The sequence below is a fragment of the Pseudomonas sp. CFBP 8770 genome (assembly GCF_014841705.1).
GTDB lineage: Bacteria > Pseudomonadota > Gammaproteobacteria > Pseudomonadales > Pseudomonadaceae > Aquipseudomonas.
Genome location: NZ_JACYUL010000003.1, coordinates 169,894 through 283,877, shown reverse-complemented (window position 1 = coordinate 283,877; position 113,984 = coordinate 169,894). Strand labels below are relative to the sequence as shown.

Sequence of the window (113,984 nt, the reverse complement as noted above, 5' to 3'; positions counted from 1 at the left end):
CTTGCAAATCGAGCGCCAACTTACCAAGGATGAGATTCTCGAGCTGTATGTGAACAAGATCTACCTGGGCAACCGCGCCTACGGCATCGAAGCTGCCGCACAGGTGTACTACGGCAAGTCGATCCGCGACGTCAGCCTGGCGCAGATGGCGATGATCGCCGGCCTGCCCAAGGCGCCGTCGCGCTTCAACCCGCTGGCCAACCCGGTACGCAGCAAAGAACGTCGCGACTGGATCCTGGGACGCATGTTCCGCCTGGGCAAAATCGACGAAGCCAGTTACAACGCTGCCATCAGCGAACCACTCAACGCCAGCTATCACGTGCCCACGCCGGAAGTCAGCGCGCCGTGGATCGCCGAAATGGCCCGCGCCGAAATGGTCGGGCGCTACGGCAGCGAGGCCTATACACAGGGCTTCAACGTCACTACCACGGTGCCGAGCAATCTGCAGGAAGACGCCAACCACGCCATCAGCTCCGGGCTGATCGCCTACGACCAACGCCATGGCTACCGCGGTCCGGAAGCTCGCCTGCCGGGCAAGACGCCGCGCGAGTGGGCCCAGGAGCTGACTCGCCAGCGTCCGCTGAACGGCCTGGAGCCTGCCATCGTCACCAAGGTCGACAAGACGGGCATCGTCGTGCTCACCCGCGACGACAAGCAGGAGTCGATTGCCTGGGACAGCATGAAATGGGCCCGCCCCTTCATGAACACCAACAGCGTCGGGCGCACGCCTGTGCAGCCGTCGGATGTTGCACAGGTCGGCGATCTGATCCGCGTGCAGCGTCAAGACGATGACACCTTGAAGTTCAGCCAGGTGCCGACGGTGCAGAGCGCGCTGGTGTCACTGGACCCACGTACCGGCGCCATTCGCGCCCTGGTCGGTGGCTTCTCGTTCGAACAGAGCAACTACAATCGCGCCATGCAGGCCAAGCGCCAGCCGGGCTCGAGCTTCAAACCGTTCATCTATAGTGCGGCACTGGACAAGGGCTATACGCCTGCCAGCCTGGTCAACGACGCCCCCATCGTGTTCGTCGACGAATCGGTGGACAAGGTCTGGCGCCCCAAGAACGACACCAATACCTTTCTGGGCCCGATCCGCCTGCGTGAAGCGCTGTACAAGTCGCGCAACCTGGTATCGATCCGCGTGCTGCAAAGCCTGGGTGTAGACAGCACCATCGATTACATCAGCAAGTTCGGCTTCAACAAGCAGGACCTGCCCCGCAACCTGTCGCTGGCACTGGGCACCGCCACCCTGACACCCATGGAAATCGCCACCGGCTGGAGCGTATTCGCCAACGGCGGCTACAAGGTTTCGCCGTACCTGATCGAGCGTATCGACAGCCGCAACGGCGAGACCCTGTTCCGCGCCAATCCGCCGACGGTACCGGCCGATGAAATTGCCGCTGCCACACCCCAGGCGGCACCGGCTGGTACGACCACGGTATCGGCGCCCATCGCGGTGGACGCCACCTTGACGCCGGGCGCCGCCCCGGCCCCGGTGATTGCCGAGCGGATCATTGACGGGCGCACCGCGTTCATCCTCACCAGCATGCTCGAGGACGTCATCAAGAAGGGCACCGGACGCCGCGCCATGGCCCTGGGTCGTACCGACCTGGCCGGCAAGACGGGCACTACCAACGACTCGAAGGACGCCTGGTTCTCGGGCTACAACGCCGACTACATGACCACTGTCTGGTCAGGCTTCGACCAGCCTGAAACCCTGGGCCGGCATGAGTTCGGCGGCACGGTTTCGCTGCCGATCTGGATGACCTACATGGCCGCCGCGCTCAAGGACAAGCCGGCTCATGTGCAGCCCGAGCCCGAAGGCATCCTGAGTCTGCGGGTAGACCCGATCAGCGGCCGCGCTGCCGCACCGGGCACGCCTGGCGCCTACTTCGAGCTGTTCAAGAGCGAAGACACACCGCCCTCCAACAGCGAGTTCGGTGGCGGCAGCGCACCCGGCAGCCCGCTCCCGGCAGATGAGTCGGCACCGATCGATCTGTTCTGATCCCAGACCGCGTCGAGCCCTTCGCGGCCACCACAAAAAAAGCCCCGACTCTCGCGAGCCGGGGCTTTTTCATGGCGCTTCCAAAGGCTTAGCCGTTGAACACGTCATCCACGCTCTGCAGCGGGTAATGCTTGGGGTACGGCAGGGTGGCCACACCTGTCTCGATCGCAGCCTTGGCGACGGCGTCGGAGATCAGGGTGATCAGGCGTGGGTCCATCGGCTTGGGAATGATGTACTCACGACCGAATTCCAGCGAGATACCACCGTAGGCGTCGCAGACTTCCTGAGGCACCGGCAGCTTGGCCAGTTCACGCAAGGCGTTGGCGGCGGCGATCTTCATTTCTTCGTTGATGCGCTTGGCGCGAACGTCCAGAGCACCACGGAAGATGAACGGGAAGCCCAGCACGTTGTTGACCTGGTTCGGGTAGTCGGAACGACCGGTGGCCATGATCACGTCGTCACGGGTGGCGTGCGCCAGTTCCGGGGAGATTTCCGGATCGGGGTTGGAGCAGGCGAACACGATCGGATTGGCAGCCATCGACTTCAGGCCTTCGGCGCTCAGCAGGTTGGGACCCGACAGACCGACGAACACATCGGCGCCCTGCAGGGCATCGGCCAGGGTGCGCTTCTCGGTGGTGTGGGCGAAAACCGCCTTGTACTGGTTCAGGTCGTCACGGCCAGCATGGATCACGCCGGTGCGGTCGATCATGAAGATGTTTTCGATGCGAGCGCCCATGCTGACCAGCAGCTTCATGCACGAGATGGCGGCGGCACCCGCCCCCAGGCAGACGATCTTGGCGTCTTCCAGGGTCTTGCCGGCGATTTCCAGGGCATTGATCATGCCGGCCGCGGTGACGATCGCGGTACCGTGCTGGTCATCGTGGAACACCGGAATGTCGCACTGCTCGATCAGCGCGCGTTCGATTTCAAAGCACTCGGGCGCCTTGATGTCTTCCAGGTTGATGCCACCGAAGGTGATCGAGATACGCTTGACGGTGTCGATGAAGGCCTGCGGGCTTTCCGAGTCGACTTCGATGTCGAAGACGTCGATGCCGGCGAAACGCTTGAACAGAACGCCCTTGCCTTCCATGACCGGCTTGGAAGCCAGCGGGCCGAGGTTGCCCAGGCCCAGGATGGCGGTGCCGTCGGAGATGACCGCTACCAGGTTACCCTTGCCGGTGTACTTGTAGGCCAGCTCGGGATCGCGACCGATCTCGCGAACGGGCTCGGCTACACCGGGGCTGTAGGCCAACGACAGGTCGCGGGCGGTTGCAGTGGGCTTGGTGAGTTCGACGCTCAGTTTGCCTGGGCGGGGATGGGCATGGTACTCGAGAGCGGCAGTTTTCAAATCTGACATTGGGGGCGTTCCGCTTTTACGTTGGTCTGACGAGACCCGCGAGGATACGCAAGATGCCTACACCCGACAAGACTACCCGGTCACATGCGTCAAGGCCCCTGGCCTACGACTTTCGGCGGGTACCGACAGCGCCGTCGAGGGCCTTCGAGACGGCCCATGCACAGCCGTGCGTGGCAGGCTTACGGCTGTGTCTGCACCATCTGCGGGGCGCTCACCGGCAACATCCAGCGCAGCTGCCCGGCAGCCAGGTTGCCGCGTCGACTGCGGTCCAGCACCCAGCCGCGGGCCTCGACCCGGCGACCTTTCAGCTCATCGAGCCAGCCTTCGGGGAACAGCGCGAACACCTTGGGCGCGACGTGCAGGACCACCGAGTCGTCCAGTTCGATCCAGGCCCCGGCGCGGTTGCGTTCGACCTTGCTGACCCGCCCGCCGAGCAGGGCGAAACCGGCACGCTCCACCTGCGCGGCGGCGATGGCCGGCGATTGACGCCACAGCCCGAGTCCAGCCTTTCGGGCGGCACGTTCAGCCTGCTGCTGGCAGGCCACCTGCTCGACATTGGGCGCCACCGCGACCTGCAGGGCCAGCCCCTCGGCCAGCAGCTGCGCCTCGAAGTTCAGCCCACCGCGGCCATAGACGTGGGCCAGGGTGCGCCGGTAGCGATCCTGGCTTTCGCGGCCCAACTGCAGGCCAACCAGGCCGTCGCTGTCATCGACCAGCGCCTGCAACCGGCGCCGCGCGGCGACGGCGTAGGGCTCGTCGCCGCGCCCCTGGCGACCGATCTCCGGCGCATTGATACCGATCAGGCGAACACTGCGGCCATCCTGCAGGCGCAGGGTATCGCCGTCGATGACCTGGCGGACCTGGGCGGTGCCCAGCCCGCTCGGAGCCGGACAGAAGGCCTCGGCCTGAGCGGCGCCAAGCCAGAAGACGCCCACAAAAAAGGCGCCCGCAAGGGGCGCCTTCTTCAACAGCGAGAGCAAACCAATCAAGCTTTCTTGGCGCCGAAACCGCCGAAACGCTGCTTGAAACGGTCAACACGACCGCCAACGTCCAGGGTCTTCTGCTTGCCAGTGTAGAACGGGTGGCATTCGGAGCAGACGTCGAGGCTCAGTGGCTTGGCCAGAGTCGAACGGGTCTTGATGACGTTACCGCAGCTGCAGGTAGCGTCGATGGCTTCGTATACTGGATGGATATCGGCTTTCATGATGACTTCCTCAGGCTGCGTGCCGCCACCCAACACCATTGTCGAGTACCGCACGTAATTAGGCCGCGTATATTAACAGAACATTGCAAACACGCAAGGTGTCGCTCGCACCGACCGTCGTCTGCTAGTCTGCGCACCTCGAACCCCGTGCGAGCAGTCACCTGCCGCAACCCTGTGGGAGCGGTCATTGGCCGCGAAAGAGACAGCGCGCCGTGTCAGTGGTACCGCAGCGATGCTTTCGCGGCCGATGACCGCTCCCACAGCAACACCGCAGTGAGGCCCAAGGGGCCATGCCACTGCTTTTACCCAAGAGAACTCCCGCGTGCCCGACGTCATTCTGCGCCTCGCCCTGCCCTCGCCGCTGCGACGCCTGTTCGACTACAAGGCGCCCGCCAACACTGCGCACACCGTGTTCACGCCCGGCATGCGCTTGCGGGTACCGTTCGGGCGGCGGGAAATGATCGGCATCCTGATCGAAGTGGTCAGCCACAGCGACGTACCGGCCGACAAGCTCAAGCCGGCCATTGCCCTGCTCGATGCGGTCAGCCCGTTGCCGCCTGCGCTGTTCAAACTGTGCCTGTGGACTTCGCAGTACTACCAGCACGGCCTGGGCGACACCCTCAGCTGGGCGTTGCCGGTGTTGCTGCGCCAGGGCGAACCCGCCGAAGCGCGCCAGGAGCGCTTCTGGCACGCCGCCGCCGATGCACGCCTGGACGACCCGCGCATCGCCCGCGCGCCCAAGCAGCGCGATGCCCTCAAGACCCTGGCCCAGCACCCTCATGGTGTGGCTCATCAACTACTCAGCAAGCTGCAACTGAACAAGGACAGCCTCGACCTGCTGCTGGCCAAGCAACTGGTCAGCGTGGAGGTACGCCGCCACGGCCCCGGCCCGCGGGCCGAACACTGGCTGGCGCAACCGGAATTGCCGCTCAACGAAGAACAACGCGCCGCGTTCGAGGCGATCCGCGCCAGCCTCGGCGGCTTTCATGCGTTTCTTCTGGCGGGCGTGACCGGCAGCGGCAAGACCGAGGTGTACCTGCAACTGATTCACGAATGCCTGGAAGCCGGCAAACAGGCGTTGGTGCTGATCCCCGAGATCAACCTCGGCCCGCAGACCCTGGCGCGCTTCGAGCAACGCTTCAACGCACGCATCGCGCTGGTGCACTCGGCGGTCAACGACCGCGACCGCCTCGACGCCTGGCTGGCGGCACGCGATGGCGAGGCCGACATCATCATCGGCACCCGCTCGGCGCTGTTCACGCCGATGAAGAACCCTGGGCTGATCATCATCGACGAAGAACACGACGGCTCCTATAAACAGCAGGAAGGCCTGCGTTACCACGCCCGCGACCTGGCGCTGGTGCGCGCCAGCCAGGAGAACGTTCCCATCGTCCTGGGTTCGGCCACGCCTTCCCTGGAGAGCCTGCACAATGCCCATAGCGGCCGCTACGGCCTGCTGCGCATCGACCATCGCGCCGGTGGCGCCCAGCAACCCAAGTTCATGCGCCTGGATGTAAAGAGCCGGCCACTGGACAGCGGCATCAGCGGACCGATGCAGCAGGCCATCGGCCAGACCCTGGCCAATGGTCAACAGGTGCTGGTGTTTCTCAATCGGCGCGGCTTCGCGCCCACCCTGCTGTGCCACGACTGCGGCTGGCTGTCGGAGTGTCCGCGCTGCGATGCCCGTACCACGGTTCACCAACGCTCGGGCGAGTTGCGCTGCCATCACTGCGGGCATGTCGAACGCGTGCCGCGCCAGTGCCCCAAGTGCGGCACGGTGGACCTGCGTCCGGTCGGCGCAGGCACCGAGCGCGCCGAGGAGCGCCTGGCGATCCTCTTTCCCGATTACCCGGTGCTGCGCGTCGACCGCGACAGCACCTCGCGCAAGGACGCGATGAACCAGCTGTTCGCGACCATCCAGAAAGGCCATCCGTGCATCCTGGTCGGCACCCAGATGCTTGCCAAGGGGCACCACTTTCCGCGGGTCACCCTGGTGTCGATTCTGGATGCCGACGGCGGGCTGTTCTCCGGCGACTTCCGCGCCAGCGAGCGCATGGCACAGTTGATCGTCCAGGTCGCAGGTCGCGCCGGTCGCGCGGAGGAACCGGGCAAGGTGATCATTCAGACACACCTGGCCGACCATCCACTGCTGGTGCAACTGACCGAGCAGGGCTACTTCGCTTTCGCCGAGCAGGCCCTGGCAGAACGACGCGGTGCAGGCCTGCCGCCCTTCGCCCACCTGGCGCTGCTGCGTGCCGAAGCGCACAAGCCGGGCCAGGCCGAAGCCTTTCTGGATGAAGCCTGCGCGGCAGCCGAAGCGTTGGTGGCGCAACTGGCCCTGGGCGGCCTGGAGCTGCTGGGGCCGGTCCCGGCCCCCATGGAACGGCGTGCCGGACGCTATCGCGCACAGTTGCTGGTACAGGCAACGCTGCGTGCGCCGCTGCACCGTCTGCTCAATGCCTGGATGCTGCAACTGGAGCAACTGCCGAGCGGGCGACAGGTGCGTTGGTCGCTGGATGTGGACCCGGTGGATTTGTATTGAGATAGGCGCACCAGGGGCGGGGATCGGCGGCGTCTGCCGACGCAGCTGAAGCCGCTGCTGCAGGGGTGGTGGTTTGCAGGGGGGATTTGCGGGTTGGCAACCCCGGCCAACAACCGGATAATGCCCAGTTTTTCCACCCGTGCATCCAGCACCGCCGTACCTGCGGTCGACCGAGAACCCCATGAAAGACACCATTCGCCAGCTGATTCAACAAGCCCTGACCCACCTTGTCGCCGAAGGTGTGCTGCCAGAAGGTCTGACGCCGGCAATCCAGGTGGAAAACTCGCGCGACAAGAAGAACGGCGATTTCGCCAGCAACATCGCCATGATGCTGGCCAAGCCGGCCGGCATGAAGCCACGCGACCTCGCAGAAAAGCTGATTGCCGCACTGCCAGCCGACCAGCAGGTGAGCAAGGTGGAAATCGCCGGCCCCGGCTTCCTCAATTTTTTCCAGAACAGTGCGGCCCTCGCCGCGCGCCTGGACGCCGCCCTGGCCGATGCCCGCATCGGCGTGCGCAAGGCCGGCCCCGCGCAGCGCGTGGTGGTCGATCTGTCTGCACCCAACCTGGCCAAGGAAATGCACGTAGGCCACTTGCGCTCCACCATCATTGGCGACGGCGTGGCCAACGTGCTGGAGTTTCTTGGCGACACCGTGATCCGCCAGAACCATGTCGGCGACTGGGGCACGCAGTTCGGCATGTTGCTGGCCTATCTCCAGGAAAAGCCCGCCACCAGCGACGAGCTGTCAGACCTCGAAAACTTCTATCGTGCGGCCAAGCAGCGCTTCGATGAATCCGAGGAATTCGCCGAGCGTGCCCGCGGCCTCGTGGTGAAATTGCAGGCTGGCGATGCCGAATGCCTGGCCTTGTGGAAGCGCTTCAACGAAATTTCCCTGTCGCACTGCCAAAGCACCTACGAGCGCCTGAACGTCAAGCTGACGCCGGCCGACGTGATGGGCGAAAGCGCCTACAACGACGACCTCGCCAACGTGGTCGCCGACCTGAAGGCCAAGGGCCTGCTGGTTGAAAGCAACGGCGCGCAGTGCGTGTTCCTCGAAGAGTTCAAGACGGCCGAAGGCACGCCCCTGCCGGTGATCGTGCAGAAGGCCGGCGGCGGTTATCTGTACGCCACCACCGACCTGGCAGCGGTGCGCTATCGCAGCAACGTGCTCAAGGCCGACCGCGCGCTGTACTTCGTCGACCAGCGCCAGGCCCTGCACTTTCAGCAGGTGTTCGAGGTCGCGCGCCGTGCCGGCTTCATCACCAATGGCATGCAGCCGGAGCATATGGGTTTCGGCACCATGAACGGTGCCGACGGACGTCCGTTCAAGACCCGTGACGGTGGCACCGTGAAACTGGTCGACCTGCTCGATGAGGCCGAACAACGCGCCTACACCCTGGTCAAGGAAAAGAACCCCGAGACCGCCGAGGCCGACCTGCGCGTGATCGCCCGGGCCGTGGGCATCGGGGCGGTGAAATATGCCGACCTGTCCAAGCACCGCACCAGCGACTACAGCTTCAACTTCGACCTGATGCTCAATTTCGAAGGCAACACCGCGCCCTACCTGCTCTACGCCTATACCCGCGTGGCCGGTGTGTTCCGCAAGCTGGGCAAGAACTTCGCGGACGTCGAAGGGCAGATCGTGCTGGAAGCCGAGCACGAGAAGGAACTGGCCGCCAAGCTGGCGCAGTTCACTGAAGTACTGAACAACGTCGGCGAGAAAGGCACGCCCCATGTGCTGTGCACTTACCTGTACGATGTGGCCGGGCTGTTCTCCAGCTTCTACGAGAACTGCCCGATTCTCGCGGCCGAACACCCCGCTCAGCAACACAGCCGCCTGCGCCTGGCGGCGCTGACCGGTCGCACCCTCAAGCAAGGATTGGCTCTGTTGGGCCTGGAAACACTGGAGCGTATGTAAGTTGGCTGCCAAGAAAAAACCCGCACCCAAACGTGGCGCCAGCCGCAATTCCGCACCTGCCAAGAAGCCCATACCCGGCTGGCTGTGGCTGGCCATCGGCTTGAGCGTGGGCGCCTTCGTGGTGTTCCTGATGAAGCTCGAGCCGGGCAACAGCGACGTCAAGCGCGTCAAGGCCGAGCAGGCCAAGGCGGAAAAGATCGCCGAGGCGAACAAGACACCGCCCAGCCCGCAGGCCCCGGTCAAACCCAAGTACGACTTCTATACGCTGCTGCCGGAATCCGAAGTGATCGTGCCACCCGAAGCGGTGCCCGAGAAAACCCCACCGATTCCGGCCCAGGCGCCGGTAACCCCGGCCGAGGCAGCCAAGATCGACACTGCCCGGGCTCAGGCCGCGCTCAGTGGCGCGACCCCGCCACCGGCGCCGCCGGTGATCAAGCCTGCCGCGACCACGCAGTTCTACCTGCAGGCCGGTTCGTTCCGCAAGCAGGCGGACGCCGACCGGGTACGGGCGCAGATCATTCTGCTGGGGCAGTCGGTGAACGTGGAGTCCGGGACGGTCAAGGAAGACACCTGGTATCGGGTCCTGGTGGGTCCGTTCAGCAATCGCGAGCAGCTGACCGTGGCGCAGAAACAGCTGGCCGGCAGTGGTTTTAGTAACCTGCTGTTGCAGCAAAGGCAGATCCGACAGTAAGCCGCGGCGCGCCCGTCGCGGCCGCTGACCGCTTCCACAGGGCATTTGCGTCCCTGGTGGGAGCGGTCAGCGGCCGCGAACAGCCTCACGCGAACCTACTGACACCGCGCCCTCCTGTTCCCACCACCCCACACAACCGGCAAAGGTTGAAATCTCCTCACCCACCCCCATATTCGTTTCCATCAGGGCATTTTCGCCCCGCTGCGTGGAGACTCTCCCCTTGACCACCATCGTTTCAGTCCGCCGTCATGGCAAAGTCGTCATGGGCGGCGACGGCCAGGTTTCTCTCGGCAATACCGTGATGAAAGGCAACGCCAAGAAAGTCCGTCGCCTGTACCACGGCCAGGTCATCGCCGGCTTTGCCGGTGCCACCGCCGACGCCTTCACCCTCTTTGAACGTTTCGAAGGTCAGCTCGAGAAACATCAGGGCCATCTGGTCCGTGCCGCCGTGGAACTGGCCAAGGAATGGCGTACCGACCGCTCGCTCAGCCGTCTCGAGGCGATGCTGGCAGTGGCCAACAAGGACGCTTCCTTGATCATCACCGGCAACGGTGACGTGGTCGAGCCCGAAGACGGCCTGATCGCCATGGGCTCCGGCGGTGCGTTCGCGCAGGCCGCAGCCAGTGCGCTGCTGAAGAAGACCGACCTGGGCGCACGGGAAATCGTCGAGACCGCCCTGGGCATCGCTGGCGACATCTGCGTGTTCACCAATCACAACATGACCATCGAGGAGCAGGATCTCGCCGAGTGATCAGACAGTTGCGGGGCCAGGCCTGCACGCAATGCGTCGCAAGCCTTCACCGCTTCCCTGCCTGAACCTCCGAGTCCGGAACACACCATGTCCATGACCCCCCGCGAAATCGTCCACGAACTCAATCGCCACATCATCGGCCAGGACGATGCCAAGCGCGCTGTCGCCATTGCCCTGCGCAACCGCTGGCGGCGCATGCAGCTGCCCGAAGAACTGCGCGTCGAAGTGACGCCCAAGAACATCCTGATGATCGGCCCTACCGGCGTCGGCAAGACCGAAATCGCGCGGCGCCTGGCCAAGCTCGCCAACGCGCCGTTCATCAAGGTCGAAGCGACCAAGTTCACCGAGGTCGGCTATGTGGGCCGCGATGTCGAATCGATCATCCGCGACCTCGCCGATGCCGCCATCAAGCTGCTGCGCGAGCAGGAAATGGTCAAGGTTCGCCACCGTGCCGAGGATGCGGCCGAAGAGCGCATTCTCGATGCGCTGTTGCCTGCTGCCCGTGCGGGCTTCAACGAAGAGCCGGTGAGCAACGACTCCAATACCCGCCAGCTGTTCCGCAAGCGCCTGCGCGAAGGCCAGCTGGACGACAAGGAAGTCGAGATCGAGGTAGCCGAGCAGATGGGTGGCGTGGACATCTCCGCACCGCCTGGCATGGAAGAAATGACCAACCAGCTGCAGAGCCTGTTCGCCAACATGGGCAAGGGCAAGAAGAAGAGCCGCAAGCTCAAGGTCAAGGACGCACTGAAAATGGTCCGCGACGAAGAAGCCGGCCGCCTGGTCAACGAGGAAGAGCTCAAGGCCAAGGCACTGGAAGCGGTCGAGCAGCACGGTATCGTCTTCATCGACGAGATCGACAAGGTCGCCAAGCGCGGCAATGTCGGCGGTGCCGATGTGTCTCGCGAAGGCGTACAGCGCGACCTGCTGCCGTTGATCGAAGGCTGCACGGTCAACACCAAGCTGGGCATGGTCAAGACCGACCATATCCTGTTCATTGCATCGGGTGCGTTCCACCTGAGCAAGCCGAGCGATCTGGTTCCCGAATTGCAGGGTCGCCTGCCGATTCGCGTCGAACTCAAGGCGTTGAGCCCGCAGGACTTCGAGCGCATCCTCAGCGAGCCACATGCATCGCTGACCGAGCAGTATCGCGAGTTGTTGAAGACCGAAGGCTTGAACATCGAGTTCGTGCCCGAAGGGATCAAGCGTTTGGCCGAGATCGCCTGGCAGGTCAACGAGAAGACCGAGAACATCGGTGCGCGCCGCCTGCACACGCTGCTCGAGCGGTTGCTGGAGGAAGTCTCGTTCAGCGCCGGTGACATGGCTGCTGCGCACAGCGAGGCACCGATCCAGATCGACGCCGAGTACGTGAACAGCCATCTGGGTGAGCTGGCGCAGAACGAAGACCTGTCGCGCTACATCCTGTAAGACGGCCCGTCATGCCGCGGCACGCTGTTCGCGGTTGCTGACCGCTGACCGCTGACCGCTCCCACAGTCGATCGCCTTTTTGGATCCAGACATGTGGGAGCGGTGCGTGGCTGCAAAACGGACACCGCAAGACTTCGAGACCCACCATGACCAGAATCCCCAGCGCCATCAATCTGCACAAGGCCTCCAAGACCTTGAGCCTGACCTATGGCCCCGACGAGGTGTTCCACCTGCCCGCCGAGTTCCTGCGCGTGCACTCGCCGTCCGCCGAGGTCCAAGGCCACGGCAAGCCGATTCTGCAGGTGGGTAAACTGGGGGTCGGCCTGACCAAGGTGGAAGCGGCTGGCCAGTACGCTCTGAAGCTGACTTTCGACGACGGCCATGACAGCGGCCTGTTCACCTGGGACTACCTGTACCAGTTGGCGCTGCGCCAGGAGCAGCTCTGGACCGACTACCTGGAACAGTTGCGTGCCGCCGGCAAATCCCGCGACCCCGCCGAATCCGTGGTGAGGTTGATGCTCTAGGCCGCCAAGGCCTTGTCCAGGGCCTTTTCGATCTCGCTCTGGATGGTGCCGCTCATCATCGCCAGCATCATGCCCAGCTTCAGATCGATTCGAATCGCTTCGTCGTCGATCTGCACGGTGCCCTGTGCACCGCTGCGCTTGACCGCCACCGTGTCGCCTTGCCAGGTAGCCTGCACGTCATAGCGGTCGATCAGCTTCTGTACCACCACTTCAGCTTTCTGCCGCGCCGCGTCGCGGCCCAGATTGTGTTTGCGTTCGACGTTGATCTGGGTCATCGGAGATTCCAACAAGTAAGGGTTCAATGGCGCACAGTTTAACCCGGTTGCCCCGGCAATCCATCGCGCCAAGACAAAGCGCCCTTGTGCGGCTTAGAATGGTGCGTAATTTTTCCTGGTGACAGCGATATGAATGATCAGCGCAAAGGCGGCGATGCCGAACCCACCACTCACTTCGGCTACAAGCACGTACCGGAAAGCCAGAAGGCCGAAAAGGTCGCCGAGGTGTTCCACTCGGTAGCGGCCAAGTACGACTTGATGAACGACGTGCTGTCCGGCGGCATGCATCGGCTGTGGAAGCGCTTCACCATCGAGCTCTCGGGCGTGCGCGTGGGCAACCGCGTGCTCGACATCGCCGGCGGCACGGGCGATCTGGCACGCAAGTTCTCCGATCTGGTAGGGCCTACCGGCCAGGTGGTGCTGGCCGACATCAACGCCTCGATGCTCAAGGTCGGTCGCGACCGGCTGCTTGACCGCGGCGTGGCCGGCAACATCGAATTCGTCCAGGCCGATGCCGAAAAGCTGCCGTTCCCCGACAATCATTTCGATTGCGTGACCATCGCCTTCGGCCTGCGCAACGTCACCCACAAGGAAGCGGCCATCGCGTCCATGCTGCGCGTGCTCAAGCCAGGTGGACGCTTGCTGGTGCTGGAGTTTTCCAAGCCTACCAACAAGCTGATGTCCAAGGTCTACGACGCCTATTCATTCGCGTTCATGCCACTGGCCGGCAAGCTGATCACCAACGATTCGGAGAGCTACCGCTACCTGGCCGAATCGATCCGCATGCACCCCGATCAGGAAACCCTCAAGGCCATGATGGTGCAGGCCGGTTTCGACCGCGTCACGTACCACAACATGACCAGTGGCATCGTCGCGCTGCACCGCGGGATCAAGCCCTGATGCTGCTCGGCGGCCTGATCGCCAGTGTCGAACATGGTCTGAACCGTGTGCTGCGCCTGGACGCCACCGCGTTGCCGCGCCTGGCACACCTGCATGGCAAGGTGATTGCCATCCAGGGCCGCCAGCCTTCGTTTACCTTGTACATGCTGCCCAGTGCCAATGGCCTGATGCTGGCCCAGCAGTGGGCCACGCCGCCCGACTGCACGTTGCGCGCGCCGGCTGCCAGCCTGGTGCAACTGGCACTGCGCAAGGACAAGACCGCGGTGCTGCACAGCCCGCAGGTCGATCTGGACGGCGACAGCGCCGCGCTGCTGGACTTGGTCAAGGTGCTTCAGGACCTTGAACTGGACTGGGAATACGAAGTCTCACGCTGGCTGGGTCCGGTGCCCACCGCCTTGTTGGCCGGGCATTTGCGCAGCCGCACGGGCTGGACCCGTCAGAGCCTGGCCACGGCGACGCAGAACCTGGGCGAATACCTGGCCGAGGAAGCGCGTACATTGGTGGGCGAGCAGGAAGCCCAGGCCCGTTTCAGTGAGCTGGATGCTTTGAAAGTCGACGTCGAACGCCTCGAGGCGCGTATTGAGCGCCTCGCCCGATCCCACAATTCCAGCGATAACGCATGAAGCTGCTTGCCGTCCGCCGTCTGTTGCGCATCCAGCGCGTCATCATTCGTTACCGCCTCGATGACCTGATGTTCGCCCTGCCACTGCCGTGGTGGCTGAAAATCACCCGTTTCGCCATGCCATGGCGCTGGCTGCCGCGCAGCCGCCAGGAACTCAACCGTGGCGCGCGCCTGCGCCTGGCCTTGCAGGACCTGGGGCCGATCTTCATCAAGTTCGGGCAGATCCTGTCCACCCGCCGCGACCTGCTGCCCGAGGACATCGCCGATGAGCTGATGCTGCTGCAGGACCGGGTGCCGCCGTTCGACCCCAAGCAGGCCATGGCCCTCATCGAGCAGCAACTGGGGGCGAAAATCACCGATGTGTTCAGTCGCTTCGATGTCGAGCCACTGGCGTCGGCCTCGGTGGCACAGGTCCACGCTGCGCGGCTCAAGACCGGCGAAGAGGTGGTGGTCAAGGTCGTTCGCCCGGGGCTCAAGTCGGTCATCAGCCAGGATCTGGCCTGGCTGTTCCTGCTCGCCCGCCAGGCCGAGCGGCTGTCCGCCGACGCGCGCCTGCTGCATCCGGTCGACGTGGTCGCCGACTATGAACGTACCATCTACGACGAACTCGACTTGCTGCGAGAGGCGGCCAACTCCAGCCAGCTGCGGCGCAATTTCGAGGATTCCGACCTGCTCTACGTGCCTCAGGTCTACTGGGACTGGTGCCGGCCGAAGGTCTTGGTGATGGAGCGCATCTACGGCGTGCAGGTCACCGACATGGCCGCCCTGGCCGATCAGCGCACCGACATGAAGCTGCTGGCCGAGCGCGGCGTCGAGATCTTCTTCACCCAGGTGTTTCGCGACAGTTTCTTCCATGCCGACATGCACCCCGGCAATATCTTCGTCAGCACCGTGGCACCGTGGAGCCCGCGCTATATCGCCATCGACTGCGGCATCGTCGGCAGCCTGACCCCTGAAGATCAGGATTACCTGGCGCGCAACCTGTTTGCCTTCTTCAAGCGCGACTACCGCCGCGTGGCGCAACTGCACATCGATTCGGGCTGGGTACCGGCCGAGACCAAGCTGAACGAATTCGAAGCGGCGATCCGCACCGTCTGCGAGCCGATCTTCGAGAAGCCACTCAAGGACATCTCCTTCGGCCAGGTGCTGATGCGCCTGTTCCAGACCGCACGACGTTTCAACATGGAAGTCCAGCCGCAACTAGTGCTGCTGCAGAAAACCCTGCTCAACATCGAAGGCCTGGGTCGCCAGCTGTACCCGGACCTCGACCTGTGGAGCACCGCCCAGCCGTTCCTCGAACGCTGGATGCGCCAGCGGGTCAGCCCGAAATCTTTGTTTCAGAATGTTCAATCGCAGGTCGAGCAGTTGCCCCACTTGGCCAACATGACCCGCGATCTGCTCGAACGAATGTCTCAGCCCCATCGCAAGGATCCACCGCCGCCCTGGGAGCAACGCCACGATCGCTGGGCCCTGCGGCTGCTCGGCGGTGCCTTGCTGGTGGGCGGAACGGTCACTGCGGTCTCCGGCATAGCCCTGGACAGCGTCCAGGCATGGCCTGCCTGGTTGATGCTGGCATCGGGCTTGTACCTGGTCGTGCGCCGATAGCCAGTCGCGCCATCGGCTGGCACACTAGCCCTCTCTGTTGTCGGAGTTGCACATGAAAGACTGGCTGGACGAGATCAAATGGGACCGCGACGGCCTGGTGCCGGCGATTGCCCAGGATCACCACACCGGGCGCATCCTCATGATGGCCTGGATGAACCGCGAGGCACTGGCATTGACCGCTGCCGAGAACCGGGCCATCTACTGGTCCCGGTCGCGTGGCAAGCTGTGGCGCAAGGGCGAGGAATCCGGCCATGTGCAGAAACTGCACGAGCTGCGCCTGGACTGCGATGCCGACGTGGTCGTGCTCAGCATTGAGCAACTCGGTGACATCGCCTGTCACACTGGCCGCCAAAGCTGCTTCTATCGGGTCTTCGAGAACGGCCAATGGACCGTCGTCGACCCCGTCCTGAAAGATCCCGCTGCCATCTATTCCGCAGGCCATGGCCATGAATGACACTCTGGACCGCGTCGCTGCGGTGCTCGAAGAACGCAAGGGCGCCAGCGCCGACAGCTCGTATGTCGCCAGCCTGTACGCCAAGGGATTGAACAAGATTCTGGAAAAGCTCGGCGAAGAATCGATCGAGACCATCATTGCCGCCAAGGATGCCGCCCACAGCGGCGACTGCAGTGATGTCATCTACGAAACCGCCGATCTGTGGTTCCATAGCCTGGTCATGCTTGCACAACTGGGCCAACACCCACAGGCTGTACTCGATGAACTGGATCGCCGATTCGGCCTGTCCGGTCACGATGAGAAAGCCGCCCGCCTGCCGTCAGCCTGAAATGTCTTTTTGGAGGAGTTGAATCATGGGTCTGTTTGATTGGAAACACTGGATCGTCATCCTGATTGTCGTGGTACTGGTCTTCGGCACCAAGAAACTCAAGAACCTGGGCACCGACGTCGGTGAATCGATCAAGGGCTTTCGCAAGGCCATGAACGACGATGACAAACCCGCTGCCGAGCAGCCGACACAGCCGGTGCACCCGCAGGCCAGCTCGCCGCTGACTCCGCCGCACACCCTCGACGGCCAGCATCAGAAAGTCGAAGAACCCATCAGGAAAGACTGATCAATGTTCGGTATCAGCTTCAGCGAACTCATGCTCGTGGGCCTCATCGCCCTGTTGGTGCTGGGCCCTGAGCGACTGCCCGGTGCCGCGCGCACCGCAGGGCTGTGGATCGGGCGCCTGAAACGCAGCTTCAACGCGATCAAGACCGAAGTGGAACGCGAGATAGGCGCCGACGAAATCCGTCGTCAACTGCACAACGAGCACGTGCTCTCGCTCGAGGAGCAAGCGCGCAAGATCCTCGATCCGCAGCGCGCTACGCGTCCGAGCGAGCCGCCCGCACCGCTGGCCGATCCGATTCCACCTGGCGCCCAGGCGCAACCGGTGCTTGACCGCGATGCGGTCAGCGCCGAGGTCACGCCGACTACCGTGCCCCCTGCAGTGCAGACACCGGCTGTGGTCGACCGCGACACAAGCGGCGCCCAGGCTGTTGCCATACCCGTATCCTCCAATGAACCTACACAGCCACCGCGGGCCCCATGAGCGAAATTCCGGAAAACGACCAGCCCATGCCGCTGGTCTCGCACCTGACCGAATTGCGCACGCGCCTGCTGCGTTGCGTTGCCGTGATTTTCCTGGTCTTCGCCGGGCTGTTTTCATTCGCCCAACAGATCTACACCCTGGTGTCGGCGCCGCTGCGCGAGTACCTGCCTGAAGGCGCAACGATGATCGCCACCGACGTGGCCTCGCCGTTTCTCACGCCATTCAAGCTGACCATGATGGTCTCGCTGTTCCTGGCCGTGCCGATCATCCTGCACCAGGTCTGGGGCTTCATCGCGCCGGGCCTGTACAAGCATGAAAAGCGCATTGCCATACCACTGCTGGTGTCGAGCATCTTCCTGTTCTATGCCGGGATGGCCTTCGCCTATTTCCTGGTGTTCCCGCTGGTCTTCAAGTTCTTCGCCAGTGCCACGCCGGTGGGGGTGACCATGGCCACCGACATCGCCAGTTACCTCGATTTCGTCATGACGCTGTTCTTCGCCTTCGGCGTGGCGTTCGAGATTCCGGTGGCCGTGGTACTGCTGGTGTGGATCGGCGTGGTCGACGTCAAGTACCTGCGCAAGATCCGCCCGTACGTGATCATCGGCTGCTTCGTGGTCGGCATGATTCTGACCCCGCCGGACATCTTCTCGCAGACTCTGTTGGCCGTGCCGATGTGGTTGCTGTTCGAGATCGGCATCCTGTTCGGTGCTCTGATCCGCAAGCGCGGTGACGAGCCGAGCGAGGACGACGACCGTAACGACCAGCCGCCCGCGACGCGGGCATGAACCTGCTGCTGCTCGAAACGGCCGACTTCATCGCGCCGGACAAGGTGGTGCTGCGTGATCGGCGCTTTACCCACATGCAGGCCGTGCACCGCGTCGAACTGGGCGACAGCCTGCGGGTAGGCAAGGTCGATGGCTTGATGGGGCTTGCCCAGGTCACAAGGTTGGAAGATCACGAGGCCGAACTCACCGTGGTGCTCGACCAACCCCCGCCGGCCAAACTGCCGCTGACCCTGATCCTCGCGCTGCCCCGCCCGAAAATGCTTCGCCGGGTGTTCCAGACCATTGCCACCATGGGCGTGGCCAAGGTGGTCCTGGTGAACAGTTATCGGGTCGAGAAGAGTTTCTGGCAAACCCCTTTTCTCGAGCCCGCCGCCATTCGCGAGCAGCTCATCCTGGGCCTGGAACAGGCACGTGATACCCAGCTTCCCGAAGTGCTGATCGAAAAGCGTTTCAAGCCCTTCGTCGAGGATCGCCTGCCTGCTCTGAGCGCCGGCACCCTGGGCTTGGTCGGGCATCCGGGCGACTACCCGCCCTGCCCGCGTCATCCGGAGCAGCCAGTGACCCTGGCCATCGGCCCGGAAGGTGGCTGGATTCCCTACGAGGTCGACCTGCTGGGCCTCGCAGGCTTGCAGCCCGTGCAGTTGGGCGAACGTATCCTGCGGGTGGAAACCGCCGTGGCGGTGCTGCTGGCGCGGCTGTTCTGACCCGCCGTCGTCCAGGCTTCACAATTCCCACCGGGTTACGTCACTTAGCCACCATCGAGTTTCGGCGACACCCGCCGATGCCCCTGAACTGCCGACAATCATGCTGTCGGCCTGTCAGGGAGCTTCATCATGTCCAACACCTTTGCCCGCTACCTGGGCAATCTGAGCGTCAACTTGAAACTGGGGATTGGTTTCGGTGTGGTGCTACTGCTTACTCTTCTGATTGCCGCCACTGGCTGGTCTGGCCTGACCCGTTTGATCGAGCGCGCCGACAAGATCACCAGCATTTCCATACTTGACGACCGCATGCGTGACCTGCGCATCACCGCCCAGTCGTTCGAGCTGCAGAAAGGCAGTTCCGGTGCCGACAATGTCACCCGTCTTCTCGACCAGCTCGATACCGATCTTGCGGCCGCCCAGCACACTCTGGTGCAGGCCGAAGACATCGCGCTCGTCGAGCAGGAAATAGCCACCACTCAAGCCTATCGCCGGGAATTCACCGCATCGCTGGCGTCGATCCAGGGTCGCGAGGCAGCCCGCAGCCAATTGGGCAGCACCGCCGACCGCGCCGTGGCCGAAGTCAATCAGGCACAGGCAGCGCTGCTAAGCCAGGGCGAGCTGACGGCCTACAGCACCCTGGTGGAAACCAGCCGGCTGATCCAGCAGGCGCGCTTTCAAGTGCGTGGCTACACCTATAGCGCCAAGGACGAAGCACGCCAGCCGGCGCTGGCGGCCATCGACCAGGCCATCGCTTCGGTCGCCGCTGCGGGGGCCAGCGTTTCCGGCGAATTCACCGGCCGCTTGCAGCAGGCCGGCGATTCCCTGCGCGCCTATCGCGCGGCGGTGGCGCAATTCAGCGAAAACCAGCAGGCCACAATGCAGAGCATCGACAAGATGACCGCATTGGGCACCACCCTGCTCGGGCTGAGCGACCGACTGGGCGACTCGCAGACGGCCAAGCGCGATGCCGACACGGGCCAGGCCAAGGCGTGGCTGGCCATTGCAGCGGCCCTGGCCACACTGCTCGGTATCGCGGCGGCATGGGCGATCACCGCGCAGATCGTCGGCCCGTTGCGGCAGACCCTGGCGAGTGTCGAGCGCGTCGCTTCCGGCGACCTGCGGCAATCGCCAGCCATCACCCGACGTGACGAACTGGGCCAGGTTCAACTGGCCCTGCAGCGCATGACCCTGAACCTGCGTGAACTGGTGGGCGGCATCAGCGAGGGTGTCACGCAGCTGGCCAGTGCCGCCGAGGAGCTTTCTGCGGTCACCGAGCAGACCAGCGCTGGCGTCAACGCGCAGAAAGTCGAAACCGATCAGGTGGCCACGGCCATGAACGAGATGGCGGCGACGGTGCAGGAAGTGGCGCGCAACGCCGAGGAAGCCTCGGAAGCTGCCGTGGCTGCCGATCAGCAGGCGCGTGAAGGGGATCGGGTGGTCAGCCAGGCCGTGGGCCAGATCGAGCGACTGGCCGCCGAGGTGCTGCATTCCAGCGAAGCCATGAATCACTTGAAGCAGGAAAGCAGCAAGATCGGCGGCGTGCTCGACGTGATCAAGTCGGTGGCGCAGCAGACCAACCTGTTGGCTCTGAACGCGGCAATCGAGGCAGCCCGTGCCGGCGAGGCGGGTCGTGGATTTGCCGTGGTGGCCGATGAAGTGCGCAGCCTGGCCCAACGCACCCAGCAATCGACCGAAGAGATCCAGTCGCTGATCGCTTCGCTGCAAACGGGTACCCATCAAGTTTCCAGCGCACTGGACAGTAGCCGGGCGATGACCGACAGCAGTGTGCAACTGGCTCGACGTGCCGGTGAGTCGTTGAGCGATATTACCCGTACCGTGTCGACGATTCAGGCGATGAACCAGCAGATCGCCGCCGCGGCGGAGCAACAGAGTGTGGTGGCCGAAGAGATCAACCGCAGTGTGCTCAACGTGCGCGACGTTTCCGAGCAGACATCGGCGGCGAGCGAGGAAACGGCGGCGTCGAGCATCGAGCTGGCGCGGCTGGGGACACATCTGCAGGGGTTGGTGGGTCAGTTCAAGGTCTGACCCTGGCTGGGTGAGCCTGAGGGCCTCTTCGCGGGCAGAGACCCGCTCCCACAGGAATCTGCAGCGATCTTGTGGGAGCGGGGCTCTGCCCGCGAAGGCGGTCTGCGGATCGGCGCAGGAACCTGGGTTACAACACCTGCCGCAAAAACGCCTGTGCCCTTGGATCCTTCGGTGCATCGAAGAACTCGGCCGGGGGCGCGTCTTCAAGCAAACGGCCGTGGTCGAAGAACAGCACACGGTCCGCCACTTCACGGGCGAAGCCCATTTCATGGGTGACGCACACCATGGTCATGCCCTCTTCGGCCAGGGTCTTCATCACTTCCAGTACTTCACCGACCATCTCCGGATCGAGCGCCGAAGTCGGTTCGTCGAACAGCATCACCTTGGGGTCCATGCACAGCGCCCGGGCAATGGCCACGCGCTGCTGCTGGCCACCGGACAGCCGTGAAGGAAACGCATCGGCCTTCTCGCCGATGCCTACCTTGGCCAGCAACGCGCGTGCCTTGGCCTCGCGCTCGGCCTTGCCGCGCTTGCGCACCACTTTCTGCGCCAGGCACAGGTTTTCCAGCACGGTCATGTGCGGAAACAGGTTGAAGTGCTGGAACACCATGCCGACTTCGCGCCGATAGGCATTGATGTTGGTCTTGGGATCGTCGAGACGCAGGCCGTCGATGCTCACCGAGCCTTCATCGAACGCCTCCAGGCCATTGAGGCAACGCAGGAAGGTGGACTTGCCCGAGCCCGAGGGGCCCAGTACCACCAGCACCTCGCCCCTGGCCACCTGCGTGCTCACCTGATCGACCGCGCGCACCACCTGGCCACGGGTATTGAACACCTTCAACAGGTCGCGTACTTCAATCACTTTGCGCAAGCCTCCGCTCGAGCCGGCTGGCGAAATACGACAGCGGCAGATTGATGACCAGGTACAGGGCCGCCACGCAGAACCAGATCTCAAAGGTCGAGAACGACGTGGTGATGGCTTCGCGGCCGCTCTTGGTCAGCTCGGTAATGGCGATCACCGACACCAGCGACGTGTCCTTGACCAGGCTGATGAACTGCCCGGCCAGGGGTGGCAGAACGCGCTTGAAAGCCTGCGGCAGGATAACGTGACGCATCGACTGTCCGGCATCCAGGCCAAGCGAGCGGGCGGCCTCGCCCTGCCCCTTGGCGATGGACTGCACGCCCGAGCGTACGATCTCGGCCACGTAGGCGCCGGTGAACAGCGCCAGCGCCGCCACCCCGGCGAACTCGCGCGAGAGGTTGAGCACGGTACCGATGAAGAAATAGAAAATGAAAATCTGCACCAGCAGCGGCGTACCCCGCACCAGCTCGACATACACCGTCGACAGATGGCGCAAGGTAGGGTTGCTCGACAGCCGGCACAGCCCGGTCACCAGGCCCAGCAGCAGGCCGGCCACGCCGGACACCAGCGACAGCCACAGCGTGGTCCACAGCCCCCAGGCGATCGGTCCGGCAGTCCAGTGGCGCGTCACGCCGATCTGGTCGCCTTCGGAAACGTCATCGCCCTCTTCGAGCACGACACTGCCGCTGTCCACCAGCAACACCTGTTCGCCACCGTCTTCGTCGCGCAAGGTGACCCGCGCCTGCCCACCCTGCTGCGCGATCCGTTCGACGCTGCCATAACCTTCGGCGCGCTGCGGCTGCTCGGCCTGATAGACGAAGTACTGCGGCACGCGATTCCAGTGCCACTCGTAGGAAATGCGCGAGGTGGCAGCGTACAAGCTGAAAGCCAGGCCGATGAGCACCAGCGCGGTGAGCCCGTGCCAGGGCCATTGAGCTTTGTGGTGTTTGATCACAGGGGGTTCAATCCGCTAGAAGACCGCCGCGCGGGGCAGGCCCGCGCATCGGAGAAAGTCTGGCCAGAGGCGCAGTCATTGCATTTCGTCGAGCCAGTTCTTGCTCACGAACCACTTCTTGTGGATACGATCGTAGCTGCCGTCTTCACGGGCCTGACGCAGGAAGTTGTTGATGAAGTTGAGGCTGTCGTAGTCGCCCTTCTTCAAGCCGAACGCCAGAGGCTCGTAGGTAAAAGGCTCGTCGAGGTAGACCAGTTTGCCATTGCCGACCTTGTCCACCGCCACCACGTTGTAGGGCGAATCGTAGATGAACGCATCAGCCTTGCCATTGACCACGTCGAGTACCGCTTCAGGCTCGTTGTCGTAGCCGTGGTACTGCGCCTTGGCGATCAACTTGCGCGCCACGAACTCGCCGGTCGTGCCGACCTTGGAGGTGATGCGGTAGTCCGGCGAGTTCAGGTCCTTGTAGGTCTTGACCTTGTCGGCCAATTCCTTGCGGATCAGCAGGGTCTGGCCGACGACGATGAACGGGTCGCTGAAGTTGATGCGCAGGTTGCGTTCCTGGGTGAGGGTCAGGCCGCTGCCGATCATGTCGAACTTGTCGGTCATCAGCGCTGGAATGATGCCATCCAGGCTGGTCGATACCAGCTCAAGCTTGACGCCCATGGACTTGGCCATGGCCTTGAGCAGGTCGACTTCGAACCCGATGATTTCGCCACGCTTGTTGGTCATTTCGAACGGCATGTAGGTCGGGTCCATGCCCACGCGCAAGGTGCCGCGCTTGACCGCTTCGTCGATAGCGCCCGCTTGCGCCGAGCCCACGACAGCCATGGCCATGACGCCGAGCAGCAGCCGCGACAGATACTTGTTCATCACCAATTCCCCTAGCCAACTTCGGGCACGACCAAGCCTGGGCGCACCATTTCGGGGTGCGATCCTAACTCAAACAGGGGATTGAACAAAGTTTGGCGAGGAAATGAGTGCCAGATGGCACTGTTGGGGGGCATAGCGGATGAACCGTGGTGCGGCCTTCGTGGCCGCTGACCGCTCCCGCAAGGAACTGCAGCATTCCTGTGGGAGCGATCAGCGGCCGCGAAAGGGTGTGACGCGGTCAGGCGTTCTGCAAGCCTGCCGCCGAGGCGGTATCCAGCGTTGGCACAGCCGGCGACTGCCGCTCCGCCTGCTTGGACTGACGCCATGCTTCCAGCCACGCAACGTTCTGATCGGCCCAGACATGCTCGTGTAGACGCGAAATCGCTACCGGATCACTGAGCAGCGACATGCGCGTGCTGTTGTCGAGCTTCTGCGGGCCACCCTCCAGGGCCTGATGCACCCACTGCGCTCGCATGCTTTCGATCGGCCCCGCCTTGCCGTGCCGTGCCGTGCCCAGGCCGTAGGCCAAGGCATTCTGGCGCGGATCGACGACGGCGCGCACGAACCCATCCTTGAGCGCGTTATCACGGTTCGCCTGGGTGTAGCGATCGGTGGACAGCAGCTCCTGCGGCGTGTCGTACTCCTCGGGAATCAGGAACAGCTTCTCATCGCGTGCCTGCATGCCCAGATTGGTCCGGCTGGAAATCACCGACACCGGGATCGACAGCATCAGCGAACCCACGATCGGCGTCAGCCACCACAGGAAGCTGGGGTTCAGCCAGATCACCAGGGCAGCCCAGGCTGCGCCCAGCAGCGTCTGCGAGCCGTGACGCTTGATCGCCTCGCTCCACGGCGTGGAGTCGTCGTCACGCTGCGGCGAGTTCCAAGTCGCAGCCCAGCCCAGAAATGCGGCCAGCACGAAACGGGTATGGAACAGCATGCGCACCGGCGCCAGCAGCATCGAGAACAGCATTTCCAGCAGCATCGACAAGGTGACCTTGAAACGGCCGCCGTATTCTTTCGCGCCCTTGGCCCAGATCAGGATGATGCTCAGCAGTTTGGGCAGGAATAGCAGAACGATGGTGGTGGAAAACAGCGCCACCGCCTTGTCCGGGTGCCATTGCGGCCACAGCGGGTACAGCTGACGCGGCGCCAGGAAGTAGGTCGGCTCCATCAGCGTGTTCACCGCCAGCAGCGCGGTGGACAGCACCAGGAAGAAGAACCACAACGGTGCCGACAGGTACGACATCACGCCGGTCAGGAATACCGCCCGGTGAACCGGGTGCATGCCCTTGACCAGGAACAGGCGGAAGTTCATCAGGTTGCCATGGCACCAGCGGCGATCGCGCTTGAGCTCGTCGAGCAGGTTGGGCGGCAGTTCTTCGTAGCTGCCCGGCAGGTCATAGGCAATCCACACGCCCCAGCCGGCGCGGCGCATCAGTGCCGCCTCGACGAAATCGTGGGAAAGGATCGCACCGGCGAACGCACCTTTGCCGGGCAACGGCGCCAGGGCGCAGTGCTCAATGAAGGGCTTCATGCGAATGATCGCGTTGTGCCCCCAGTAGTGCGATTCGCCCAACTGCCAGAAATGCAGGCCGGCGGTGAACAGCGGACCGTACACGCGGGTAGCGAACTGCTGCATGCGCGCATACAGGGTGTCCATGCCCGAAGCCTTCGGCGCGGTCTGGATGATGCCCGCATCCGGCGTGGCTTCCATCAAGCGAACCAGACTGGTCAGGCATTCGCCACTCATCACGCTGTCGGCGTCGAGTACCACCATGTAGCGGTATTCGCTGCCCCAGCGGCGACAGAAGTCGTCGAGGTTGCCGCTCTTGCGTTTGACCCGACGGCGACGACGACGGTAGAAGATATGCCCGAAGCCACCGGCTTCGCGGCACACTTCCAACCACGCCTGTTGCTCGGCAACCGCGATGTCGGGGTCGTTGGTGTCGCTGAGCACGAAGAAGTCGAAACGATCCAGGTCACCGGTGGCCTTGACCGACTCGAACGTGGCGCGCAAACCGGCGAAGACGCGTGTCACGTCTTCGTTGCAGATCGGCATGACCAGCGCGGTACGCGCGCCTGCCTCGATCGGCTCGTTGCCCGCGCTGGCACCGGAGATGCGGTACTTGTCGCGACCGGTGAGCAGTTCGAGGAAGCCCATCAACGCCGTCCAGAACCCCGCCGATACCCAGCAGAACAGGATCCCGAAGAGGATCAGGATGCTGGTCTGCAGGAAGTACGGCAGAACCTGAGTGGCGGTTTGCATGATCGGCTGGCGAACCACTTCGTCGAGGTCGACCATGCCCCAGCCCTGGTACGGCATGATGCCTTTCATGTACCAACCGGCGACGATGGTCTGGCCCAGCATCAGCACCAGCAGGATGTAGCGACGCATCGAGCCGACCCAGCGCCAGCGCGCCTTCGGCAGCACCCGCTTGTCGCTGGTGGGCTCGGGCTTGCTGGCCTTGCCGGTCAGTTTGCGCCATACCCGCACCAGCACGTTGGTGCGCCACGGCTCCGGGATCACCAGCGTGCGGTTGATCGGTGGCGTGGCCTTGAGCTGCAGGCGGCCGCTGGCATCGACGCCAAGCATCTCGGCCTCTTCCAGTTCGGCAGCCGAGTCCAGCCGCAGGCGCTGCTCGACCGAGTTCTGTGCGCCGAGCACGGCATCGTGCGCCGGGCGCCCGGAAAGGCGCTCGTGCAGTTCGGTGAAGGACGTGCAGTCGGCAAGTTCTGCGCGCTGTGCGTCCCCCAGGGGCAAATGAGCCAGATATTCGCCTAGCGATTCTGGCCGAGCTGGAGAATTAGTCATCGGCGGGCAACTGGTAGCTCCAGGTTTCAGTCAGGACCTGTTCGGTCTTGACCGGTTCGGTAGGTGTGACAGGAGCGGCTTCAGGCGCGACAGGTGCCTGGGCAACCTCGGCAGCCTTGTCGGCCTTGCCGTGTGCCTTGTCATGCTTGTGCGCAGCCTTGTCTTCGACCGGCTCGGCTGCCTTGACAGGCTCTACCGGCAGATCCTTGACCAGCGCCGCACGCATTTCCACGGCCTTGTTCGGATCCTTGACCTTGACCCGCAGGGTCAGGCGCCAGCCTTTGGTTTCCGGGTTGTAGCGAACGTTGTTCTCGACCAGTTCGGCGTTGTCGTCAACGCTGACCTGACTGCGAACGGCGGCGTCTTCAGGAAGAGCGGCCAGCACCGGACCTTCGTAGTCGATCAGGAAGGCAATGCTGCCATCGGCCTGACGAATCAGGTTGGACTGCTTCACGTCACCGGTCGAGCGCAGGGTCTGGTTGACCCAGGCAACGTCAGGCGAATGAAACTCGTCTTCGTCCGTGGTCCAGTGCAGGCGATAGTTGTGCTCCAGCGCCTGGCCTGGCTCCGGGATCTTTTCCGGGTTCCAGAACGCCACGATGTTGTCGTTGGTTTCGTCGGCGGTCGGAATTTCAACCAGGTCGACGGTGCCCTTGCCCCAATCGCCCTTCGGCTCGATCCAGGCGCTCGGACGCTTGTCGTAGCGGTCGTCGAGGTCTTCGTAACGGGAGAACTCGCGGCCACGCTGCAGCAGACCGAAACCACGCGGGTTCTCGACGGTGAAGCTGCTCACCGCCAAGTGCTTGGGATTGTTCAGCGGGCGCCACAGCCACTCACCGTTGCCGGCATGGATGGACAGGCCGGTGGAGTCGTGCAACTCGTGACGGTAGTTCTGCACACGCGACGGCTGGTTCGAGCCGAACAGGAACATGCTGGTCAGCGGCGCAATGCCCAGGCGGCTGACACGGTCACGCAGGAACACGCGCGACTCGACGTCGACGGTGGTGTCCTTGCCCGGACGCAAAGTCAACTTGTAGGCACCGGTGGAACGCGGCGAATCGAGCAGGGCGAAAATCACCAACTGCTTGTCGCCTTCGTTCGGCCGTTCGACCCAGAACTCGCGGAACCGCGGGAACTCTTCACCCGACGGCAGTGCCGTATCCAGGGCAAGGCCGCGGGCCGACAGACCGTAGACCTGATTTTTGCCGATGACGCGGAAATAGCTCGCGCCCAGCATGGTCATGATTTCGTCCTGCTTGTCCGCCTTGTTGATCGGGAACAAGACGCGGAAACCCGCGTAGCCCAACTGATCGGTGGATTTGGGATCGAACTGCAGGTCGCCGAAATCGAAACGCGCCGGGTCGTACTTGATTTCGTTCACGGTGGTAGCGGTGACTTCGTTGATCTTCACCGGGGTGTCGAAGTGCATGCCCTGATGATAGAAGGACAGTTTGAACGGGGTCTTGGCGTCGGCCCATTCGGCGTTTTCATTGCGGAAACGGATCTTCTGGTAGTCCGCAAACTTCATGTCGCGAAACTCTTTGGGCAGATTGCTGCGCGGAGTTTCGAATTTCTGACCGGCGAGCTCCTTGGCGCGTCCGGCAACATCATCCAGGCTAAAGGCCCAGAGTTGGCTGGCGCTGAACAGGCAGAACAGTGCAGACCCGGCCAGCATCGCATTGCGCAGCCGAGTGCGGGGTGTTCTTGAAGCATTTAAAGGACTAACAATCACGAGCAACCCTCGCCGAAAACATATCGAAAAACCAACGGCCAGCAGTCTTGCGCCGGGTTGGCGAGCACTGTTCCGACTCCAAAAGGGCTTAATGATTCCCCAAGCGGAGCCGGACACGCTTCAAACTGGACATACCGGGTAGCGAAACGTGGCCCCCTGGCGCGCGATTATCTAGTACGTCGCGTCACAACGCATCAGGGTAGCTCAAGTATTTATGCAGTGAAGAGCAGTCGACGACCGCAAACTCGCCAGCAATAGGCCACTAAATTTGTAACAAGAAGGTTACAGGCCCATCGTTGGTCAGGCTTACCTGCATATCGGCACCGAATTGCCCGACCTGAACCTGTGGATGCGCTTTTTTTGCAGCCTCGACGAGGTGCTCGAACAGCGCCTGCGCCAGGGCTGGCACGGCCGCAGTGGAGAAGCCTGCGCGCAGACCGCTGCGGGTGTCCGCCGCCAAGGTGAATTGCGACACCAGCAGCAGGCCGCCGCCCACATCCTTCAGCGACAGGTTCATCTTGCCCTGCTCATCGCTGAATACTCGATAGTTGAGCAGCTTGTGCAAGAGCTTGTCGGCGCTGGCGGCCGTGTCGTCCGGCTCGACCGCCACCAGCACCAGCAGCCCCTGGTCGATCGCCCCGATGGTTTGCCCGGCCACCTCGACGCGGGCCTGGCTGACCCGCTGCAGCAGCCCCTTCACGCCTCTTCCAGGGGCAAGTCCAGCAGGCGCCGCGCCATCTGCTCGGCGGCGCGCACCAGGGCGTCGGTAATGCCCGGCTCCGAAGCGGCGTGGCCGGCGTCGCGAATGACCTGCAGTTCGCTGTTGGGCCAGGCCTGATGCAGCGCCCAGGCGTTGTCCAGCGGGCAGATCACGTCGTAGCGGCCGTGCACGATGACCGCCGGCAGGTGAGCGATACGGGGCATGTCGCGGATCAACTGGTCCGGCTTGAGGAAGGCATTGTTGACGAAGTAGTGGGTTTCGATGCGTGCGATCGACAACGCACGCTGCGGCTCGGAGAAGCGATCGACCACCAGCGGATTGGGCCGCAGGGTCGCGGTACGCCCTTCCCAGGTGGACCAGGCCTTGGCCGCGTGCATCTGGGCAATCTGGTCGTTGCCGGTAAGACGCTTGTGGAAGGCCTGCAACAGGTTGCCGCGCTCATCGAGCGGTATCGGCGCGATGTAGTCCTGCCAATAGTCGGGGAACAGACGGCTGGCGCCGGCCTGGTAGAACCATTCGATTTCCTGTGGGCGGCAGAGGAAAATGCCGCGCAGGATCAGGCCATGCACCCGCTCGGGATGGGTCTGGGCATAGGCCAGGGCCAGCGTGGAGCCCCAGGAACCGCCGAACAGCACCCACTTGTCGATGCCCAGATGTTCGCGAATGCGCTCCATGTCTGCCACCAGCCGCCAGGTGGTGTTGTTCTCGATGCTGGCATGGGGCGTGGAACGGCCGCAGCCGCGCTGGTCGAAGGTCACGATGCGATAGACGTTGGGATCGAAGTAGCAACGGCTCTGCGCGTCGCACCCGGAACCCGGGCCGCCGTGGATGAACAGCACCGGCAAGCCCTTGGGCGAGCCGCTTTCGTCGACATACAGCACGTGCGGCTCTTCCACGGCCAGATCATGCCTGGCGTAGGGTTTGATCTGCGGGTACAAGGTTTGCATCGTGCGCTCCGTTGGATGTTGGGTCTCTGCCTTTGGCCATCATAAACCCGAATGACCGCTCGGCGCATTCTCCCTATCCATTGCAGGGTTTCACAAGCGCTCCCCTACCAGATAGGCGCCACCCGGCACGCCCTGGTGCAGGGCCGTGCGGATGTCGCGGTACAGACCGTCGGCCTGCTGTGCAGTCAGGGATTGGGCGTGGTCGCGCAGCACCACCTGCAGCACCAGGTTGTGCTGGCCGCGAACGATGCCCAGGCGCTTGATGGTCAGCGAAGGCAATTCCTCGAACGGCCAGCAGCCGCGTATGTGCAGCTCCTCGATCCAGCTGGCGCGGTAGCCGGCCACCTGCAGGACCTGCTCGGTGATGTCCTCGATGCCCAACCCCGGTGCCACCGCCAACGACAGGTCACGGCTGATCGCCGGCTGGCGGTACAGCGGTTGCCAGGCCTTGAGGTCGCCCATCTGCGCCTGCACCTGGGGATGGCCATCGCGCAGCAGGCGGATGTCCGGAACACCTTTGCGCAGCATCGCCAGGCGATCCAGCCCCAGGCGCAGGACCAATCCGCCATGGGCCTGCGGATCGACATCCAGACGCTGCAGGAACGCCGGGCAGATGCAGCCGCAGGCGAGGATGTCCACCGGTGCCTGGCGGGTCACCAGACTGACGTTGAGGCCATCGCGGGTAAATCCGCAGGCTCCGCAGCTGTGCCCCCACACTCGCCCCGGCACGGCGATGTCCAGTACATCACCGACCAGCCGCAGCAGTTCCTGACGATTGCCCAGTTCGGCGTCGCCCAGTACCCAGATGTCCATCTGGTGCGGCTCGGCGCAATGCCAGCGATCACGGATATCGCGACGAAAGGTGATGCCCGGTGCGGCGAGCATGATGGTTTCGCCCGGTGCCCGACGTGCTGCCGCCGCTTGCAGGCCGGTGATGATCGCGCTGCTGGTCTGGGTGCGCAGCAGCAGTTCGTCATCGACCCAGCAGCTGTGGTTGCCTACTTCATCCATCACCTGGGGATCGTCGCCGCACAGCTGGAAGTTTTCCACGGCAGAGATGATCCGCGGTCCCTTGTGCACCTCGGCCAGGGGCCAGCCTCGTCGCACCAGGCCGGCGAGCAGGTCCCTGACCAGCAGGCGCACGGCATGGGGCGGCTCGCAAGCGTCGGTCAGGTCGGCAATGCGCAGCGCCTTGTGTATCGCTTCATGGCTGAGATAGTGCTTGGTGACGGGCATGCAGGCATTCCTTGTTCGAGGCGAATGCCTGCACGCTAGGCAGGGTGTTGCGGGACCACAATCAGAAAAGTCTGAAAGGCCTGTTATTCAGAAACGTCTGTCGGACGTTTCCGAAAACACGCCGCTCGGCGCTTCAGATCGCGACGCTGCGCCGCTGGACGAACCGGTCGACATAGTCGTCGGCCGGATTGTGCAGGATTTCCCTGGCGGTACCGGCCTGGATCAGGCGTCCATCCTTGAGGATGGCAATCCGGTTGCCCAGGCGAAGCGCTTCGTCCAGATCGTGGGTGATGAACACGATGGTCTTGTGCAGGCGGGTCTGCAGTTCCAGCAGCTGGTCCTGCATTTCCGCGCGGATCAAGGGATCCAGGGCACTGAACGCCTCGTCCATGAGAATGATGTCGGTATCCGCCGCCAGCGCCCGCGCCAGGCCCACGCGCTGGCGCATGCCGCCGGAGAGCTGCTGCGGGTAGGCACGTTCGTAGCCGTTGAGGCCCACCGCTTCGACCCAGTGCTGCGCGCGCTCCTCACACAGCGCCTTGCTCTCGCCTCGCACCTTGAGGCCATAGGCGACGTTGTCCAGCACGCTTTTGTGCGGCAACAGGCCGAAGCTCTGGAACACCATGCTGACCTTGCGTCGGCGAAATGCGCGCAGCGCCGGCATGTCGTAATGCAAGATATCCTCGCCATCCACCAGTATCTGGCCACTGGAAGGATCTACCAGCCGGTTGAAATGCCGCACCAGGGTCGACTTGCCCGAACCGGACAACCCCATGATGACGAACACCTCACCTGCGGCGATCGACAACGACAGGTCGTCGACCCCGACCACGCAGCCGGTAGCGGCCAGCACCTGCTCCTTGCTTTGCCCTTGCTGACTCAGCGCGAGCGCTTCTTTCTCGCGCTTGCCGAACACCTTGTAGACATTGCGCACTTCGATCTTCGGCGCGTTCATCGGCCTGCCTCGTGACGTGGGCGACCATAGGCCTGGGTGATGCGGTCGATCACGACCGCCAGAATGACGATTGCCAACCCGGCCTCGAGCCCCTTGCCCACGTTCAAGGTCTGGATGCCCACCAGTACGTCTTCGCCCAGGCCGCGGGCACCGATCATCGAGGCAATCACCACCATCGACAACGCCATCATGGTGGTCTGGTTGATACCGGCCATGATGCTCGGCAGGGCCAGCGGCAGTTGCACACCGAACAGTTGCTGCCAGCGGTTGGCACCGAAGGCGTTGATCGCTTCCATGACCTCGCGATCGACCTGGCGAATGCCCAGGTCGGTCAGGCGTATCAGTGGAGGCGCCGCGTAGATCACCGTGGCGAAGATGGCCGGCACCTTGCCCAGACCAAACAGCATCAGTACCGGGATCAGGTACACGAAGCTGGGCATGGTTTGCATGATGTCGAGCAGCGGCATCAGCACTGCACGCAGCCGGTTGCTGCGCGCGGCGAGAATGCCCAGGGGAATGGCGATCACCACGGAAATCAGCGTGGCAACCAGCATCAATGCCAGGGTCTGCATGAGCTTGTCCCACAGCCCCACCGCGCCGACCAGAAACAACAGGCCGACGATGACCAGAGTGGTCAGCCACTTGCGCGATGCATGCCAGGCGATGCCGCCGACAATCGCCAGCATCAACCACCAGGGCGTCATGCGCAGCAGGCTTTCCAGGTTGACGATGGCCCACAGCAAGGTGTCGGAAATCTGCCGGAAGACATCTCCGTAGCGGGTCACCAGCGCATCGACGCCGTCATTGACCCAGTTGGCGATGGAAAAAGTGAAGCTTTCAGGAAACATGGGGCGTTCTCGATGCTGGGGGCTTTGTCGATACCAAAGACCAGGTCAAAGCGCGGCTTCGATCTTGATGGCGGCCGCTTCGCTGACCCATGGCTTCCAGACGTCCGGATGCTCCTTGAGGAACAGGCGAGCCAGCTTGGGCGACTCGATGCGCTCGCGACTCATGCGCGCCAGGTTCTGGTTGAGCAGGTCGATAGGCAGGTTGACCTTTTCGAACACGCCGAGCAATTCCGGTGCACCGTCGTGAAAGGCCTTGGACAGGCCGACCTTGATGCTGATGGTCTTGTCCACACCGGGTTTTTCCGCCAGCTTGACGACGTCGACCTGGCCCAGCAGAGGGGTCGGTGACCAGTAATAGAACAGGATCGGTTCGCCACGTTTGTAGCTCGACAGTACCGCCGCATCGAGGGCGGGCCCTGTGCCTGGACGGAAATTGGTGTAGCTGTCCAGCAGGCCATAGCTTTTCAGCATTTCGCTGTTTTCCAGCTCGCAGGTCCAGCCGGCCGGGCAATTGTAGAAACGACCCTTGTTCGGTTCTTCCTGATCCTTGAACACCTGGGCGTATTTGCCCAGGTCGGCAATGGCTTTGAGGTCGGGCGCCTTGGCGTCGAGGCCGCGCTTGGCGTCGCCTTCGATCACATAGCGCGGCACGTACCAGCCTTCCACGGCGCCGGTGATCGGCGCGCCCACACCCACCACCTTGCCCGCTTGTTCGGCCTTGTTCCAGACCTCGCTGCGACCGACCCATTCCTCGGCGAACACCTGGATGTCGTTGCTGCCCAGGGCGCTCTCCATCGTGATGGAGTTGCCTGGCAGGCTGTCGGTCTTGCAGTCGTAGCCGTGTTCCAGCACGAACTGCAGCAGGTCGGTGAGCAGCATGCCGCTCTCCCAGTTCAGGCCGGCGAATTTCACCGGTTTGCCCGATTCGCACCACCCGGCGGCTTGGCTGTTACCGGCAGCGGCCAGCAAGCCCAGGGAAAGGGTCGTTGCCAGGAGGGTCTTGTTCAGTTTCATCGGGTCCTGCTCCACATGGGCCATGGGTCACGGCGGTCTATGGCTGTGACCGCGCGATGAGCCATTGTTCTGCGCGACGTGTGGCAGATTGGCGTATTTGTGCCGCAAGCAGGCCTATTTGGTGAAGCGCCCTTCCAGCCGATGGCGCGAACCGGGGTGGATCAAGCGCGCCGCCGTGACCGGCGTCTTGCCCGACCAGGTGCGCCGCAAGATCAGCAGGCAGGGTTCGCCGCGCTCGATCTGCAGCAGTTCGCACTCGCTGGGGTTGGCCAGCATGGCTTCCACCAAGTGCTCGCCGGCGGTCAGCGGCGCCACGCGGGTCAGGTAGGCATACGGCGTCTCTTCGACGAAGTCCTGCTGCAGGTATTGCGGGGCGATCTGGGCGTTGACGTAGCGGTCCTCGATCTGCACCGGGATGTCGTTTTCGTAGTGGACGATGATCGAATGAAACACACGCTGGCCTTCGCGCATGCTCAGGATCAGCGCACGTTCCGCGCCGGCCGCCTCTTCTTCCAGCAGCACCAGGCGGCTGCTGTGACGATGGCCGCGGGCGGCAATCTCGTCGGCAACGTTGTGCACTTCGAACAACGCCGACTGGCTTTTCGGCTCGGCCACGAAAGTCCCCACGCCCTGCATGCGCACCAACAGGCCTTCGGCCGTCAACTCGCGCAAGGCGCGGTTGATGGTCATGCGGCTGAAGCCCAACTGGTTGACCAGCTCGCTTTCAGAGGGCACCCGGTAGTGCGGTGGCCAGGTACCGTTGAGGATCTGCACCGCGATCATCTGTTTGACGCGGGCATACAAGGGCGCCGGACTTTCGCCCATCTGGGCAGCCAGCGCAGGGACAACGGGCGGAGTCGGCACGGGAGTTCCTTGATTGATTCGTGGGGCACAGCGAGTGACATTGTAACGCGACTCGCGCCTGGGCAGTAACGCGACTCGCGCCCGGACAACTCTGCACGGGCCAAGCGCGAGCCGGGATGCGCCATCACTTGCCGATATCGGCATCCGCCGCGCGCCAGATCAGGCGCGTGGTGTCATAGCCCTGCTGACGTGCTTTAGCCAGCATCCGCTCGCGCACTGCGGTGGAAACCTGGGGTGTACGCGACAGCAGCCACAGGTACTTGCGGTTCGGGCTGCCGACCAGTGCGTGCTGGTAGCCGTCGTCCACGTCCAGTACCCAGTAATCGCCCTTGGCCAAGTCAGGGGCCATTCTGGAGAACCAGTTGTCGAACACTACCCACAGCTTGTCGGTCTTGCCGGGGACCTGCGGCGAAGCGCTGCCGTTGGCTTCCTGCCACTTGCCAGCCTCGGTGCGGCAGCGGTTGAGCACGCCGATGTTGCCGTCGGCCTGCAGGGTGTAATGGGCTTCGGATTGGGCGCAGTTGCGCTGGAAGAACATGGGCAGCCTGGCCACTTCGTACCAGGTGCCCTGGTAGCGCTGCAGGTCTACGCTGTCGACGGTGCGTGGCGCCATGCTGGCGTCGGGGGAGTTGCTGCAGCCAGCGATCATCAGCGACAGGCACAAAGGCAGCAAGGCGAACGTGCGCAACGACATGGGGGCTCTCCTTGAACGGCAGACACAGGGGGTGTGCTGCTTAGAAGAGCGCAAACGGCGCGGGTTCCAATTGGCAACGGTGCGCTTGCCGCGGTGGGCCAGACGTACCCCATGCACCAGCGCCCGTCTTCAACGCGGCCCCTGTAGCAGCGGCGCAAACCGGGTCAACACGTTACCTGTAGCAGCGGCGCAAGCCGCGTCAGGGGCACAGCAATGATTCAACTCCACCGCATGCACCGCCGACGCGGCTCGCGCCGCTGCTACAGAAGAATCCGCCAGGCCCTGCACCAGCGCCCGGCTTCAATGCGGTCGTGCGGCGTTTACTCGGTGTGGTAACCGGTGACGCGCTCGACTTCCTGCTTGGAGCCCAGGAACACGGCTACACGCTGGTGCAGGCCCTCAGGCTTGATGTCCATGATGCGCTGGCGGCCATCGGTCGAAGCGCCACCGGCCTGTTCTACCAGGAACGACATCGGGTTGGCTTCGTACATCAGGCGCAGCTTGCCCGGCTTCTCTGGTTCGCGGCTGTCGCGCGGGTACATGAACAAGCCACCGCGGGTCAGGATACGGTGCACGTCGGCGACCATGGAAGCGATCCAGCGCATGTTGTAGTTCTTCTTCAACGGGCCTTCTTCACCGGCCAGCAGCTCGTCCACGTACTTGGTCACCGGGGCTTCCCAGTGACGCTTGTTGGACATGTTGATGGCGAACTCGGCGGTGGTTTCCGGAATCTGGATGTTCTCGTGGGTCAGCACGAAGCTGCCCATTTCGCGATCCAGGGTGAAACCCTTGACGCCGTTGCCCAGGGTCAGGATGAGCATGGTCTGCGGGCCATAGATGGCGTAACCGGCAGCGACCTGCTCGGTGCCTGGCTGCAGGAAGGCTTGTTCCTTCAGGCTGTCGTTCTGGCTCAAGTGCTCGGTAGGGCAGCGCAGTACCGAGAAGATGGTGCCGACCGAAACGTTGACGTCGATATTGGAAGAGCCGTCGAGGGGGTCGAACACCAGCAGGTAGGCACCCTTGGGGTACTGGCCGGGAATCTGGTAGGCGTTGTCCATTTCTTCGGACGCCATGCCGGCCAGGTGACCGCCCCATTCGTTGGCTTCGAGCAGGATGTCGTTGGACAGCACGTCCAGCTTCTTCTGCACTTCACCTTGGACGTTTTCGGTGCCCATGCTGCCAAGCACGCCACCCAGGGCGCCCTTGGACACCGCATGGCTGATCTCTTTGCACGCGCGCGCCACCACTTCGATCAGGAAGCGCAGATCGGCCGGCGTGTTGTTGCTGCGGGTCTGCTCGATCAAGTAGCGACTCAGGGTAACGCGGGACATGGACGACTCCGGAGTAGAAAAGGGGTTGGGGAAAGCCCGCACAGTTTACACGGGTGCGGACAAACCTAGCGAGCGCTAGCCACGCCGCGGCAGCCATCAGATCGCTATCAGGGAATATAGTTCGCCGCTGAGCATGCGGCGCGCCCTTCGCGGCCAATGACCGCTCCTACAGGAGGAACACAAAATTCCGTGGGAGCGGTCTGTGGCCGCGAAAAGGCCGACGCGGGTTACCAGATACACCGCGGCGCGTTCTTCGCGGCCGATGACCGCTCCTACGGGAGGAACACAAAACATCTGTGGGAGCGGTCTGTGGCCGCGAAGGGCATGCGCGGTATCGGGCTTTACTCCAACGCCTGCCAGATATCCTGCGCATACTCGCGGATGGTTCGGTCGGATGAGAACCAGCCCATGCGTGCCGTGTTCAATACCGCCATGCGCCACCATTTGTCGGCGTCGTGCCAGGTATCTTCGACCTTGCGCTGCGCATCCCAGTACGCGTCGAAATCGGCGCACAGCAGGAAGCGGTCGTAATTGGTCAGCGAATCGACCAACCCCACATAGCGCGATGGATCATCCGGCGAGAACACCCCACCCCGGATGGCCTGCAGCACATCGTTCAACCGATGGGAGGCTGCGACGTCGCCATGAGCGCTGTAGCCCCCGGCATGCTTGCGCTCTTCCACCTGCGCTGCAGTCATGCCGAAGATGAACATGTTCTCCTTGCCCAGGAACTCGCACATCTCGACGTTGGCGCCATCCAGCGTGCCGATGGTCAAGGCGCCATTGAGGCCGAACTTCATGTTGCTGGTGCCCGACGCTTCGTAGCCGGCCGTGGAAATCTGCTCGGACAGATCCGCTGCCGGAATGATGCTTTCCGCCAGGCTGACGTTGTAGTTGGGCAGGAACACCACCTTGAGCAGCCCGCGCACGGTCGGGTCGTTGTTCACAACCCGAGCGATGTCGTTGGCCAGCTTGATGATCAGCTTGGCCTGGTGATAGCTGGCCGCCGCCTTGCCGGCGAAGATCTTCACCCGCGGCACCCAGTTCGTCTCGGGCTCGGCGCGAATGGCCTGGTAGAGCGCTACGGTGTGCATCAGGTTGAGCAACTGCCGCTTGTACTCGTGGATGCGCTTGACCTGAACGTCGAACATGGCCTCGGGATTGACCGCTACCCCCACGCGCTCGTGAATGATGCGCGCGAGTGCTTTCTTGCTGTTCAGCCGTTGCGCAGCGAACGCCTTGCGGAACTCGGGCTGGTCGGCAAACGGTTCGAGGTTCTTCAGCAGCCCTTCCGGGTTGTCGAGCAATTGCGGTCCGAGCTTGTCGACCAGCATGGCGGTCAGCTCGCTGTTGGACTGGTACAGCCAGCGGCGGAAGGTGATGCCGTTGGTCTTGTTGTTGATCCGGTCGGGATAGAGCTTGTGCAGCTCGGAGAACACCGTGCTGCGCATCAACTGGGTGTGCAGGCCCGACACGCCGTTGACACTGTGCGAGCCGAGGAACGCCAGGTTGCCCATGCGCACGCGACGGCCGTTGTCTTCCTCGATCAGCGATACCGCGCGCAGAACATCGACGTCGTCCTGGCCTTTGGCACGCAGCGAATCGATGTGATAGGCGTTGATCAGGTAGATGATCTGCATGTGCCGCGGCAGCATGCGTTCCATCAAGCCCACGGGCCAGGTTTCCAGCGCTTCGGGCAACAGCGTGTGGTTGGTGTAGGCCAGGGTGTTGACGGTGATTTCCCACGCCGTGTCCCAGGCCAGACCGTGTTCGTCGACCAACTGGCGCATCAGCTCCGCCACTGCGATGGAGGGGTGAGTATCGTTGAGCTGGATGGCGGCCTTGTCGGAGAGGTTGAGCAGGCTGTCGTTGCCATTGAGGTGACGACGCAACAGGTCCTGCAGCGAGGCTGCAACGAAGAAGTACTCCTGGCGCAGGCGCAACTCCTGGCCCGCCTCGGTGCTGTCGGCGGGGTACAGGACCCGCGAGATACTCTCGGCGCGTGCCACTTCGGCCACGGCGCCCAAGTGGTCGCCCGCGTTGAAACGTTCCAGGTGCAGCTCTTCCAGTGCCCGCGCGCGCCACAGGCGCAGCGTGTTGACACTCGAGCCGCGCCAGCCGACCACTGGCGTGTCGTAGGCGACCGCACGAACGGTCTCGCTGGGCCACCACACCTGCTTTTGCTGGCCTTCGCTGTCGGTGACGGTTTCCACATGGCCGCCGAAGCTGATCGGGTAGATCACTTCAGGACGCTCGAACTCCCAGGGGTTGCCGAAATTCAGCCAGTTTTCCGTCTGCTCCTGCTGCCAGCCATCGACGATGGCCTGGCGGAACAGGCCGTGTTCGTAACGGATGCCATAGCCGTGGGCAGCGACGCCCAGGGTCGACATGCTTTCCATGAAACAGGCGGCCAGGCGGCCCAGGCCACCATTGCCCAGCGCCGCATCGGGCTCGAGCAGACGGATGCGTTCCAGGTCCACGCCCAGGTCGGTCAACGCTTCGCGAGCGATGTCCAGCAACCCGAGGTTGCTCAGGCTGTCGTAGAGCAGCCGGCCGATGAGAAATTCCAGTGAAAGGTAATAGACCCGTTTCTGACCCTTGCGGTAGATCTGCCGGGTGTGATCCATCCAGTGCTCGACCATGTGGTCGCGCGCCGCCAGGGCAATGGCCTCGAACCAGTCATGGTCGAATGCGTGATCGGGGTCCTTGCCCACCGCGTAGGTGAGTTTGGCGAGTACAGCAGCGCGGAAATCGGCCACCTCGGCGTCACGGACAAGCGGTTCCTGAGACATGCAATGCGTCCTCGGGGAAATTGACGATTCTAGATGGAATACCTGAGCCTAGACGCTTCGACACACGCTGAAAGCTCAGGTTCGTAACTTTGCACGATTCGCAGGGTTTCAGGCAGATGGTTGTTCACTTTTTCACCAATGCCGGTATGATCGCGCGCCCTGATCCACGTTGCCTGATGACCTGACGATGAAAAGCTCTTTGATTGCCGCCGCCGAAGTGGACCGCCTGGACACCTGGCAGAAATATTCCGCGCCGATGTGCGGCGCCTGTATCTCGACCTGCTGCACGCTGCCGGTGGAAGTGAAGATCAAGGACCTGATCCGTATCGGTGTGGTGGATGAGTTCGAGAAAGGCGATCCCCCCAAGAACGTTGCCAAGCGATTGCAGAAGGAAGGCATCGTCGAGCGCTTCAACCAGAAGTCGGGCATTTTCACCCTGACGCGCATGAGCAACAACGATTGCCTGTACCTGGACAAGAAAAGCCGCCTGTGCACGATCTATGAAAAGCGTCCGGACACCTGCCGCAACCACCCGAAGATCGGGCCACGCCCAGGCTTCTGTGCCTACCAACCCAAGCCAGTGTCGCGCCAAGGCTGAGTAACGTCCCTGCTAGCCATGTGGGAGCGGGCTCTGCCCGCGAAGGCCATACCACGGCCTGCCTGACACACCGCAGCGCCCTTTCGCGGCCAATGACCGCTCCCACAGAACATCGCCACACCGTCACGCCAAGGCTGAGCAGTGCCCCTGCGACCCTTGTGGGAGCGGGCTCTGCCCGCGAAGGCCATACCACGGCCTGCCTGACACACCGCAGCGCCCTTTCGCGGCCAATGACCGCTCCCACAGAACATCGCCACACGCCTCCCCCTTGTGGGAGCGGTCATCGGCCGCGAAGGGAGCGCCGCCGAATTGCCGCCGGTCACCCCTGTCGGCTCAGCCCTGCCAGGCGGGTCGACAGGGCCTGCATGCCTTGGCTCAGTTCACTCAGGCTCGACGCATCACGCGCGCCGTCTTCGCTGGCCGCGTGAATGCGCACCGCCAGCTCGTTGATCTCCTGAGTGACATGGCTCTGTTCCTGCGCGGCCACGGCAATCTGCTGGGTGCGCTGGACGATGTCGTCGAAACCGACCACCGTGCTGCCCAGCGACGCGCTCAACACATCGGCTTGCTGCGCCACGGTCCGCGTGCGGTCCTCGCCCGCGACCATGGTATTGACCGCCTTCACCGATGCCTGGCGCAGCTCGCCGATCATCTGCTGGATCTCGTCGGCCGAAGCCTGGGTGCGCCCTGCCAGGGTGCGCACTTCGTCGGCGACCACCGCAAAGCCTCGTCCCTGCTCGCCGGCGCGAGCGGCTTCGATCGCGGCGTTGAGCGCCAGCAGGTTGGTCTGCGCGGAAATCGACTTGATCACGTCGAGCACCCCGCTGACACTTTCGATGTCCTGACCCAGGCTGGTAATCGCCTGCGCAACGCTGGCGATATCACCGGTCAAGGAATTGATCGTCTGGCTGTTCTGCTGCACATGCCCCTGACTCTGGCGCGCGGTCGACAGCGACAGCTGCGCGGTGTCGGAACACTCCGTGGTGTTGGAGGCAACCTCCTGGGCACTGGACGACATCTCGGTAATCGCCGTGGCCAGCAAGGTGTTGTCCTGACGCTGGGTTTCGGCGCGTTCGGCCATGATCACCGACAACCGAGCAACGTCATCGGACTGTTTCTGCAGGCGCAGCGCCTCATCGGCGATGGCCTTGAGCATGCTGCGCAGGTTGCCGGCGTAACGGTTGACCGCCCCGCGCAGCAGGCCGATCTCGTCCGCGCGAGCCACGTCCAGCTCGGCGCTGGCACCACCGCCCTGCTCACCGAGCTTGTCGATCTGCGCCGTGGTTTCGTTGATCTGACCGAACACCGCACGCCCGGCCAGCCAGGCGAGAGCGAACACCAGCGCCAGGATCGGCAGCAAGGTGGTGAGGATATCGACGGTCAATTTGCTGGCAATGCCGGTCATGTGTGCCTGCGGCGTAGCCAGGCCCACCACCCAACCACTGGCCGGAACCCGCGTGAGGCTGATGTAGCCCGCCCCACCCAGTTGCGCGTCCTGATCGACATGAAACGTCTGCGCTTCGCGCTGGCCGCTGCTGCGCCAATCGGCAACGCCCTTGAACCAGGGATAGGCGGCGAGCATCGCCGCCTCGTCGGCAGGTGCCGGCTTGTCGTTGGTGGTCGGAAAATACAGGACCTTGCCCGAGGGGTCGATGGCGAACGCATAACCCCCGGTGACCTGCCCATTGGACTTGAGGAAGTTGGCCAGGCCCGTGAGTGTCAGGTCGATGGTCGCCACACCGGCGAAACGTCCTTCACGACTGTAGGGCACGGTACAGGTGGTCATCAGGATCTTGCTGACCGGATCCTCGTAGGCATCCGACCACGCGCAGCGGCCAGGCGCGGATGCCTTGCCCTGCACGTACCAGTCGGCGGCGTGATAGTCATCGACGGCGCCGGCATTGTATTCCTCGGAATAACCCAGGCCCTGCCCACTGCGGGCCCAATAGAAACTGCGCCGCGGCACGCCTGCGCTGAACGCATCGGGCTCGGGCCACAGGCCACCGCCGGCAATCGCAGCATCGCCCTGGGAATCGATGATCGGTGCCAATGCGCTCTTCACCAGCTCGACGTCGGCCGGCAGCGTGGCGCCAAGGCTGGCCAGCGCGGCCACGCGCCCCTCGATCTCGGCCAGCTCGATCGACAGCTGCCGAGCAATGGCCGTGGCCGACTGCTCGGCGCTCTTGGTGTTGGACTGGATCAGCTTGGGCTCGCCGCTGAGCACCATGACCGCGTAGATAGCCACCGCCGTGACCAGCAGGATGAACAGGATGCCCAGGCTGAAGCGGGACATGATCTTGGTAGGTAGCAGGCTCACGGGGCCCCCTTCGGAGGGAATCGATATTGCCTGCGCTATCGGCTCGGTCCGGGGAAACTGGAGAGGTGGAGCGATGGAAGGCATGCGGGCGGCCAGACCCGCCTAACAGCAATCATAAAAAAACCCCCGGACGCTTTCGCGCCGGGGGCTTTTTCAATCAACCGGAACTACGAATCAGTTCTTGGCTTTCTTGGCAGCGCGGGTACGCTCGCCTTCGTCCAGGATCTTCTTGCGCAGACGGATCGACTTCGGCGTGACTTCGCACAGCTCGTCGTCCTGGATGAATTCCAGAGCCTGTTCCAGGGTGAAGCGAACAGGTGGAACCAGGGCGATGGTTTCGTCTTTGCCCGACGCGCGCATGTTGTCCAGCTTCTTGCCCTTGGTAGGGTTTACGCCCATGTCGGTGTCGCGGCTGTTCAAGCCGACGATCTGACCGTTGTAGATCTCCTGGCCGTGCTCGACGAACAGCTTGCCGCGCGCCTGCAGGGTTTCCAGCGAGTAGGTCAGTGCCTTGCCGGTTTCGACCGAAACCAGTACGCCGTTCTGACGGCCGGACATGTGGCCGGACTTCATCGGAGCGTAGCGATCGAAGATCGAGGTAAGGATGCCAGCACCGTTGGTCAGGGTCAGGAACTGGTTACGGAAACCGATCAGACCGCGAGCAGGGATGTTGTATTCCAGACGAACACGGCCCTTGCCATCCGGCACCATGTTGGTCAGGTCGCCTTTACGCAGGCCCATCTCTTCCATGACCTTGCCCTGGGATTCCTCAGGGGTGTCGATGGTGACATTTTCGAACGGTTCCTGCTTCTCGCCGTCGATGACGCGGATGATCACCTCAGGACGACCGACACCCATTTCGAAGCCTTCGCGACGCATGGTTTCGATCAGTACCGAAAGGTGCAGCTCGCCACGGCCGGAGACCTTGAACTTGTCGGCCGAGTCGCCTTCTTCGACGCGCAGTGCAACGTTGTACAGCAGCTCCTTGTCCAGACGTTCCTTGATGTTGCGGGACGTCACGAACTTGCCTTCTTTACCGCAGAATGGCGAGTCGTTGACCTGGAAGGTCATGGAAACGGTTGGCTCGTCGACGGTCAGCGGCTTCATCGCTTCGACGTTGTCCGGCTGGCACAGGGTGTCGGAGATGAACAGCGAGTCCATGCCGCTCACGCAGACGATGTCGCCAGCGAAAGCTTCTTCGACGTCGATGCGGTGCAGGCCGTGGTGACCCATCAGCTTGAGGATACGACCGTTGCGCTTCTTGCCGTCGGCGCCGATGGCGACCACCGGGGTGTTCGGCTTGACGCTGCCGCGAGCGATACGGCCAACACCGATGACGCCCAGGAAGCTGTTGTAGTCCAGTGCCGAGATCTGCATCTGGAACGGGCCGTCGCGGTCAACTTTCGGAGCCGGTACGTTGTCGACGATCGACTGGTACAGCGGGGTCATGTCTTCGGCCATGTCGGTGTGTTCCAGACCGGCAATGCCGTTCAGGGCCGAGGCGTAGACGACTTTGAAGTCCAGCTGTTCTTCGGTGGCACCGAGGTTGTCGAACAGGTCGAAGATCTGGTCCAGAACCCAGTCCGGACGCGCGCCTGGACGGTCGACCTTGTTGATGCAGACGATCGGACGCAGGCCGGCTTCGAACGCCTTCTTGGTCACGAAACGGGTTTGCGGCATAGGGCCGTCCTGGGCGTCGACCAGCAGCAGCACGGAGTCGACCATCGACATCACGCGCTCTACTTCACCACCGAAGTCGGCGTGGCCCGGGGTGTCCACGATGTTGATGTGGTAGCCGTTCCAGTTGATGGCGGTGTTCTTGGCCAGAATGGTGATGCCGCGCTCTTTTTCCTGGTCGTTGGAGTCCATCACGCGCTCGTCGTTGAGCTCGTTGCGCTCCAGGGTGCCGGACTGACGCAGGAGTTTGTCTACCAGGGTGGTCTTGCCATGGTCAACGTGAGCAATGATGGCGATGTTGCGTAGATTTTCGATCACTTGTGTATCTCGATCAGAGGATTCGGTTGCCGCGCATTCTACGTGGCGAATATTAAACAAAAAGCTATCCGGGCCAGACAGCGTAGGAACGTAGCGAGCGACGGCAAGGCGAGGAAGCACAGTTTACTGGTTGTAAATGAACATTCCGAGCCTGTTTCTGACGCAGCATTGCCTAGCGCAGTAGTTCCTACGCTGTCTGGGGGTCGGGAGGGCGATGGCGGATACTCCCACCATTCAACCCTGGGACTCTATGTCGGACGATAAACGCGCACATTGGCATGTCCCTCACTCAACAGATGGTGAGCATGCAGTCGGCTCATGACGCCCCTGTCGCAATACAGCAAGTACTGGCGAGTGAAGTCCAGTTCCTTGAAGCGGCTGTTCAGGGCATAAAAAGGCATTGCCTTGACCTCGATGCCGGCCAGTGACAGCGGCTGGTCTTCCTGGGCATCGGGGTGGCGGATATCGATGACGACCTGTCCGGACAGCGCCTCGCTGACCTCTTCGACCTCGATATCCTGGCCCAGCTGGTCGATGACTTCATCAATGGACACCAGCTTGGCGCGCTCCAGCGCTCGCTCAAGAACGGCCATGTCGAAAGACTTCTCTTCATGGACGACGCGCGGCAGCTTTGCACTGGTGGTCGGGTTGACCGAAATCACGCCGCAATATTCTGGCATGTGTTTGGCAAAATCGGCAGTCCCAATTTCAACTGCTTGATCGATGATGTCTTGTTTGTGGCTCGCCAGCAGCGGGCGCAGTACCAATTTGTCGGTCGCGCTGTCGATCGCCGACAGGTTGGGCAGGGTCTGACTGGACACCTGCGAGATGGCTTCGCCCGTGACCAGCGCGGGAATCTTCAGCTGGTCGGCCAGGCGCGTGGCGGCCCGCAGCATCATGCGCTTGAGGATCACGCCCATGTGGCTGTTGTCGACCTTGCCGAGAATCTCGCCCAGCACTTCCTCGAACGGCACGCTGATGAACAGCACGCGCTGGGAACTGCCGTACTTCTTCCACAGAAAGTGGGCGACTTCCATCACCCCCAACTCATGGGCGCGACCGCCCAGGTTGAAGAAGCAGAAGTGGGTCATCAGGCCGCGGCGCATGATCTGGTAGGCGGCGACGGTGGAGTCGAAACCGCCCGACATCAACACCAGCGTCTGCTCCAGAGCGCCCAAGGGATAGCCGCCCATGCCATCGTGCTGGTCATGAATGACGAACAGGCGCTGGTCGCGGATTTCCAGGCGCACCACCACGTCGGGCTTTTTCAAGTCGATGCCGGCAGCACCACACTCGCGGCGCAACTGGCTGCCGACGGTGCGTTCCACATCCATCGAGCTGAAGGCATGCTTGCCGGCACGCTTGGCGCGCACCGAAAAGATCTTTCCAGGCAGCAGCGGGCCGAAGTGCGTCTTGCACTTGGCCACGATGTCATCCATGTCGCCCAGCGGGTATTCGTCCACTTGCAGGAAATGCGCGATACCTGGCGTGCAGCGCAGGCGTTCGGTCATCTCGCGCAATACCTTGGCGTCCGTCAGCTTGGTCTGGACTTCAAGGTTGTCCCACACGCCAGTGACCATCAGCTGCGCGTCCAGGTCACGGAGCACCATGCGGATGTTCTTGGCGAGCTGGCGGATGAAGCGCTTGCGCACCGGCGGGCTCTTGATGGTGATCTCTGGAAAGACTTTTACGATAAGTTTCATGAAAACAGCGCGCGAAATGCCAGCCTGAAAAGAGGGGCGCGGATTATAGCGGAAATTGCTCAAGGTTTGACCAGTTATCGTACGAACGGGCAAACGCACCAATCTGGACCACCCAAAAAGGCCTCGCACCAAACCAGCGCACCCCTATTCAACCCGACCCTTCGTAGCAGCGGCGCACGCCGCGTCCCGCCTTCATACCTATATAATGCCGGGGACGAAGCGTGACGCGGCTCGCGCCGCTGCTGCAAGGGAATGTGTTCGAACATCCGGATAGTGAGAATCAGCGTTGCGCCCATCACGGGGCACTGGCATGCAAATTGCTCCCTTGTGAGGCAGGTTGCCTTGGCCGACTATCGGGCCCGGCATCACTCATATTTAGGGGCCCCCTTTCACAATCGGCCCCATTCCACCCCGGAGGACAACATGTCGAAGTCGGTTCAACTCATCAAAGATCATGACGTCAAGTGGATTGATCTGCGCTTCACTGATACCAAAGGCAAGCAGCAGCACGTGACCATGCCAGCGCGCGATGCTCTGGATGACGACTTCTTCGAAGTCGGCAAGATGTTCGACGGTTCCTCCATCGAAGGCTGGAAAGGCATCGAAGCCTCCGACATGATCCTGCTTCCGGACGACAGCACTGCCGTGCTGGACCCGTTCACCGAAGAGCCGACCCTGATTCTGGTCTGCGACATCATCGAACCGTCCACCATGCAGGGCTACGATCGCGACCCACGCGCCATCGCCCATCGCGCCGAGGAATACCTGAAGTCGACCGGTATCGGCGACACCGTGTTCGTCGGTCCGGAGCCTGAGTTCTTCATCTTCGACGAAGTGAAGTTCAAGTCCGACATTTCCGGCTCCATGTTCAAGATCTTCTCGGAACAGGCTTCCTGGATGACCGACCAGGACGTCGAAGGCGGCAACAAGGGCCACCGTCCAGGCGTCAAGGGCGGCTACTTCCCAGTGCCACCGGTCGACCATGACCACGAGATCCGTACCGCCATGTGCAACGCACTGGAAGAGATGGGTCAGGTCGTCGAAGTTCACCACCACGAAGTGGCGACTGCCGGCCAGAACGAAATCGGCGTCAAGTTCAACACCCTGGTCGCCAAGGCCGACGAAGTGCAGACCCTGAAGTACGTCGTGCACAACGTTGCCGACGCCTACGGCCGCACCGCTACCTTCATGCCCAAGCCACTGTACGGTGACAACGGCTCGGGCATGCACGTGCACATGTCGATCTCCAAGGATGGCAAGAACACCTTCGCTGGCGAAGGCTATGCCGGCCTGTCCGACACCGCGCTGTACTTCATCGGCGGCATCATCAAGCACGGCAAGGCGCTGAACGGCTTCACCAACCCGTCGACCAACTCCTACAAGCGTCTGGTCCCAGGTTTCGAAGCGCCGGTCATGCTCGCCTACTCGGCCCGCAACCGTTCGGCTTCCATCCGTATTCCTTACGTCAACAGCCCGAAAGGCCGTCGTATCGAAGCGCGCTTCCCAGACCCGGCGGCCAACCCGTACCTGGCTTTCGCGGCCTTGCTGATGGCTGGCCTGGACGGCATCCAGAACAAGATCCACCCCGGCGATGCCGCCGACAAGAACCTGTACGACCTGCCGCCCGAAGAGGCCAAGGAAATCCCGCAGGTTTGTGGCAGCTTGAAGGAAGCCCTGGAAGAGCTGGACAAAGGCCGTGCGTTCCTGACCAAGGGCGGCGTGTTCAGCGATGACTTCATCGATGCCTTCATCGCCCTGAAGAGCGAAGAAGAAATCAAGGTCCGTACCTTCGTACACCCACTGGAATACGACCTGTACTACAGCGTCTGATCCCTGTGATGTGACAGAAAGGCCACCCTCGGGTGGCCTTTTTTCGTTCTGCGCTCAGCGTGGCGACGCTGCACGCGACCCCTCAATTGCTCTATGCTGGCCCCATGCAAGCGCCACTCAGAGAAGTTTCCATGCGCTCACCCCTAGCCTGCCTGTTGCTGCTGTGCGCGCTGCCCGCTGCGGCGCAGATCTACAAGTACACCGACGCCGAGGGCAATACCGCCTACAGCAACCAGCCGCCCCAGGGGCGTGCCAGCCAGACGGTAGAGCTGCCGCCGCTCAACAGCGTCGAGTCGCTGCGCAAGCCGGCGCCGACCACCCTGCCGAGCACCACCGTCGAGGTGCCGCAGACCCAGTACAGTCAACTGGAACTGACCGGCCTGCCGACCGACGAAGCGCTACGGGCCAACAACGGCACCTTCGATGTCGGCGTGGCGATCGTGCCACGCCTGCGTTCGGGCGATCGCCTGCGCCTGGTACTCGACGGCGAGCCCTATGGTCAGCCAAGCAACGTGCCGCGCCTGCAACTGGTGAATGTCGATCGCGGCGAACATGGCCTGGCGGTGCAAGTGGTCGACAGCCAGGAAGCGGTCATCCAGGAAAGCGCCACCGTCACCTTTACGGTGCAGCGGGTTCACCTGCCGTGAGGTACTGGCCCCTGCTCTGGCTGGCATTGATCACCGCCTCCGCGCAAGCCGCGGTGTACACCTACGTCGACGCCAATGGCAACCGGGTCTTCACCGACCAACCGCGCAAGGGCGCCGAACGGGTGCCGATGCCTGCACGCGCCACGCCCAGCGCCCCGGCTACCGTGACGCCGCCGCGCACCAGCAAGGTGCCAGTGCCGAACAAAACCGCAGCGATGCGTTATCAGATGCTGCGCATCCTCGGCCCCCTGCCGGACACCGCCGTGCGTGAGGAAGACGGTTCCCTGATCGTGACCCTGACCAGTGAGCCGGCCTTGCAGCCGAACCATCGCTACCGCCTGCTGCTCGACGGCGAAGTGGCGCAGGCGCCGGGGCGCAGTCCGGTGTTCGCCTTGAGCAATGTCGACCGCGGCACCCACTCCCTGGCCGCCGAGATCATCGATCAGGACGACCATGTGATCGAGCGCACGCCGGCCCAGCCGGTCCACTTGCAGCGCATCTCGCTGATTCAGAAACGCCGGGTTCACCCCTGCCGAAGTGCTGATTACGGTGTACGCCCGGAATGTCCACTCAAGGACAAGCCCGAGGACGACTGAGCAGCGGCAGCCGAAAACGATATAGACCTTCCCGCACTTTTTTGGTGCGCTATGCTGGTCATTGCCAGGCATGCCGTGCCATTTTGGGTCGCTGCAACGTTGCGTAGAGCGCAGCTCTCGTGCAGCGGGGCACTAATGGTACCCATTTGCAGGATCCGCGCTTCTTTTCGGAGCCTTGGTTTGGTTCTTGCATTTTCCCTGCATCAGCGAGTTTGTTTCGCGCGCGAACCCGGGCGTTGCCACGGGCGCCCTGTGCCAAAAGAGGTCACCTGTCCCCATGACCATCAGCGATGCCCTGCACCGACTGTTACTCGACAACCTCACCACTGCCACCATTCTGCTCAATGCCGACCTGCGTCTTGAGTACATGAACCCCGCAGCCGAGATGCTGCTGGCGATCAGTGGCCAACGCAGCCATGGTCAGTTCATCAGCGAGCTGTTCACCGAATCCACCGAAGCACTCAACTCGCTGCGCCAGGCAGTCGAACAGGCTCACCCCTTCACCAAGCGCGAAGCGATGCTGACCGCGCTAACCGGGCAGACGCTGACGGTGGACTATGCGGTCACACCGATCCTGAGCAACGGCGCGACCTGGCTGCTGCTCGAAGTGCATCCGCGTGACCGTCTGCTGCGCATCACCAAGGAAGAGGCCCAGCTGTCCAAGCAGGAGACCACCAAGATGCTGGTGCGCGGCCTGGCCCACGAGATCAAGAATCCGCTGGGCGGCATCCGCGGCGCGGCTCAATTGCTGGCGCGCGAGCTGCCCGAGGAAAGCCTCAAGGACTACACCAACGTCATCATCGAGGAAGCCGACCGGCTGCGAAATCTGGTCGACCGCATGCTGGGTTCGAACAAGCTGCCTCTGCTGGCCATGACCAATATCCACGAGGTGCTGGAGCGCGTGGCCAACCTGGTCGAGGCCGAAAGCCAGGGTTGCATCACTCTGGTGCGCGACTACGACCCGAGCATCCCGGATGTGTTGATCGACCGTGAGCAGATGATTCAGGCGGTGCTCAATATCGTGCGCAATGCCATGCAGGCCATCAGCGGCCAGAACGAGCTGCGCCTGGGACGCATCAGCCTGCGCACCCGCGCCATGCGCCAGTTCACCATCGGCCATGTACGCCATCGCCTGGTCAGCAAGATCGAGATTACCGACAACGGCCCGGGCATTCCTGCGCAATTGCAGGAAACCATCTTCTACCCCATGGTCAGTGGCCGTCCCGACGGTACCGGCCTGGGGTTGGCCATTACCCAGAACATCATCAGTCAGCACCAGGGCCTGATCGAGTGTGAAAGCCACCCCGGCCACACCACGTTTTCGATCTTCCTGCCGCTGGAACAAGGAGCCGCTTCGTCATGAGCCGTAGTGAAACTGTCTGGATCGTCGATGACGACCGTTCCATCCGCTGGGTACTGGAAAAGGCCCTGCAGCAAGAAGGCATGACCACCCAGAGCTTCGACAGCGCCGATGGTGTCATGAGCCGACTGGCGCGCCAGCAGCCCGACGTGATCATCTCCGACATCCGCATGCCCGGCGCCAGTGGCCTGGACCTGCTGGCGCGCATTCGCGAACAGCATCCACGCCTGCCGGTGATCATCATGACCGCGCACTCGGACCTGGACAGCGCGGTCGCCTCCTACCAGGGCGGTGCGTTCGAGTACCTGCCCAAGCCGTTCGACGTCGACGAAGCGGTGTCATTGGTCAAGCGCGCCAACCAGCATGCCCAGGAACAGCAAGGCCTGACCGAAGTACCGGCGCTGACCCGCACACCCGAGATCATCGGCGAAGCACCGGCCATGCAGGAAGTCTTCCGCGCCATCGGCCGCCTCAGCCACTCCAACATCACCGTGCTGATCAATGGCGAGTCGGGCACCGGCAAGGAACTGGTCGCCCATGCCCTGCATCGGCACAGCCCGCGGGCCGCGTCGCCGTTCATTGCGTTGAACATGGCGGCCATTCCCAAGGACCTGATGGAGTCGGAGCTGTTCGGCCATGAAAAAGGCGCCTTCACCGGCGCCGCCAACCTGCGCCGAGGCCGCTTCGAACAGGCCGACGGCGGCACGCTGTTCCTCGACGAAATCGGCGACATGCCGGCCGATACCCAAACGCGCCTGCTGCGTGTGCTGGCCGATGGCGAGTTCTACCGCGTCGGTGGGCACATACCGGTCAAGGTCGACGTGCGCATCATTGCCGCCACCCACCAGAATCTGGAAACGCTGGTGCACGCCGGCAAGTTTCGCGAAGACCTGTTCCATCGCCTCAACGTGATCCGTATCCACATCCCGCGCCTGTCCGACCGTCGCGAAGACATCCCGACCCTGGCACGACATTTTCTCAGCCGCGCTGCCCAGGAACTGGCGGTCGAGCCCAAGCTGCTCAAGAGCGAGACCGAGGAATACCTGAAGAACCTGCCGTGGCCTGGCAACGTGCGTCAGCTGGAGAATACCTGCCGCTGGATCACGGTGATGGCCTCGGGCCGCGAAGTGCACACCGGCGACTTGCCGCCCGAACTGCTGAGCCTGCCGCAGGACGCGGCACCGGTAACCAACTGGGAGCAGGCGTTGCGCCAATGGGCCGACCAGGCGCTGGCACGCGGGCAATCGAGCCTGCTCGACAGCGCCGTGCCCAGCTTCGAGCGGATCATGATCGAGACTGCCCTGAAGCATACCGCCGGACGACGTCGTGATGCGGCCGTGCTGCTGGGGTGGGGCCGCAATACCCTGACGCGCAAGATCAAGGAGCTGGGCATGAAGGTCGACGGCGCCGACGAGGACGAAGTCGAAGAAGCCTGACGTCCCGCACACCGCCAAGGGCATACGCGACCTCTGTAACGCGGCGCAAGCCGCGTCCGGCCTCACCGCAGTAGGTCAGATGCACCGCACATACCGCCGACGCGGCTTGCGCCGCTGCTACAGGGGTATGTCAGGTGCCCAGCACACATCCCCACGGCATACCAGATCCCTGTAGCAGCGGCGCAAGCCGCGTCCGGCTTCACCGCGGTGTGTCAGATACACCGCACATACCGCCGACGCGGCTTGCGCCGCTGCTACAGGGGTATGTCAGATGCCCAGCACACATCCCCATGGCATACGCGATCTCTGTAGCAGCGGCGCAAGCCGCGTCCGGCCTCACCGCAGTGGGTCAGATGCACCGCACATACCGCCGACGCGGCTTGCGCCGCTGCTACAGGGGGCTTGAAGAAACTCTCCGCTTTTGTGCATTCGCCTTGTTCGGTGCACCTGCACGATGCGCTGTCATACATCGCTTGTCGCTTGGATAACACTCCCCTCGTTTCATCGCATCAGAAAGCTGTTATCTCGCCTTGATATTTTATTCTTGTAATTCATATAGATAAAAAGCACTGCCAAATATTTTGGGCTTTTGGAAAGCTTCTGCAACAAAACTGGCACGCACGCTGCAACGTACTAATCATTACCCAGTTTCGGGAACCTCGGTACAGGCAGGCCGGGGATTCCCTCTTTACACCGCGACTCCAGCCAAGGCTGGAATACCGCACAACTGTTTTGGGGACCTTGGTACAGGCAGGCCGGGACTCCCCTTCTTTACATCGAAACGCCCGGCTGCAAGGCCTGGTATTTCAACCCCGCTTGGGGGGCCCTGGTACAGGCAGGCTGGGGTCCCCTCTTTTATTGCTCGCGCAGCTCGACGGTGGTTTGCCAGCGTCCATCGAGCTGCACCGCGCGCCATTGCATCTGCAACGGACGCGCTGCCACCGCCGTCAACAACAACCCCTCATCACTGCGCTGAATGCGCCAGGTCACCGGTTTGCCGTTGACCAGCAGACGCCCGCTGGCCGGAGCGCCGGTAGCGTCGAACAGCATCGCCACCGTTCCTTCCACCACCTCGCCATGCACCCGCGGCTCATCGTTGAACCACAGCACCAACTGGTCGCGGTGCACTTCGATGTTATCCAGGCGAGCGGGCTCGGAGTTGGTCAGGCGGCCGATCATCAGTCCGACCAGCAAGCCAATGATCGCCAGCGAGCCCAAAACCCGTGGCCACAGTTGCGAACGCTCGCTCGGATCAGGAGTAGAATGCTGCCCGTCCTTCAGTTCGGTGCCGCGCATGTTTCACGTGATCCTTTTTCAACCAGAGATACCGCCCAATACAGGCAACATTATCAGGCTGTGCGCCAACAGCGGTTGCGCCTTGCACCTGATAGAGCCGATCGGCTTCGAGCTGGACGACAAGCGCCTGCGCCGCGCCGGCCTCGATTACCATGAGTACGCCACCCTGCAGCGCCACGCCGACCTGGCCAGTTGCCTGGAAAGCCTGGGTCAACCACGGGTGTTCGCCTTCACCACGAAGGGCTCGCGACCGTTTCATGATGCCAGCTTCCAGAAGGGCGATGCGTTCCTGTTCGGACCGGAAAGCCGCGGGCTGCCCGCCGAAGTGCTGGACGCGCTGGACAGCCAGCACAAGTTGCGCCTACCGATGCGTGAAGGGTGCCGCAGTTTGAACCTGTCCAATACGGTGGCCGTGGCGGTGTATGAGGCGTGGCGGCAGTTGGGGTTCGAGTAGGGCTTGAGAGCCTCTTCGCCGGCAGCGGGCTCGCCGCCCGCGAAAGGGGCACCACGCACCTACGAAAAAGCGCCCCGAAAGGCGCTTTTTGTTCACTGCAAGACAACGCTTACTGAGGCGTAGGCGCTTCGCCCGATTCCTGCATGCGCTGCAGTTCCTGAGCATAGAGCATGTCGAAGTTCACCGGAGCCAGCATCAGCGCCGGGAACGAACCGCGGGTCACCAGGCTGTCCAGAGTCTCGCGGGCATACGGGAACAGGATGTTGGGGCAGAACGCACCCAGGGTGTGGCTCATCGAGCCCTCGTCCAGACCCTTGATCAGGAAGATACCGGCCTGTTGCACTTCGGCGATGAACGCGACTTCTTCGCCGTTCTTGACCGTGACCGACAGGGTCAGCACGACCTCGTGAAAGTCCCCTTCCAGGCCCTTCTGGCGGGTGTTCAGGTCCAGGGAAACGCTAGGTTCCCACTGCTGGCGGAAGATCGCCGGGCTTTTCGGCGCCTCGAACGACAGGTCACGCACGTAGATGCGCTGCAGCGAGAACTGCGGTTCGTTTTCGGCGGCAGCAGCGCCATTGTTCGCTTGGTCGGTCATCGCAGATCCTTGTGATCTTCAGAGGTGTGGGGGTAAGGGGACCGATCAGGCCCCCAGCAACGCGTCCAGCTTGCCAGCACGCTCGAGGGCGAACAGGTCGTCGCAGCCGCCGACGTGCAGCTCGCCGATCCAGATCTGGGGCACCGACGTACGGCCAGCCTTGGCCGCCATCTCGCGGCGCAGCTCGGGCTTGCCGTCGACCTTGATCTCGGTGAACGGCGCCTTCTTGCTTTCCAGCAGGTACTTGGCGCGCGAGCAATACGGGCAATAGTCGCTGGAGTAGACGAGGATCGGCTTCATGTCACTTCACCACAGGCAGGTTGTCGGCACGCCAGCTCGAGACGCCACCGGCCAGCTTGGCGGCGGTGTGGCCGGCCTTGACCAGCTCGGCGCAGGCAGTGCCGGCGTGCTGGCCGATGGCATCGACCACGATCAGGGTCTTGCCCTTGTATTTTTCCAGCTCGCCGACGCGGCTGGCCAGCTTGTCCTGCGGAATGCTCAGCGCGCCGACGATGTGGCCTGCGGCATATTCCTTTTTGTTGCGGATATCCACGACCACGCCCTGATCGCTGTTGACCAGCGCAGTCAGCTCGCGGGGGCTGAGGCTTTTGGCGCCCTTGCTCATTTCCAGCATGATCAGCATGACCAGCAGGACCACGAACGCGGTCACGAGCAGATAGTGATTTGTGGCGAATTCAATCAGGTGAGCGACCATCAGCGGGTTCCAGGGCGTTAAAATGTCGGCCAGTATACACAGCCGCCAAGTCCGGCCAAAGCCCGCCGGACGGAACCGCTCGGCCTGATTGCGGGTCTGTGCTTGTTGTTCTTGCACCCGCGGTGAAATAAACCGCCATGATTCGTCACGCAGGCCCGCAATGCCCTAAAATGCCGGGCTTCTCCTGAATGCTCTTCTGACATAGCGAGTGGGATCCATGACAGCCACGCCCAAACCCTTGGTCCTGATCATCCTCGATGGTTTCGGTCACAGTGAAAACCACGAGTACAACGCGGTCTATTCGGCTCGCAAGCCGGTGCTCGATGCCCTCATGGCACGCCAGCCCAATGGCTTGATCTCGGGGTCGGGCATGGATGTCGGGCTGCCCGACGGGCAAATGGGCAATTCGGAAGTCGGCCACATGAACCTGGGGGCCGGGCGTGTGGTGTACCAGGATTTTACTCGCGTGACCAAGGCCATCCGCGACGGCGAGTTCTTCACCAACCCCACTATCTGCGCAGCCGTGGACAAGGCCGTGGCCGCCGGCAAGGCGGTGCACTTCATGGGCCTGCTGTCGGACGGTGGCGTGCACAGCCACCAGGATCACCTGGTGGCCATGGCCGAACTGGCCGCCGGGCGCGGTGCGCAGAAGATCTACCTGCACGCCTTCCTCGACGGCCGCGACACCCCGCCCAAGAGCGCCCAGGCCTCGCTGGAACTGATGGACGCCACGTTCGCCCGCCTTGGCCGTGGGCGCACCGCCAGCCTGATCGGCCGCTACTTCGCCATGGATCGCGACAACCGCTGGGAGCGCGTCAGCGCGGCCTACAACCTGATCGTCGATGCTGCCTCCGAATTCCACGCGGCCACTGCCGTGCAAGGCCTGCAGGCCGCCTACGAGCGCGGCGAGAGCGACGAATTCGTCAAGGCCACCACGGTCGGCGAGCCGGTTCGCGTCGAAGATGGCGATGCCATGATCTTCATGAATTTCCGCGCCGACCGTGCGCGCGAGCTCAGCCGCGTGTTCGTCGAAGACGATTTCCACGATTTCCCGCGCAATCGCCAGCCCAAACTGGCCGGCTACGTGGGCCTGACCCAGTATTCGGCAAAGATCCCCGCACCGGCGGCCTTTGCTGCCACCGGCCTGACCAACGTGCTGGGCGAATACCTGGCCAAGAACGGCAAGACCCAGCTGCGCATCGCCGAAACCGAAAAGTACGCCCACGTGACGTTCTTCTTCTCCGGTGGCCGTGAAGAAGAGTTCCCTGGCGAAGAACGCATCCTGGTGCCCTCGCCCAAGGTGGCGACCTACGACCTGCAGCCCGAGATGAGCGCGCCGGAAGTGACCGACCGCATCGTCGAAGCCATCGAGCAGCAGCGCTATGACGTCATCGTGGTCAACTACGCCAACGGCGACATGGTCGGCCACAGCGGCATCATGGCTGCAGCCATCAAGGCGGTCGAGTGCCTGGACACGTGCGTGGGTCGCATCGCTGCGGCACTCGACAAGGTCGGCGGCGAAGCGTTGATCACCGCCGACCACGGCAACTGCGAGCAGATGGAAGACGTCTGCACCGGCCAGGCGCATACCGCGCACACCACCGAGCCGGTGCCGTTCATCTACGTCGGCCAGCGTGACGTCAAGGTACGCGCCGGCGGCGTGCTGGCCGACGTGGCGCCCACCATGCTCTGGCTCATGGGCCTGCCCAAGCCCGAAGAGATGACCGGCACCTCGATCCTGGTACAAGGCTGACCCATGCTCCGCGCCCTGATGTTCCTGACCCTGACATGCCTGCTCGGCCCGGCCTTCGCCGACGAGCGCGCGCAAACCCAGCAGCAGATCGACGCCACCCGCAAGGACATCGCCGAGCTGCAGAAAACCCTTGGCAAGTTGCAGGCGGAACGATCCGGGGTGCAGAAAGAATTGCGCACCACCGAAACCGAGATGGGCAAGCTGGAAAAGCAGGTGGAGGCCCTGCAGAAAGAACTAAAAAAGACTGAGGGCGAACTGGAGCGTCTGCAAGGCGAGAAAGCCAAACTCCAGGCCGCCCGGGTCGAACAGCAACGTCTCATTGCCATCCAGGCCCGCGCGGCCTATCAGAGCGGGCGCCAGGAATACCTGAAACTGCTGCTCAACCAGCAGAATCCGGAGAAGTTCGCCCGCACCCTGACCTATTACGATTATCTGAGCCAGGCCCGCCTGGAACAGCTGAAGAACTTCAACCAGACCTTGCAGAAGCTGGCGGGCGTGGAAAAGGACATCAATCTGCAGCAGGCGCAATTGCTGGTGCAGCAAGGCAATCTGGACAGCCAGCGCGAAGACCTCGACAAGGTGCGCAAGGAGCGTCAGGTCGCCCTGGCCAAGCTCAACGATCAGTACAAGCAAGGCGACCAGAAGCTGCAGACGCGTCAGCAGGACCAGGAAGACCTGGCCAAGGTGCTCAAGACCATCGAGGAAACCCTGGCACGCCAGGCTCGCGAAGCCGAGGAAGCCCGGCAGAAGGCCTTGCTGGCCGCCCAGGAGGCTGAAAAACGTCGCCAGCGCGAAGCGCAGGCAGCCGCCACCCGAGAAGCGCCGGCACCCGCGCCGCAGGCCCCTCGCGCGCCAAGCGGCCCGTTGGTGTCGAGCAGCGGCGAGAGCTTCGGTGGGGCATTTGCCTCGGCACGGGGAAAACTTCCATGGCCTGTCGATGGTCGACTGTTGGCACGTTTCGGGGAAACCCGCGGCGACGATGTCCGCACCAAATGGGACGGGGTCATGATCAGTGCCTCGGCCGGTAGCCAGGTGCATGCGGTACACGGTGGCCGAGTGGTATTCGCCGACTGGTTGCGCGGCGCCGGGCTTCTGGTCATTCTCGACCATGGCAATGGCTACCTGACCCTGTACGGGCACAACCAGACCCTGCTCAAATCGGCCGGTGACGTGGTCAAGCCCGGTGATGCCATCGCAACCGTAGGTACCAGCGGCGGGCAAAGCACGCCAGCGCTGTATTTTGCAATACGCCAGCAAGGCAAGCCGACCGACCCCTCACAATGGTGTCGAGGCTGACTGGCGCAGTCGTTCAAAAGCAGCCCTCAAAGGCGCGAACCCGTATCAGGAGTCTGTTAGACATGCCGCATCTGTCCCGCCTTACCTCGCTGGCCCTGACGATCGCCGTGGCCTATGCTGCCCCGGCAGTGGTCGCTGCCGATCTGGCACCCCAGCCCGCCCGGTCGGTCGGCACGGTTCCGGCCGCCGCACCGTTGCCGCTGGACGAGCTGCGGACCTTCGCCGAGGTGATGGACCGCATCAAGGCGGCCTATGTCGAGCCTGTGGATGACAAGACCCTGCTGGAGAATGCCATCAAGGGCATGCTCAGCAACCTCGACCCCCACTCCGCCTACCTGGGTCCCGAGGACTTCCAGGAGCTGCAGGAAAGCACCAGTGGCGAGTTCGGCGGCCTGGGCATCGAGGTAGGCAGCGAGAACGGCATGATCAAGGTGGTTTCGCCCATCGACGACACGCCGGCCTCCAAGGCCGGTATCGAAGCCGGCGACCTGATCGTCAAGATCAACAACCAGCCCACCCAGGGCCTGAGCATGACCGAAGCCGTCGACCTGATGCGCGGCAAGCTCGGCGAGAAGATCACCCTGACCCTGGTGCGTGACGGCGGTACGCCGTTCGACGTGACCCTGGCGCGCGCCACCATCCAGGTCAAGAGCGTCAAGGCGCAGTTGCTGGAAAACGGTTATGGCTACCTGCGCATCACCCAGTTCCAGGTGAAAACCGGCGAAGAAGTCGGCAAGGCGTTGGCGAAACTACGCAAGGACAACAACGGCAAGCTCAAGGGCCTGATTCTCGACCTGCGCAACAACCCCGGCGGCGTGCTGCAAAGCGCCGTGGAAGTGGCCGATCACTTCCTGACCAAGGGCTTGATCGTGTACACCAAGGGCCGCATCGCCAACTCGGAACTGCGCTTCTCGGCAGACCCTGCCGATGCCAGCGAACGGGTGCCTCTGGTGGTACTGATCAACGGCGGCAGCGCCTCGGCGGCGGAAATCGTCGCCGGCGCACTGCAAGACCAGAAGCGCGGCATCCTCATGGGCACCGACAGCTTCGGCAAGGGCTCGGTGCAGACCGTGCTGCCGCTCAACAACGATCGCGCGCTGAAGATCACCACGGCCTTGTACTACACGCCCAACGGCCGCTCGATCCAGGCCCAGGGGATCATCCCGGATGTCGAGGTACGTCAGGGCAAGGTCACCCGTGATGCCGATACTGAAAGCTTCAAGGAAGCCGACCTGCAGGGTCACCTGGGCAACGGTAACGGCGGCGCCGATCGACCTTCGGGCAAGCCGGTGATCGGCGCCCGCAAGGCCCGGCCACAGGACGACGACTTCCAGATCAGCCAGGCGCTCAGCCTGCTCAAGGGCCTGAGCGTGACGCGCGGCAACTGACATGCGCCGCATCCTGTTGCTGGCCGTGTTGTTGCTGACTGCCGGCCCGGCCTTCGCCGGGCCGGCGTACCTGAGCCTGATCATCGATGACCTGGGGCAGTCCCCGGCTCGCGACAGTCGCACCCTGGCTCTGCCTGGCCCGGTCACGCTGGCAATCATGCCCGACACCCCACATGCTGCGGACTTCGCCCGTCAGGCGCACAAGGCCGGCAAGACCGTGATGGTGCACATGCCCATGGATCCTGCGACCGGCCCGTTCGCCTGGCGGCCCGACATGCCTGCCAGTGAACTACTCGCCCGCCTGCAGGCCGCGCTGCGCGCCGTGCCGTATGCCGCGGGCCTGAACAACCACGAGGGCAGCCGCATGACCTCACAGCCCGAGGCCATGGCCCTGCTGATGAACGAACTGCAGCAGCACGGCATGTTCTTCGTCGACAGCCGCACCAGCGCCGCCACCGTGGCCGCCGCCAAAGCCCAGGGCATCGGCCTGGCCAGCCTCTCGCGGGACGTTTTCCTGGATGACACGCGTACCGTCGAAGCCATCATCGGCCAATTGGAAAAGGCCATAGCCCTGGCGCACAAGCAGGGCACGGTGGTGATCATCGGCCATCCCTATCCACAGACCCTGGAAGTGCTGGAGCGCGAACTACCGCGCCTGAAGGCCAGAGGGGTGGAGTGGATACCGGTCCGGCAAATGATCGGCGAGCGTGGCAACCGCGCCACGGCTGCCCATGGCAAGGGCGGGATCTACCACTGATTCGCCAATACCGTGTCTCATGGAGTGCCGTGGCTCACAGATAGTCGGCGAATACCCGATCGACGAAGCCGTCGCTGCGCATCTCATCGAGCGCCCGCTGCAAACGCTCGACTACCGCCTGCGGCGTGTCCTTGTTCAGCGCCAGAAACAGCTCGGCACTGTTGAAGCGCAGCACGGTCTTGAGCCCGTTGACCCCTTCCAGGCGTGCCAGGTAGCGACCAGCCGGGTCGCCCGTGGCCCACAGGTCGATCTGACCGTCGAGCAACTTGCGCGCGTTGTCCTGGTCGCGCAGGGCAACGATCGGGCGCATGTCCCGCTCGGCGAGGCTCTGGGCGATGGCATCACCCTTGTATGCGCCGATCCGGTAGGGCCGGGCCTGGTCGAGGGTTTCCAGCGTGATCGGGCTGTCCGCACGGGCCAGCATGATCCAGTCATCCGGACCCAGTGGGCCAACCCATTTGAAGGCCTGTTCGCGCTCGGGCAGGCGCGCGGTGACGAACACCCCATAGCCGGCATTGCTCAGGGCCAGCTTGTAGATGCGGTCCCAGGGAAACCGCAGGGTCATGCTGTAGGGGATGTCCGCCCGACGGAACATTTCACGCACAAGCTCCGCTGCGATGCCGCGTATGTTCTCTTCCTGGGCGAAATTCTTGTCGTTGCTGGCCATGTTGTAGGGTGGAAAGTTCTCGGTCAGCAAGACCATCGAATAGCCTGCCGGGACCTCGGCGCGCACGGGGCTGCCACTGAGCAGCGCAGCGCAGAAGGCAAAGGCGAGAAAGGTGCGGTCGAGCATTACGAGGTCCCTGCAGCAATGGCAACGCCAGAGTGCCGGTCAGGCCGACGGCTGTAAAGCCCTGCAATGATTACGTGACAAGGTGTCTACACCGCGCTGTGCAGCAGGTTTTCCAGGGCTGTGAGGTCGGGCACCCGGGCCACGGTTTCGCCGACCTGCACCGCCGCCATTTCCAGCGGCTTGAGCGGCACGTCAACGTAGCTGAGCTGGCTGTCGACCCGGCACGAGCGAGGCACATGCTGGATCAATACGGCAATGAAGCGCGTGGAGGTTTCGCCCAGTGCATTGAGCACGACGATACGGGCGCGCCCGCCGATCACCGCCTCGCCACCGCTGGCCGCTTCGAAGCTGACCAGCGGCAGGCGCAGGTTGCGCCACTCGATCATTCCCAGATGCCAGCGCGCGGCGCCCAACACCGGTTCACCGGGCAGATAGTCGATCAGCTCGGCCACCGCCACGTTGGGCAGCAACAGGCTTCGATCGGCCAGGGGCAGCACCAGCGCGGTGAGGCTGTCGCGACGGCCGATGGCCCGATCAAGCATGGACCTGGCCCCAGCGTTCGATGCATTCCAGCAACTGGCTCTCCTGATAGGGCTTGCCCAGGTACTCGTTGACGCCGATGGCCATCGCCCGCTCGCGATGCTTTTGCCCGGTACGTGAGGTGATCATGATGATGGGCAGGTCCTTGAGCGTGGGATGCTGACGGATGCGCCGGGCGACCTCGAAACCGTCCATGCGCGGCATCTCGATGTCCAGCAGGAGAATATCGGGGCTGTGTTCCTGCAGCAGGGCCATGGCGTCGACCCCGTCCTTGGCCGTCAGCACCTGCATGCCGTGACGTTCGAGCAAGCGACTGGTGACCTTGCGCACGGTCACCGAGTCGTCGACCACCAGTACTTGCAGGCGCCGCACCTGCGCGCCGTGCTGGTAACCGGTGCGAGCCACGGCCACACCCTGACGGGCCCGCAGTTGGGCGAGCAGATCGAGGATCAGCACCACGCTGCCATCGCCCAGAATGGTCGCGCCGCCCAGGCCCGGCACTGCCGCGAACTGGGCTCCCAGGCTCTTCACCACGATTTCGCGGGAGCCGGCCAAGGCATCGACCTGCACCGCCACCTGCTGATCGAACGCGCGCACCAGCAGCACGGGCAACGGTTGGCTCTGCGCCGTCAGCGAGGGGACGGCGAGACCGTGCAGCAGGGTGCCCAGGTAGCGCAGGTCATACACCCGCCCGGCGTAGCCGTAGCGCGGTGGCGCAGACTGGTAGGCATCGTGCAGCTCGCCGGGCATGACCCGTACGATCCCCTCGATGCTGTTCAGGGGAATCGCGTACTGTTCTTCGCCACACTGCACCATCAAGGCGCGGTTGACCGACACGGTGAACGGCAGGCGAATCTGGAACCGTGCGCCCTGCCCCGGCCGCGAGTCGATACTCATGGCGCCGCCCAACTGCTTGACCTCTTCGTGGACCACGTCCATACCCAGGCCACGGCCGGAGATCTGCGTGACCTTGGTCGCGGTGGAGAAACCGGGCTGCAGGATGAACTGCAACACGTCGTGGTCGCTGAGGTCGCTGTGCGGATCCAGCAAACCACGCTTGATGGCCTTGGCGCGCACCGCTTGCAGGGGCACCCCGGCACCGTCGTCACTCATTTCGATGACGATGTCGCCGCCTTGGTGCAGCAGTGCCAGGCGAATGTGCCCCGCCGCAGGCTTGCCGGCGGCCAGGCGCTGCTCGAGCGGCTCCAGGCCATGATCGACGGCATTGCGCAGCATGTGTTCGAGCGGCGCGATCATGCGTTCCAGCACGCTGCGGTCCATCTCGCCCTGGGCCTGGCTGACTTCGAACTCGACCTCCTTGCCCAGCGCCTCGGCCACCTGGCGCACTACACGCTGCAGGCGCGGCAGCAGGCGCTCGAACGGCACCATGCGAGTGCGCATCAAGCCCTCCTGCAACTGGCTGTCGACGCGGGCCTGTTGCTGCAGCAAGGTCTGCGCTTCCAGGTTACGGCCGGCCAGGGTTTCCTTCAGATCGAGCAGGTCCGAGGCCGACTCGAACAGGGCCCGCGACAGCTGCTGCAGGTGTGAATGACGGTCCATTTCCAGTGGGTCGAAGTCTTCGTAAGCCTGACCATCGACCTGCTGACGGCTGAGGATGCGGCCTTGGGTTTCGGTATCCAGGCGGCGCAGCTGATCGCGCATGCGCTCGATGGTGGTTTCCATTTCCTGCAGCGCCGCCTGGGCGTCATTGACCTGCTGCTCGATGCGTCCGCGAAAGATTGCGGTTTCCCCCGCCAGGTTGCCCAATTCATCGAGCAACTCGGCGCCGACCTTGATCACATCGACGGGACCGCGTTCGGCGGCCACCGCTTCGGCAACTGCGGGCTTGGCCGAAGCAACTGGCCCGGCGGGCCCGGCTGGCTCACTGCCGGCGGCGAATTCGGCGATCGCGGCAATCAGCTTTCCGGCGGCCGGCAACGCTTGCCGCGAGCGGACCACGTCGAGCATCTGGGCCAGGCGGTCGTGACCCTTGTGCAGCAAGCCAAACAGTTGGCTAGAGGCCTGCAACTGGCCCTGGGAGATGCGTTCGTACACCGATTCCAGCTCGTGGGCCAGGTCGCCCAGCGGACCGATCTCCACCATCCGTGCGCCGCCCTTGAGCGTGTGCAGGTCGCGCAGCAGGTTTTCCGCTTCGAGATGGTTGCCCGGTTCGGCCTGCCAGCGCACCAGTGCCGCGCCTGCGCTCTCGACGATGTCCAATCCCTCTTCGATGAATATACCCAGCAATTCACCGTCGGCGTCGTCAACCTGCTCGATTCCCGCCTCCGATGGACCCGGACGCGGCGGGTGCTGGGACGCCCCCTCGTAGCCGGGTTCGCTCAACCAGCGCCGCTGGGTCTGCTCGATGGATTCCTCGGTGAATGACCCTTCATCGTCGGCATCTGCCGCAGCGACGTTGCCAAGCAGGGCAAGATCGATCACCGCGCCGCCTTCGCGTTGCACGACACCCATGGCGTGCGGGGCCAGGGCGCCCTGCAGCAGTGCCCGCAGGGCACGCACGTGAGTGGGCTGGGCCTTGACCTCTTGGCCGGCCGCCAATTGATCGAGCATGCCGATCATGGCCTCCTGGGCCTGTTCGGCCTGCTGGAAAAAATCCGCGCTGACACTCAGGCTGCTTTCTTCGACCGCGCCATACAGATCGAGCAGCGCCTCGCACAGCTCGTCGAGCGCCTGCACGTCCGTCAGTTGCGCCTGTTCGCCCAGCAGGGTCAGTTGGTCGAGCAGCCGCGGCAACTCCACACGGCTGGACGGCGCCTGTTGCCAGCGCTGCAGCAAGCGCTCGGCATCGAGCAGGATATCCATGCCCTCGTCGAGCAACCGCTCGATCAGTTGCGGCGCCTGGACTTGCCGGGCATCGCCCTGCGTCTGCACGCCCTGCAAGCGCTCGGTGGTGTGTTCCTGTACCTGCCGGATCAGCTCGACGGCAGCGGGAATGGGCGTCAGCGGCTGCGCAGGCAATTGCAGCAGCTTCTGCCGCATCAGATAGTGGGCATCGCCCAGCAGGCCCAGCGTTCGGGCCTGGAACGGCAGCCGGTGGGCACGCAGCTCGCGGGCCATGACGTCGAAGGCCGTGGCCAGCTCGGCCAGCGGCGTGACACCGGCCACCAGCGCGCTGCCCTTGAGCGTATGCAGGGCACGCTGCAATTCGTCGGTGACGGCGACGTCGTTGCCCTGCTCGTCCAGGGCGAGAAATCGCTCCAGGGCGCTCAGGTGGCTCAAGGCCTCGCTGTGGAAGATCTCAAGCAATTGGGTGTCCACAGGCTCGGGCTCCGGGCCGGTCGCGGCGTGCGGCTCGGCGGGTGGCACAGCCGTTGCCAAGCCAGCCTCTGCCACCGCCAGCAGTCCCTCGTGGGCAAGCAGCGGTGCTTCGCTGGTGCGCTGCAGGTAGTGCTCGACCGCCGCGAGCGCAGCCGTCACCTGCTCCAAGGGCACCTGTACCGATGCCGTCGAGTCGTCCAGCAGGCGCGCTTGAACGGCGTGATTGCAGGCGTGCAGCACGGCTGCAGCCCTGGGCAACGGCAGCATGACCAAGGCACCGCGCAGCTGGTTGAGCAGCGGCGCCAATGTGCGCAGCCGTTGCCGGTCCCAGCGGCCGTCGGTGGAGTCGGTCAGCACGTCCCTGGCCTCCTGCAGGCCGAAGCGGATTTCGCGCATCACCAGCTGGCGAATCTGCGCCAGGTCGGTGCTGGACGTCTGCTGCTCATCGCGCCCCGGCGTATCGCTGGGTCCCGCCATGCCCGCCAGCGTGGCTTCGACATAGAGCAGTGCCCCGGCGACGTCCATCAAGACTGCATCGTTGGGCTCGCGCGTCCCCTGCACCAGGCCCTGGATCACCGCCAACTGGTCGATGATGACCTTGCGCGGCTGGCCGAAACCGAGCACTGCCAAAGCGTCTGCGATCTGTCGCAACGATGCCGTCAGGCCGTTCAACTCCTGGGTGTACTCGCGACCACCGCGCACGAACAGGTCCAGTTGCTCCTTGACCTTGAGCAACTCCTCGCACAACGCGGGAAGTACGTATTCGTGCCGTTCAGCCATGATCACTCCGCAGTTGCATCGGCACTGGGCGCCGGCAAGGTGAAACCGGACACCGAACGACGCATCTCGCTGGCCATCTGCGCCAGATTGCCGATGCTTTCAGCCGTTGCACTGGAGCCTGAAGAGGTCTGCTCGGTGATCTGTTGGATCACCGACATGGTGTGCGAAATCTGCCCTGCCGAACTGGTCTGCTGCTGGGCGGCGCTGGAAATGACCTGAATCAGCTCGGCCAGATCCTGCGACACGCCCTCGATCTCTTCCAGGGCGATCCCGGCGTCGTGAGCCAGGCGCGCACCGCGCACCACTTCGAACGTGGTCTGTTCCATGGAGATCACTGCCTCGTTGGTGTCGGCCTGGATCGCCCGCACCAGCGTCTCGATCTGTCGGGTAGCCGATGACGAGCGCTCGGCCAGGCGTTGCACTTCGTCGGCGACCACGGCAAAGCCACGCCCGGCCTCGCCAGCCATGGAGGCCTGGATCGCCGCGTTCAGGGCAAGGATGCTGGTCTGGTCGGCAATGTCGTCGATCAGGCTGACGATGTGGCCGATTTCCTGGGACGATTCGCCCAGCCGCTTGAGGCGCTTGGCGGTGTCCTGGATCTGCTCGCGAATGTTGTCCATGCCCTGGATGGTGTTGTTCACCACCTCGCTGCCCTTGTTGGCGATGGTCACCGAACGATCCGCAACCTTGGCCGACTCCCAGGCGTTGGTCGACACCCGGTCGATCGACTGGGCCATGTCGCTGATCGCCACCGATGCGTCACTGATCTGCTGCGCCTGATGCCCCGAGGCCCGCGCCAACTGGTGGGCGGTGGCCTGGGTGTCCTGCACGGCCGTAGCGACCTCTTCGGCGGTGAGGTTGATGGTGGCCACCAGATCGCGCAACTGATCGATGGAATGATTGATCGAATCGGCGATGGCACCGGTGAATTCCTCGGTCACCGAGGCGGTCACGGTCAGGTCGCCATCGGCCAACCCACCGATCTCATCGAGCAGGCGCATGATCGCCGCCTGGTTGCGCTCGCTTTTCTCTGCGGTCTGGCGCAGTTGCCGTTTGGTTTCGCGCACCATCACCAGGGCGATCAGAATGATCGAAGCCAGCGCCGCCAGGCCCAGCACATAGCCGCCGACGGTACCAGCGGAACGCCCGCTGGCCAGGTTCTCGAAGCCGCTGGCCAGGCGCGAGGCTTCTTCCAGAAGGGTCTGCGACTGATTGAAGATATTGCTGGCCGAGGCTCGCACCTGAAACAGTTCGGGCGAGGTTTCCAGGATCTCGTCGACACTGCCCGAGACGAACTGGAACAGCTCGGCGATCTCGCGCAAGCGCGCGCGTGCCTCCGGATCTTGTACCTGGGTCACCCGGATCAGCGCATCGCCGTCGAGCATGCCGCCCAGCACCTGGCCGAAACGGTTGGCGTCGCGGCCGAAGCTCTCCGCAGCCTGGGCCGCGCTTTCGTCGCCGGACAGCACCGTGTTGACGGCGCCCAGAATGCGCTCGGCGAGCAACGACTGGCGCTGGGCCACGGCGACCTGGCTGGCAGGCGCGGCGCCGCGCAGCAGCGTGTCGACGACCTTGTCGTACTCGACCTGCAGTTGCGGCACGGTTTCGGCCAGGGTCGCAGCCACCTGGTGCAGCGACAGCACCGTCTGCTCGCTGGCCAGGATCGCATCGGAATTGTGGCGCAACTCGTCCCAGTCGCGCTGCACCAGGCGCATCTGTTCGCGCATCGCCGCGGGGGCCGCAGGCAGCCCGGTGGCGCTGTCGCCCTCCTTGAGAAAACCCCAGCGGCGCTCGAAATCGTTGCGCGCATCGGCCAGCAACTTGAACGCTGCAGCCTTGCCCGCCGCCGCCTCGGTGGCGTTCTTGGCGATGCGCTGCGACAGCACGCGCAATTCGCCGGCATGGCCGATGTACTGCTTGTCGTAGGTGGACTGGGTGTTGAGGTAGGTGAAATTGGCGAACAGCAGAACGATGAAGATCACCAACGCCACGAACAGGCCGATGATCTGCGCGCCGGCTCGGGAGCCCAACAGAGAGTTGCCTGGCCAGCGCTTGGTCATGATGTGGGCCCGTGTAGGGCGAGTCTGCTGGGGGAAGTACGGATACGCATAGGCATGCTCAGAGTGCTACATCCAGGAAAGCGGGGGCCTGTACCAGCCGGGCCGGGCTGAACACGCACCAGGGGTGTTCACGCAGGAAGTGGCCCTGCAGGAACGGCGCGGCGGCAGCCAGCGCCGTTTCGGGCAATGATGCCTGGTGGTTGGCCGAGCTGAAATGCTGCAGACCGGCGACCTCGTCCACCAGCAGGCCGACGAAGATGTCCGCTCGGTCCACCACCAGCACCCGGTGCTGTTTGCGCTGCGGCGACAGGCCATGGCCGAAGAATCCGCCCAGGTCGATGACCGGCAACAGCCGCCCGCGCAGGTTCGACACGCCCACGACCCAGGGCCTGACCCCCGGCAGCCGCGTGCTGCGTGGCTCGGGCAGCACTTCGGCGACCTCGCCCATGGGCGCGACGTACCAGTGCCCGGCCAGACGAAAACCGATGCCGCTCCAGGTCTGCAGGCGCAGTTCCTGCGAGGGCAGCTCGGCGGCCAGCAGGCGACAACGCTGGTCGATATCGAGCAGCAGGTCGAAGGCGGTGCGTGACTCCAGCATCGGCGTGGGTCAACCGGCCAGGACGGTGTTCAACGTCTGGATCAAGGTGTCCTCGTCCACCGGCTTGGTCAGGTAGCCCTTGGCCCCCTGGCGAGTGCCCCAGACCTTGTCGGTTTCCTGATCCTTGGTGGTGATCATGATCACCGGAATGTGCGCGGTCTCTTCGTCCTTGTGCAACTGGCGGGTCGCCTGGAAGCCGTTCAAGCCGGGCATGACGATGTCCATGAGGACGGCGTCGGGCTTCTCCTGGCGGGCCAGGGCCACACCATCGGCACCGTTCTGGGCCTTGAGCACTTCATGACCGTGCCGTTCCAGCATGCCGGTGAGTTTGTAGGTTTCCGTCTGCGAATCATCGACGATCAGGATTCGAGCCATGCTGTTCCCCATGCGGTAAAGGCCCTGGCACGCGCCAGGGCTGGACAACGTTCGCTACGCGGCGAAACCCGGCACATGGGTGCGGATCGCGGCGAGCAGTTCTTGCTTGCTGAAGGGCTTGGTCAAAAATTGATCCGAGCCGACACTGCGGCCGCGAGCCTTGTCGAACAGGCCATCGCGCGACGACAACATCACCACCGGAATGGCGCTGAAGGCGCTGTTGCTCTTGAGCAGCGCGCAGGTCTGGTAGCCATCCAGGCGCGGCATCATGACATCAATGAAGATGATATCGGGACGTTCGTCGACGATCTTGGCCAGGGCATCGAAGCCATCGAGTGCGGTGATCACTTGGCAGCCTGCCTGTTCGAGCAACAGTTCGGCGCTGCGACGAATCGTCTTGGAGTCGTCGATCACCATGATCTTGAAGGCTTCGGACGTTTTCATGGAGGCTCTGATGTGCGCTTGCCCCGACGGGCGCCTTCGCGGGCAATAAAGAAGTCCGAGCCTTTTTAGCACACTCTCCAACAGCGTTCCATCGGCCGCTGCCCCTTGACCTGCGGGCCATGCGGCGCCACCCTGACGCCACTTTCCAAGACCCATTCGCAAGCGGCACGTCCCGCGTACAGGAGCTACCCCATGAGCGTTCGCCTCGGCATTGTCATGGACCCGATCGCCAACATCTCCTACAAGAAGGACAGCTCGCTGGCCATGCTGCTGGCGGCCCAGGCACGCGGTTGGTCGCTGTTCCACATGGAAATCCAGGACCTGTATCAAGGCCAGGGCCAGGCCCGCGCGCGGATGCGTCCGCTCAAGGTCTTCGCCGACCCGCAGCACTGGTTCGAGTTCGAGTCGGAATTCGACGCGCCGCTGGCCGATCTCGACGTCATCCTGATGCGCAAGGACCCACCCTTCGACCTCGAATTCGTCTACAGCACCTACCTGCTCGAACAGGCCGAGGCCGCGGGCGTACTGGTGGTGAACAAGCCGCAGAGCCTGCGCGACTGCAACGAGAAGATGTTCGCCACGCTGTTCCCGCAACTGACCCCGCCCACGTTGGTCAGCCGCCGGGCCGACATCCTGCGCGAGTTCGCCGCCGAACATGGCGACGTCATTCTCAAGCCGCTGGACGGCATGGGCGGCACCTCGATCTTCCGCCATCGGGTGGGCGATCCGAACCTGTCGGTCATCCTCGAGACGCTGACGGCCATGGGTACCCAGCAGATCATGGCGCAGCGCTACCTGCCGGCGATCAAGGACGGCGACAAACGCATCCTGATGATCGATGGCGAGCCGGTGCCCTACTGCCTGGCGCGTATTCCCGCCAGCGGCGAGACCCGCGGCAACCTCGCCGCCGGGGGGCGTGGCGAAGCGCGCCCACTGAGCGACAAGGACCGCTGGATCGCCGAACAGGTCGGCCCGTCGCTGCGCGCCAGGGGCCTGTTGTTCGTCGGCCTGGACGTGATCGGCGAGCACCTGACCGAGATCAACGTCACCAGCCCGACCTGCATCCGCGAAATCGACGCGGCGTTCGGCACCGACATCGGTGGCCAATTGATGGACGCCATCGATCGCAAGCTCAAGGCACGCTGACCTTACGCCCCTGCTCCGGGTTATGATGCACGCCCTTTCAGTTGCCGGGCGCGCATCGCCGCCCGGGTTGCACGCCTGCCGGATCTTTCATGACGCTGCCCGCCGACCTCCCTGCTGAACTGACCCGCATCGGCGCCCGCCCTGCGGATCGGCTGGGTTTCACCCTGTTCCTCGCGGCGCTGCTGCACGTTGCCCTGATCGTCGGAGTGGGCTTCGGCACGCAGCCGCCCACCCAGATCAGCAAGACCCTGGAAGTGACCCTGGCGCCGCTCAAGAGCCAGACCGCGCCCAAGGATGCGGATTTTCTTGCCCAGGACAACCAGCAAGGCAGCGGCACCCTGGACAAGAAGGCCGTGCCCAAGACCACCGAAGTTGCGCCCTTCCAGGACGACAAGATCAACAAGGTGACGCCACCGCCCGCGCCCAAGCCGGTCACCCAGCCCGAGCCTGCGCCGGTCAAGAAGGCCATCGCCACCACGGCGCCCAAACCCGTGAAGACCGAGGCGCGTCCGCCGCCGGTCAAGCCCGAGCCCAAGCCCAAGGCCGCCACCCCCGAATTCGACAGCTCGCAGCTGTCCAGCGAGATCGCCAGCCTGGAAGCCGAGCTGTCCCATGAACAGCAGGCCTACGCCAAACGCCCGCGCATCCACCGTTTGAGCGCGGCCTCGACCATGCGCGACAAAGGTGCCTGGTACAAGGATGACTGGCGCAAGAAAGTCGAACGCATCGGCAACCTCAATTACCCCGACGAGGCACGCCGTCAGCAGATCTACGGCAGCCTGCGGCTGATGGTGTCGATCAACAGCGACGGCTCCCTGTATGAGGTATTGGTGCTGGAATCGTCCGGGCAGCCGCTGCTCGATCAGGCAGCCCAGCGCATCGTGCGCCTGGCCGCGCCGTTCGCGCCCTTCACCGGCGATCTGGCCGACGTCGACCGTCTGGAGATCATCCGTACCTGGCGCTTCGCCAAGGGCGATCGCCTGCAGAGCAATTGAGGCACATGAAACTGCGCCCGCAAGCTTGTCAGGCCGGCAAGCCGACGCCACACTATAAGTCATGAAAAACCTCGAAACGAGCTATCTCAGGAACCAGTTCCTGATCGCCATGCCGCACATGGCGGACCCCAATTTTGCCCATACCTTGACCTACATCGTCGAGCACACACCCAATGGCGCGATGGGCCTGGTGGTCAACCGTCTGCAAGACCTGAACCTGGCGGACATACTCGAGCAGTTGCGGCCGGACAGCGAATCCTCGGCTGCCTGCCAGCAGGTGCCCATCTACAACGGCGGGCCGGTGCAGACCGACCGCGGCTTCGTCCTGCACCCCAGCGGCCCGGTGTTCCAGGCCACGGTCGAGCTGGGCGAGATCTCGCTGTCCACCTCCCAGGACATCCTGTTCGCCATCGCCGATGGCACAGGTCCCGAGCAAAGCCTGATCACCCTGGGCTACGCCGGCTGGGAGGCTGGTCAGCTGGAGGCCGAACTGGCCGACAATGCCTGGCTGACCTGCCCTTTCGATGCCGACATCCTGTTCAATACCGACAGCGACCAGCGCCTCGGCGCGGCGGCGGCACGTCTGGGCATCAACCTCAGCCTGCTGACCAGCCAGGCGGGCCACGCCTGATGAGCGTACCCAGACTGCTGCTCGGCGTGGATTACGGCACCAAGCAGATCGGCTTCGCGGTCGGCCAGGTGATCACCGGCCAGGCCCGCGAACTGTGTACCCTCAAGGCCCAGAACGGCGTGCCCGACTGGACCCGCGTCGAAGCGCTGATCAAGGAGTGGCAGCCGGACGCCATTGTCGTCGGCCTGCCGCTGAACATGGACGGCAGCCCCAGCGAAATGAGCGAGCGAGCGGAAAAGTTCGCCCGCCGCCTGCACGGCCGCTTCAACATCCCGGTGCATACCCACGACGAACGCCTGACCACCTTCGAAGCCAAGGGCGAGCGCATGGCCCGTGGCGGTCAGCGCGGCAGCTACCGCGACAACCCGGTCGATGCCATCGCCGCCAAGCTGCTGCTGCAAGGCTGGCTGGAGGCGAATGCGCTGGGTGACAACGCCTGAAGATGGCAGCGAACAGCATCGCCGCCCTATACCGTGGGAGCGGTCATCGGCCGCGAAGGACGCGGTGGGGTGTGCCTGATACACCGCGGTGTTCTTTTCGCGGCCACTGACCGCTCCCACAAAGTATCTTCAGCTGCACCGCAACTCGCGTCACGCCGCACCCCTCTCTTCGGACGAACTCAACCACAGGAGCACACATGAGCCTTCCCAACCCGGCCGAGCTGATCGGCGCGATGGCAGTCGACCTCAAGGCCCATCTGGCCAGGCGCTCCATTGCCGAGCCGCGCTACATCGGCATTCACAGCGGCGGTGTCTGGGTCGCTCAAGCGTTGCTGCAGGCCATGGACAGCAAGGCTGCGCTGGGCACCCTGGACGTGTCCTTCTACCGCGACGACTTCAGCCAGAACGGCCTGCACCCGCAAGTGCGCCCCTCGGCCCTGCCCTTCGAGATCGAGGGCCAGCATCTGGTGCTGATCGACGACGTGCTGATGAGTGGCCGCACCGTCCGCGCTGCCCTCAACGAACTGTTCGACTATGGCCGCCCTGCCAGCGTGACCCTGGTGTGCCTGCTCGACCTGGACGCCGGCGAGCTGCCGATTCGCCCCGACATCGTCGGTGCCACCCTGTCGCTGGCTGCCCATGAACGGGTAAAATTGCTCGGCCCGTCCCCGCTCGCCCTCGAGCGCCAGGACCTCGCTTCCGCCTCCAGCCTTTAAGAGCCCCCGCCATGACGCCTATCGACGCCAAGCGCCCGCTGCAGCTCAATGACCAGGGCCAGCTACGCCATTTTCTTTCCCTCGACGGCTTGTCCCGCGAACTGCTGACCGAAGTGCTCGATACCGCCGACTCGTTCCTTGAAGTCGGCGCCCGCGCGGTCAAGAAAGTCCCGCTGCTGCGTGGCAAGACCGTGTGCAACGTGTTCTTCGAGAACTCCACGCGCACTCGCACCACCTTCGAACTGGCCGCCCAGCGCCTGTCGGCCGACGTGATCACCCTGAACGTGTCGACGTCCTCGACCAGCAAGGGTGAAACCCTGTTCGACACCCTGCGCAACCTCGAAGCCATGGCCGCCGACATGTTCGTCGTACGCCACGCCGACTCCGGGGCCGCGCACTTCATCGCCGAGCACGTCAGCCCGGAAGTGGCCATCATCAACGGCGGCGACGGTCGCCACGCCCACCCGACCCAAGGCATGCTCGACATGCTCACGATCCGTCGGCACAAAGGCGGCTTCGAGAACCTGTCGGTAGCGATCGTCGGCGACATCCTGCACTCGCGCGTAGCCCGCTCGAACATGATCGCGCTCAAGACCCTGGGCTGCCCGGACATCCGCGTGATCGGCCCGAAGACGCTGTTGCCTATCGGCGTCGAGCAGTATGGCGTCAAGGTGTTCACCGACCTGGAGCAAGGCCTCAAAGATGTCGATGTGGTGATCATGCTGCGCCTGCAGCGTGAACGCATGAGCGGCGGCCTGCTGCCCAGCGAAGGCGAGTTCTATCGCCTCTACGGTTTGACCACCGCGCGCCTGGCTGGCGCCAAGCCCGATGCCATCGTCATGCACCCAGGGCCGATCAACCGCGGCGTCGAGATCGAATCGGCCGTCGCCGACGGACCCCATTCGGTGATTCTCAACCAGGTCACCTACGGCATCGCGGTCCGCATGGCGGTGTTGTCGATGGCCATGAGCGGGCAGACGGCCCAACGCCAATTCGAGCAGGAGAACGTCCAGTGAGCCTCAGTATTATCGGTGCACGGGTGATCGACCCCGCCAGTGGCCTGGACCGGATCAGCGATCTGCACATCGGCCAAGGGCGAATCGTGGCCATCGGCGATGCGCCCGCCGACTTCACCGCCAGCCAACACCTGGACGCCAGCGGCCTGGTAGCCGCGCCCGGCCTGGTCGACCTCAGCGTGTCGCTGCGCGAGCCCGGCTACAGCCGCAAGGGCACCATCGCCAGCGAAACCCGTGCCGCTGCTGCGGGTGGCGTTACCAGCCTGTGCTGCCCGCCGCTGACCAAGCCGATCCTCGATACCTCGGCAGTGGCCGAGCTGATCCTGGATCGCGCCCGCGAAGCCGGCCATGCCAAGGTGTTTCCGATTGGCGCGTTGAGCAAGGGCCTGGAAGGCGAGCAACTGGCCGAGCTGATCGCCCTGCGCGATGCTGGCTGCATTGCCTTCGGCAACGGCCTGAACAGTTTCGGCAACAACCGGACGCTGTGTCGCGCGCTGGAATATGCCGCCACGTTCGACCTGACCGTGATCTTTCATTCCCAGGACCGTGACCTGTCCACCGGCGGGCTCGCCCACGATGGGCCCACCGCCGCTTTCCTGGGCCTGGCGGGTATTCCAGCCACTGCGGAAACCGTCGCCCTGGCGCGCGACCTGCTGCTGGTCGAGCAGAGCGGCGTGCGTGCGCATTTCAGCCAGTTGACCACGGCCCGCGGCGTCGAGCTGATCGAACAGGCGCAAGGCCGCGGCCTGCCGGTCACGGCGGACGTGGCGTTGTACCAGTTGATTCTGACCGATGAAGCGCTGACCGGGTTTTCCAGCCTGTATCACGTGCAACCGCCGCTGCGCTCGGCGGCGGATCGGGAAGGCTTGCGTGCAGCGGTGAAGAAGGGCGTGGTGCAGGCCATTGCCAGCCATCACCAGCCCCACGACCGTGATGCCAAACTGGCGCCGTTCGGTGCGACCGAGCCGGGTATCAGCAGTGTCGAGCTGCTATTGCCGTTGGCTCTGACCCTGGTGCAGGACGGCTTGCTCGACCTGCCGACCTTGCTCGCGCGCCTGAGTCAGGGCCCGGCCGAGGCCATGCGCTTGCCGGCAGGCCGCCTGCAGGTGGGCGCAGCGGCGGATCTGGTGCTGTTCGATGAAGGCGTCTCGACGGTGGCCGGCGAGCGCTGGTTGTCAAAGGGCGCCAACTGCCCGTTCCTCGGTCACACATTGCCGGGCGCCGTGCGTTACACCTTGGTGGATGGGCATATCAGCTTCACTGGCTGATACGCCACCGCTCCTACAGACGACACCACCCCCGTAGGAGCGGTCAGCGGCCGCGAAAGCCTCACTGCGGCCTGCCTGACACAGCGCAGGAGGCTGCAGCCTGACCCAACTACCCGCGCTGCGCGTTCTTCATCGACACCTGATCATTCAGCGTCCAGAAGTCATACAGCACGCCCACCAGAAACAACCCCCCGGTCAGCAGGTAGATCACCCCGGTGATCCACTTGCCTTGGTACATGCGGTGCACCCCGAACAAACCGAGAAACGTCAGCAGCACCCAGGCCACGTTGTAGTTGGTCTGGCCGCTGTGAAAGCGCATGTCGGCATGCCGGTCCATGGCCGGAATCAGGAACAGGTCGATAAGCCAGCCAATGCCGAACAGCCCCAGGGTGAAAAACCAGATCGTCCCGGTCACCGGCTTGCCGTAGTAGAAGCGATGAGCACCGGTAAAGCCCAAAATCCACAACAGGTAGCCCATGACTTTGCTGTGGGTATCGTGGATCCGATAGCTGTTCATTGTTGATGTTCGCCCTCTGATATAAAAATTTTCTGAACGGTTTTGTGACTTTTTTGCCCCGTCCCGACGTATGGCATTTCTGTGACCGACATCGGCTGAACCCTTGCAGCACCTGAGTTGTGTGCCGCACAAGGGACAATTTTGCGCCCGATTGGTGCCATTTGCGACTCTCGAGCCTCGACCAGCGGATTAAAAACCACACAAAAAGCTGTTATAAAGTTGCGCGCCTACCTACATGAGCCCTGCCGAATGCGTCCATTTTTCAAGACATGGCTGACCATCTGCCTATTATTGCCCCTGGCCGCCCACGCCACCAATCGTGAGCAACGACTTCCCGCTGGCTTCAATGGCTACACCGCCCAGTCCGCTACCGAACAATCGCAACGCGCCCCACGCATCGTCGTGACCCGCCCTGCCGGCAACAACCAGGCCCTGGCCAAGGTTACCGCGGTCAAGGTCGGCAACGCCTCGTCCAAGCAGAGCAGCGATGTACTCAGCCGCGCGGTCAACGTGCTTGGCACCCCTTATCGCTGGGGCGGCAGCAGCCCGAGCAAGGGTTTCGACTGCAGTGGCCTGGTCAAGTATGCCTTCAACGACGTGAAAGCCGTTGATCTGCCGCGTACGTCCAACGCCATGGCCGCAGGCCACGGCGTCAAGGTTGAACGCAAGGACCTCAAGCCGGGTGACCTGGTGTTTTTCAACATCAAGAGCCGCAAGGTGAATCACGTCGCCATCTACCTGGGCAACGACCGCTTCATCCACGCCCCGCGTCGTGGCAAGGCCGTGACTATCGACACCTTGAAGAAACCGTATTGGAACACTCACTACGCCGTCGCCAAGCGCGTCCTGCCCAAAGAGCCGGCGCTGCGTATCGTCCAGCGCTGATCCCTCTTTCGGCGGCGCGCCCTTCGCGGCCACTGACCGCTCCCACGGATGGCCGCAATTCTCTGTAGGAGCGGTCATCGGCCGCGAACCAGTCACCGCGGCGGATCAGCCCAACCCCCCCGTTCCCGCAAGGCATGCGGTCGTCTGTAGGAGCGGTCTGTGGCCGCGAAAGGGGCGCCGCGCAGTGACTGAATAACTGCAGATCAGAAGTTATCCGGCGACTTGGCCTTTTCGCGGGCCGAGTCGCGGCTGATGATGCCCTGGGCGAGCAGGTTCTTCAGGCACATGTCCAAGGTCTGCATACCCAGCGACCCGCCTGTCTGGATCGACGAGTACATCTGTGCGACCTTGTCTTCCCGGATGAGGTTACGAATCGCCGGGGTGCCGATCATGATCTCGTGCGCAGCCACCCGCCCGCCGCCGATCTTCTTCAGCAAGGTCTGGGAAATCACCGCCTGCAGCGATTCGGACAGCATCGAGCGCACCATCGACTTTTCCTCTGCCGGAAACACATCGACCACCCGGTCGATGGTCTTCGCCGCCGACGTGGTGTGCAGCGTACCGAACACCAGGTGCCCGGTCTCGGCCGCCGTCAACGCCAGCCGAATGGTTTCCAGGTCGCGCATTTCGCCCACCAGGATCACGTCCGGGTCTTCACGCAACGCCGAGCGCAGAGCGTGGGAGAAGCCCAGGGTATCGCGGTGTACCTCACGCTGGTTGACCAGGCACTTCTTCGACTCGTGGACGAATTCGATCGGATCTTCCACGGTCAGGATGTGATGGTGCTTGTTGCTGTTGAGGTAATCGATCATCGCCGCCAGGGTGGTCGACTTGCCCGAGCCGGTCGGCCCGGTGACCAGCACCAACCCGCGCGGCACTTCGGTAATTTTGCGAAACACATCTCCCATGCCCAGATCGTCCATGCTCAGCACCTTGGACGGAATGGTTCGAAACACTGCACCGGCACCGCGGTTCTGGTTGAACGCGTTGACCCGAAAGCGCGCCACACCGGGCACTTCGAAGGAAAAGTCGGTTTCCAGAAACTCCTCGAAGTCCTTGCGCTGCTTGTCGTTCATGATGTCGTAGATCAGCGCCTGGACCTGTTTGTCGTCCAGCGCCGGCAGGTTGATACGGCGCACGTCGCCATCCACCCGAATCATCGGCGGCAGGCCGGCGGACAGGTGCAGGTCGGATGCGCCTTGTTTCGCACTGAAGGCCAACAGCTCGGTAATGTCCATGAGACTCCCCAAATACAGACAAGCAGGTAGAATGCCGCAGACCTGAAACCCGCCGGCACGAATTCAATGTCCACGATAGCAGACAACATTTCGCAAGTGAGTGCCCGAATCGCAGCCGCTGCCCGACAGGCGCAACGCGAGCCCGGCCAAGTCGGTCTGCTCGCGGTCAGCAAGACCAAGCCTGCCGCCGCCATACGCGAGGCATTCGCCGCCGGCATCCATGATTTCGGCGAAAACTACCTGCAGGAAGCCCTGGGCAAACAACAGGAACTCGCCGACCTGCCCTTGATCTGGCACTTCATCGGCCCCATTCAGTCGAACAAGACGCGCGCAATCGCCGAACACTTCGCCTGGGTACATTCCGTGGACCGCCTCAAGATCGCCCAACGGCTCAGCGAGCAACGCCCGGCTGCGCTTGCCCCTCTGAACATCTGCATCCAGGTCAATGTCAGCGGCGAAGCCAGCAAGTCCGGCTGCGCCCCCGACGACGTACCTGCCCTGGCCAGCGCCATTGCCGTACTGCCCAACCTGCGCCTGCGCGGCCTCATGGCCATACCTGAGCCCACCGATGACCCGGCCGCGCAGGACGCCGCCTTTGCCCGTGTTCGCGCGCTGCAAACGGGCCTGCACATGCCGCTGGACACCTTGTCCATGGGGATGAGCCACGACTTGGAGGCGGCCATCGCCCAGGGCGCCACATGGGTGCGCATCGGCACGGCGCTGTTCGGCGCGCGCAACTACGCCCAAGACACCTCCCCGGCGCACACCGCTGTGGCCTCCTCACCTTTGAGCAAGGATCCTTCATGAGCAACACTCGTATTGCCTTCATCGGCGCCGGCAACATGGCCGCCAGCCTGATCGGCGGTCTGCGCGCGCAGGGTGTCGAAGCCAGCCACATCCGCGCCAGCGACCGCGGCGCCGAACAGCGTGACAAGGTAGCGGCCGAACATGGCATCGAGGTGTTCGCCGACAACGCCGAGGCCATCGCAGGGGTCGACGTGGTGGTGCTGGCCGTCAAGCCGCAAGGCATGAAGGACGTGTGCCAATCGCTGGCACCGAGCCTGACACCCGGTCAACTGGTGGTTTCGATCGCCGCGGGCATCAACTGCGCCAGCCTGCAGGCCTGGCTCGGCGAGCAACAGCCGATCGTGCGCTGCATGCCCAACACACCCGCGCTTTTGCGCCAGGGCACCAGCGGCCTGTACGCCACCGACGACGTCAATGCCGAACAACGCCAACAGGCCGAAGACCTGCTGGGCGCGGTGGGCCTGGCCCTGTGGCTGGATGAAGAACAGCAGCTGGATGCGGTCACCGCGGTGTCCGGCAGCGGCCCGGCCTACTTCTTTCTGCTGATCGAGGCCATGACCGCCGCCGGGGAAAAACTCGGACTGCCGCACGAGACGGCTGCCCGGTTGACCCTGCAGACCGCTCTGGGCGCCGCGCACATGGCCGTGGCCAGCGACGTCGACGCTGCCGAACTGCGTCGTCGCGTCACTTCACCCGCCGGTACCACCGAGGCGGCCATCAAGTCATTCCAGTCCGAAGGGTTCGAAACCCTGGTGCAGAACGCCCTGAACGCCGCCGCCCGGCGTTCGGCCGAACTGGCCGAACAGCTGGGTCAATAAGGAGCTTTCATGTACGGTCTCAATACCGCGGCAATCTATGTCGTGCAAACCCTGGGCAGCCTGTATCTGCTGATCATGCTGCTGCGTTTCGTGCTGCAGCTGGTGCGTGCCGACTTCTACAATCCGCTGTGCCAGTTCATCGTGCGCGCCACGCAGCCGCTGCTCAAGCCGGTGCGGCGGATCATCCCCAGCCTGTTCGGCCTGGACATGTCCTCGCTGCTGCTGGCCATCGTCATCCAGATGATCATCATGGCGCTGACCTTGCTGCTCGCCTACGGCACCACCGGCAACCCCTTGCAGCTGCTGGTGTGGTCGATCATCGGGGTGACGGCGCTGTTCCTGAAGATCTTCTTCTTCGCCATGATCATCAGCGTGATCCTCTCCTGGGTCGCACCGCAGAGCCACAACCCGGGTGCCGAGCTGGTCAACCAGATCTGCGAGCCGGCGCTGGCGCCGTTTCGGCGTATCCTGCCCAACCTGGGCGGCCTGGACATCTCGCCGATCCTGGCCTTCATGGTCCTCAAGCTGCTGGACATGCTGGTCATCAACAACCTGGCGATGACCACCGGCATGCCGCAGATCCTGCGCCTGCTCATCTGACCGCTGTACGCCGCCTGCGTGAAGGCCCTCGCGGGCTTTCACGCAGGCGGCAAACGCTCCTTGCCAGCCTGCCACGAACCCCACCAAGCGCTGCTTGCCCCTGTGCCCCGCGCTCTTTAGACTTACGCCTCATTCAAGCGTGAGCAGGGTCGATGTCCACTGTCTTTCCCGATGATTGCGTCGGTCTGGTCGTTCCACAAATTGCCCACTTCAGCGAACCCCTGGCCCTGGCCTGCGGACGCTCGCTGCCCGCCTACGACCTGATCTACGAGACCTACGGCCAGCTCAACGCCAGTGCCAGCAACGCGGTGCTGATCTGCCACGCCCTGTCGGGCCATCACCACGCCGCCGGCTACCACTCCACCGACGACCGCAAGCCGGGTTGGTGGGACAGCTGCATCGGTCCCGGCAAGCCCATCGATACCAACCGCTTCTTCGTGGTCAGCCTGAACAATCTGGGCGGCTGCAACGGTTCCACCGGGCCCAGCAGCATCGATCCCGACACCGGCAAGCCGTTCGGCGCCGATTTCCCGGTGCTGACCGTCGAAGACTGGGTGCACAGCCAGGCCTGCCTGGCGGACGCCCTGGGAATCACCCAGTGGGCGGCGGTGGTTGGAGGCAGCCTGGGCGGCATGCAGGCATTGCAGTGGACCATCACCTACCCCGAGCGCGTCCGCCACTGCCTGGCAATCGCTTCGGCGCCCAAGCTCAGCGCACAGAACATCGCCTTCAATGAGGTGGCGCGTCAGGCCATCCTGTCCGATCCCGAGTTCCATGGCGGTGATTTCCAGGCCCGCGGGGTGATTCCCAAACGCGGCCTGATGCTTGCGCGCATGGTCGGGCACATCACGTACCTGTCGGATGACTCGATGGGCGAGAAATTCGGCCGCGGCCTGAAGAGCGAAAAGCTCAACTACGATTTCCACAGCGTGGAATTCCAGGTGGAAAGCTACCTGCGTTATCAAGGCGAGGAATTCTCCGGTCGCTTCGACGCCAACACCTACCTGCTGATGACCAAAGCGCTGGACTACTTCGACCCGGCCGCAGCTCACGACGATGATCTGGCCGCCACGTTCGCCCATGTGCAGGCCAAGTTCTGCGTGATGTCGTTCACCACCGACTGGCGGTTCTCGCCAGCGCGCTCGCGCGAGCTGGTGGATGCGCTGATGGCGGCGAAGAAAGACGTCTGCTACCTGGAAATCGATGCACCGCAGGGGCATGACGCTTTCCTGATCCCCATTCCACGGTATCTGCAGGCGTTCAGCAGCTACATGAACCGCATTGCACTGTGAGGCATCCATGAGAGCTGACCTAGAAATCATCCAGGACTGGATTCCCGCCGGCAGCCGCGTGCTCGACCTGGGCTGCGGCAATGGCGAGTTGCTCGCCTGGCTGCGCGACCACAAGCAGGTCACCGGCTACGGCCTGGAAATCGATGCCGACAACATCACCGAATGCGTGCGCAAGGGCATCAACGTCATCGAGCAGGACCTCGACAAAGGCCTGGGCAACTTCGCCAGCAACAGTTTCGACATCGTGGTCATGACCCAGGCGCTGCAGGCCGTGGAATACCCGGACCGAATTCTTGACGAAATGCTGCGGGTCGGTCGCCAGTGCATCATCACCTTTCCCAATTTCGGCCACTGGCGCTGTCGTTGGTACCTGGCCAGCAAGGGCCACATGCCAGTGTCCGAGTTCCTGCCCTATACCTGGTACAACACGCCGAACATCCACTTCTGCACCTTTGCCGACTTCGAGGCCCTGTGCAGCGAGCGCCGCGCGCAGGTGCTCAACCGCCTGGCGGTGGATCAACAGCACAGGCACGGGTGGGCGAGCAAGATCTGGCCCAACCTTCTGGGCGAGATCGGCATCTACCGGGTCAGCAGCCCCGGGCTGCGCGAGCATCGGGTGGCGGTGTAGGTCTCTATTCGCGACCACAGACAGCTCCCACAGAGGATCTGCCAGCCCATTGGCTCTTCGACACCTGTGGGAGCGATCAGCGGCCGCGAAACAGACGACTGGATACGTCAGGCACTCCGCCTAAACTGGCGCTTTGAAACCTTCGAGATATATTCACAACCATGACCACCTTCACCCAACTCGTCCTCGCCAGCCATAACGCCGGCAAGCTCAAGGAACTGCAGGCCATGCTCGGCGGTGCGGTGCAACTTCGTTCGGTCGGCGAATTCAGCCAGGTCGAGCCCGAGGAAACCGGGCTGTCGTTCGTCGAGAACGCCATCCTCAAGGCACGCAACGCCGCACGCCTGTCCGGCCTGCCGGCATTGGCCGACGACTCCGGCCTGGCCGTGGACTTTCTTGGCGGTGCACCGGGCATCTATTCGGCACGCTATGCCGATGGCCAGGGCGATGCCGCCAACAATGCCAAGCTGCTCGACGCCTTGCAGGGCGTTCCCGACGAGCAGCGCGGCGCGCAGTTCGTCTGCGTCCTGGCCCTGGTGCGGCACGCCGACGACCCGCTGCCGATCCTCTGCGAAGGGCTGTGGCACGGCCGCATCCTGCACGCCGCCAGCGGTGCCCACGGATTCGGCTACGACCCGTTGTTCTGGGTGCCCGAGCGCAACTGTTCAAGCGCCGAACTCGACCCTACGCAAAAGAACCAACTGAGCCACCGCGCCCGTGCCATGGCCTTGCTGCGCCAACGCCTGAGCCTTGCATGAACGACCAACTGCTTTATCCGCCGGTACCGCGTCCCGACCAGGCGCTGGCGCAATTGCCACCCCTGGCGCTGTACATCCACATCCCCTGGTGCGTGCGCAAATGCCCGTACTGCGACTTCAATTCCCACACCGCCAGCCCGGTTCTGCCTGAAGAAGAATACGTCGATGCGCTGCTGGCCGACCTGGACCAGGACTTGCCCGCTGTCTACGGACGCCCGCTGAGCTCGATCTTCTTCGGCGGTGGCACCCCCAGCCTGTTCAGCGCGGCTGCCCTGGGCCGACTGCTGGCCGGCGTCGAGCAACGCATCGCCTTCGCGCCCGACATCGAGATCACCCTGGAGGCCAACCCCGGTACCTTCGAACAGGACAAGTTCGTCGCCTATCGCAAACTGGGGATCAATCGCCTGTCCATCGGCATCCAGAGCTTCCAGCCGCAGAAGCTCGAGGCGCTGGGCCGCATCCACACCGGTGACGAAGCCTTGCGCGCTGCCGAAATGGCGCGCCGCGCCGGTTTCGACAACTTCAACCTGGACCTGATGCACGGCCTGCCCGATCAGTCCCTGGAAGAGGCACTGGACGATCTGCGCCAGGCCATTGCCCTGGCGCCCACGCACCTGTCCTGGTACCAGCTGACCCTGGAACCCAACACGGTGTTCTGGAACCAGCCACCCGTGCTGCCCGAGGACGATATTCTCTGGGACATCCAGGAGGCCGGTCAGGCCCTGCTGGCCGAGCATGGCTTCGGCCAGTACGAAGTGTCGGCCTATGCCAGGCCAGGCAAGGCAGCGCGGCACAACCTCAACTACTGGAGCTTCGGCGACTTCATCGGCATCGGCGCCGGTGCCCATGGCAAGCTGAGCCACCCTGATGGACGCATCGTGCGTACCTGGAAGACCCGCCTGCCCAAGGATTACCTGAACCCCGCTAAGCCATTCAAGGCCGGCGAGAAGGGCCTGGCCGCAGACGAGTTGCCCTTCGAGTTCCTGATGAATGCATTGCGCCTTACCCAGGGCGTCGATGCCACTCTGTTCGCGCAACGCACCGGCCTGTCCCTGCAGTCACTGGCGACGGCACGCGCCAGCGCCGAACAAAAGGGCCTTTTACAGGTCGAACCGACGCGTCTGGTCGCCACTGCCCGAGGGCAGTTGTTCCTCAACGACCTGCTGCAATACTTCCTGGTATAAGGATTGTCCTGATGGATTTCGTGCTCGATCTGCTCGCCACCGTGTCTCGCTGGGGCCGAGGCAACCTTTCGGAGATCTCCCTGGCCTTGGTGGGCTGTGTGCTGGTGCTGTTCGGCGCCGATGTGAAGGCGTGGGCCGAAGGCCGCCTGGGCTCGCTCTCAGGCATGCTGCGGGTGCCCCTGATCGCCTTGATGTGCGTGATCGGCAGTGGCGCGGCCTTGATCTATGCCACGCCCTGGGTGCTGAAGGGGTTGAGCCAGTTCAACAACTACAGCCTGGCGCCGGTGCTGTTGGTGGTGCTTGTGCTGCTTGGGATTGTCGCTGATCGCAAGTGATGCGTGAGCACTGACGGACTCATCGCGGCCACTGACCGCTCCTACGAGGCCACGCGTAGACCTGTAGGAACAGCCATTGGCTGCGAAGACTTCTACACCCTCTTCAATCAACCTTCTCGAACTTCAAGTCCCACACTCCATGCCCGAGCCGCTCGCCGCGGCGTTCGAATTTGGTCACCGGCCGCTCGGCCGGACGCGGTACGCAACCGCCATCGGCCGCCTGGTTGCGGTAACCGGGCGCGACATTCATGACTTCCAGCATGTACTCGGCATAGGGTTCCCAATCGGTCGCCATGTGCAGCACACCACCGACTTTCAGCTTGCTGCGCACCAGTTCGGCGAACGCCGGCTGGACGATGCGCCGCTTGTGGTGGCGCGCCTTGTGCCAAGGGTCCGGGAAAAACAGCAGCAGGCGATCCAGGCTGTTGTCGGCAACGCACTGCTTGAGCACTTCGATGGCATCGCAGTCGTAGACCCGCAGGTTTTTCAAACCCTGGGTCAGGACGCCGTTGAGCAGTGCGCCAACGCCAGGCCGGTGTACTTCAACACCGATGAAATCGAGTTCCGGCGAGGCCGCTGCCATTTCGAGCAGCGAATGGCCCATGCCGAAGCCGATTTCCAGAGTGCGCGGCGCACTGCGACCGAACACCTGGTCAAAATCGGCCGGCGCATCGGTCAGTGGCAGCACGAACAGCGGCTTGCCCTGGTCCAGGCCACGCTGCTGGCCTTCGGTCATGCGCCCGGCGCGCATCACGAAGCTCTTGATAGCGCGGTGCTGGCGCGGTTCGCCTTCGTTGGACGTTGGCGTTTCTTGCGAGTCAGTCATCGGGGGCTCTTACTTGATCAGGCCATCCAGCGGCGAAGAGGCGCTGGCATAGAGTTTTTTCGGCATGCGCCCGGCCAGATAGGCCATGCGCCCGGCAATGATTGCGTGCTTCATGGCCGCGCCCATCATGATCGGATCCTGCGCGTGGGCGATGGCCGAGTTCATCAGCACCGCTTCACAGCCCAGCTCCATGGCAATGGTCGCATCGGACGCGGTACCCACGCCGGCATCGACCAGCACCGGGACCTTGGCTTCTTCCAGAATGATCTGCAGGTTGTACGGGTTGCAGATACCCAGGCCGGTGCCGATCAAGCCAGCCAGTGGCATGACCGCGATGCAGCCGATCTCGGCCAACTGGCGAGCGATGATCGGATCGTCGCTGGTGTAGACCATCACGTCGAAACCGTCCTTGACCAGTACTTCGGCGGCCTTGAGGGTTTCGATCACATTGGGGAACAGGGTCTTCTGGTCGGCCAGCACTTCCAGCTTGACCAGGTTGTGGCCATCGAGCAGCTCGCGGGCCAGGCGGCAGGTGCGCACCGCTTCCACGGCGTCGTAGCAACCGGCGGTGTTGGGCAGAATGGTGTAGCGGTCCGGCGGCAGCACGTCGAGCAGGTTCGGCTCGCCGGGGTTCTGGCCGATATTGGTACGGCGCACGGCGACCGTGACGATCTGGGCGCCCGAAGCCTCGATGGCCAGGCGCGTCTGCTCGAGGTCGCGGTACTTGCCGGTGCCGACCAGAAGGCGCGACTCGAAGGTGCGACCGGCCAGGGTGAATGGCTTGTCAATGCGAGCATTGCTCATCGGAATTCCTCTGCTGAGGTAAAGATACGAACGTGGAAGGTGCCGGCGACTCGATCAGCCGCCGCCGATGGCGTGAACCACTTCGATCTGGTCACCCTCGCCCAGTACGGTGTCGCCGTGCTGGCTGCGCGGGACGATGTCCTGATTCAGCTCGACGGCCACGCGACGGCCGACCAACTCGAGACGGACCAGCAGCCCGGCAACGGTTTCGCCGTCGGGAAGTTCGAAAGGGTCGCCGTTCAATTGAATGCGCATGCGGTCGGCAGCCATCATTTTTTGGGGGTCGCCATTCTAGCCCGATCGCCGAGGATTCCCAAGGCCAAGCCGACCACCCGCGCGATCAGCCCAGGCGCCAGGCGACCATACCCAGGCACAGCCAACCGGCGAGCAATGCCAGGCCGCCGAACGGGGTCACGATACCCAGCTTGCTGACGCCGGTCAGGGTCAACAGATACAGGCTGCCCGAGAACAACACGATACCCAGACAGAACAGCGCGCCCGCCCAGCCCACCAGGCGCCCTGGCACATGGACGCTGAGCAGCGCGACCCCGAACAACGCCAATGTGTGGATAAGTTGGTAGCTGACGCCGGTCTGGAAAATGGCCAGGTACTCGGCGCTCAGGCGGTTCTTCAAACCGTGGGCGGCGAAGGCACCGAGCGCCACACCGGTAAAGCCGAAGAACGCAGCCAGCATCATGAACGTACGCAGCATCCAGGTGTGTCCTCATAAAGCCGTGTTGCACCGCAGGGTCTGTATAATGGCCCGCTCACCCGGCCAGGCCAAGCCCTTCATGCTGCAATTCTTCTTCCGCCGTCTGTGCAAGACCCTGCTCTGGTTCGTCGCCGCAAGCGTGGCCGTGGTGGTGATCTTTCGCTTCATCCCACCGCCGGGCACCATGCTCATGGCCGAACGCAAGATCGAATCCCTGATCGACGGCCAGCCGATCGACCTGCAACGCGATTGGCAATCCTGGGCGAACATCGCCGACGATCTCAAGGTGGCGGTGATCGCTGGTGAAGATCAACGTTTCGCCGAGCATTGGGGTTTCGACATCGCCGCCATCCGTGCGGCGTTTGCGCACAACGAAGAAGGTGGCTCGCTGCGCGGTGCCAGCACTCTGAGCCAGCAGGTGGCGAAGAACGTCTTTCTATGGTCGGGCCGCAGCTGGTTGCGCAAAGGCCTGGAGGCGTGGTTCACCGGCCTGATCGAGATCTTCTGGTCCAAGCAGCGCATCCTCGAGGTCTACCTCAACAGTGCGGAATGGGATGACGGCGTGTTCGGCGCCGAGGCGGCCGCGCGGCACCATTTTGGCGTTGGCGCGGCTCAACTGTCCCGGCAGCAAGCCAGCCTGCTGGCCGCCGTACTGCCCAACCCACGCAACTGGAGTGCCAGCCGGCCCAGCCCTTACGTGGCTCGCCGCGCGGGTTGGATCCGCCAGCAGATGGGCCAGCTGGGCGGCCATGACTATCTTCTGCGCCTGAACATGCCGCGCCCGGCGCCCTGGGCGGATTAGGCCACGTCTGTGTGGGAGTACGGCAAGCCCTCTCCCGCAAAGACTTCCTGCCAGGCAACAAAAAGCCCCGAATCAGTCGGGGCTTTTCAATTCAACACATCACATCAAGCCGCGATCGAAACCTTCAGCTTGTTCATCGCACTCTTCTCCAGCTGGCGAATGCGCTCGGCCGACACGTTGTACTTCTCGGCCAGCTCGTGCAGCGTCGCCTTTTCCTCGGCCAGCCAGCGCTGGTAGAGGATGTCACGGCTGCGATCGTCCAGCACCTGCAGGGCTTCGTGCAGGTTGGTGTTGGAATTGTCGCTCCAATCGGCGTCTTCCAGTTGGCGCGCCGGGTCGTAGCGATGGTCTTCCAAGTAGTTGGCCGGGGACTGGAACGCACTGTCGTCGTCTGCTTCGGCAGCCGGATCAAAGGCCATGTCATGGCCGGTCAGACGGCTTTCCATCTCGCGGACTTCACGCGGCTCCACACCGAGGCTTTCGGCCACGCGGTGCACTTCCTCGTTGTTCAGCCAGGCCAGACGCTTTTTCTGGCTGCGCAGATTGAAGAACAGCTTGCGCTGCGCCTTGGTGGTCGCCACCTTGACGATGCGCCAGTTGCGCAGGATGAACTCGTGGATTTCAGCCTTGATCCAGTGCACGGCGAACGACACCAGGCGCACACCCATTTCCGGGTTGAAACGCTTCACGGCCTTCATCAGGCCAACGTTGCCTTCCTGGATAAGGTCGGCTTGAGCCAGGCCGTAGCCCGAATAGCTGCGCGCAATGTGCACGACGAAACGCAGGTGAGCGAGCACCATCTGCCGAGCCGCTCCAAGATCCTGCTCATAGTAGAGACTCTCGGCCAGTTCACGCTCCTGCTCGGGTGTCAGCAAGGGAATGCTGTTCACCGTGTGCACATAGGCTTCCAGGTTTGCACCCGGCACCAGCGCATAAGCAGGTTGCAAAGAAGTGGTCATACGAAAAAACCTCCGACTCACATGACTCGTGCCCGTGGGCACTGCGAAAAATTGACCGGAAACCAGTAGACAAGTTCCCTATGACGCTTTAACGGCCAATGACAATAAAATTAACTTGAATACACGTTCACACAGCACACATATCTGTTGCAGGCTAACGCGGCGCCAGTTCGCGCAGGTGCCGCCAGACCGCAATCCACGCACCGATATACCCTAACAATACCGCGCCTAGCAAGAGCGACAAACCGTCGGCGACGGGAACCCCACCCAAGGCGAAGTCACTGCCGTACAAGCCGGAAAGCCCGGTGACCGCATCATTGAGCCAATCCAGGCCGAACGCCAGGATACCCCAGGCAAAAATGCCCGCGCCAAAGCCGTACAGCGCACCCATGTACAGGAAAGGTCGACGCACGTAGCTGTCCGTGCCCCCTACCAATTTGATGACCTCGATTTCGATGCGTCGGTTCTCGATGTGCAGACGAATGGTGTTGCCGATCACCAGCAGCAACGCCGAAACCAGCAGCAGGGTCAGGCCGAACACGAACCGGTCGCCCAGCTTGAGGATCGCCGCCAGCCGCTCCACCCACACCAGGTCCAGTTGCGCCTGCTGCACCTTGGGCAGTTCGGCGAGTTGCTGGCGCAGGGTTTCCAGGCCGGCCTTGTCGATTTCCAGCGGGGTGACCACCACTACGCCGGGCAGTGGGTTCTCGGGCAGTTCCTTGAGCGCCTCGCCCAGCCCGGACTGCTGCTGAAACTCACCCAGCGCCTGCTCGCGACTGATGAACTCGGCCTGCGCCACGCCCGACAGCCCCTTGATCTGCGTCACCAGGGCCTGGCCCTCGCGCTCGCCGGCATCGAGTTCCAGATACAAGGAGATTTGCGCCGCGCGCTGCCACGAACCGCCCAGTCGCTCGACGTTCTTGAGCAGCAAAGACAGGCCCATGGGCAAACTCAAGGCCACGGCCATGACCAGGCAGGTAAAGAAGCTGCCGATCGGCTGCTTGCCCAGACGGCGAAGGCTGTCGACCCAACTGGCGCGATGGCTTTCGACCCAGGCGCGCAGCAAGCTGCTGAACGGCGGCCCGTCGTCTTCGTCACGCTGGCGTTTCTTCGGCTTCTGCGGTGTTGGTTCGCCGCCTTTGGGCGCTACCCGGTCCGCGACCTTGGGGCTGCGTGTCGCACTCATTGTCCTGCCTCTCCGTCACCGATCAGGCGTCCGCGCTGCAGCGTCAACATGCGATGACGCATGCGCGCGATCAGCGCCAGATCGTGGCTGGCAATCAGCACGCTGGTGCCTAGCCGGTTGATGTCTTCGAAGACCCCCATGATCTCGGCCGCCAGACGCGGATCGAGGTTGCCGGTGGGTTCATCGGCGAGCAGCAAGGCTGGCTGATGGACGATGGCCCGGGCAATGCCCACGCGCTGTTGCTGGCCCGTCGACAAGTCGCCGGGGTACAGGTCGGCCTTGTCCGCCAATGCCACGCGCTCGAGCGCCGAATCGACCTTCTTGGCGATTTCCGGCTTGCTCAAGCCGAGAATCTGCAGCGGCAAGGCGATGTTGTTGAACACCGTACGGTCAAATAACAGCTGGTGATTCTGGAATACCACACCGATCTGGCGGCGCAGGAACGGGATCTGCGCATTGGTGATCTGCCCCAGATCCTGGCCGGCCAGCAGCAGCTTGCCGCTGGTGGGTCGTTCCATGGCCAGCAACAGGCGCAGCAAGGTACTTTTGCCCGCGCCCGAATGACCGGTAACGAACAGGAATTCGCCACGCCGCACCCGGAAGCTCAGTTCATGCAGACCGACATGGCCGTTGGGGTAGCGCTTGGCAACCTGTTCGAATCGAATCATGAAGGCTCCCGCTCGGCGAACAATGCCTGGACGAAGGGTTCTGCCTCGAAGGTACGCAGGTCGTCGATGCCCTCGCCCACGCCGATGTAGCGGATGGGCAGGCCGAACTGCTTGGCCAGCGCGAAGATCACTCCGCCCTTGGCGGTGCCGTCGAGCTTGGTCAGGGCTAGGCCGGTCAGGGCCACGGTCTGGTTGAACTGCTTGGCCTGGTTGATCGCGTTCTGCCCGGTACCGGCGTCGAGCACCAGCAGCACTTCATGCGGTGCCTGCTCGTCGAGCTTGCCCATCACCCGACGGACCTTCTTCAGCTCTTCCATCAGGTTGTCCTTGGTGTGCAGACGCCCGGCAGTGTCGGCGATCAACACATCGATGCCGCGCGACTTGGCGGCCTGCACGGCATCGAAGATGACCGAAGCGGAATCGGCACCGGTGTGCTGGGCGATGACCGGGATGTTGTTGCGCTCGCCCCACACCTGCAACTGCTCGACAGCTGCGGCACGGAACGTGTCACCCGCCGCCAGCATGACCTTCTTGCCTTCGAGCTGCAGCTTCTTGGCCAGCTTGCCGATGGTGGTGGTCTTGCCGGCGCCGTTGACGCCCACCACCAGAATCACGAATGGCTGGTGCTCGGCCTTGATCACCAATGGCTGCTCGACCGGCCGCAGCAGGGCGGTCAGCTCGCTTTGCAAAGCCTTGTACAAGGCGGCGGCGTCGGTCAGCTCCTTGCGCGCGACCCTGCGGGTCAGGCTCTGGATGATCACCGCCGTGGCCTCGACGCCGACGTCGGCGGTCAGCAGGCGGGTTTCCAGTTCTTCGAGCAGGTCGTCATCAATGATCTTGTTGCCCAGAAACAGGCTGGCCATGCCTTCGCCAAGGCTCGCGCTGGTCTTGGCCAGGCCCTGCTTGAGGCGGGCGAAGAAGCCGGTCTTGGTCTGCCCTGGAGGTTGCGCGGCAGCAATGACAGGCGTTGGCGCTTCGACACGGGGCGGAACTACGGTTGCCGCGGGCACTGGCACTGGCGAAGGTACCGGGGCTGGCGCGCTGGGCACCGCAGGAGCTGGCGGCGAAACAGGGGCAGGAGCAGGCTCGACGGCCACCGGGGCCGGCACTTCCGGCCGCGGAGCGATGACCGGCGGCGTTTGCGGGGCATCGTCCTCGACCAGCGCCACGGGCTCCTCGGGCACCGGGAGCACCAGGCCGTGCGGGGCAGGCTGTTCGGCAGGTGCGGCAGCGGGTTCGACCTGCGGCGCCAGAACCGGCTCCGGTGCGAGCGCGACTGCGGCTTCGACGGAAGCCTGCGGGATCGCCTCGGCAGCGGCGTCGGCTTCTGCGGGCAAATTCTGGGCGGCAGGGGTTGGCGGCTGCTCGGCGACAGGTGTCTGCGGCTTCTTGCGCAGCCATCCGAACAGGCCTTTCTTTTCACCGGCCGGGGCCGGGGTCTTTTTGTCGTCGTTGGAACCAAACATGGAAGACGGCTATCTCAAGGTAGCGACGCGCCAGGCGGCGAGTCGGAAAAAAATTCGAAGACGCAACACAGACTGCTTTTACGCCGGCTCGTTCACGCGCAACATTTTGTCGAGTTGCCCGGGCAGGTTCATGCCATCCAGGCATGGCCCCCAGCGGACCGGATCAGTATCCTAGCACCTCCTCGCCCGTAGACGCTAAGACCACGCGGGCAGCTCTCAAGGTTCTGAATCCCATGAATGTCCTCGCCCGCCGCGCCGCAGGCCTGCTGCTCTGCACGCTCAGCCTGCCTTTGGCAGCTTTTGCCGCCGATACACAGCCCACGCACGAATTCACCCTGGACAACGGCCTCAAGGTCGTCGTGCGCGAGGATCACCGCGCCCCGGTGGTGGTTTCCCAGATCTGGTACAAGGTCGGCTCCAGCTACGAAACCCCCGGCCAGACCGGCCTGTCCCACGCCCTTGAACACATGATGTTCAAAGGCACCGACAAACTGGGCCCCGGCGAAGGCTCGCGCATCCTGCGCGACCTCGGCGCCGAAGAAAACGCCTTCACCAGCGACGACTACACCGCCTACTACGAAGTGCTGGCCAAGGACCGCCTGGCCGTGGCGTTCGACCTCGAAGCCGACCGCATGGCCAGCCTCAGCCTGCCCGCCGAAGAATTCGCCCGGGAAATCGAAGTCATCAAGGAAGAACGCCGCCTGCGCACCGACGACAAGCCCAGTGCCAAGGCGTACGAGATCTTCAAGGCCATGGCTTTCCCGGCCAGTGGCTACCACACGCCTACCATCGGCTGGATGGCTGACCTGGAACGCATGAAGGTCGAAGAGCTGCGCCATTGGTACCAGGCCTGGTACGTGCCCAACAACGCCACCCTGGTGGTGGTGGGCGACGTCAACCCGGACGAGGTCAAGGCCCTGGCCCAACGCTTCTTCGGCAATATTGCCCGGCGTCCCACTCCGCCGGCGAAGATCCCGCTGGAATTGGCCAGCCCCGGTCAACGCCTGGCGACATTGCATGTACGCACCCAACTGCCGAGCCTGCTCTACGGCTTCAACGTCCCAGCCCTGGCCACTGCCGACAAGCCGCGCGACGTCCAGGCCCTGCGGCTGATTTCCGCCCTCCTCGACGGCGGCTACAGCGCGCGGATGGCCACGCGCCTGGAACGCGGCCAGGAACTGATCTCCAGCGGTGGTGCCCGGTACGACGCCTTCACCCGCGGCGACAGCCTGTTCTTCATTTCCGCGACGCCGAATGCGCAGAAGAAAAAGACCCTCGCCGATGTCGAGAAAGGCCTCTGGAAGCTGCTCGACGAACTCAAGACCACGCCACCCTCGGCCGACGAACTGGAGCGTGTGCGCGCCCAGGTCATCGCCGACCTGGTCTACAGCCGCGACTCCATCAGCAGCCAGGCCACCACCATCGGCATGCTCGAAACCGTGGGGCTGTCGTGGAAACTCATGGACAGCGAGCTCGAAGACCTCAAGAGCGTGACGCCGCAGGACATCCAGAACGCCGCACGCACCTATTTCACCCGCGATCGCTTGAGTATCGCCCACGTTCTGCCAGAGGAAGCCGCTCATGAGTGAGCCCACCACCCCCCGTCGTTTCCTGGTTGGCTCGACTTTTCTGGTGCTTGCCGGTTGCCTGGCCACCTTCGCAGTCCAGGCTGCGGACGCCACCGGCGCTGGCCAACCCGCGCGCGGCCTGCAATCGGTGAGCGAACTGGGCAACACCGCACCCAGCCATCGCCGCCTCGACATCCAGAGCTGGAAAACCACCGAAGGCGCCAAGGTCCTGTTCGTCGAGGCCCACGAGCTGCCGATGTTCGATCTGCGGCTTACCTTCGCCGCCGGCAGCAGCCAGGATCAAAACCATCCCGGCATCGCCCTGCTGACCAATGCCATGCTCAACGAAGGCGTGGCCGGCAAGGACGTCAGCGCCATCGCCCAAGGCTTCGAAGGCCTGGGCGCGGACTTTTCCAACGGCGCCTATCGCGACATGGCCGTGGCGTCGCTGCGCAGCCTCAGCGATACCGACAAGCGCACCCCTGCGCTCAAGCTGTTCGCCGATGTCGTCGGCAAACCGACCTTTCCGGCAGACGCCCTGGTACGCATCAAGAACCAACTGCTCGCCAGCTTCGAGTTCCAGAAGCAGAACCCTGCCAAGCTGGCCAGCAACGAGCTGTTCACGCAGCTGTATGGCAACCATCCGTATGCGCACCCCAGCGAAGGCGACGCCAAGAGCCTGCCGGGCCTGAGCATCGAGCAGCTGCGGGCGTTTCATAAGCGTGCCTATGCTGCAGGCAACGCGGTCATCGCCATCGTCGGCGATCTGTCGCGCGGCGAAGCCGAGCAGATCGCCGCACAGGTATCCAGCGCCCTGCCCAAGGGCCCTGCGCTGGCCAAGCCGGCGCAACCAGCCGCGCCCGCAGCCGGTGTGACCCATATCGACTTCCCGTCCAAGCAGACGCAGATGTTCATCGCGCAGCTGGGCATCGACCGCAAGGACCCGGATTTCGCCGCGCTGTCCATGGGCAACCAGATCCTGGGCGGCGGTTCCTTCGGTACCCGCCTGATGAGCGAGGTGCGGGAAAAACGCGGGCTGACCTATGGGGTGTACTCGGGCTTCACGCCGATGCAGGTGCGCGGTCCGTTCCTGATCAACCTGCAGACCCGTGCCGAGCTCGGCGACGGTACCCTGAAGCTGGTGCAGGACATCCTGCGCGATTACCTCAAGACCGGTCCCACTCAGGAAGAACTGGACAACGCCAAGCGCGAGCAGGCTGGCAGCTTCCCGCTGTCCAATGCCAGCAACGCGAGCATCGTCGCGCAACTGGGCGCCACCGGTTTCTACGACATGCCGCTGACCTGGATGGAAGACTTCCTGCAGCAGTCCCAGGCACTGACCGTTGAGCAGGTAAAAGCTGCGATGAACAAACATCTGGATGCCGATAAACTGGTGATCGTCACGGCTGGCCCCAAGGTTGCGCAGCAACCGTTGCCGGCCCCCACGGACACACCCAACGAGCAACCGCTCGGCGTACCGGAGCACTGATGGCCAGCGTCAAAATCAAGCAACCCCATGGCGGCCAAGGCCACCTGCGCATCATTGGCGGCCAGTGGCGCAGCCGCAAGCTGAGCTTCCCGGAAGCGCCTGGCTTGCGCCCCACCCCTGATCGGGTGCGTGAAACGCTGTTCAACTGGCTGGCCGCGCACATCGAAGGTGCAAAGGTGCTGGACGCCTTCACCGGCAGCGGCGCCCTGTACCTCGAAGCGCTGTCGCGCGGCGCCGGCATGGCACTGGCGCTGGATGCCAATGCCAGTGCCATTTCCAGCCTTCGGCACAATCTCGACCTGCTCGGGTGTGCTGTGGGCCAACTGCTGCAAAGCGATGCGCTCAAGTACCTGGAAACCCAGACGCCAAGCGCATTCGACCTGGTGTTCCTCGACCCCCCTTTCCACCAGAACCTGCTGCCGGCCACCTGCACGCTGCTTGAAGAAAAAGGCTGGCTGGCCGAGCGTGCCTGGATCTACACGGAAAGCGAAGCACCGCCCTCGGCGCTGCAGCTGCCGGCAACATGGCGCCTTCACCGCGAGAAGAAAGCCGGACAGGTTTACTACTCCCTGTGGCAGCGCGGCTGACACAGGCTTGCCGGGGCAGTCACGTTGAACGCAGCACATCCTTACTTCCGTCCGGCCCTTGGGCTGGGCAACCCGCATATACAGACGCTGTGGGGCCCCCTGTGGCGCAAGCAACCGGCGCTGGCGCGGGAGCGCGAACGGCTGTGGCTGGAGGATGGCGATTTCGTCGACCTCGACTGGCACGGCCCACACGCCCCCCATGCGCCATTGGTGCTGGTATTGCACGGCCTGACCGGATCATCCAATTCGCCCTACGTCGCCGGCCTGCAACGCCAGTTGGGGCAGCACGGTTGCGCCAGCGTGGCCGTCAACTGGCGCGGCTGCTCCGGCGAGCCCAACCTGTTGGCGCGCAGCTACCACTCCGGCGCCAGCGAAGACTTGCTGCACGTGCTCGAACACCTGGGTAAGCAGCGCCCCCAGGCGCCGCTTTACGCCGTGGGTTATTCACTGGGCGGCAACATCCTGCTCAAGCATCTGGGTGAAAGCGGAGCGGCCAGCCCATTGCAGGCCGCGGTGGCGGTATCGGTGCCGTTTCGCCTGGACCAGTGTGCCGACCGCATGACCCAGGGCTTTTCCAGGGTCTACCAGGCGCATTTCATGCGCGCCATGCTCGGCTACCTGACCGACAAGCGCACTCGCTTCCAGCACGACGGACAGCACGAGGGGCTGGCGGCGATCGAAGCGCTGGGCTCGCTGCAGGGCATCAGGACCTTCTGGGATTTCGACGGCCAGGTCACGGCCCCGCTGCACGGCTTCAAGGATGCCCAGGACTACTATCGCCGCTCGTCGAGTCGCTACTATCTGGGCGGCGTCGCGAAACCCACGCTGATCATCCAGGCCAAGGACGATCCGTTCGTGTTTCCCCACAGCCTGCCCACCGCCGAAGAAATGTCGCCCTGCATCGAGTTCGAGCTGCATGCGCGAGGCGGGCACGTCGGCTTCGTCGATGGCAGCCTGCGCCAGCCCGGCTATTACCTGGAACGGCGCATACCGCAGTGGCTGAACCAGTGGATCGAGTTCATGGCCCCTTCTGCACAGGTCGCTGCGGATCGGTGATCCAGTCGCTCCAGGAGCCTGCGTACAGCGTCGCCAACGGGTAGCCAGCCAGGGTCATGGCGAACAGGTTGTGGCAGGCGGTGACGCCCGAGCCGCAGTAGGCAACGGCCTGTTGCGCAGGTCGGCCCTTGAGTTGGGCGTCGAATCGTTCACGCAGCTGCTGCACCGGCAGGAAGCGCCCATCAGGCCCCAGGTTCTCGGTGAAGGCTGCGCACTGTGCGCCGGGAATGTGCCCAGCGACAGGGTCGATGGGTTCGACCTCGCCCAGAAACCTGGGCAGCGCCCGGGCATCGAGCAGCGTCAGCTGCGGGTCGTCCAGGCGCGCCTGCACGTGTGCCGCATCGAGCACACGTTCGTGATCCGGGTTACCGACAAAATCGCCAGGCTCCGTGGACGCCGCATCCAGGCTCAAGGGAAGCCCCGCGGCGTGCCAGGCTGCCAGGCCGCCGTCGAGAAGAAACACTCCGTCGCGCTTGCCCAGCCAAGCCAGCAGCCACCATGCACGTGCCGCGTAGGCGCCCGGGCCATCGTCATAGAGAACGACCTGGCTGTCTGCCCCGATACCCCAACGTTGCAACCGCTCTTGCAATTGCCCAGGCTCGGGCAGCGGATGACGCCCGGTCACGCCCTTGATCACAGACGCACTGAGGTCGCGACCCAGGTCGGCGAAATGGGCACCGGCAATGTGGCCTTCGGCATAGCTGCGCTGGCCGTAGTCGACGTCTTCCAGGCTGTAGCGGCAGTCCAGCAGGACCCACCCAGGGGAGTCGACATGTTCGGCGAGCGCTTGTGGGCTGATCAGTTGCGCGATGGGCATGGAGGGCTCCGGCAGTTGAGGAATGACAGATCCGCGCGCAGCTGGAAAAGCTCGGGCAGAATCCATCGCGGCATGAATCACTGTAGCAGTCGGCACGCCACGTCACGCGGCTCGCCGCGGCTATCGGCCATCCTACAATGGACGGCCAGCTACCGCGACAGCGTGCCACAGGCGATCCTGCTTGCATTGCGCCATGGATGCAGGCTTGGCCCACCTCTCCGGCTGCGATACCATCGCACTCCCCAACCGATTCCCGCCAGGACGCCGTGATGAACCGAGTGTTGTACCCAGGTACCTTCGACCCGATCACCAAGGGTCACGGTGATCTGGTCGAACGCGCCTCGCGCCTGTTCGATCACGTGATCATCGCGGTCGCCGCGAGCCCCAAGAAAAACCCCCTGTTCGCCCTCGAGCAACGGGTGGAGTTGGCCCGCGAAGTGACGCGGCACCTGCCGAACGTCGAGGTCGTGGGCTTCTCGACCCTGCTCGCGCACTTTGCCAAGGAACAGAACGCCAACGTGCTGCTGCGCGGCCTGCGGGCGGTGTCCGATTTCGAATACGAGTTCCAGCTGGCCAACATGAACCGGCAACTGGCTCCGGACGTAGAAAGCCTGTTCCTCACCCCTTCGGAGCGCTATTCCTTCATTTCGTCGACGCTGGTGCGGGAAATCGCGGCCCTGGGTGGAGACATCACCAAGTTCGTCCACCCGGCCGTGGCCGAGGCGCTCACCCTGCGCTTCAGCAACAAGTAGCCGGCAAAGGTTGCGCCCGCGTGCACTGCGGGCGCTAATGCGGCACAATTGCGGCCATTGGTTTTCACATGCCTGGGCCGTTGTCTCGGGCCGGAGTCTTCATGTCCCTTATCATCACCGACGATTGCATCAATTGCGACGTCTGCGAACCCGAGTGCCCGAACGCTGCCATTTCCCAGGGGGAAGAGATCTACGTGATCGATCCCAACCTGTGTACCCAGTGCGTAGGCCATTACGACGAACCACAATGCCAGCAGGTCTGCCCAGTGGATTGCATACCGCTGGACGAAGCGCATCCTGAATCCCAGGAACAGCTGATGGCCAAGTACAAGCAGATCACCGGCAAGCATTGATTCCAGCGCGCTGGCAGCTGCGCCAGCGGCAGGCTCAGTCGCGGTTGCCGTAGCCGCTCTGCGTACAGCCCAGGCAACGCACGAAAGCGGCCCGGCCCGGATCGACCACCAAGGCCTTGCCACTGGCCCCGACGTTGCCGCCGGCGGCGGTGAACGGCAATGCGATCACGAACAGCCCCGCGCCGACGATGGTGGCGGCCACCAGCAACGGCCGCGCGATCAGCAGATCGCCGATCATGGCATAGGCCGGCGGATTCTGGATCTGGTAGGTCGGGTCACCGCTGCTCGTGCTCATGCTCGAGTCAGCGGCAGTGGCCGGCACGACGTGCAGGCCGAAACTGACGATCAGCGCCAGCGACAGGGTTCGAAACAGGTTCATGGCACAATCCTTCTGCTCACGTGGGGCGACTGCGATTTGCGATGGGGTCATCAGGGATAAAAGTAACTATATCAGTTGCCCGCCGTTGTGCAGGCCGCGCGCAGCCGGATCATGTCTGGCAGCGCGGACAATACACACTGGCACGCTGGCCCAGCTTGACCTCGCGCAGGGTGGTACCGCAGACCTTGCACAGCTGCCCACCCCGGCCATAGGCGAACAATTCCTGCTGAAAGTAGCCCGGCTGGCCATCTCCGCCGATGAAGTCGCGCAACGTGGTACCACCGCGCTCGATCGCGTAGGCCAGGATGCGCTTGATCTCGATCGCCAGGCGCAGGTAGCGGCCGCGCGATATGCCCCCCGCCGCGCGGCGCGGGTCGATACCGGCGGCGAACAGCGCTTCGGTCGCGTAGATATTACCCACCCCGACCACCACCGCGTTGTCCATGATGAACGGCTTGACCGCCATGCTGCGGCCACGCGACAGCTGAAACAGCCGTTCGCCGTCGAACAGCTCGGTCAACGGTTCGGGCCCCAGCCCCTGAAGCAATGTGTGATTGAGCGCATCCAGGCTCCAGAGCATGGCGCCGAAACGCCGCGGATCGGTATAGCGCAAGGCCATGCCCGATTCCAGCTCGATGTCGACATGCTCGTGCTTGAGCGGCGGCAGACCGGCTTCGACCAGGCGCAGGTTGCCCGACATGCCCAGGTGGCTGATCAAGGTGCCGACTTCGGCGTTGATCAACAGGTACTTGGCCCGCCGCTCGACGGTCACGATCCGCTGCCCGGACAGCCGCGCATCCAGGTCTTCGGGTATCGGCCAGCGCAGGCGCCGGTCGCGGACGATCACGCGGCTCACGCGCTGCCCTTCCAGATGCGGAGCAATACCCCGGCGAGTGGTTTCTACTTCGGGTAATTCAGGCATGGGGCCCCTGATGCGAAACGCGGATCGATAGGCAATCGTGCCCCAGGCTCGACGCCTCGGACACCCCGGGAATTCTAACCGTTAAGGCTCGCAGCGCCCACCGTGCGCACCGGGTCATTTGTCGAATGAGCCCTCGGCGGCTGGGGCGACGGGTTATACTCCCGCTCTTTTTTCCGGAGCGACTTCATGTCCCTGCCCAGCCTTCGCCTCAAAGCCAACGCCGACCGCCGCCTGCGCGCCGGCCACCTGTGGGTCTACAGCAACGAGATCGACGTGGCCGCCACTCCGCTGAACGGATTCCAGGCGGGCGATCAGGCCATTCTCGAAGCGGCGGGTGGCAAGCCCCTGGGCGTGGTCGCAATGAGTCCGAACAACCTGATCTGCGCTCGCTTGCTGTCGCGCGACGTCAAGCTGAGCCTGGACAAGTCGCTGCTGGTGCACCGCCTCAACGTGTGTTTGTCGTTGCGCGAGCGCCTGTTCGACAAGCCGTTCTATCGCCTGGTATTCGGCGATTCCGACCTGCTGCCGGGCCTCGTGGTGGATCGCTTCGGCGACATCCTGGTGGTGCAGCTGGCTTCGGCCACCATGGAACGCTACAAGGCCGATGTCATGGCCGCATTGATCCAGGTGATCAAACCCAGCGGCATTCTGTTCAAGAACGACTCGGCCGCCCGCGATGCCGAAGGCCTGGAACGCTACGTGGAGAGCGCCTTTGGTGTGGTGCCGGAGTGGGTCGCCCTGGAAGAGAACGGCGTGAAGTTCGAAGCGCCGGTGATGGAAGGCCAGAAGACCGGCTGGTTCTACGACCACCGCATGAACCGCGCGCGCCTGGCGCCGTACGTCAAGGGCAAGCGCGTGCTCGACCTGTTCAGCTACATCGGCGGCTGGGGCGTGCAGGCCGGTGCCTTCGGCGCCAGCGAAGTATTCTGCGTCGACGCTTCGGGCTTCGCCCTCGATGGCGTCGAGCGCAATGCCGCGCTCAACGGCTTCGCCGAAAAAGTCACCTGCGTGGAAGGCGACGTGTTCGAAGCCTTGAAAGAGCTGAAGGCCGCCGAAGAACGCTTCGACGTGATCGTGGCTGACCCGCCCGCGTTCATCAAGCGCAAGAAAGACCTGAAGAACGGCGAAGGCGCCTACCGCCGTCTCAACGAGCAAGCCATGCGTCTGCTCAGCAAGGACGGCATCCTGGTCAGCGCGTCGTGCTCCATGCACCTGCCCGAAGACGACCTGCAGAACATCCTGCTGACCAGCGCCCGCCATCTGGATCGCAACATCCAGCTGCTGGAACGCGGCGGCCAGGGCCCGGACCATCCGGTGCATCCAGCGATTCCGGAAACGCGGTACATCAAGAGCATTACGTGCCGGTTGTTGCCTAATAGCTGATGCAGCGGGGTTTTTGACGCGGCTTGCGCCGCTGCTACAGAGAATTGTGTCGACCGTGGGAGCGGTCATCGGCCGCGAAAAGGACGACGCGCACAGGCTGACGTACCGCGGCGCCTGGTTCGCGGCCACGGACCGCTCCTACGGAGAATCAAGAGGGCCTGGCCGCGTCAGGCCTTACTGCCGATTACTTGCCCTGCCCCACGTTCCATCCTTCCCCCATGGGTGTAGAATCGCCCTACTCATCGCCAATCATCCCCCGGCGGGTTTATGAGCTCGGCCGAACGCGTGGCGATCCCGCAGCGTTACCGGCCTCATCCGCAAGCACGGCAACACACCGCCCGAGCGTGCCGCGGACCAGGAAAAGCTCAATCCCTCATTGCAACCCGATTAGCCGCCCGGAGTCGTTCCATGCCTGACTATCGCTCGAAAACGTCCACCCACGGTCGCAACATGGCCGGTGCCCGCGCGCTGTGGCGTGCCACTGGCATGAAGGACGACGATTTCAAGAAACCGATCATTGCCATTGCCAACTCGTTCACCCAGTTCGTGCCGGGGCATGTGCACCTCAAGGATCTCGGTCAGCTGGTTGCACGCGAAATCGAGCGCGCCGGCGGCGTGGCCAAGGAATTCAACACGATTGCCGTGGACGACGGCATTGCCATGGGCCACGACGGGATGCTGTATTCCCTGCCCAGCCGCGAGATCATCGCCGACTCGGTCGAGTACATGGTCAACGCCCACTGCGCCGATGCCATCGTGTGCATCTCCAACTGCGACAAGATCACTCCTGGCATGCTGATGGCCGCCTTGCGCCTGAACATTCCGGTGATCTTCGTTTCCGGCGGGCCGATGGAAGCCGGCAAGACCAAGCTGGCCAGCCACGGCCTGGACCTGGTCGACGCCATGGTGATTGCCGCCGACGATACCGCTTCGGATGAAAAGGTCGCCGAATACGAGCGCAGCGCCTGCCCGACCTGCGGTTCGTGTTCAGGCATGTTCACCGCCAACTCGATGAACTGCCTGACCGAAGCCCTCGGCCTGGCCCTGCCGGGCAACGGTTCCACCCTGGCGACCCACAGTGACCGCGAGCAGCTGTTCCTGCAGGCGGGCCGCACCATCGTCGAGCTGTGCAAGCGCTACTACGGCGAGGACGACGCGTCGGTCCTGCCGCGCAATATCGCCAACTTCAAGGCATTCGAAAACGCCATGATGCTGGACATCGCCATGGGTGGTTCGACCAACACCATCCTGCACCTGCTGGCCGCTGCCCAGGAAGCCGAGATCGAATTCGACCTGCGCGACATTGATCGCCTGTCGCGTACCGTGCCGCAGCTGTGCAAGGTCGCGCCGAACATCCAGAAATACCATATGGAAGACGTGCACCGCGCTGGCGGCATCTTCAGCATCCTCGGCTCGCTGGCCCGTGGCGGCCTGCTGCACACCGACCTGCCGACCGTGCACAGCCGCAGCATGGCCGAAGGCATCGCCAAGTGGGACATCACCCAGACCACCGATGAAGCGGTGCACCACTTCTTCAAGGCCGGCCCCGGTGGCATCCCGACGCAAACCGCCTTCAGCCAGTCGACCCGCTGGGACACCCTGGACGACGACCGCGAAAACGGCTGCATCCGCAGCTTCGAACACGCCTACTCCCAGGAAGGTGGCCTGGCCGTGCTCTACGGCAACATCGCAATGGATGGCTGCGTGGTGAAGACCGCCGGCGTGGATGAGTCCATTCATGTGTTCGAGGGCAACGCCAAGATCTTCGAAAGCCAGGACAGCGCGGTGCGGGGCATCCTCGCCGACGAAGTGCAGGCCGGTGACATCGTGATCATCCGTTACGAAGGCCCCAAGGGTGGGCCGGGCATGCAGGAGATGCTGTACCCGACGTCGTACCTCAAGTCCAAGGGCCTGGGCAAAGCCTGCGCGCTGCTCACCGACGGACGCTTCTCGGGCGGCACGTCCGGTCTGTCGATCGGCCACGCCTCGCCTGAGGCGGCGGCGGGTGGTGCCATTGGCCTGGTGCAGGACGGCGACAAGGTGCTGATCGACATTCCCAACCGCTCGATCAACCTGCTGGTGGACGATGCCGAACTGGCTGCCCGTCGTGCCGAGCAGGACAAGAAAGGCTGGAAGCCGGTCGAGGTGCGTCCACGTAAGGTGACCACTGCACTCAAGGCCTATGCCCTGCTGGCCACCAGCGCCGACAAGGGTGCGGTACGCAACAAGGCGATGCTCGACGGGCTCTAAGACGCTCTCTGGCAGCCCGACCGTATGGGCCGGTCTTCACGCAGCCTCAAGTGAAGACCGGCCTTGTGCTGTCGGGGCTCAAGCGCTTATTCCAAAAACGCCTAACGATCTTCCATTCCGATATTAATTACCTTTCGATTCAGGGTGTTAGCATTCGCGATTGACCAGCGTCCGTAGAGCCGCGGTCGTCAATTTCGGAGCTGACATGAACCTGCCCCTGCTGTTGAACCTGCTGATCTTCGCGGCCTTGCTGCTGGGTCTGGCACAAACGCGTCGCACCGACTGGAGCCTGGCCAAGAAGGTCTTGCTGGGCCTTGCCTTGGGCGTTCTGTTCGGTATCGGCCTGCACACCGTCTACGGTGCCGGCCACCCTGTGCTCAAAAGCACCATCAGTTGGCTGGAACTGGTCGGCAACGGTTATGTGCAGTTGCTGCAGATGATCGTCATGCCGCTGATCTTTGCATCCATCCTCAGCGCAGTGGCGCGTCTGCATAACGCCTCTTCGCTGGGCAAGATCAGCTTCCTGACCATTGGCACGCTGCTGTTCACCACCGCAATCGCCGCGCTGATCGGTATCGGCCTGACCAACCTGTTCGGCCTGACCGCCGAAGGCCTGGTGGCCGGGACCCAGGAAACGGCACGTCTGGCGACGATCCAGAGCGACTACGCGGGCAAGGTCGCCGATCTCAATGTGCCGCAACTGCTGCTCTCGTTCATTCCACAGAACCCCTTCGCCGACCTGGCACGGGCCAAACCCACGTCGATCATCAGCGTAGTGATCTTTGCCGCGTTCCTGGGCATGGCGGCCTTGCAGCTGTTCAAGGACGATGCCGACAAAGGCGCGAAAGTGCTGGGTGCGATCGACGTGCTGCAGGCCTGGGTCATGCGGCTGGTGCGGCTGGTGATGAAGCTGACGCCCTACGGTGTGCTGGCCCTGATGGCCAAGGTGGTCGCCAGTTCCAACGTGCAGGACATCGTCAAGCTGGGCAGCTTCGTGGTGGTGTCGTACATCGGCCTGGCATTGATGTTCGCGGTGCATGGGCTGCTGTTGAGCCTTGCCGGGGTCAACCCGCTGCGGTTCTTCCGCAAGGTCTGGCCGGTGCTGACCTTCGCCTTCACCAGCCGTTCGAGCGCAGCGACCATTCCATTGAGCATTGAGGCGCAGACTCGTCGCTTGGGCGTACCTCAAGCGATCGCCAGCTTCGCCGCCTCCTTTGGCGCGACGATCGGCCAGAATGGCTGCGCTGGCCTGTATCCAGCCATGCTGGCGGTGATGGTCGCGCCCACGGTTGGGATCAATCCACTGGATCCGCTGTGGATCGCCACGTTGGTGGGCATCGTCACCCTGAGTTCGGCCGGCGTGGCCGGGGTGGGCGGCGGCGCGACCTTCGCTGCATTGATCGTACTGCCAGCCATGGGCTTGCCGGTCACCCTGGTGGCGCTGCTGATTTCGGTCGAACCGTTGATCGACATGGGCCGCACCGCACTGAACGTGAGCGGGTCGATGGCGGCGGGCACCATTACCAGCCAAGTGATGGGTCAGACCGACCAGGCTCTGCTGGCAGCCGATGAGCACAAGGAACTGGCTTCGGCGTAACCGGTGCTGCCTGTTCGTGGACGCCCTCTGGAACAGGCGGCGCGAACAGGCCGCCCGATCAGCTGCGCTCCCATACCTCGAACGCGTAGGCCGGCTTGTCGTCGACCGCTTGATTAGGCACGCTCGACACCCTCTGCCATTGGTTCTCGTCGAATTCGGGAAACCAGGCGTCCCCTTCCGGTTGCAAGGCTATCCGCGTCAGGTACAGGCGATCCGCCTGAGCAAGGCCCAGCGCGTACAGCTGCGCGCCACCGATGAGCATCACTTCCTCTGCGCCCTGTTCGCGAGCCCAGGCTTCGGCACGCTCGATGGCCGCCTCCAGAGAAATGAACACTTCGGCACCCGGCAGTTGCAGGTCCGGCTGTCGGCTGACCACCAGGTTCAGGCGCCCCGGCAGGGGGCGGCCCAGCGAGTCCCAGGTCTTGCGACCCATGATGATCGGCTTGCCCAGGGTGGTTGCCTTGAAATACTTGAAATCCCCCGGCAGGTGCCAGGGCATGCTGTTGTCGATGCCGATCACGCGGTTTTCGGCGAGCGCCGCGATCAGGCTTAAAGGGAGAGATGTCTTCATGGCCGGCAGAATAGCAGAGCCTCCTTGGGTTATGCTCACGACGAATCGGCCGCCTGGAAAAACGCGTGAGCGCACCCACTGCATTGCATCGACTCTGGCTCAGTGAAGCCATCCGCCTGCGCGAAGAGCAGGCAGGCCCTTTGGAAGACCTGGAAGCCAACCGCCGGGCACGCCAGCAAGGCGGCGACCTGGCCGCGCGCATCGAGCATCGCGCTTTGCTGCTGGCCGAACGCGATGGCCAGCGCCAGGCCCTGGGCCATTGGTTACAGGGGGCGCGACTGGCGATGCTGCTGCTGGGCGTACTGGCCTTGTTCAGCGGCGCAGGCCTGGCATTCGCGGCGCTGGGCGATGGCCTGCAGCTCGTCAATGTGTTCTGGGCGCTGGGCAGCCTGTTGGGGCTCAACCTCATTCTGCTGCTGAGCTGGCTGCTGGGGCTGGTCGCGTCTGGTGGGCACGGTGCGGTGCTGGGCCGTCTGTGGTTATGGCTCAGCCAGAAACTGGCGCGTGATGCACAAGCGGTGCATCTGGCGCCGGCGCTGGTACTGCTGCTGCAGCGGCGACGACTCAACCGCTGGGCCCTGGGTATGCTGGTGCATGGGCTGTGGCTACTGGCCTTGCTCAGCGCACTGGCCGTGCTGCTGCTGCTGCTGGCGACCCGGCGCTATGGTTTCGTCTGGGAGACCACCATTCTGGGCGCGGACACCTTCATCGACCTGACTCAGCTGTTGGGCGCCGTGCCCGCGCTGCTGGGTTTCAGTGTGCCGGACATCGACATGATCCGCGCCAGTGGCGATCAGGCGACCAACATCGAAGGCGCACGCCAGGCCTGGGCCGGTTGGCTGGTCGGTGTGCTGCTGGTGTTCGGTATCGGCCCGCGCCTGGTGCTGGCCGCGTTCTGCCAATGGCGTTGGCGCCGAGGCCGCGCGGGCTTGACCCTGGATACCAGCCTGCCCGGCTACAGCCAGCTGCGCGAACGGCTGATGCCCAGCAGCGAACGCTTGGGCGTGCGCGATGAGGCGCCAGACGCGTTGCCGCATGTCACCACTCAAGCAGCCAGCGAGTCGAGCAGCGGGGCTGTGTTGGTAGCACTGGAACTCGACGGCCAGCATCCGTGGCCGCCTGCCCTGGCGCCCGGCATTCAGGATGCCGGCGTGCTCGACAGCCGCGAGTCGCGCCAGCGGCTGCTGGAACAGATGACCCGCTTCCCGCCTGCGCGGCTGGTGATCGCCTGCGATCCGCGGCGCTCGCCGGATCGCGGCAGCCTCGGCCTGATTGCCGAACTGGCCCGGTGCGCCAGCGTTACCCGAGTGTGGTTGTTACCCGCGCCACCCGGCCAGGTTCTCGACCCACAACGCCGTGGAGATTGGCAGGCGGGGCTGGATGCACTGGGCCTGCCGGCCGATGAATCGACCCCGTTGAGCTGGCTGGAGACAGGCCATGAGTAAACCCCTGACCCTGGCCGTGGTCGGCCATACCAACGTCGGCAAGACCTCCCTTCTGCGTACGCTTACCCGCGACGTGGGTTTTGGCGAAGTGTCGCACCGGCCCAGCACCACACGACATGTGGAAGGCGCACGTCTTTCAGTGGATGGCGATGCCTTGTTGGAGCTCTACGACACCCCTGGGTTGGAAGATGCCATTGCCCTGCTGGAATTCGTGGAGCGTCTGGATCGCCCCGGCGAGCGTCTCGACGGTCCGGCGCGGGTCGAGCGGTTTCTGCAGGGCAGCGAAGCCCGTCAACGCTTCGAGCAGGAGGCCAAGGTGCTGCGCCAGTTATTGGCTTCCGATGCAGGCCTGTACGTGATCGACGCACGCGAGCCGGTGCTGGCCAAGTACCGGGATGAGTTGGAAGTGCTGGCCAGCTGCGGGAAACCGCTACTGCCAGTGCTCAATTTCGTCAGCAGCAGCCTGCAGCGCGAGGGGGATTGGCGCGAGGCCCTGGCTCGCCTTGGTTTGCATGCCTTGGTGCGCTTCGACAGCGTGGCGCCGCCCGAAGACGGTGAACGGCGTCTTTATGAAAGCCTGGCCTTGCTGCTGGAACATTCCCGTCCGGCCCTGCAGCGGCTGATCGACGATCAGCAGGCGCAACGACTGGTGCGCCAGGGCAGCGCGCGACGGTTGATTGCCGAACTGCTGATCGACTGCGCGGCCTGTCGTCGCAGCGTTACCAGTGATGCAGCGGCGGGCGCCATCGAAGACCTCCGCAAAGCGGTGCGCACACGCGAGCAGCGCTGCGTGGAAGCCTTGCTCAAACTGTATGCCTTCCGCAGCCAGGATGCCTCGGCGGGCGACCTACCGCTGTCGGATGGGCGCTGGGGAGACGATCTGTTCAACCCCGATACGCTCAAGCAGCTGGGGGTGAAGGTCGGCGGCGGCATTGCGGCCGGCGCAGCGGCTGGCGCTGGCGTCGACCTGCTGGTGGGCGGTTTGACCCTGGGCATGGCGGCCATCGCTGGGGCCATTGCCGGCGGCGCGCTGCAAACCGCACGGGGCTATGGCGCACGCTTGTTGGGCAAGTTCAAGGGCGAGCGCGAACTGACCGTGGACGACAACGTGCTGCGGCTGCTGGCGTTGCGCCAGAAGCAGCTGGTGAAAGCCCTCGAAGCCCGTGGCCATGCCGCCATGGGCACCATCGAAGTGGCGGCGCCACAAGAGCAGACCTGGCGCGAAGGCAAGCTGCCAGACGCCCTGAACAAGGCTCGCGCCTATCCGCAATGGTCCTCGCTCAACGGCCACAAGCACCTGACCCAGCGCGAGCGCGAAGAGCAGATCGAAGCGCTGGCCCAGCAGCTCTGACGCCGCGGTTACTTGCGCAGCAACCGCAGCCCATTGAACACTACCAGCAGACTCACACCCATGTCGGCAAACACCGCCATCCACAGCGTTGCCATACCGGCCACGGTCATCAGCAGAAACACTGCCTTGATCGCCAGCGCCAGCACGATGTTCTGCAACAACACCGAACGGGTCTGCTTCGACAGTCGGATGAATGCCGGAATCTTGCGCAGATCATCGTCCATCAATGCGACATCGGCGGTTTCGATCGCGGTATCGGTGCCCGCTGCCGCCATGGCGAAACCGATCTCGGCCCGCGCCAGCGCCGGCGCATCGTTGATGCCGTCACCGACCATGCCAACCCGATGTCCTTGGGCGTACAGCTGTTCCACGGCCTTGAGCTTGTCGGCAGGCAACAGATCGCCAATGGCCTGATCGATACCTACTTGGGCGGCAATCGCCTTGGCAGTGTGCGGGTTGTCCCCGGTCAGCATCACCGTCTTGATGCCCAGGGCATGCAACTGGGCTATGGCCTCGCGACTGGTCTGCTTGACGGTATCGGCCACCGCGAACAGCGCCACCGGACCCTGCGGCCCGAGCAACACCACCACCGACTTGCCTTCACGCTCCAGTCGATCAAGACGCTCCTCCAACACCGGCGAGCACTGATCCAGCTCTTCCACCAGCCGGTGATTGCCCAAGTGATAGGTCTGCCCGTCCACCTGGCCCTTGATGCCGCGCCCGACCAATGCCTGGAAATCATCCAGGATCACGGTCGTATCTGTCCCATTGTGATCACCGGCAATCGCCCGTGACACCGGATGGTCCGAGCGCGCCGCCAAGGCCTGGGCTATCGCCTGCGCGCGGCCTTCGAAGGCCTGATCGAGCAGCGCATAGTCGGTCTGCACCGGCTTGCCGTGGGTCAGCGTGCCGGTCTTGTCCAGCGCCAGATAATCCAGCTTGTGGCCACCTTCCAGGTACACGCCACCCTTGACCAGGATGCCTTTGCGCGCAGCCGCAGCCAGCGCACTGACGATGGTAACCGGGGTAGAAATGACCAGCGCACAGGGACAGGCGACCACCAGCAGTACCAGCGCGCGGTAGATCCAGTCGAACCAGGCGCCAAGGCCCACCAGCGGCGGTACTACCGCGATCAGCAAAGCCAGGGCAAACACCACCGGCGTATAGATTCGTGAAAAGTTATCCACAAAGCGCTGGGTAGGCGCCCGCGCACCCTGCGCCTGCTCGACCGCATGGATGATCCGCGCCAATGTTGACTGGCCAGCAGCGGCAGTGACCTGGAACTCCAGCGAACCCGCTTGGTTGATGGTGCCGGCGAACACCTTGTCACCAACACCCTTCTCCACCGGCAAGCTCTCACCGGTAATAGGTGCTTGATCGATGCTGGAGTGACCAGAGGTCACTTCACCATCCAGGCCAATACGCTCACCCGGACGTACACGCACGATGGCCTGCAGTGCGACCGCTTTCACGTCCTGCTCAAGCCACTGGCCGTCCGCCTGACGGACCGTCGCCGTGTCCGGCGTAAGCCGCATCAGACCACCAATCGCATTGCGCGCGCGATCCAGGGACTTGGCTTCGATCAGCTCGGCCACGGTGAACAGGAACATCACCATCGCCGCTTCCGGCCACTGGCCGATCAACACTGCACCGGTCACCGCGATGCTCATCAACGCATTGATGTTGAGGTTGCCGTTCTTCAGAGCGATCCAGCCCTTGCTGTAGGTGGTCAGACCGCAACTGGCAATCGACACCAATGCCAGCAATGCCACGACCCAAGTCGGCGCCGCCTGGGTGAAATGGACCACTTCGGCCGCGACCGCCGTCACGCCCGACAGCGCCAGCGGCCACCAGGGCTTGCGTGGCGCCGGCAGCGCATTGGCGGTGGGCTCGTCCCCGCTGATGGGTTCGGCGTGCATGCCCAGCGATTTGATGGCGCTCTCGATCGCCTGGGTATCGGGCAGCGAATGGCGCACGCCGAGCACCCGATTGATCAGGTTGAAATCCAGCTGTTGCACGCCGGCCAGCTTGGCCAGCTTGTTCTGGATCAGCGTCTGCTCGGTCGGACAGTCCATGGCTTCGATGCGGAACTGACTCAGCCGAGCATCCTGGCTGTCGCCGGGCGCGAGCTGGACGGTCGAGGGCGCCGTTGCCTTGCCTGCGCAGCAATGACTGGCTGGCGCAGGGCTGTGCTCGTGCTCGTGCTCGTGCTCGTGCTCGTGCTCGTGCTTATGATCGTGGGCATGGCCGGAGGTGGGGTGGCTCATTGGTCGCAATTCCCTGAAGTGCAGGTTGCCAAGTGAACACCCTGTAGCCACTATAGGGTCAAGCATCTTTTCGGACGGTACGCGCATGAAAATCGGAGAACTGGCGAAAATCACCGACTGTCAGGTCGAAACCATCCGCTACTACGAACGCGAAAAGCTATTGCCCCTGCCGGCCCGCAGCGATGGCAACTACCGCCTCTACACTCAGGCTCATGTCGAGCGGCTCACCTTCATTCGCAATTGCCGCATCCTGGACATGACCTTGGATGAAATCCGCGACCTGCTGACCCTGCGCGACAGCCCCCAGGACCAATGCCAGAGCGTCAACGACCTGATCGACGAGCACATTCATCATGTCAAGGCACGCATAGATGGTTTGGTAGCCTTGCAGGACCAACTCGTTGCCCTGCGCCAGAAATGCCATGGCGGCACTGCCGAAGAACACTGCGCAATCCTTCAGCGCCTGGAAATCAGCGGCGCCGTCACCGTTCCCGATGCCGAACACTCCCATGTAGGCCGCAGCCACGGGCATTGAACGACTGAACACAGCCTGTGGGAGCGGGCTTTGCCCGCGAAAAGAGCACTGCGTTTCGTCAGGCATACCGCGGCGCGGCCTTCGCGGGCAGAGCCCGCTCCCACAAGAGATTACAAAACCTCGTAAGAGCGGTCTGCGGCCGCGAAGCAAACGGCGCGGCTCATCGGATACACGCCCCCATTCGAATATTGTAAGGAGTGTGAATAGTATATGGCTCATTAAATTTGACATGAACCATATACAGCTCATACTCAATCCATGCTAACCACACTTCTGCAACAGATCCGCAACCGCCGCCAACAACTGGGCCTTCAGATCCAGGACATGCCCTTGCGCACAGGCCTCACCCGCCAGCAATACGGAAAAATCGAGAAAGACGGCAACCCGCGGCTCAACACCCTCGACCTGATTGCCGAAGGTCTGGACGCCAGCATGGTCCTGGTACCCAAGGATCAACTCAAGCTGATCGAAAAGATCCTGGCAGGCGCACCGGTGTACTTCGAGGACGATCGCCCTGTGGATAACTATCCGGAAAATCCTTGGGACGATCTGCCATGAGTATCGAGACCGTAGCGGCCTTGAAGCTGACGCTGCATTCGCAACTAGTCGGTTATGTCACCGGCCATTCGAATGGCAAGAATGTACTTACCTTGGCGCCGGATTACATCGATGATCCACACCGCCGCACGCTGACCTTATCTCACCTCAATCCGGGCATATTCAGGCGTCAACTGGCAAACAAACACCCCTACATCACCCATCACCGGCTGCACCCGGTGTTGAGCAATCTACTTCCGGAAGGCGCGCTGCGTGGCCTGGTTGCACAAGCCATGAAAGTGCATCCAGACAGTGAATTTCCCTTGTTGAGCTGGCTTGGTCAGGACTTACCGGGTGCATTGGTCGCCACTCCCGTGTCTGCCGAACACATACCAGCCTGTGCGCTGGGCAACCACGGCAAGATCACTCCAGTATCCATCGACACGCCCGCCCATCGCTCGCATTTCTCGCTGGCCGGCGTACAGATGAAATTCTCCATGCACGACCGGGATGGTCGTTACATAACCGCCGATCCTACGGCGCCGGGAGACTGGATCATCAAGACGCCTTCCACCGTTCATCCATTCGTGCCGCTCAACGAATACACCTGCATGAAACTGGCACAACTGGCAGGCGTCGACATTCCTGAAATACGCCTGGTCGGCATGGACATGATCGACAGCCTGCCCGGAATCAACCTACCCGACGAGCAATGGGCGTATGGCATGCGTCGTTATGATCGACTTGCTGGAGGTCAGCGCGTTCATTCAGAAGACTTCGCCCAGGTGCTTTACGCCTACGCACACGATAAATACCATGGCGGTCGTTATGAACAGATCGCCAAATTGCTCTACACCCAGACCCGCCATGGCCAACGGGATGTCACGCAAATGGCTGTGCGTTTGCTGGTCAATGTGCTGCTGGCCAACGGCGACGCCCACCTGAAGAACTGGAGCCTGATCTATCCAGATGCGTTGAACGCAGAACTGTCCCCGGCTTACGACATCGTCGCGACCAAGGTGTTTATTCCCGGCGAGAGCCAGTACGCGCTGAACATGGCCGATACGAAAGCCTGGTATGACGTCTCTCTCGAACACTTCAGACGTTGGGCCGAGACCTCTGGAATACCTTGGCGACCCGTGCTCGCTCATCTACGACAAACGCTGGACGCGGCACGAACGCTTTGGCCTGAAGCACTAGCCGCCAGCGTTATGAGGCCGGACCAGCAAGCGATCCTGCGCCAGCATTGGCAACAGCTGCATGCGGATTTTCAGATCTCTTAACTGAATCAGCGAGCAAGGTTTTGAAACAATGCTGGTTTCGCTATTGCAAAGCCTGCCTATAGGTTCGTTGCACATGTCCAACAAAAAGAACCCGTTATGAATCGCACTGCAACCCCCTTTCAAATATCCGATCTGCACGCTGAACCTGGTTTTCTTCCAGTCGTGGGCGAGCGGCTGTGGCAAGCCTGGTGGAAGGAAGACGGCTATACCCTGGAGGATGTGCTGACGCTTCTGGATAACAGTCTGCATTCCGAGCCCATTCCCACCACTTTGGTCGCTCATGCAGGCGAGCGGTTCGTGGGCACGGTATCGCTGATCCTCTCGGACATGGATGAACGAACGCAGTACTCACCTTGGCTGGCGGCGCTGTGGGTAGAGGCCGAAAGCCGCAACCAGGGCGTTGGCGCGGCGTTGCTTGCAGCCGGCATGCAGCGAGCGAAGGCGGCGGGTGTCGAACGGGTGTATCTGTGCGCCGTCGAAGAAAAGTCGGCGTACTACCGGCGGCTTGGCTGGGAGCAGATCGAGACTGACGTTGGGGGGATGAATATCTTCACAAGGGCACTAAGGTAGTCGAATCGCGGTGTCTGTTTCGCGGCCGATGACCGCTCCCACAGGAGATCACACAATTCCGTGGGAGCGGTCCGTGGCCGCGAAAAGGACGCTGCGTTTCGTCAGGCATACCACGCCAAGACTTTCGCGGCCGATGACCGCTCCTACAGGGGATCACACAACCCCGTGGGAGCGGTCTGTGGCCGCGAAAAGGACGCCGCGGTGTGTCAGACACACCACAGCGAGGCTTTCGCGGCCGATGACCGCTCCCACGGGGTATCCCACATTGGTTTGTCCCCTCATCAGGGGATGATCACACTGCCATCGGTGCGGTCAGCGGGGCGTGGTGTTCGTAGCCTTCGAGGGAGAAATCGCTGGGTTCGATCAGCTCCAGCCACTCGGGTTGGTACACCCCGGTCTTGGCGAACTCGGGCACGCGGTCGGAAATCA

The 113,984-nt window shown here is 63.4% G+C and carries 109 protein-coding genes and 1 pseudogene (2 of these 110 only partly in view); 61 read left to right on the top strand and 49 right to left on the bottom strand.

The window, feature by feature from the left end:
- Positions 1-2,005: the 3' portion of a penicillin-binding protein 1A gene (locus IFT98_RS08610; RefSeq protein WP_446730825.1), read on the top strand. It extends 440 nt beyond the left edge of the window; the window shows 2,005 of its 2,445 coding nt (coding positions 441-2,445); the start codon falls outside the window, past its left edge; the stop codon is at positions 2,003-2,005.
- Between the two features lie 88 nt (positions 2,006-2,093).
- On the opposite strand, the gene IFT98_RS08605 is transcribed toward IFT98_RS08610, so the two are convergent.
- The 3 genes from IFT98_RS08605 to rpmE form a co-directional block, all read right to left on the bottom strand.
- On the bottom strand, positions 2,094-3,362 hold the full coding sequence (locus IFT98_RS08605; protein ID WP_122714552.1) for a malic enzyme-like NAD(P)-binding protein: 1,269 nt from the start codon (positions 3,360-3,362) through the stop codon (positions 2,094-2,096).
- Positions 3,363-3,541: 179 nt separating this feature from the next.
- Positions 3,542-4,348, bottom strand: a complete 807-nt coding sequence (locus IFT98_RS08600) for a thermonuclease family protein (protein ID WP_192048258.1) — start codon at positions 4,346-4,348, stop codon at positions 3,542-3,544.
- Entirely contained in the window at positions 4,348-4,566 is a 219-nt protein-coding gene (rpmE, locus tag IFT98_RS08595) for a 50S ribosomal protein L31 (RefSeq protein WP_043193699.1), read from the bottom strand. Before rpmE ends, IFT98_RS08600 begins: the two co-directional genes overlap by 1 nt.
- A gap of 322 nt (positions 4,567-4,888) precedes the next feature.
- Between rpmE and IFT98_RS08590 the strand changes: the two genes are divergently transcribed.
- The 6 genes from IFT98_RS08590 (at position 4,889) to IFT98_RS08565 (ending at position 12,417) form a co-directional block, all read left to right on the top strand.
- Positions 4,889-7,108 carry a primosomal protein N' gene (locus tag IFT98_RS08590; RefSeq protein WP_192048058.1) on the top strand — a complete coding sequence of 740 codons (2,220 nt, stop codon included), beginning with the start codon at positions 4,889-4,891 and terminating at the stop codon, positions 7,106-7,108.
- A 181-nt stretch (positions 7,109-7,289) separates the two neighbouring features.
- On the top strand, positions 7,290-9,026 hold the full coding sequence (gene argS, locus IFT98_RS08585) for an arginine--tRNA ligase (protein WP_192048057.1): 1,737 nt from the start codon (positions 7,290-7,292) through the stop codon (positions 9,024-9,026).
- A gap of 1 nt (position 9,027) precedes the next feature.
- Entirely contained in the window at positions 9,028-9,717 is a 690-nt protein-coding gene (locus IFT98_RS08580; protein WP_122714549.1) for an SPOR domain-containing protein, read from the top strand.
- 220 nt (positions 9,718-9,937) lie between these two features.
- Entirely contained in the window at positions 9,938-10,468 is a 531-nt protein-coding gene (gene hslV, locus IFT98_RS08575; protein WP_192048056.1) for an ATP-dependent protease subunit HslV, read from the top strand.
- Positions 10,469-10,555: 87 nt separating this feature from the next.
- Positions 10,556-11,893 carry an ATP-dependent protease ATPase subunit HslU gene (gene hslU / locus IFT98_RS08570; protein ID WP_122480452.1) on the top strand — a complete coding sequence of 446 codons (1,338 nt, stop codon included), beginning with the start codon at positions 10,556-10,558 and terminating at the stop codon, positions 11,891-11,893.
- 146 nt (positions 11,894-12,039) lie between these two features.
- Positions 12,040-12,417 carry a gamma-butyrobetaine hydroxylase-like domain-containing protein gene (locus IFT98_RS08565; RefSeq protein WP_122796583.1) on the top strand — a complete coding sequence of 126 codons (378 nt, stop codon included), beginning with the start codon at positions 12,040-12,042 and terminating at the stop codon, positions 12,415-12,417.
- Here IFT98_RS08565 and IFT98_RS08560 read toward each other — a convergent pair.
- The gene (locus IFT98_RS08560; RefSeq protein ID WP_043191383.1) at positions 12,414-12,692 is read right to left on the bottom strand and encodes a polyhydroxyalkanoic acid system family protein; all 279 of its coding nucleotides are present in this window, start codon (positions 12,690-12,692) and stop codon (positions 12,414-12,416) included. The genes IFT98_RS08565 and IFT98_RS08560 overlap by 4 nt on opposite strands.
- Positions 12,693-12,821: 129 nt before the next feature.
- Between IFT98_RS08560 and ubiE the strand changes: the two genes are divergently transcribed.
- From ubiE to IFT98_RS21225, 11 genes and pseudogenes are all read left to right on the top strand, one after another.
- Complete coding sequence (gene ubiE, locus IFT98_RS08555) at positions 12,822-13,592, top strand: bifunctional demethylmenaquinone methyltransferase/2-methoxy-6-polyprenyl-1,4-benzoquinol methylase UbiE (RefSeq protein WP_043191385.1); 771 nt, start codon at positions 12,822-12,824, stop codon at positions 13,590-13,592.
- A complete protein-coding gene (locus IFT98_RS08550) occupies positions 13,592-14,215 on the top strand; it encodes a ubiquinone biosynthesis accessory factor UbiJ (protein WP_122714547.1) in 624 nt (207 codons plus the stop codon). The genes ubiE and IFT98_RS08550 overlap by 1 nt, the downstream gene beginning before the upstream one ends.
- A complete protein-coding gene (ubiB, locus tag IFT98_RS08545; protein WP_122480456.1) occupies positions 14,212-15,819 on the top strand; it encodes a ubiquinone biosynthesis regulatory protein kinase UbiB in 1,608 nt (535 codons plus the stop codon). The genes IFT98_RS08550 and ubiB overlap by 4 nt, the downstream gene beginning before the upstream one ends.
- 52 nt (positions 15,820-15,871) lie before the next feature.
- Positions 15,872-16,273 carry a phosphoribosyl-AMP cyclohydrolase gene (gene hisI / locus IFT98_RS08540; protein WP_192048055.1) on the top strand — a complete coding sequence of 134 codons (402 nt, stop codon included), beginning with the start codon at positions 15,872-15,874 and terminating at the stop codon, positions 16,271-16,273.
- Positions 16,266-16,601: a phosphoribosyl-ATP diphosphatase gene (locus IFT98_RS08535; protein WP_122480666.1), complete on the top strand. Its 336-nt coding sequence runs from the start codon at positions 16,266-16,268 to the stop codon at positions 16,599-16,601. The genes hisI and IFT98_RS08535 overlap by 8 nt, the downstream gene beginning before the upstream one ends.
- Before the next feature lie 25 nt (positions 16,602-16,626).
- Complete coding sequence (locus IFT98_RS08530; protein ID WP_049861753.1) at positions 16,627-16,887, top strand: twin-arginine translocase TatA/TatE family subunit; 261 nt, start codon at positions 16,627-16,629, stop codon at positions 16,885-16,887.
- 3 nt (positions 16,888-16,890) lie between these two features.
- Positions 16,891-17,367, top strand: a complete 477-nt coding sequence (gene tatB / locus IFT98_RS08525) for a Sec-independent protein translocase protein TatB (protein ID WP_192048054.1) — start codon at positions 16,891-16,893, stop codon at positions 17,365-17,367.
- Positions 17,364-18,152, top strand: a complete 789-nt coding sequence (gene tatC, locus IFT98_RS08520) for a twin-arginine translocase subunit TatC (RefSeq protein ID WP_192048053.1) — start codon at positions 17,364-17,366, stop codon at positions 18,150-18,152. The genes tatB and tatC overlap by 4 nt, the downstream gene beginning before the upstream one ends.
- Positions 18,149-18,856 (top strand): 16S rRNA (uracil(1498)-N(3))-methyltransferase, encoded by a 708-nt coding sequence (locus IFT98_RS08515; RefSeq protein WP_192048052.1) that lies wholly within the window; start codon positions 18,149-18,151, stop codon positions 18,854-18,856. The genes tatC and IFT98_RS08515 overlap by 4 nt, the downstream gene beginning before the upstream one ends.
- A 129-nt stretch (positions 18,857-18,985) precedes the next feature.
- Positions 18,986-20,047 (top strand): annotated as a pseudogene (locus tag IFT98_RS21230) (methyl-accepting chemotaxis protein); the annotation flags it as partial.
- Complete coding sequence (locus IFT98_RS21225) at positions 20,039-20,902, top strand: methyl-accepting chemotaxis protein (protein WP_446730824.1); 864 nt, start codon at positions 20,039-20,041, stop codon at positions 20,900-20,902. The pseudogene IFT98_RS21230 and the gene IFT98_RS21225, both read left to right, overlap by 9 nt.
- A 127-nt stretch (positions 20,903-21,029) precedes the next feature.
- Here the strand turns inward: IFT98_RS21225 and IFT98_RS08505 are convergent, their stop codons facing one another.
- From IFT98_RS08505 to IFT98_RS08435, 15 genes are all read right to left on the bottom strand, one after another.
- Complete coding sequence (locus IFT98_RS08505) at positions 21,030-21,764, bottom strand: ATP-binding cassette domain-containing protein (RefSeq protein WP_122480667.1); 735 nt, start codon at positions 21,762-21,764, stop codon at positions 21,030-21,032.
- Positions 21,757-22,719: an ABC transporter permease subunit gene (locus IFT98_RS08500; RefSeq protein WP_192048050.1), complete on the bottom strand. Its 963-nt coding sequence runs from the start codon at positions 22,717-22,719 to the stop codon at positions 21,757-21,759. Before IFT98_RS08500 ends, IFT98_RS08505 begins: the two co-directional genes overlap by 8 nt.
- 75 nt (positions 22,720-22,794) lie before the next feature.
- On the bottom strand, positions 22,795-23,592 hold the full coding sequence (locus tag IFT98_RS08495; RefSeq protein WP_122480464.1) for a transporter substrate-binding domain-containing protein: 798 nt from the start codon (positions 23,590-23,592) through the stop codon (positions 22,795-22,797).
- Positions 23,593-23,830: 238 nt separating this feature from the next.
- Entirely contained in the window at positions 23,831-26,407 is a 2,577-nt protein-coding gene (mdoH, locus tag IFT98_RS08490; protein WP_192048049.1) for a glucans biosynthesis glucosyltransferase MdoH, read from the bottom strand.
- Positions 26,400-28,139 carry a glucan biosynthesis protein G gene (locus IFT98_RS08485; protein ID WP_342214143.1) on the bottom strand — a complete coding sequence of 580 codons (1,740 nt, stop codon included), beginning with the start codon at positions 28,137-28,139 and terminating at the stop codon, positions 26,400-26,402. The genes mdoH and IFT98_RS08485 overlap by 8 nt, the downstream gene beginning before the upstream one ends.
- A gap of 262 nt (positions 28,140-28,401) precedes the next feature.
- Positions 28,402-28,839 carry a D-aminoacyl-tRNA deacylase gene (gene dtd, locus IFT98_RS08480; protein WP_192048047.1) on the bottom strand — a complete coding sequence of 146 codons (438 nt, stop codon included), beginning with the start codon at positions 28,837-28,839 and terminating at the stop codon, positions 28,402-28,404.
- Positions 28,836-29,807, bottom strand: coding sequence for a prolyl aminopeptidase (gene pip / locus IFT98_RS08475; RefSeq protein ID WP_192048046.1), 972 nt, complete (start codon positions 29,805-29,807; stop codon positions 28,836-28,838). Before pip ends, dtd begins: the two co-directional genes overlap by 4 nt.
- 90 nt (positions 29,808-29,897) lie before the next feature.
- The gene (gene srmL, locus IFT98_RS08470; protein WP_192048045.1) at positions 29,898-31,043 is read right to left on the bottom strand and encodes a PheS-related mystery ligase SrmL; all 1,146 of its coding nucleotides are present in this window, start codon (positions 31,041-31,043) and stop codon (positions 29,898-29,900) included.
- A 133-nt stretch (positions 31,044-31,176) separates the two neighbouring features.
- Positions 31,177-31,998 (bottom strand): quaternary amine ABC transporter ATP-binding protein, encoded by an 822-nt coding sequence (locus IFT98_RS08465; protein WP_192048044.1) that lies wholly within the window; start codon positions 31,996-31,998, stop codon positions 31,177-31,179.
- The gene (locus IFT98_RS08460) at positions 31,995-32,846 is read right to left on the bottom strand and encodes an ABC transporter permease (protein ID WP_192048043.1); all 852 of its coding nucleotides are present in this window, start codon (positions 32,844-32,846) and stop codon (positions 31,995-31,997) included. The genes IFT98_RS08465 and IFT98_RS08460 overlap by 4 nt, the downstream gene beginning before the upstream one ends.
- A 45-nt stretch (positions 32,847-32,891) precedes the next feature.
- Entirely contained in the window at positions 32,892-33,860 is a 969-nt protein-coding gene (locus tag IFT98_RS08455; protein ID WP_192048042.1) for an ABC transporter substrate-binding protein, read from the bottom strand.
- Between the two features lie 114 nt (positions 33,861-33,974).
- Positions 33,975-34,685 carry a histidine utilization repressor gene (gene hutC / locus IFT98_RS08450; protein ID WP_192048256.1) on the bottom strand — a complete coding sequence of 237 codons (711 nt, stop codon included), beginning with the start codon at positions 34,683-34,685 and terminating at the stop codon, positions 33,975-33,977.
- Between the two features lie 163 nt (positions 34,686-34,848).
- The gene (locus tag IFT98_RS08445) at positions 34,849-35,373 is read right to left on the bottom strand and encodes a lipocalin family protein (RefSeq protein ID WP_446730823.1); all 525 of its coding nucleotides are present in this window, start codon (positions 35,371-35,373) and stop codon (positions 34,849-34,851) included.
- Between the two features lie 365 nt (positions 35,374-35,738).
- Entirely contained in the window at positions 35,739-36,749 is a 1,011-nt protein-coding gene (locus tag IFT98_RS08440; protein WP_122714533.1) for a class 1 fructose-bisphosphatase, read from the bottom strand.
- Positions 36,750-37,090: 341 nt separating this feature from the next.
- Positions 37,091-39,541: a glycogen/starch/alpha-glucan phosphorylase gene (locus tag IFT98_RS08435; protein WP_192048040.1), complete on the bottom strand. Its 2,451-nt coding sequence runs from the start codon at positions 39,539-39,541 to the stop codon at positions 37,091-37,093.
- A 187-nt stretch (positions 39,542-39,728) separates the two neighbouring features.
- Here IFT98_RS08435 and IFT98_RS08430 point away from each other — a divergent pair, with 187 nt between their 5' ends.
- Entirely contained in the window at positions 39,729-40,139 is a 411-nt protein-coding gene (locus IFT98_RS08430) for a YkgJ family cysteine cluster protein (RefSeq protein WP_122480476.1), read from the top strand.
- A 319-nt stretch (positions 40,140-40,458) separates the two neighbouring features.
- Here IFT98_RS08430 and IFT98_RS08425 read toward each other — a convergent pair whose 3' ends face one another.
- The 3 genes from IFT98_RS08425 to thiI form a co-directional block, all read right to left on the bottom strand.
- Entirely contained in the window at positions 40,459-42,456 is a 1,998-nt protein-coding gene (locus IFT98_RS08425; RefSeq protein ID WP_192048039.1) for a methyl-accepting chemotaxis protein, read from the bottom strand.
- Between the two features lie 174 nt (positions 42,457-42,630).
- Positions 42,631-44,451 carry a translational GTPase TypA gene (typA, locus tag IFT98_RS08420; protein WP_122480478.1) on the bottom strand — a complete coding sequence of 607 codons (1,821 nt, stop codon included), beginning with the start codon at positions 44,449-44,451 and terminating at the stop codon, positions 42,631-42,633.
- Between the two features lie 248 nt (positions 44,452-44,699).
- Positions 44,700-46,154, bottom strand: coding sequence for a tRNA uracil 4-sulfurtransferase ThiI (thiI, locus tag IFT98_RS08415; protein ID WP_192048038.1), 1,455 nt, complete (start codon positions 46,152-46,154; stop codon positions 44,700-44,702).
- Between the two features lie 423 nt (positions 46,155-46,577).
- On the opposite strand from thiI, the gene glnA reads away from it, so the two are divergent.
- From glnA to ntrC, 5 genes are all read left to right on the top strand, one after another.
- Positions 46,578-47,984: a glutamate--ammonia ligase gene (gene glnA, locus IFT98_RS08410; protein ID WP_122480480.1), complete on the top strand. Its 1,407-nt coding sequence runs from the start codon at positions 46,578-46,580 to the stop codon at positions 47,982-47,984.
- A 131-nt stretch (positions 47,985-48,115) separates the two neighbouring features.
- A complete protein-coding gene (locus IFT98_RS08405; RefSeq protein ID WP_192048037.1) occupies positions 48,116-48,631 on the top strand; it encodes a DUF4124 domain-containing protein in 516 nt (171 codons plus the stop codon).
- Positions 48,628-49,227, top strand: coding sequence for a DUF4124 domain-containing protein (locus IFT98_RS08400; RefSeq protein ID WP_192048036.1), 600 nt, complete (start codon positions 48,628-48,630; stop codon positions 49,225-49,227). Before IFT98_RS08405 ends, IFT98_RS08400 begins: the two co-directional genes overlap by 4 nt.
- Before the next feature lie 277 nt (positions 49,228-49,504).
- Positions 49,505-50,590: a nitrogen regulation protein NR(II) gene (gene glnL, locus IFT98_RS08395; protein ID WP_192048035.1), complete on the top strand. Its 1,086-nt coding sequence runs from the start codon at positions 49,505-49,507 to the stop codon at positions 50,588-50,590.
- The gene (ntrC, locus tag IFT98_RS08390; RefSeq protein WP_043191454.1) at positions 50,587-52,023 is read left to right on the top strand and encodes a nitrogen regulation protein NR(I); all 1,437 of its coding nucleotides are present in this window, start codon (positions 50,587-50,589) and stop codon (positions 52,021-52,023) included. The genes glnL and ntrC overlap by 4 nt, the downstream gene beginning before the upstream one ends.
- An 855-nt stretch (positions 52,024-52,878) precedes the next feature.
- Here ntrC and IFT98_RS08385 read toward each other — a convergent pair.
- Positions 52,879-53,319, bottom strand: coding sequence for a hypothetical protein (locus IFT98_RS08385; protein ID WP_192048034.1), 441 nt, complete (start codon positions 53,317-53,319; stop codon positions 52,879-52,881).
- On the opposite strand from IFT98_RS08385, the gene trmL reads away from it, so the two are divergent.
- Positions 53,318-53,773 carry a tRNA (uridine(34)/cytosine(34)/5-carboxymethylaminomethyluridine(34)-2'-O)-methyltransferase TrmL gene (trmL, locus tag IFT98_RS08380; protein WP_122480486.1) on the top strand — a complete coding sequence of 152 codons (456 nt, stop codon included), beginning with the start codon at positions 53,318-53,320 and terminating at the stop codon, positions 53,771-53,773. The genes IFT98_RS08385 and trmL overlap by 2 nt on opposite strands.
- A gap of 109 nt (positions 53,774-53,882) precedes the next feature.
- On the opposite strand, the gene secB is transcribed toward trmL, so the two are convergent.
- The 3 genes from secB to IFT98_RS08365 are packed head-to-tail and all read right to left on the bottom strand — an operon-like array spanning position 53,883 to position 55,083.
- The gene (secB, locus tag IFT98_RS08375) at positions 53,883-54,368 is read right to left on the bottom strand and encodes a protein-export chaperone SecB (protein WP_122714527.1); all 486 of its coding nucleotides are present in this window, start codon (positions 54,366-54,368) and stop codon (positions 53,883-53,885) included.
- A gap of 45 nt (positions 54,369-54,413) precedes the next feature.
- Positions 54,414-54,668 (bottom strand): glutaredoxin 3, encoded by a 255-nt coding sequence (gene grxC, locus IFT98_RS08370; protein ID WP_122480488.1) that lies wholly within the window; start codon positions 54,666-54,668, stop codon positions 54,414-54,416.
- A 1-nt stretch (position 54,669) separates the two neighbouring features.
- Positions 54,670-55,083 (bottom strand): rhodanese-like domain-containing protein, encoded by a 414-nt coding sequence (locus tag IFT98_RS08365; protein ID WP_122714526.1) that lies wholly within the window; start codon positions 55,081-55,083, stop codon positions 54,670-54,672.
- Between the two features lie 217 nt (positions 55,084-55,300).
- Between IFT98_RS08365 and gpmI the strand changes: the two genes are divergently transcribed.
- The 4 genes from gpmI to IFT98_RS08345 all read left to right on the top strand — a co-directional run bounded on the left by gpmI (position 55,301) and on the right by IFT98_RS08345 (position 60,277).
- Positions 55,301-56,836 (top strand): 2,3-bisphosphoglycerate-independent phosphoglycerate mutase, encoded by a 1,536-nt coding sequence (gene gpmI, locus IFT98_RS08360; protein WP_122480490.1) that lies wholly within the window; start codon positions 55,301-55,303, stop codon positions 56,834-56,836.
- Positions 56,837-56,839: 3 nt separating this feature from the next.
- Positions 56,840-58,132, top strand: a complete 1,293-nt coding sequence (locus tag IFT98_RS08355; protein ID WP_122714524.1) for a murein hydrolase activator EnvC family protein — start codon at positions 56,840-56,842, stop codon at positions 58,130-58,132.
- A 62-nt stretch (positions 58,133-58,194) separates the two neighbouring features.
- Positions 58,195-59,520: a S41 family peptidase gene (locus IFT98_RS08350; RefSeq protein ID WP_192048033.1), complete on the top strand. Its 1,326-nt coding sequence runs from the start codon at positions 58,195-58,197 to the stop codon at positions 59,518-59,520.
- 1 nt (position 59,521) lies between these two features.
- Entirely contained in the window at positions 59,522-60,277 is a 756-nt protein-coding gene (locus IFT98_RS08345; protein WP_192048032.1) for a divergent polysaccharide deacetylase family protein, read from the top strand.
- A gap of 34 nt (positions 60,278-60,311) precedes the next feature.
- Here IFT98_RS08345 and IFT98_RS08340 read toward each other — a convergent pair whose 3' ends face one another.
- The 7 genes from IFT98_RS08340 to IFT98_RS08310 all read right to left on the bottom strand — a co-directional run bounded on the left by IFT98_RS08340 (position 60,312) and on the right by IFT98_RS08310 (position 69,146).
- On the bottom strand, positions 60,312-61,070 hold the full coding sequence (locus IFT98_RS08340) for a substrate-binding periplasmic protein (RefSeq protein ID WP_192048031.1): 759 nt from the start codon (positions 61,068-61,070) through the stop codon (positions 60,312-60,314).
- Positions 61,071-61,156: 86 nt separating this feature from the next.
- Entirely contained in the window at positions 61,157-61,612 is a 456-nt protein-coding gene (locus IFT98_RS08335) for a chemotaxis protein CheW (protein WP_192048030.1), read from the bottom strand.
- Positions 61,605-65,669 (bottom strand): hybrid sensor histidine kinase/response regulator, encoded by a 4,065-nt coding sequence (locus tag IFT98_RS08330; protein WP_192048029.1) that lies wholly within the window; start codon positions 65,667-65,669, stop codon positions 61,605-61,607. The genes IFT98_RS08335 and IFT98_RS08330 overlap by 8 nt, the downstream gene beginning before the upstream one ends.
- A gap of 2 nt (positions 65,670-65,671) precedes the next feature.
- Positions 65,672-67,729 (bottom strand): methyl-accepting chemotaxis protein, encoded by a 2,058-nt coding sequence (locus tag IFT98_RS08325; RefSeq protein WP_122480497.1) that lies wholly within the window; start codon positions 67,727-67,729, stop codon positions 65,672-65,674.
- Positions 67,730-67,787: 58 nt separating this feature from the next.
- On the bottom strand, positions 67,788-68,327 hold the full coding sequence (locus IFT98_RS08320) for a chemotaxis protein CheW (RefSeq protein ID WP_122480498.1): 540 nt from the start codon (positions 68,325-68,327) through the stop codon (positions 67,788-67,790).
- A gap of 9 nt (positions 68,328-68,336) precedes the next feature.
- Entirely contained in the window at positions 68,337-68,702 is a 366-nt protein-coding gene (gene pilH / locus IFT98_RS08315; RefSeq protein ID WP_122480669.1) for a twitching motility response regulator PilH, read from the bottom strand.
- A gap of 54 nt (positions 68,703-68,756) precedes the next feature.
- On the bottom strand, positions 68,757-69,146 hold the full coding sequence (locus IFT98_RS08310) for a response regulator (protein ID WP_122714517.1): 390 nt from the start codon (positions 69,144-69,146) through the stop codon (positions 68,757-68,759).
- A gap of 192 nt (positions 69,147-69,338) precedes the next feature.
- Between IFT98_RS08310 and gshB the strand changes: the two genes are divergently transcribed.
- From gshB to IFT98_RS08275, 7 genes are all read left to right on the top strand, one after another.
- Entirely contained in the window at positions 69,339-70,292 is a 954-nt protein-coding gene (gshB, locus tag IFT98_RS08305; RefSeq protein ID WP_122795940.1) for a glutathione synthase, read from the top strand.
- Between the two features lie 89 nt (positions 70,293-70,381).
- Positions 70,382-71,287 (top strand): energy transducer TonB, encoded by a 906-nt coding sequence (locus tag IFT98_RS08300; RefSeq protein ID WP_122795939.1) that lies wholly within the window; start codon positions 70,382-70,384, stop codon positions 71,285-71,287.
- Positions 71,288-71,348: 61 nt separating this feature from the next.
- Positions 71,349-71,918: a YqgE/AlgH family protein gene (locus IFT98_RS08295; protein WP_122714514.1), complete on the top strand. Its 570-nt coding sequence runs from the start codon at positions 71,349-71,351 to the stop codon at positions 71,916-71,918.
- The gene (ruvX, locus tag IFT98_RS08290; protein WP_192048028.1) at positions 71,918-72,358 is read left to right on the top strand and encodes a Holliday junction resolvase RuvX; all 441 of its coding nucleotides are present in this window, start codon (positions 71,918-71,920) and stop codon (positions 72,356-72,358) included. The genes IFT98_RS08295 and ruvX overlap by 1 nt, the downstream gene beginning before the upstream one ends.
- A gap of 197 nt (positions 72,359-72,555) precedes the next feature.
- Positions 72,556-73,074: a bifunctional pyr operon transcriptional regulator/uracil phosphoribosyltransferase PyrR gene (gene pyrR / locus IFT98_RS08285; RefSeq protein WP_192048027.1), complete on the top strand. Its 519-nt coding sequence runs from the start codon at positions 72,556-72,558 to the stop codon at positions 73,072-73,074.
- 11 nt (positions 73,075-73,085) lie between these two features.
- Complete coding sequence (locus tag IFT98_RS08280; RefSeq protein ID WP_122714512.1) at positions 73,086-74,090, top strand: aspartate carbamoyltransferase catalytic subunit; 1,005 nt, start codon at positions 73,086-73,088, stop codon at positions 74,088-74,090.
- A complete protein-coding gene (locus IFT98_RS08275) occupies positions 74,087-75,358 on the top strand; it encodes a dihydroorotase (RefSeq protein WP_192048026.1) in 1,272 nt (423 codons plus the stop codon). The genes IFT98_RS08280 and IFT98_RS08275 overlap by 4 nt, the downstream gene beginning before the upstream one ends.
- A gap of 109 nt (positions 75,359-75,467) precedes the next feature.
- Here the strand turns inward: IFT98_RS08275 and IFT98_RS08270 are convergent, their stop codons facing one another.
- On the bottom strand, positions 75,468-75,875 hold the full coding sequence (locus IFT98_RS08270) for an NINE protein (protein ID WP_192048025.1): 408 nt from the start codon (positions 75,873-75,875) through the stop codon (positions 75,468-75,470).
- Positions 75,876-76,124: 249 nt separating this feature from the next.
- Here IFT98_RS08270 and IFT98_RS08265 point away from each other — a divergent pair, with 249 nt between their 5' ends.
- Complete coding sequence (locus tag IFT98_RS08265; RefSeq protein WP_192048024.1) at positions 76,125-76,760, top strand: C40 family peptidase; 636 nt, start codon at positions 76,125-76,127, stop codon at positions 76,758-76,760.
- A 203-nt stretch (positions 76,761-76,963) separates the two neighbouring features.
- On the opposite strand, the gene IFT98_RS08260 is transcribed toward IFT98_RS08265, so the two are convergent.
- Positions 76,964-77,998: a type IV pilus twitching motility protein PilT gene (locus IFT98_RS08260; protein ID WP_122480509.1), complete on the bottom strand. Its 1,035-nt coding sequence runs from the start codon at positions 77,996-77,998 to the stop codon at positions 76,964-76,966.
- 66 nt (positions 77,999-78,064) lie between these two features.
- On the opposite strand from IFT98_RS08260, the gene IFT98_RS08255 reads away from it, so the two are divergent.
- The 8 genes from IFT98_RS08255 to IFT98_RS08220 all read left to right on the top strand — a co-directional run bounded on the left by IFT98_RS08255 (position 78,065) and on the right by IFT98_RS08220 (position 84,420).
- On the top strand, positions 78,065-78,805 hold the full coding sequence (locus tag IFT98_RS08255; RefSeq protein ID WP_192048023.1) for a YggS family pyridoxal phosphate-dependent enzyme: 741 nt from the start codon (positions 78,065-78,067) through the stop codon (positions 78,803-78,805).
- On the top strand, positions 78,802-79,623 hold the full coding sequence (gene proC, locus IFT98_RS08250) for a pyrroline-5-carboxylate reductase (protein ID WP_192048022.1): 822 nt from the start codon (positions 78,802-78,804) through the stop codon (positions 79,621-79,623). The genes IFT98_RS08255 and proC overlap by 4 nt, the downstream gene beginning before the upstream one ends.
- Positions 79,624-79,632: 9 nt before the next feature.
- Positions 79,633-80,223 (top strand): YggT family protein, encoded by a 591-nt coding sequence (locus IFT98_RS08245; protein ID WP_122801366.1) that lies wholly within the window; start codon positions 79,633-79,635, stop codon positions 80,221-80,223.
- Between the two features lie 152 nt (positions 80,224-80,375).
- Positions 80,376-81,515 (top strand): homoserine O-succinyltransferase MetX, encoded by a 1,140-nt coding sequence (metX, locus tag IFT98_RS08240; protein ID WP_122795930.1) that lies wholly within the window; start codon positions 80,376-80,378, stop codon positions 81,513-81,515.
- Positions 81,516-81,522: 7 nt separating this feature from the next.
- Positions 81,523-82,143 carry a methionine biosynthesis protein MetW gene (gene metW / locus IFT98_RS08235; RefSeq protein WP_122795929.1) on the top strand — a complete coding sequence of 207 codons (621 nt, stop codon included), beginning with the start codon at positions 81,523-81,525 and terminating at the stop codon, positions 82,141-82,143.
- 161 nt (positions 82,144-82,304) lie between these two features.
- On the top strand, positions 82,305-82,901 hold the full coding sequence (rdgB, locus tag IFT98_RS08230) for an RdgB/HAM1 family non-canonical purine NTP pyrophosphatase (RefSeq protein ID WP_192048021.1): 597 nt from the start codon (positions 82,305-82,307) through the stop codon (positions 82,899-82,901).
- Positions 82,898-84,085, top strand: coding sequence for a radical SAM family heme chaperone HemW (hemW, locus tag IFT98_RS08225; protein ID WP_192048020.1), 1,188 nt, complete (start codon positions 82,898-82,900; stop codon positions 84,083-84,085). The genes rdgB and hemW overlap by 4 nt, the downstream gene beginning before the upstream one ends.
- 11 nt (positions 84,086-84,096) lie before the next feature.
- A complete protein-coding gene (locus IFT98_RS08220; protein WP_122480515.1) occupies positions 84,097-84,420 on the top strand; it encodes a DUF3392 domain-containing protein in 324 nt (107 codons plus the stop codon).
- 103 nt (positions 84,421-84,523) lie between these two features.
- Here IFT98_RS08220 and trmB read toward each other — a convergent pair whose 3' ends face one another.
- From trmB to IFT98_RS08200, 4 genes are all read right to left on the bottom strand, one after another.
- Positions 84,524-85,246, bottom strand: a complete 723-nt coding sequence (trmB, locus tag IFT98_RS08215) for a tRNA (guanosine(46)-N7)-methyltransferase TrmB (RefSeq protein ID WP_192048019.1) — start codon at positions 85,244-85,246, stop codon at positions 84,524-84,526.
- A gap of 9 nt (positions 85,247-85,255) precedes the next feature.
- Positions 85,256-86,050 carry a thiazole synthase gene (locus IFT98_RS08210; RefSeq protein WP_122480517.1) on the bottom strand — a complete coding sequence of 265 codons (795 nt, stop codon included), beginning with the start codon at positions 86,048-86,050 and terminating at the stop codon, positions 85,256-85,258.
- A 54-nt stretch (positions 86,051-86,104) separates the two neighbouring features.
- Positions 86,105-86,320, bottom strand: coding sequence for a sulfur carrier protein ThiS (gene thiS, locus IFT98_RS08205; RefSeq protein WP_342030363.1), 216 nt, complete (start codon positions 86,318-86,320; stop codon positions 86,105-86,107).
- A 70-nt stretch (positions 86,321-86,390) separates the two neighbouring features.
- A complete protein-coding gene (locus tag IFT98_RS08200; protein WP_122480518.1) occupies positions 86,391-86,762 on the bottom strand; it encodes a DUF423 domain-containing protein in 372 nt (123 codons plus the stop codon).
- Positions 86,763-86,841: 79 nt separating this feature from the next.
- Here IFT98_RS08200 and mtgA point away from each other — a divergent pair, with 79 nt between their 5' ends.
- Positions 86,842-87,564 (top strand): monofunctional biosynthetic peptidoglycan transglycosylase, encoded by a 723-nt coding sequence (mtgA, locus tag IFT98_RS08195; protein WP_192048254.1) that lies wholly within the window; start codon positions 86,842-86,844, stop codon positions 87,562-87,564.
- A gap of 104 nt (positions 87,565-87,668) precedes the next feature.
- Here the strand turns inward: mtgA and rpoH are convergent, their stop codons facing one another.
- The 4 genes from rpoH to ftsY form a co-directional block, all read right to left on the bottom strand.
- Positions 87,669-88,523 carry an RNA polymerase sigma factor RpoH gene (gene rpoH, locus IFT98_RS08190; RefSeq protein ID WP_043191535.1) on the bottom strand — a complete coding sequence of 285 codons (855 nt, stop codon included), beginning with the start codon at positions 88,521-88,523 and terminating at the stop codon, positions 87,669-87,671.
- 154 nt (positions 88,524-88,677) lie between these two features.
- Positions 88,678-89,709, bottom strand: a complete 1,032-nt coding sequence (ftsX, locus tag IFT98_RS08185; RefSeq protein WP_192048018.1) for a permease-like cell division protein FtsX — start codon at positions 89,707-89,709, stop codon at positions 88,678-88,680.
- A complete protein-coding gene (gene ftsE / locus IFT98_RS08180; RefSeq protein ID WP_122480520.1) occupies positions 89,706-90,377 on the bottom strand; it encodes a cell division ATP-binding protein FtsE in 672 nt (223 codons plus the stop codon). The genes ftsX and ftsE overlap by 4 nt, the downstream gene beginning before the upstream one ends.
- A complete protein-coding gene (gene ftsY / locus IFT98_RS08175) occupies positions 90,374-91,843 on the bottom strand; it encodes a signal recognition particle-docking protein FtsY (protein WP_192048017.1) in 1,470 nt (489 codons plus the stop codon). The genes ftsE and ftsY overlap by 4 nt, the downstream gene beginning before the upstream one ends.
- 233 nt (positions 91,844-92,076) lie before the next feature.
- Here ftsY and IFT98_RS08170 point away from each other — a divergent pair, with 233 nt between their 5' ends.
- From IFT98_RS08170 to IFT98_RS08155, 4 genes are read left to right on the top strand one after another with little or no spacing between them, the layout of a single operon-like run.
- Positions 92,077-93,432 (top strand): M16 family metallopeptidase, encoded by a 1,356-nt coding sequence (locus IFT98_RS08170; protein ID WP_122795925.1) that lies wholly within the window; start codon positions 92,077-92,079, stop codon positions 93,430-93,432.
- On the top strand, positions 93,425-94,900 hold the full coding sequence (locus tag IFT98_RS08165) for a M16 family metallopeptidase (protein ID WP_192048016.1): 1,476 nt from the start codon (positions 93,425-93,427) through the stop codon (positions 94,898-94,900). The genes IFT98_RS08170 and IFT98_RS08165 overlap by 8 nt, the downstream gene beginning before the upstream one ends.
- Positions 94,900-95,487 carry a 16S rRNA (guanine(966)-N(2))-methyltransferase RsmD gene (gene rsmD, locus IFT98_RS08160; protein WP_122795923.1) on the top strand — a complete coding sequence of 196 codons (588 nt, stop codon included), beginning with the start codon at positions 94,900-94,902 and terminating at the stop codon, positions 95,485-95,487. Before IFT98_RS08165 ends, rsmD begins: the two co-directional genes overlap by 1 nt.
- A gap of 24 nt (positions 95,488-95,511) precedes the next feature.
- Complete coding sequence (locus IFT98_RS08155; protein WP_192048015.1) at positions 95,512-96,543, top strand: hydrolase; 1,032 nt, start codon at positions 95,512-95,514, stop codon at positions 96,541-96,543.
- Here the strand turns inward: IFT98_RS08155 and IFT98_RS08150 are convergent.
- A complete protein-coding gene (locus tag IFT98_RS08150; RefSeq protein ID WP_192048014.1) occupies positions 96,506-97,360 on the bottom strand; it encodes a sulfurtransferase in 855 nt (284 codons plus the stop codon). The genes IFT98_RS08155 and IFT98_RS08150 overlap by 38 nt on opposite strands.
- 269 nt (positions 97,361-97,629) lie before the next feature.
- On the opposite strand from IFT98_RS08150, the gene coaD reads away from it, so the two are divergent.
- Together coaD and IFT98_RS08140 are read left to right on the top strand one after the other, a co-directional pair.
- The gene (coaD, locus tag IFT98_RS08145; RefSeq protein WP_122480527.1) at positions 97,630-98,112 is read left to right on the top strand and encodes a pantetheine-phosphate adenylyltransferase; all 483 of its coding nucleotides are present in this window, start codon (positions 97,630-97,632) and stop codon (positions 98,110-98,112) included.
- A 101-nt stretch (positions 98,113-98,213) separates the two neighbouring features.
- Positions 98,214-98,465, top strand: coding sequence for a YfhL family 4Fe-4S dicluster ferredoxin (locus IFT98_RS08140; RefSeq protein ID WP_043191560.1), 252 nt, complete (start codon positions 98,214-98,216; stop codon positions 98,463-98,465).
- 34 nt (positions 98,466-98,499) lie between these two features.
- On the opposite strand, the gene IFT98_RS08135 is transcribed toward IFT98_RS08140, so the two are convergent.
- Complete coding sequence (locus IFT98_RS08135; RefSeq protein WP_122714497.1) at positions 98,500-98,844, bottom strand: multidrug transporter; 345 nt, start codon at positions 98,842-98,844, stop codon at positions 98,500-98,502.
- A gap of 109 nt (positions 98,845-98,953) precedes the next feature.
- Entirely contained in the window at positions 98,954-99,766 is an 813-nt protein-coding gene (mutM, locus tag IFT98_RS08130) for a bifunctional DNA-formamidopyrimidine glycosylase/DNA-(apurinic or apyrimidinic site) lyase (protein ID WP_192048013.1), read from the bottom strand.
- A gap of 186 nt (positions 99,767-99,952) precedes the next feature.
- Between mutM and IFT98_RS08125 the strand changes: the two genes are divergently transcribed.
- From IFT98_RS08125 to IFT98_RS08115, 3 genes are all read left to right on the top strand, one after another.
- A complete protein-coding gene (locus tag IFT98_RS08125; RefSeq protein WP_122480530.1) occupies positions 99,953-101,149 on the top strand; it encodes a class I SAM-dependent rRNA methyltransferase in 1,197 nt (398 codons plus the stop codon).
- Positions 101,150-101,557: 408 nt separating this feature from the next.
- Complete coding sequence (ilvD, locus tag IFT98_RS08120; protein ID WP_122795915.1) at positions 101,558-103,399, top strand: dihydroxy-acid dehydratase; 1,842 nt, start codon at positions 101,558-101,560, stop codon at positions 103,397-103,399.
- A 205-nt stretch (positions 103,400-103,604) separates the two neighbouring features.
- On the top strand, positions 103,605-104,996 hold the full coding sequence (locus IFT98_RS08115; protein ID WP_122480535.1) for an L-cystine transporter: 1,392 nt from the start codon (positions 103,605-103,607) through the stop codon (positions 104,994-104,996).
- 58 nt (positions 104,997-105,054) lie between these two features.
- On the opposite strand, the gene IFT98_RS08110 is transcribed toward IFT98_RS08115, so the two are convergent.
- On the bottom strand, positions 105,055-105,567 hold the full coding sequence (locus tag IFT98_RS08110) for a dihydrofolate reductase (protein ID WP_192048012.1): 513 nt from the start codon (positions 105,565-105,567) through the stop codon (positions 105,055-105,057).
- Between the two features lie 65 nt (positions 105,568-105,632).
- On the opposite strand from IFT98_RS08110, the gene IFT98_RS08105 reads away from it, so the two are divergent.
- Positions 105,633-107,012: a DUF2868 domain-containing protein gene (locus IFT98_RS08105; RefSeq protein ID WP_192048011.1), complete on the top strand. Its 1,380-nt coding sequence runs from the start codon at positions 105,633-105,635 to the stop codon at positions 107,010-107,012.
- Positions 107,005-108,363, top strand: coding sequence for a DUF3482 domain-containing protein (locus IFT98_RS08100; protein ID WP_192048010.1), 1,359 nt, complete (start codon positions 107,005-107,007; stop codon positions 108,361-108,363). Before IFT98_RS08105 ends, IFT98_RS08100 begins: the two co-directional genes overlap by 8 nt.
- A gap of 8 nt (positions 108,364-108,371) precedes the next feature.
- On the opposite strand, the gene IFT98_RS08095 is transcribed toward IFT98_RS08100, so the two are convergent.
- Positions 108,372-110,630, bottom strand: coding sequence for a heavy metal translocating P-type ATPase (locus IFT98_RS08095; protein WP_192048009.1), 2,259 nt, complete (start codon positions 110,628-110,630; stop codon positions 108,372-108,374).
- Positions 110,631-110,715: 85 nt separating this feature from the next.
- On the opposite strand from IFT98_RS08095, the gene cadR reads away from it, so the two are divergent.
- The 4 genes from cadR (at position 110,716) to IFT98_RS08075 (ending at position 113,555) form a co-directional block, all read left to right on the top strand.
- Positions 110,716-111,165 carry a Cd(II)/Pb(II)-responsive transcriptional regulator gene (gene cadR / locus IFT98_RS08090; RefSeq protein WP_122795909.1) on the top strand — a complete coding sequence of 150 codons (450 nt, stop codon included), beginning with the start codon at positions 110,716-110,718 and terminating at the stop codon, positions 111,163-111,165.
- A gap of 258 nt (positions 111,166-111,423) precedes the next feature.
- On the top strand, positions 111,424-111,723 hold the full coding sequence (locus IFT98_RS08085) for a helix-turn-helix domain-containing protein (RefSeq protein WP_090355550.1): 300 nt from the start codon (positions 111,424-111,426) through the stop codon (positions 111,721-111,723).
- The gene (locus IFT98_RS08080; RefSeq protein ID WP_192048008.1) at positions 111,720-112,985 is read left to right on the top strand and encodes a type II toxin-antitoxin system HipA family toxin; all 1,266 of its coding nucleotides are present in this window, start codon (positions 111,720-111,722) and stop codon (positions 112,983-112,985) included. The genes IFT98_RS08085 and IFT98_RS08080 overlap by 4 nt, the downstream gene beginning before the upstream one ends.
- 96 nt (positions 112,986-113,081) lie before the next feature.
- Positions 113,082-113,555, top strand: a complete 474-nt coding sequence (locus IFT98_RS08075) for a GNAT family N-acetyltransferase (protein WP_192048007.1) — start codon at positions 113,082-113,084, stop codon at positions 113,553-113,555.
- Between the two features lie 292 nt (positions 113,556-113,847).
- Here the strand turns inward: IFT98_RS08075 and IFT98_RS08070 are convergent, their stop codons facing one another.
- On the bottom strand, positions 113,848-113,984 hold the 3' portion of the coding sequence (locus IFT98_RS08070; protein WP_192048006.1) for a thymidylate synthase. 835 nt of this gene lie beyond the right edge of the window; 137 of the gene's 972 nt are visible here — the last part of the coding sequence; its start codon lies off the right edge, out of view; its stop codon occupies positions 113,848-113,850.

Coding starts and splice junctions, on each gene's coding strand:
- IFT98_RS08605 (WP_122714552.1), bottom strand. CDS start 3,362: ATGTCAGATTTGAAAACTGCCGCTCTCGAGTACCATGCCCATCCCCGC.
- rpmE (WP_043193699.1), bottom strand. CDS start 4,566: ATGAAAGCCGATATCCATCCAGTATACGAAGCCATCGACGCTACCTGC.
- argS (WP_192048057.1), top strand. CDS start 7,290: ATGAAAGACACCATTCGCCAGCTGATTCAACAAGCCCTGACCCACCTT.
- hslU (WP_122480452.1), top strand. CDS start 10,556: ATGTCCATGACCCCCCGCGAAATCGTCCACGAACTCAATCGCCACATC.
- IFT98_RS08565 (WP_122796583.1), top strand. CDS start 12,040: ATGACCAGAATCCCCAGCGCCATCAATCTGCACAAGGCCTCCAAGACC.
- IFT98_RS08560 (WP_043191383.1), bottom strand. CDS start 12,692: ATGACCCAGATCAACGTCGAACGCAAACACAATCTGGGCCGCGACGCG.
- ubiE (WP_043191385.1), top strand. CDS start 12,822: ATGAATGATCAGCGCAAAGGCGGCGATGCCGAACCCACCACTCACTTC.
- IFT98_RS08550 (WP_122714547.1), top strand. CDS start 13,592: ATGCTGCTCGGCGGCCTGATCGCCAGTGTCGAACATGGTCTGAACCGT.
- ubiB (WP_122480456.1), top strand. CDS start 14,212: ATGAAGCTGCTTGCCGTCCGCCGTCTGTTGCGCATCCAGCGCGTCATC.
- hisI (WP_192048055.1), top strand. CDS start 15,872: ATGAAAGACTGGCTGGACGAGATCAAATGGGACCGCGACGGCCTGGTG.
- IFT98_RS08535 (WP_122480666.1), top strand. CDS start 16,266: ATGAATGACACTCTGGACCGCGTCGCTGCGGTGCTCGAAGAACGCAAG.
- IFT98_RS08530 (WP_049861753.1), top strand. CDS start 16,627: ATGGGTCTGTTTGATTGGAAACACTGGATCGTCATCCTGATTGTCGTG.
- tatB (WP_192048054.1), top strand. CDS start 16,891: ATGTTCGGTATCAGCTTCAGCGAACTCATGCTCGTGGGCCTCATCGCC.
- tatC (WP_192048053.1), top strand. CDS start 17,364: ATGAGCGAAATTCCGGAAAACGACCAGCCCATGCCGCTGGTCTCGCAC.
- IFT98_RS08515 (WP_192048052.1), top strand. CDS start 18,149: ATGAACCTGCTGCTGCTCGAAACGGCCGACTTCATCGCGCCGGACAAG.
- IFT98_RS21225 (WP_446730824.1), top strand. CDS start 20,039: ATGACCCTGAACCTGCGTGAACTGGTGGGCGGCATCAGCGAGGGTGTC.
- IFT98_RS08495 (WP_122480464.1), bottom strand. CDS start 23,592: ATGAACAAGTATCTGTCGCGGCTGCTGCTCGGCGTCATGGCCATGGCT.
- mdoH (WP_192048049.1), bottom strand. CDS start 26,407: ATGACTAATTCTCCAGCTCGGCCAGAATCGCTAGGCGAATATCTGGCT.
- pip (WP_192048046.1), bottom strand. CDS start 29,807: ATGCAAACCTTGTACCCGCAGATCAAACCCTACGCCAGGCATGATCTG.
- srmL (WP_192048045.1), bottom strand. CDS start 31,043: ATGCCCGTCACCAAGCACTATCTCAGCCATGAAGCGATACACAAGGCG.
- IFT98_RS08465 (WP_192048044.1), bottom strand. CDS start 31,998: ATGAACGCGCCGAAGATCGAAGTGCGCAATGTCTACAAGGTGTTCGGC.
- IFT98_RS08460 (WP_192048043.1), bottom strand. CDS start 32,846: ATGTTTCCTGAAAGCTTCACTTTTTCCATCGCCAACTGGGTCAATGAC.
- IFT98_RS08455 (WP_192048042.1), bottom strand. CDS start 33,860: ATGAAACTGAACAAGACCCTCCTGGCAACGACCCTTTCCCTGGGCTTG.
- hutC (WP_192048256.1), bottom strand. CDS start 34,685: ATGGGCGAAAGTCCGGCGCCCTTGTATGCCCGCGTCAAACAGATGATC.
- IFT98_RS08445 (WP_446730823.1), bottom strand. CDS start 35,373: ATGATCGCTGGCTGCAGCAACTCCCCCGACGCCAGCATGGCGCCACGC.
- IFT98_RS08440 (WP_122714533.1), bottom strand. CDS start 36,749: ATGTCCCGCGTTACCCTGAGTCGCTACTTGATCGAGCAGACCCGCAGC.
- IFT98_RS08435 (WP_192048040.1), bottom strand. CDS start 39,541: ATGTCTCAGGAACCGCTTGTCCGTGACGCCGAGGTGGCCGATTTCCGC.
- IFT98_RS08430 (WP_122480476.1), top strand. CDS start 39,729: ATGAAAAGCTCTTTGATTGCCGCCGCCGAAGTGGACCGCCTGGACACC.
- thiI (WP_192048038.1), bottom strand. CDS start 46,154: ATGAAACTTATCGTAAAAGTCTTTCCAGAGATCACCATCAAGAGCCCG.
- glnA (WP_122480480.1), top strand. CDS start 46,578: ATGTCGAAGTCGGTTCAACTCATCAAAGATCATGACGTCAAGTGGATT.
- IFT98_RS08405 (WP_192048037.1), top strand. CDS start 48,116: ATGCGCTCACCCCTAGCCTGCCTGTTGCTGCTGTGCGCGCTGCCCGCT.
- glnL (WP_192048035.1), top strand. CDS start 49,505: ATGACCATCAGCGATGCCCTGCACCGACTGTTACTCGACAACCTCACC.
- ntrC (WP_043191454.1), top strand. CDS start 50,587: ATGAGCCGTAGTGAAACTGTCTGGATCGTCGATGACGACCGTTCCATC.
- trmL (WP_122480486.1), top strand. CDS start 53,318: ATGTTTCACGTGATCCTTTTTCAACCAGAGATACCGCCCAATACAGGC.
- IFT98_RS08385 (WP_192048034.1), bottom strand. CDS start 53,319: ATGCGCGGCACCGAACTGAAGGACGGGCAGCATTCTACTCCTGATCCG.
- secB (WP_122714527.1), bottom strand. CDS start 54,368: ATGACCGACCAAGCGAACAATGGCGCTGCTGCCGCCGAAAACGAACCG.
- grxC (WP_122480488.1), bottom strand. CDS start 54,668: ATGAAGCCGATCCTCGTCTACTCCAGCGACTATTGCCCGTATTGCTCG.
- IFT98_RS08365 (WP_122714526.1), bottom strand. CDS start 55,083: ATGGTCGCTCACCTGATTGAATTCGCCACAAATCACTATCTGCTCGTG.
- gpmI (WP_122480490.1), top strand. CDS start 55,301: ATGACAGCCACGCCCAAACCCTTGGTCCTGATCATCCTCGATGGTTTC.
- IFT98_RS08355 (WP_122714524.1), top strand. CDS start 56,840: ATGCTCCGCGCCCTGATGTTCCTGACCCTGACATGCCTGCTCGGCCCG.
- IFT98_RS08350 (WP_192048033.1), top strand. CDS start 58,195: ATGCCGCATCTGTCCCGCCTTACCTCGCTGGCCCTGACGATCGCCGTG.
- IFT98_RS08345 (WP_192048032.1), top strand. CDS start 59,522: ATGCGCCGCATCCTGTTGCTGGCCGTGTTGTTGCTGACTGCCGGCCCG.
- IFT98_RS08340 (WP_192048031.1), bottom strand. CDS start 61,070: ATGCTCGACCGCACCTTTCTCGCCTTTGCCTTCTGCGCTGCGCTGCTC.
- IFT98_RS08335 (WP_192048030.1), bottom strand. CDS start 61,612: ATGCTTGATCGGGCCATCGGCCGTCGCGACAGCCTCACCGCGCTGGTG.
- IFT98_RS08330 (WP_192048029.1), bottom strand. CDS start 65,669: ATGGCTGAACGGCACGAATACGTACTTCCCGCGTTGTGCGAGGAGTTG.
- IFT98_RS08325 (WP_122480497.1), bottom strand. CDS start 67,729: ATGACCAAGCGCTGGCCAGGCAACTCTCTGTTGGGCTCCCGAGCCGGC.
- IFT98_RS08320 (WP_122480498.1), bottom strand. CDS start 68,327: ATGCTGGAGTCACGCACCGCCTTCGACCTGCTGCTCGATATCGACCAG.
- pilH (WP_122480669.1), bottom strand. CDS start 68,702: ATGGCTCGAATCCTGATCGTCGATGATTCGCAGACGGAAACCTACAAA.
- IFT98_RS08310 (WP_122714517.1), bottom strand. CDS start 69,146: ATGAAAACGTCCGAAGCCTTCAAGATCATGGTGATCGACGACTCCAAG.
- gshB (WP_122795940.1), top strand. CDS start 69,339: ATGAGCGTTCGCCTCGGCATTGTCATGGACCCGATCGCCAACATCTCC.
- IFT98_RS08300 (WP_122795939.1), top strand. CDS start 70,382: ATGACGCTGCCCGCCGACCTCCCTGCTGAACTGACCCGCATCGGCGCC.
- IFT98_RS08295 (WP_122714514.1), top strand. CDS start 71,349: ATGAAAAACCTCGAAACGAGCTATCTCAGGAACCAGTTCCTGATCGCC.
- ruvX (WP_192048028.1), top strand. CDS start 71,918: ATGAGCGTACCCAGACTGCTGCTCGGCGTGGATTACGGCACCAAGCAG.
- pyrR (WP_192048027.1), top strand. CDS start 72,556: ATGAGCCTTCCCAACCCGGCCGAGCTGATCGGCGCGATGGCAGTCGAC.
- IFT98_RS08280 (WP_122714512.1), top strand. CDS start 73,086: ATGACGCCTATCGACGCCAAGCGCCCGCTGCAGCTCAATGACCAGGGC.
- IFT98_RS08270 (WP_192048025.1), bottom strand. CDS start 75,875: ATGAACAGCTATCGGATCCACGATACCCACAGCAAAGTCATGGGCTAC.
- IFT98_RS08265 (WP_192048024.1), top strand. CDS start 76,125: ATGCGTCCATTTTTCAAGACATGGCTGACCATCTGCCTATTATTGCCC.
- IFT98_RS08260 (WP_122480509.1), bottom strand. CDS start 77,998: ATGGACATTACCGAGCTGTTGGCCTTCAGTGCGAAACAAGGCGCATCC.
- IFT98_RS08255 (WP_192048023.1), top strand. CDS start 78,065: ATGTCCACGATAGCAGACAACATTTCGCAAGTGAGTGCCCGAATCGCA.
- proC (WP_192048022.1), top strand. CDS start 78,802: ATGAGCAACACTCGTATTGCCTTCATCGGCGCCGGCAACATGGCCGCC.
- IFT98_RS08245 (WP_122801366.1), top strand. CDS start 79,633: ATGTACGGTCTCAATACCGCGGCAATCTATGTCGTGCAAACCCTGGGC.
- metX (WP_122795930.1), top strand. CDS start 80,376: ATGTCCACTGTCTTTCCCGATGATTGCGTCGGTCTGGTCGTTCCACAA.
- metW (WP_122795929.1), top strand. CDS start 81,523: ATGAGAGCTGACCTAGAAATCATCCAGGACTGGATTCCCGCCGGCAGC.
- rdgB (WP_192048021.1), top strand. CDS start 82,305: ATGACCACCTTCACCCAACTCGTCCTCGCCAGCCATAACGCCGGCAAG.
- hemW (WP_192048020.1), top strand. CDS start 82,898: ATGAACGACCAACTGCTTTATCCGCCGGTACCGCGTCCCGACCAGGCG.
- IFT98_RS08220 (WP_122480515.1), top strand. CDS start 84,097: ATGGATTTCGTGCTCGATCTGCTCGCCACCGTGTCTCGCTGGGGCCGA.
- trmB (WP_192048019.1), bottom strand. CDS start 85,246: ATGACTGACTCGCAAGAAACGCCAACGTCCAACGAAGGCGAACCGCGC.
- IFT98_RS08210 (WP_122480517.1), bottom strand. CDS start 86,050: ATGAGCAATGCTCGCATTGACAAGCCATTCACCCTGGCCGGTCGCACC.
- thiS (WP_342030363.1), bottom strand. CDS start 86,320: ATGGCTGCCGACCGCATGCGCATTCAATTGAACGGCGACCCTTTCGAA.
- IFT98_RS08200 (WP_122480518.1), bottom strand. CDS start 86,762: ATGCTGCGTACGTTCATGATGCTGGCTGCGTTCTTCGGCTTTACCGGT.
- mtgA (WP_192048254.1), top strand. CDS start 86,842: ATGCTGCAATTCTTCTTCCGCCGTCTGTGCAAGACCCTGCTCTGGTTC.
- rpoH (WP_043191535.1), bottom strand. CDS start 88,523: ATGACCACTTCTTTGCAACCTGCTTATGCGCTGGTGCCGGGTGCAAAC.
- ftsX (WP_192048018.1), bottom strand. CDS start 89,709: ATGAGTGCGACACGCAGCCCCAAGGTCGCGGACCGGGTAGCGCCCAAA.
- ftsE (WP_122480520.1), bottom strand. CDS start 90,377: ATGATTCGATTCGAACAGGTTGCCAAGCGCTACCCCAACGGCCATGTC.
- ftsY (WP_192048017.1), bottom strand. CDS start 91,843: ATGTTTGGTTCCAACGACGACAAAAAGACCCCGGCCCCGGCCGGTGAA.
- IFT98_RS08170 (WP_122795925.1), top strand. CDS start 92,077: ATGAATGTCCTCGCCCGCCGCGCCGCAGGCCTGCTGCTCTGCACGCTC.
- IFT98_RS08165 (WP_192048016.1), top strand. CDS start 93,425: ATGAGTGAGCCCACCACCCCCCGTCGTTTCCTGGTTGGCTCGACTTTT.
- rsmD (WP_122795923.1), top strand. CDS start 94,900: ATGGCCAGCGTCAAAATCAAGCAACCCCATGGCGGCCAAGGCCACCTG.
- IFT98_RS08150 (WP_192048014.1), bottom strand. CDS start 97,360: ATGCCCATCGCGCAACTGATCAGCCCACAAGCGCTCGCCGAACATGTC.
- coaD (WP_122480527.1), top strand. CDS start 97,630: ATGAACCGAGTGTTGTACCCAGGTACCTTCGACCCGATCACCAAGGGT.
- IFT98_RS08140 (WP_043191560.1), top strand. CDS start 98,214: ATGTCCCTTATCATCACCGACGATTGCATCAATTGCGACGTCTGCGAA.
- IFT98_RS08135 (WP_122714497.1), bottom strand. CDS start 98,844: ATGAACCTGTTTCGAACCCTGTCGCTGGCGCTGATCGTCAGTTTCGGC.
- mutM (WP_192048013.1), bottom strand. CDS start 99,766: ATGCCTGAATTACCCGAAGTAGAAACCACTCGCCGGGGTATTGCTCCG.
- IFT98_RS08125 (WP_122480530.1), top strand. CDS start 99,953: ATGTCCCTGCCCAGCCTTCGCCTCAAAGCCAACGCCGACCGCCGCCTG.
- ilvD (WP_122795915.1), top strand. CDS start 101,558: ATGCCTGACTATCGCTCGAAAACGTCCACCCACGGTCGCAACATGGCC.
- IFT98_RS08115 (WP_122480535.1), top strand. CDS start 103,605: ATGAACCTGCCCCTGCTGTTGAACCTGCTGATCTTCGCGGCCTTGCTG.
- IFT98_RS08110 (WP_192048012.1), bottom strand. CDS start 105,567: ATGAAGACATCTCTCCCTTTAAGCCTGATCGCGGCGCTCGCCGAAAAC.
- IFT98_RS08100 (WP_192048010.1), top strand. CDS start 107,005: ATGAGTAAACCCCTGACCCTGGCCGTGGTCGGCCATACCAACGTCGGC.
- IFT98_RS08095 (WP_192048009.1), bottom strand. CDS start 110,630: ATGAGCCACCCCACCTCCGGCCATGCCCACGATCATAAGCACGAGCAC.
- cadR (WP_122795909.1), top strand. CDS start 110,716: ATGAAAATCGGAGAACTGGCGAAAATCACCGACTGTCAGGTCGAAACC.
- IFT98_RS08085 (WP_090355550.1), top strand. CDS start 111,424: ATGCTAACCACACTTCTGCAACAGATCCGCAACCGCCGCCAACAACTG.
- IFT98_RS08080 (WP_192048008.1), top strand. CDS start 111,720: ATGAGTATCGAGACCGTAGCGGCCTTGAAGCTGACGCTGCATTCGCAA.
- IFT98_RS08075 (WP_192048007.1), top strand. CDS start 113,082: ATGAATCGCACTGCAACCCCCTTTCAAATATCCGATCTGCACGCTGAA.